Below are 115,343 nucleotides of genomic sequence, written 5' to 3' on the forward strand. Positions count from 1 at the left end.
CGGGAGCGGCACCGGTGAGCTTTGTCTACTGATGCCTGATTTTATGATTAGCCGTCGCCGCCTGCTGACGGTCATGGCCCTCTCGCCGCTGCTGTGGAAAATGAACACGGCGCAGGCTGCCGCTATCGATCCGCAGCGCATTGTGGCCCTGGAGTGGCTCCCCGTTGAGCTGCTGCTGGCGCTTGGCGTGACCCCTTACGGCGTGGCTGATATTCCTAACTACACCCTGTGGGTGAACGAGCCCCGGCTGCCGGCGTCGGTTATCGACATCGGCCTGCGTACCGAGCCCAACCTCGAACTGCTCACCCAGATGAAACCCTCGTACCTGGTCTGGTCGGCCGGGTATGGCCCGTCAGAAGAGAAGCTGGCGCGCATTGCGCCGGGACGGGGTTTTGCCTTCAGCGACGGGAAAAAGCCGCTGACCAATGCTCGGAAATCATTAACCGAGATGGCACAGCTCCTGAATCTGGAGAGTGCGGCCCGCCAGCATCTCGACCATTTCGACAGCGTGATTGACAGTTTCAAGCCGCGCTTCGCCGGTCGTGGAGATCGTCCGCTGCTGATGGTGACGCTGCTCGATGCCCGTCATATGCTGGTGTTTGGCAATAACTGCCTGTTCCAGGAAGTGCTGGATCGCTATGGGATTAAAAACGCCTGGGAAGGGGAGATGACCTTCTGGGGCAGTACCGCCGTCGGGATCGACCGTCTGGCGGCGTTTAAGGATGTGGATGTGCTCTGCTTCGATCACGGCAATGAACGGGAAATGCAGGCCTTAATGGCGACGCCGCTATGGCAGGCGATGCCGTTTGTCCGCCAGCAGCGCGTGAAGCGCGTTCCCGCGGTGTGGTTCTACGGCGCAACGCTGTCGGCGATGCACTTTGCCCGCGTGCTGGATAGCGCCCTGGGAGGCCAAGCATGAGGTCACGGATTGCCCTTTTCCCGGCGCTCTTTATGGCGCTGCTGCTGGCCGTTGCGCTGGGCTTAACCTGGTGGAACCTGAGCATTGCGCTGCCGCGCAGCCAGTGGGGCAGCGCGCTGGCCGCCCCGGATATCGACAATATTCAACAGATGCTGTTCCACTACAGCCTGCTGCCGCGGCTGGCGATCTCGCTGCTGGTGGGGGCAGGGCTCGGGCTGGTGGGCGTACTGTTCCAGCAGGTGCTGCGTAACCCACTGGCGGAGCCAACCACCCTGGGGGTGGCGACCGGCGCCCAGCTGGGGATGACTATTATCACCCTGTGGGCGCTGCCGGGCGTACTGGCGGCGCAGTTCGCCGCGCTGGTGGGCGCTTGCGCCGTCGGGGCGATTGTCTTTGGCGTGGCCTGGGGCAAACGCCTCTCGCCGGTCACCCTGATCCTGGCAGGCCTGGTGGTGAGCCTTTACTGTGGCGCGATCAACCAGCTGCTGGTGATTTTCCATCATGACCAACTGCAAAGCATGTTCCTCTGGAGCACCGGGACGCTGACGCAAACCGACTGGAGCATCGTTCAACGCCTCTGGCCGCAGCTGCTCGGCGGCGTGGTGCTGACTCTGCTGCTGCTGCGCCCGCTCACCTTGATGGGGCTGGATGATGGCGTGGCACGCAACCTCGGGTTGGCGCTCTCGCTGGCGCGTCTGGCAGCGCTGACGCTGGCGATTGTTATCAGTGCTCTGCTGGTGAATGCCGTGGGCATCATCGGCTTTATCGGCCTGTTCGCACCGCTGCTGGCGAAAATGCTGGGGGCGCGGCGCTTGCTCTCCCGATTGATACTGGCCCCGCTGATTGGGGCGTTGATCCTCTGGCTCTCTGACCAGGTGATCCTCTGGCTGACCCGGGTGTGGATGGAGGTCTCCACCGGTTCTGTAACCGCCCTGATCGGCGCGCCGCTGCTGCTGTGGCTGCTGCCGCGTCTGCGCAGCATGAGCGCCCCGGCGATGAACGCGGGCGATAAAGTGCAGGCCGAGCGCCACCACGTGGTGTGGTTTGCCCTGGCTGGCGGCGCGGTTCTGCTGCTGGCGGTGATAGCGGCGATGGCGTTTGGCCGGGATGCGCAGGGATGGCACTGGGCGAGCGGAGCGATGCTTGACGAACTGTTGCCGTGGCGCGCGCCGCGTATTTTTGCCGCCCTGATGGCAGGGGTGATGCTGGCGGTGGCGGGCTGCATTATTCAGCGTCTCACCGGTAACCCGATGGCGAGCCCGGAAGTGTTGGGGATCAGCTCCGGTGCGGCGTTCGGCGTGGTGCTGATGCTCTTCTTTGTGCCGGGTAATGCCTTCGGCTGGCTGATGCCTGCGGGTAGCCTTGGTGCCGCAGCGACGCTGCTGATTATCCTGGTCTCCGCCGGACGCGGCGGCTTCTCGCCGCACCGGATGCTGCTGGCGGGGATGGCGCTGAGTACCGCCTTCACCATGCTGCTGATGATGCTGCAGGCCAGCGGCGATCCGCGTATGGCGCAGATCCTGACCTGGATTTCCGGCTCAACCTATAATGCGACGACCGAACAGGTCATGAGCACCGGGATGGCAATGATCGTCCTGCTGGCGCTGGTGCCGCTCTGCCGTCGCTGGCTGACGGTGCTGCCGCTGGGGGGCGACACGGCCCGTTCGGTGGGCATGGCGTTGAACCGCTCGCGAATCGGCCTGCTGCTGCTGGCGGCGGCGCTGACGGCGACGGCGACCCTGACGATTGGCCCGCTGAGTTTTATCGGGCTGATGGCGCCGCACATCGCGCGGATGATGGGCTTCCGCCGGACGATGCCGCACATTGTGATGTCGGCGTTAATCGGAGGGATAGTGTTGGTGTTCGCCGACTGGTGCGGCCGGATGGTGCTGTTCCCGTATCAGATCCCGGCGGGGCTGCTCTCCACCTTTATCGGTGCGCCGTATTTTATCTATCTGCTGCGCAAGCAGAGCCGGTAAAAAAATGCCGGGTGGCGGCTTCGCCTTACCCGGCCTACGGTTCGAGGGTTTTGTAGGCCGGGTAAGCGTTAGCGCCACCCGGCAAACAACATCATCAGAGCTTCGCAAACACCCGGCGCGCCGCGTCGATGGTGTTATTGATATCCTCTTCGCTGTGCGCGACCGACATAAAGCCTGCCTCAAAGGCTGACGGTGCCAGGTAGACACCTTCCTCCAGCATCAGATGGAAGAAGCGCTTGAAGCGCTCAACGTCGCACTTCACCACATCCTGGTAACGGGTGACGGTTTTCGCTTCGGTGAAGAAGATCCCGAACATGCCGCCGACGTGGTTTACCACCAGCGGAATACCGGCGTCTTCCGCCGCCTCCAGCAGGCCGTTTGCCAGCTGGGTGGTGCGCTCGGTCAGGGTGGCATGAATGCCCGGCTGCGCCACTTCGTTTAAGCAAGCGAAACCGGCGGCCATGGCAATCGGGTTCCCGGAGAGGGTGCCCGCCTGGTAGACCGGACCGGTTGGGGCCAGCGCATCCATCACCTCTTTGCGGCCGCCAAAAGCGCCCACCGGCATGCCGCCGCCGATGATTTTGCCCAGACAGGTGAGATCCGGCACCACGTCGTAATAAGACTGGGCGCCCGCCAGCGCCACGCGGAAGCCGGTCATCACTTCGTCGATAATCAGCAGCGAGCCGAACTCATCGCACAGCGCACGCAGGCCCTGCAGGAAGCCCGGCTGCGGTGGAATGCAGTTCATGTTGCCCGCCACTGGCTCAACGATAATGCAGGCGATCTCCTGCGGATACTGCTCAAAGGCGGCACGCACCGAATCGAGGTCGTTATAGGTGCAGGTCAGGGTATGCTTCGCGAAGTCCGCCGGCACGCCCGGAGAGTTCGGCTGGCCGAGGGTCAGGGCGCCGGAACCGGCTTTCACCAGCAGACAGTCGGCATGACCGTGGTAGCAACCTTCAAATTTGATGATTTTGTCACGACCGGTAAAACCACGAGCCAGACGGATGGCGCTCATGGTCGCTTCGGTACCGGAATTCACCATGCGTACCATATCCATGGTCGGGACCAGTTCAGTTACCAGCGCCGCCATTTTGACTTCCATCTCGGTTGGCGCGCCGAAACTCAAACCGCGCTCCGCCGCTTCGATGACCGCGTTACGGATAGCCGGGTGGTTATGTCCCAATACCATCGGGCCCCATGAGCCGACATAGTCGATATAGGCTTTGCCATCCACATCATACAGATAGGCGCCATCGGCACGTTCAATAAACAGCGGTGTACCGCCCACGCCGGTAAAGGCACGGACCGGGGAGTTAACACCGCCAGGGATTAGCTCGCGGGCAGCGCTGTAAAGCGTTTCAGACTTACTCATGGCGTGATTCCTGGCTCGTATAAAATGGTTAAGCGCACTATTCTAAGTGATTCGTGGAAGGTTATGAAATTTTTACCCTGGTAATGCATTAACAATTGTTAAGCAATTTTCAGAAGACGGCTGGACGGTCTCTGGTAAAATCCCTGCGGCGATTTGTATGACGAAAATTAACAGGCAATGAAATCAGACTCCCCCTCATTTGAAGAACAACAATTTGCGCGCGCGCAATACCGTATCAGCATTCGTCGGCTGCTCAACCGTGACAAGACGCCGCTGGCAATTTTGCTGGGCGCAGCCGTTGTCGGCACGCTGGCAGGGCTGGTGGGCGTCGCGTTCGAAAGGGCCGTCAATGGCGTACTGAACTGGCGCATTGGCACCGTTGCGGGTTATGCCGATCGTGAAGGGGTAGTCTGGATCCTGGCGTTCGGCTTATCTGCCCTGCTTGCGATGGTCGGTTATTTTCTGGTGCGTAAATTCGCCCCGGAAGCGGGCGGCTCGGGGATCCCTGAGATAGAAGGGGCGCTCGAAGAGCTGCGTCCGGTCCGCTGGTGGCGTGTAGTGCCCGTTAAGTTTATCGGCGGAATGGGGACGCTTGGAGCGGGGATGGTGCTCGGGCGGGAAGGGCCGACCGTACAGCTGGGCGGTAATGTTGGCCGTATGGTCAGCGATCTGTTCAGGATGCGCAGTGCTGAAGCACGCCATACGTTGCTGGCAACCGGTGCCGCCGCGGGGCTTTCCGCTGCGTTTAATGCCCCGCTGGCGGGAATACTCTTTATCATCGAAGAGATGCGCGCTCAGTTTCGCTATAACCTGATCTCGATTAAAGCGGTCTTTACCGGCGTGATTATGTCGAGCATTGTTTTTCGGCTTTTCAATGGCGAAGGGGCGGTCATTGAGGTCGGTAAGTTGACCAACGCCCCGGTCAATACGCTCTGGCTCTATCTGATCCTCGGCATGATTTTTGGCATTGTTGGCCCGCTGTTTAATGCCCTTATTATTCATGCTCAGGATATGTTCCAGCGGATCCACGGCGGCAATACAACCCGATGGGTGCTGGTGGGTGGCCTGCTGGGGGGCGTGTGCGGCGTGCTGGGCTTTATCGAACCCAACGCGGCTGGGGGTGGCTTTGGGCTGATCCCCATTGCGGCTGCGGGTAACTTCAGCATTGGCCTGCTGCTGTTTATGTTTATCTCGCGGGTCATCACCACCGTACTCTGCTTCTCTTCCGGCGCCCCTGGCGGCATTTTTGCCCCGATGCTGGCGTTGGGGACGTTGCTGGGTACGGCCTTTGGCATGGCCGCCGCCGCAGGCTTCCCGGCGTATCATCTTGAGGCCGGTACCTTTGCCATCGCCGGAATGGGGGCGCTGCTGGCGGCTTCGTTGCGCGCGCCGCTGACCGGCATTGTGCTGGTGCTGGAGATGACCGACAATTACCAGCTCATTTTGCCAATGATCATTACCTGCCTGGGGGCCACACTATTAGCCCAGTTCCTCGGCGGACAACCGCTATACTCCACCATTCTTGCCCGTACCCTGGCGAAGCAGAATACTTGAATGAATTACCAGGGTATTAGATAATGACAACAAGAATTGGGTGATTTTTACCCACTAGCAGTATTCATGGGAGCATAAGATGAGTGATGACGTAGCGCTGCCGTTGCAGTTTACCGAAGCAGCAGCCAAAAAAGTAAAAGACCTGATTTCCGATGAAGACAACCCGGAGCTGAAATTGCGTGTGTACATTACCGGCGGCGGCTGCAGCGGCTTCCAGTATGGATTCACCTTTGACGATCAGGTTAACGATGGCGACATGACCATTGAGAAGCAGGGCGTCGCGCTGGTTGTTGACCCGATGAGCCTGCAGTATCTGGTCGGTGGTTCTGTTGACTATACCGAAGGTCTGGAAGGTTCACGCTTTGTGGTAACCAACCCGAACGCAACCAGCACCTGCGGGTGTGGTTCTTCGTTCAGCATCTGACGGTAATGCCCGGTGGCGCTTCGCTTACCGGGCCTACTCGTTATCTTACATTATCATCCAGCGCAAAGGTTGGCAGCTTCAGATGCCAGCGGATTGCCGCCAGTCTGATTGCCAGCGTCACCCCCATCCCCAGCATCGCCGCCTGTTCCAGCGGAACATGAAAGGTATACCAGGCCGTGGCGTGAACGATCCCGCCCAGAATACAGGCCGTAGCGTAGATTTCCGTTCGCAGGATCATCGGCACTTCGCGCGCCAGAATATCGCGGATAATCCCACCGCCCACGCCGGTCACCACCCCCATACAGATAGCCACCAACGGGCCGGTGCCAGCCATAAAGGCTTTGTTTACGCCAATGCCGACGAACACCGCGAGGCCAACTGCATCCAGCACCGGCAGCAGCCATTTCGGCAGGCGACGCGGCTGGCGGACGAGAATGATGGTTAACAGGCAGGTGACCATGGCCACCACCAGATCGGTAGGATCCTTGACCCAGAATACCGGGCCATGATCCAGCGCCATGTCGCGGATCGTTCCGCCGCCGACGGCCGTGACCACACCTAATACCAGCACGCCAAACGGATCCATACGTAACTTACCGGCCAGCAGAACGCCGGAAATCGCAAAAACGGCTGTGCCAAGAATATCCAGCCAGTAAACGAGCATCGTAATCCTCGAGAAATTAGTGACTCTGCGACAGCGCAGAGCAGAGTTGTTTTGCGGCGAGGATAATACGCGGGCTCGCGCGCTCAAACCAGTCACTGTTCAGCGGAATCACGGGTATTTTTAGCTGACCTTGCCAGTACTGTTCTATTTTAGGAATATCGCCCGCCGAACCACCCACCACGATCGCCTGAGGCTGGCGCGCCAGTACCTGCTCACGGCTCACCTGGGGCCAGGGAACCCGGCTGGCCGCGAAGATATTTTCCCCGCCACACAGCTCAACAACCTGATGTTGCAGGGAGCCCTGGCTGGTGGTGAACAGCGGCTGTTGCCCGAACTGAATGAATACCCGCTTTTTCGGCAGTGCGCCGTAGGTGGCCTTGAGGGCGGCAAAATCAGCCATCATCTGCTGCGCGGCCTGTTGCGCCTGCGCCGGATTGGAGCTCCAGCGGGCGAGATCGCGCAAGGCCTGGGCAATCTGCTCTATGCGGGTGGCATCGATCCACTGCACTTTTATGCCGAGCGAGGTGAGCTGGTTGACCTGACGCTCGGCATTGCCGCCGCGCCAGGCCAGCACCAGATCGGGCTTCAGCGCGACGATGCGTTCGACATTAATGCCTTGCCAGGTGGCGACCTGTTCAATGTTAGCGGCTTCGGGAGGATAGTCGGAATAACTGCTGACCCCGACGGGGGTGATCCCGGCGGCAAACGCCAGTTCGGTATTGGCAGGGGAGAGGGTAATTACACGCGGCGCGGCCAGAAGCCACGCCGGTGTCAGCAGAAGCAGCGCAAGCAGCGCCCTTTTGAGCGGCTTAGCCACGCGCCAGTTTCTGCACCAGCGTCTCAACCATCAGGCTGGACTGTTTGGCAGCAACCACGAGGAACTCGTCGAAGCTCAGGTGAGACTGCTGATCGGCAACGTCAGAGATGGCGCGAACCACGACGAACGGCACGCTGAAGTTATGGCAAACGTGCGCGATGGCGGTCGCTTCCATTTCCACGGCGATCGCCTGCGGGAAGTTGTGGCGGATTTTTGCCAGGTTCACGGAGCCGTTGATAAAGGCGTCGCCGCTGACAATCAGGCCGCGCACGGCGTTCAGGTTCAGCTCTGCAATGCAATTTTCCGCAGCAGCAACCAGTTTTTCATCGGCCTTGAAGCCTGCCGGGCAGCCCGGAAGCTGGCCATACTCGTAACCAAAGGCGGTCACATCGGCGTCGTGGTAGCGCGCTTCGTCAGAGACCACGATGTCGCCCACTTTCAGGGTTGGCGCAAGACCGCCCGCAGAGCCGGTGTTGATGATCACGTCTGGCTTGCAGCGTTCCAGCAGCAGGGTGGCGCCCAGCGCGGCGGAAACTTTACCGATACCCGATTTCAGCAGAGCAACTTCAGTTCCGTTCAGCGTGCCAGTGTAAATTTCGCAACCGCCCAGGGAGAGGGTCTGACGGTTCTCAATTTTGTCACGCAGCAGCGTAACTTCTTCTTCCATTGCTCCAATAATACCGATTTTCATAGATTTACTCGCGATGTGCCTTGTTAAGATGCATAGTCTATCATGCGGTTAAGGGGAAACGCATTCTCACGCGGGGGAGCACATGGCACCAATCGATTTTCGCACCAAGATTAACTGGCAGCGTCGCTACCGCTCTCCGCAGGGGAACAAGAGCGAACACGAGATCCTGCGCATCTTTGAAAGCGACCGCGGGCGCATCATTAACTCTCCGGCGATCCGTCGGTTACAGCAAAAAACGCAGGTCTTCCCGCTCGAACGCAACGCCGCTGTGCGTACCCGGCTCACCCACTCGCTGGAGGTTCAACAGGTGGGGCGCTATATCGCCAAAGAGATCCTGAGCCGCCTTAAAGAGCAGCGCCTGCTGGCAACCTACGGCCTGGACGAGCTGACGGGGCCGTTCGAAAGCATCGTTGAGATGGCGTGCCTGATGCACGATATCGGTAATCCCCCCTTTGGTCATTTTGGCGAAGCGGCGATCAATGACTGGTTCCGCCAGCGTCTGTACCCTGCCGATGCGGCAAGCCAGCCGCTGAGCGACGATCGCTGCGTGGTGCAGGATTTGCGGCTGCGTGAAGGCGAGGAGGCGCTGAACGCGCTTCGTCGCAAGGTGCGCCAGGATTTGTGTCACTTTGAGGGGAATGCGCAGGGCATCCGGATGGTGCACTCCCTGATGCGCATGAATCTTACCTGGGCACAGGTGGGATGCATTCTGAAATATACCCGTCCCGCCTGGTGGCAGGGCGATCCCCCCGAGACGCACAATTATTTGATGAAAAAGCCGGGCTATTATTTCTCTGAAGAGGCGTATATAGAGCGGCTGCGTCAGGAGCTCTCCCTTCCGCAGTATGGCCGTTTTCCATTAACCTGGATTATGGAAGCGGCAGACGATATCTCCTATTGCGTTGCCGATCTGGAAGATGCTGTCGAAAAAAGAATATTCAGCGTCGAGGGGCTTTATCAGCATCTTTATGATGCCTGGGGTAATCATGAAAAAGGTTCATTGTTTTCGCAGGTTGTCGAAAACGCCTGGGAGAAGTCACGTTCGAACACCCTCAGCCGCAGCACCGAAGATCAGTTCTTTATGTATTTACGCGTCAATACCCTTAATAAACTGGTGCCCTATGCGGCTGAGCGTTTTATAGACAATATTGAGCAGATCTACCGCGGGGAATTTAACCATGCGCTGCTTGAGGATGACAGTGGATTCAGTCAACTCCTTGAGCTCTATAAGAATGTGGCGATGCGGCACGTGTTCAGCCATCCGGATGTCGAGCAGCTGGAATTACAGGGCTATCGCGTGATAACCGGCCTGCTGGAGATCTATCGCCCGCTGCTGCAATTATCCGTGGACGACTTTAGTGAGCTGGTTGAAAAGGAACGGGTACGCCGTTTTCCGATTGAGACCCGGCTATTTCATAAACTTTCGACGCGCCATCGGCTGGCATATGTGGAATCTATTGGTAAATTAAATCGCCAGCAGGCGGACTGGCCGGTGCTGGAGTTTTATTATCGCTGCCGGCTGATCCAGGACTATATTAGCGGAATGACGGACTTATATGCATGGGATGAATACCGCAAGTTGATGGCGGTGGAATAAAGAGGAGTTTTGTAAAGACGGACAATAAATTTTTACTTTTTCCAGAAACTTAATACCGGAACTAAGCCCAGCAAAACGAATCTGATGTACACAGCAATTGTGCGTGACCTGTAAATCGAGATTAAGAAACATGAAAAAAACCACTTTAGCAATGAGTGCACTGGCTCTGAGTTTAGGATTAGCGTTGTCTCCACTGTCTGCTAGCGCAGCGGAGACCGTATCGTCGGCCGCCACTGCACAGCAGATGCCAAGCCTGGCGCCGATGCTGGAAAAAGTGATGCCATCGGTGGTCAGTATCAATGTCGAGGGCAGCACCACCGTCAACACGCCACGCATGCCACGTAACTTCCAGCAGTTCTTCGGCGATAACTCGCCGTTCTGCCAGGACGGTTCCCCGTTCCAGAGCTCTCCATTCTGTCAGGGCGATGGCGGCGGTAACGGCGGCGGCCAGCAGCAGAAGTTTATGGCGCTGGGCTCCGGTGTCATCATCGATGCCGCCAAAGGCTACGTCGTCACCAACAACCACGTGGTGGATAACGCCACCAGCATTAAGGTTCAACTGAGCGATGGGCGTAAGCTCGACGCCAAAATCGTCGGGAAAGATCCTCGCTCTGATATCGCCCTGATTCAGATTCAGGATCCGAAAAACCTGACCGCGATTAAGCTCGCTGACTCTGACGCGCTGCGTGTAGGGGATTATACCGTGGCTATCGGTAACCCGTTCGGTCTGGGTGAGACGGTCACCTCCGGTATTGTTTCTGCCCTTGGCCGTAGCGGTCTGAACGCAGAAAACTACGAAAACTTTATCCAGACGGATGCGGCGATTAACCGCGGTAACTCCGGTGGCGCGCTGGTCAACCTGAACGGTGAGCTGATCGGGATTAACACCGCAATCCTCGCCCCGGACGGCGGCAACATCGGGATTGGCTTCGCGATCCCAAGTAACATGGTGAAAAACCTGACGGCGCAAATGGTTGAGTTTGGCCAGGTTAAACGCGGTGAGCTGGGGATTTTGGGCACCGAGCTGAACTCCGAGCTGGCGAAAGCGATGAAGGTTGATGCCCAGCGCGGTGCGTTTGTCAGCCAGGTCATGCCGAACTCCTCCGCAGCGAAAGCGGGGATCAAGGCAGGGGATGTCATCACCACCCTGAACGGCAAACCGGTGAGCAGCTTCGCGGCACTGCGTGCGGAAGTGGGCTCCATGCCGGTGGGCAGCAAAGTGACCCTGGGCCTGCTACGTGAAGGTAAACCGGTTAACGTGAATCTGGAACTGCAGCAGAGCAGCCAGAATCAGGTGGATGCCGGCACCATCTTCAGCGGCATCGAAGGTGCGGATATGAGCAACAAAGGCCAGGATAAAGGCGTGTCGGTGGACAACGTTAAAGCCAACAGCCCGGCGGCCCGTATCGGCCTGAAGAAAGGGGATGTGATTATCGGTGCCAACCAGCAGCCGGTTAAGAACATCGCTGAACTGCGCAAAATCCTCGACAGCAAACCGTCGGTACTGGCGCTGAATATCCAGCGTGGCGACACCTCTCTCTATCTGCTGATGCAGTAATCCGTTCAGCCCCTGTTTCCGCCCGGAAACAGGGGCTTTTTACTGCCGTTCTGTGAACCCTTCCACAAGTCCATACTTCTCCCTGTGAGTTTGTGCATCTGCACAATGCAGCACTGATTAATCTTCCTTATGCTTGAGCTCTGCTCAGAGGAGGGCGACATGGCTGGCTGGCATCTTGATACCAAAATGGCGCAGGATATTGTGGCGCGAACAATGCGCATCATCGACACCAATATCAACGTGATGGACGCACGTGGCCGGATCATCGGCAGTGGCGACCGCGAGCGTATTGGGGAATTGCACGAAGGCGCACTGCTGGTACTCTCCCAGGGGCGCGTGGTGGACATTGATGACGCGGTGGCGCGACATCTGCACGGTGTGCGGCAGGGGATCAACCTGCCGCTGCGTCTTGAGGGCGAAATTGTCGGGGTTATCGGGCTTACCGGTGAGCCGGAATCTTTGCGCAAATATGGCGAGCTGGTCTGCATGACGGCGGAGATGATGCTGGAGCAATCCCGCCTGATGCACCTGCTGGCGCAGGACAGCCGCCTGCGTGAAGAGCTGGTCATGAACCTGATCCAGGCGGAAGAGCATACCCCGGCATTAACGGAGTGGGCTCAACGCCTGGGTATCGACCTTAACCAGCCCCGCGTTGTGGCGGTGATTGAGGTGGACAGCGGGCAGTTGGGCGTCGACAGCGCCATGGTGGAGTTACAACAGCTGCAGAACGCGCTGGCCACGCCGGAGCGTAACAATCTGGTGGCGATCGTCTCGTTGACCGAAATGGTGGTGCTGAAACCGGCGTTAAACCAGTTTGGCCGCTGGGATGCAGAAGATCATCGTCGCCGCGTGGAGCAGCTGATTGCGCGGATGAAAGAGAACGGGCAGCTGCGTTTTCGCGTGGCATTAGGTAACTATTTTACCGGCCCGGGAAGCATCGCCCGCTCCTGGCGCACGGCCCGAACCACGATGATGGTCGGCAAGCAGCGTATGCCGGAAAGCCGCAGCTATTTTTACCAGGATTTGATGTTGCCGGTGCTGCTCGACAGCCTGCGCGGCGGCTGGCAGGCCAACGAACTGGCGCGTCCGCTGGTGCGTCTGAAAGCGATGGATAACAACGGCCTGCTGCGGCGCACCTTACAGGCGTGGTTCCGTCATAACGTGCAGCCACTGGCGACCTCAAAGGCGCTCTTTATTCATCGTAATACGCTGGAGTACCGCCTGAACCGGATATCGGAGTTAACGGGGCTGGATCTGGGGAATTTTGACGACCGTCTGTTGCTGTATGTGGCCTTGCAGTTGGACGAGCAGCGGTGATTTTTGCCCGGTGGGCTGCGCTTACCGGGCCTGCAATACCCGGGAGTAGGCCGGGTAAGGCGAAGCCGCCACCCGGCACACAGGAACGGCTTATTTGTTACGGGTCAGCTTCTCAAGATCCGCTTCGATTTCCGTGATCTTGTGGGCAACCACGCTTTCCAGATGACGCAGGTCATCCAGGATCTTCCGCTTCAGATCCACTTCAGTGCGATCGCGCTGGCAAATCTGATCCAGCTCATCGATCACATAGCGCAGATTTGGGCTGATCTCCTGCACCTCTTTGTAACCCTGGCCGATGCCATCGGCAACGACAGTTTTACGCTGACGCGGGTACTTGAACTTTACACTTTTGGCGAAGAACTCGCCCTTATCCTTGTGAAAATAGATTTTCAGGATATCGTTATTGGCTTCCTGACGGAGGCTGTAACGGTCAATTTCATCAGGATTAGTAATGCCCAGACTTTTCAGATTATCGTACATAGCGGTACCCTTGATCTCAACATAACCCATGAATAATTCACGAAAAAATCTATTTTCGCCACCCTCAGATATAAAAAAAGCGGGGTCGCCCCCGCTTTTTTTTATACCCGATTAATCGATGGTGCGCAGTAGTTCGTTGATACCAACTTTGCCGCGGGTTTTTGCATCGACTTTTTTAACGATTACCGCACAGTACAGGCTGTATTTGCCATCTTTAGAAGGCAGGTTGCCGGATACCACCACGGAGCCCGCCGGAACGCGACCGTAATGCACTTCACCGGTTTCACGATCGTAAATACGGGTGCTCTGGCCGATGTAGACGCCCATGGAGATCACGGAACCTTCTTCTACGATCACGCCTTCAACCACTTCGGAGCGTGCGCCGATGAAGCAGTTGTCTTCGATAATGGTCGGGTTAGCCTGCAGCGGCTCAAGAACCCCACCGATACCCACGCCGCCAGAGAGGTGGACGTTTTTACCGATCTGCGCACAGGAGCCAACGGTCGCCCAGGTATCTACCATGGTACCTTCGTCAACGTAAGCACCGATGTTAACGTAAGAAGGCATCAACACGGTGTTGCGGGCAATGAATGCACCCTGACGAACGGCTGCCGGTGGCACCACGCGGAAGCCTTCTTTCTGGAAACGCGCTTCGTCGTAATCGGCGAATTTCATCGGGACTTTATCGAAGTAGCGGCTTTCCGCACCGTCGATAACCTGGTTATCGTTAATACGGAAAGAGAGCAGTACCGCTTTCTTCAGCCACTGGTGAGTGACCCACTGACCGTCGATCTTTTCGGCTACACGCAGCGCGCCGGAATCAAGCAAAGAAATAACCTGATTAACCGCCTCGCGGGTCACGGTATCCACATTTGCCGGAGTAATTTCGGCGCGACGCTCAAAAGCGGACTCAATAACGTTCTGTAACTGCTGCATAGTTCAACTCTTTCCAGGTAAAAAAAAACATCACCCTTTATCGTTTGGATTGAGGGCTGCTGTCAACCGTTGTTGCACTTCCTGTTGCAGGGCATTATTAAGCCCACGACGGTCGGCGGTGGCGATTATAAATAAATCTTCTACTCGCTCGCCAATGGTTGTAATTCTGGCGCCATGCAGCGAAATTCCCAGATCCGCAAAAACCTGCCCGACCCGGGCCAGCAGCCCCGGCTGGTCGAGGGCGATCAGCTCGAGGAACGATTTCCGGTCGGTATGCGTCGGCAGGAAATTGACCTCCGTATCGACGGTAAAGTGGCGCAGTTTGGCCGGCTGTCGACGGGGCTGCGGTGGCTGCCAGCTATGCTGGGTGATCGCCTGCTCCAGCCCGAAGCGGATCGGCTCGTGACGATCCGCCGACAGCGGACTGCCGTCCGGCTCCAGCACAATAAAGGTATCCATTGCCATCCCGTCGCGGGTGGTGAAAATCTGCGCGTCATGCACGCTGAGATTACGCCTGTCGAGCTCGGCGCAGACCGCGGCAAACAGGTAAGGGCGGTCGGGGCTCCAGATGAAGATCTCTGTTCCCCCGCGGGTCGCCTGTGGACTGAGCAGGATCAGGGGCTTAGTCAGATCGTGCTGCAGCAGATGGCGGGCGTGCCAGGCCAGCTGGTTTGGGCTGTGGCGCACAAAATAGTTGGCGCGACAGCGGGCCCAAATCTGATGCAGTGCCTCTTCATTGATATTCTCCATCCGCAGCAGCGCCAGGGCCTGCATCTGGTGATGGCGCACGCGTTCGCGCATGTCCGGGGTACTCTGCATGCCGCGGCGCAGCTGTTTCTCGGTGGCGAAATAGAGCTCGCGCAGCAGACTCTGCTTCCAGCTGTTCCACAGCGTCTCGTTGGTGGCGCAGATATCGGCCACCGTCAGACAGACCAGGAAACGCAGGCGGTTTTCCGTCTGTACCTCTTCGGCAAACTGTTTGATCACCTCGGGATCCTGAATATCGCGCCGCTGGGCGGTGACCGACATCAGCAGATGATGGCGGACCAGCCAGGCGACCAGCTGGGTTTCGCGCGAATTGAGCCCGTGCAGCTCGGCGAATTTCAGCACGTCTTCTGCACCGAGGATCGAGTGGTCGCCGCCGCGCCCTTTGGCGATATCGTGGAACAGGGCGGCAATCAGGATCAGCTCCGGGTTGGTGAGGCGCGGCCAGAGTTCAACGCAGAGCGGGTGACGGCTGCGCACCTCCTCCTGGGCGAAGCTCTCCAGCTTCAGCATCACGCGGATAGTGTGTTCATCAACGGTGTAGGCATGGAACAGGTCAAACTGCATCTGGCCGACGATATGCGACCACTGCGGCATATAGGCCCAGAGCACGCTGTGACGGTGCATCGGCAGCAGTCCGCGGCTTACCGCGCCCGGATGACGCAACATGCTCAGAAAAAGCGACCGCGCTTCGGGGATATAGCACAAAGGCTGAGTGAGATGGCGGCGGGCATGGCGCAAGTGGCGCAACGTGGTGGAGTAGATCCCGGTGATGGTGCTGTTACGCACCATGGCGTAAAACATCCGCAGGATCGCTTCCGGCTTGCGGATAAACAGCGTCTCGTCACGCAGGTCGATCAGCGTGCCGCGCAGCTGAAACTCATCGTCGATCGGGCGCGGTTTTTCATCGGCGGTCAGGGCAAGGATCGCCTCGTCAAACAGCTGCAGCAGCATCTGGTTGAGTTCGCCGACCCGGCGGGTGACGCGGAAGAAGTCCTTCATCATCTGCTCGACCGGCTCGTTGCCTTCGCCGCTGTAGTGCAGGCGCTGGGCGACGCTTAACTGACGATCGAACAGCAGGCGGTTGTCGTAGCGGGTCACTTCGAGATGCAGAGCAAAACGGATGCGCCACAGCAGATGCAGGCACTCATTCAGCTCGTTACGCTCCGCTTCGGTGAGAAAGCCAAAGCCGACCATCTCATCGAGCGAAGTGGCGCCGAAATGGCGACGGGCCACCCACTGCAGGGTGTGGATATCGCGCAGGCCGCCGGGGCTGCTTTTGATGTCCGGCTCCAGGTTGTAGCTGGTACCGTGGTAGCGCTGGTGGCGCACCTGCTGTTCATCGACTTTGGCGGCGAAGAACTTCTCTGACGGCCAGAAGCCGTCGCTGAATATGTGCTTTTGCAGCTCCAGGAACAGCGCCACGTCGCCAATCAGCAGCCGCGTTTCAATCAGGTTGGTGGCGACGGTGAGATCGGATAATCCTTCCAGCAGACACTCTTCCAGGGTACGAACACTGTGGCCGACTTCCAGCTTGACGTCCCACAGCAGGGTCAACAGTTCGCCCACTTTTTGCGCCTGCTCGTCAGGCAGCTTTTTGCGGCTCAGGATCAGCAGATCGATATCCGACAGCGGGTGCAGCTCGCCACGGCCATAGCCGCCGACGGCCACCAGCGCGACGTCGGCCAGCTGGCCAAAACCGTAATCAATCCACAAACGCTGCAGAAGCTGATCGATAAACTCCGTGCGCGCCTCAATCAGCGCTTCGGCGGAGATGCCGCTGTCAAAGGCTTCGCCCAGCCAGCGCTGGAAGGTATCAATGTGCGCTTTGATGCCGGCGCAGGTCAGCTCGGCCGTGGGCCAGACGCCGGGGTTATCCGGCTGACCAGGAAGGGTGGGGAGTGCCGTATTGGCATACTGTTCGGGTAAAAGGTTACTCATTGCGCGCCACCCATAAGAAAAAACGATAGCCATTAAAAAAGCCGGCATTTGCCGGCTTCTTATCATGCGTCTTGCGAGAGTATCGCCGGGATGGTGTCATCCTTGCGTAACGTCAGAATTTCGCAGCCGTTGTCTGTCACCACAATAGTATGCTCGTACTGGGCAGACAAGCTCCGGTCTTTGGTTTTCACCGTCCAGCCATCCTTCATGGTACGGATGCGGTAATCGCCGGAGTTGACCATCGGCTCGATGGTGAAGGTCATGCCCGCCTGCAGCACCACGCCGCCGTCATCAGCATCATAGTGCAGAACCTGCGGCTCTTCGTGGAACACACGGCCAATACCGTGACCGCAGTATTCGCGCACCACAGAGAAACCCTGGGCTTCAACGAATTTCTGAATCGCCGCACCGAGAGTACGCAGGCGAATGCCCGGCTTAACCATCTTCAGCGCCAGATAAAGGCTCTCCTGGGTCACCTTGCACAGGCGCTCACCCAGAATGGTGGGTTTGCCGACGATGAACATCTTAGAGGTGTCACCGTGGTAGTCATCTTTAATGACGGTCACGTCGATGTTAACGATGTCGCCATCTTTCAGCAGTTTTTCGTCATCCGGAATGCCGTGGCACACCACTTCATTAATAGAGATGCAGACGGATTTCGGAAAGCCGTGATAGCCGAGGCAGGCGGAGACCGCGTGCTGCTCGTTCACGATATAGTCGTTACAGATGCGATCCAGTTCGCCCGTGCTAACGCCCGGCTTAACGAACGGCTCGATCATTTCCAGCACTTCAGCGGCCAGACGACCGGCGACGCGCATCTTTTCAATTTCTTCAGGTGTCTTAATAGAGATAGCCATGTAATCTGTCCATCAGTGTCGTTTTTTTCGACAATACTAGTCTAAGTGTTGTCAATGGTAACAGTCAGGCGCACATGCTGCCAAACTGAGATTCCTTTACCGCACACACCGCTAACAATTGTTGGTTTCGGGTAGCGATTTGTGATATAAAGCGCGCCGGACTTCCGATCCATTTCAGATACACAGGATGGACGGGAGCGACAAATCTCACTTTGTGTAACAACACACACGTATCGGCACATATTCCGGGGTGCCCTTTGGGGTCGGTAATATGGGATACGTGGAGGCATAACCCCAACTTTTAAATAGAGGTTTTAAAACATGGCAACTGTTTCCATGCGCGACATGCTCAAGGCTGGTGTTCACTTCGGTCACCAGACCCGTTACTGGAACCCGAAAATGAAGCCTTTCATCTTCGGCGCACGTAACAAAGTTCACATCATCAACCTTGAGAAAACTGTACCAATGTTCAACGAAGCCCTGGCTGAGCTGAACAAGATCTCTTCCCGTAAAGGTAAGATTCTGTTCGTTGGTACTAAGCGCGCTGCAAGCGAAGCTGTGAAAGAAGCTGCTAACAGCTGCGACCAGTTCTTCGTGAACCATCGCTGGCTGGGCGGTATGCTGACTAACTGGAAAACCGTTCGTCAGTCCATCAAGCGCCTGAAAGATCTGGAAACCCAGTCTCAGGACGGTACTTTCGAAAAGCTGACCAAAAAAGAAGCGCTGATGCGCACTCGTGAGCTGGACAAGCTGGAAAACAGCCTGGGCGGTATCAAAGACATGGGCGGCCTGCCGGACGCACTGTTCGTTATCGATGCTGACCACGAGCACATCGCAATCAAAGAAGCTAACAACCTGGGTATCCCAGTATTCGCAATCGTTGATACCAACTCCGATCCGGACGGTGTTGACTTCGTTATCCCGGGTAACGACGATGCAATCCGTGCTGTTAGCCTGTACCTGAGCGCTGTAGCTACTACCGTTCGTGAAGGCCGTTCCCAGGATCTGGCTTCTCAGGCGGAAGAAAGCTTCGTAGAAGCTGAATAATAAGGTTCTACCCCTTATTAGTACCGTGTATGAATAGGGGCCCATTACCGGCCCCTTTTTTCAATTTATACTGTTTGGCCGCAGGCCGGGCAGTTCACATCTCCCGAGGATTTTAGAATGGCTGAAATTACCGCATCCCTGGTAAAAGAGCTGCGTGAACGTACTAGCGCAGGCATGATGGAGTGTAAGAAAGCGCTGGTTGAAGCTAACGGCGACATCGAGCTGGCTATCGAAAACATGCGTAAATCCGGTGCGATCAAAGCAGCTAAGAAAGCAGGCAACGTTGCTGCTGACGGCGTGATCAAAACCAAAATCGAAGGCAACTTCGGCGTGATTCTGGAAGTTAACTGCCAGACTGACTTCGTTGCTAAAGATGGTGGTTTCCAGGCATTCGCTGACAAAGTACTGGACGCAGCTGTTGCAGGTAAAGTGACTGATGTTGAAGTCCTGAAAGCACAGTTCGAAGAAGAGCGCGTTGCGCTGGTAGCGAAAATCGGTGAGAACATTAACATCCGCCGTGTTGCTATCCTCGAAGGTGACGTACTGAACAGCTACCAGCACGGTGCACGTATCGGTGTTCTGGTTGCGGCTAAAGGCGCTGACGAAGAGCTGGTTAAACAGCTGGCAATGCACGTTGCTGCAAGCAAGCCAGAATTCGTTAAGCCAGAAGACGTCTCTGCTGAAGTGGTAGAAAAAGAGTACCAGGTTCAGCTGGACATCGCCATGCAGTCTGGCAAGCCAAAAGAGATCGCAGAGAAAATGGTTGAAGGCCGCATGAAGAAATTCACCGGCGAAGTTTCTCTGACTGGTCAGCCATTCGTTATGGATCCAAGCAAATCTGTTGCGCAGCTGCTGAAAGAGCACAACGCTGACGTAACTGGCTTCATCCGCTTCGAAGTGGGCGAAGGCATCGAGAAAGTTGAGACTGACTTCGCAGCAGAAGTTGCTGCAATGTCCAAGCAGTCTTAATCAGCGAAAAGAAGCCGCCTGAGGGCGGCTTCTTTTTGTGTACGGCAGTGTAATTCAGCCAGACGCCTATAGAGTCTGTGTTGAGATGCGATATATCATGTCGCCAGAATTAACCTCATCTTAATCGTTGACAGTCCCAGGAAAGAAATATGGCTACCAATGCAAAACCTGTTTACAAACGTATTCTGCTTAAGCTGAGTGGCGAAGCGCTGCAGGGGTCGGAAGGCTTCGGTATTGACGCAAGCATCCTTGACCGCATGGCGCAGGAGATCAAAGAACTGGTTGAACTGGGCATCCAGGTTGGCGTAGTCATTGGCGGTGGTAACCTTTTCCGTGGTGCAGGGCTGGCAAAAGCTGGCATGAACCGTGTTGTGGGCGATCACATGGGTATGTTGGCAACGGTCATGAATGGCCTGGCAATGCGTGATGCCCTGCATCGTGCCTATGTGAATGCGCGCCTGATGTCCGCTATTCCGTTGAATGGCGTCTGTGATAACTACAGCTGGGCCGAAGCGATCAGCCTGCTGCGCAATAACCGCGTGGTGATCCTCTCCGCCGGTACGGGTAACCCGTTCTTTACGACCGATTCCGCAGCCTGTCTGCGCGGTATCGAAATCGAAGCCGATGTGGTGCTGAAAGCCACTAAAGTGGATGGCGTGTTTACTGCCGATCCGGCAAAAGATCCTGCAGCGACCATGTACGATCAGCTGACCTATAGCGAAGTACTGGATAAAGAGCTGAAAGTGATGGATCTTGCCGCCTTCACGCTGGCTCGCGACCACAAATTGCCGATTCGTGTCTTCAACATGAATAAGCCTGGCGCGCTGCGTCGCGTTGTAATGGGCGAAAAAGAAGGCACTTTGATCACGGAATAATTTCCGTCGACGATAAATACAGGTAAGATTCCGCTCTACTTTCTATGGGTCTCTTACCTGGACACGCCCCGGGCGTTGTCATGAATTAAACGGGACTATACTTAGCTCATCATTAACGGTGGTGCTGGCGGATAGTCTGCCTGAGACAAGTTTTCAAGGATTCGTAACGTGATTAACGACATCAGAAAAGATGCTGAAGTACGCATGGATAAATGCGTCGAAGCGTTCAAAAACCAAATCAGCAAGATTCGTACAGGCCGTGCTTCCCCAAGCCTGCTGGACGGCATCGTGGTGGAGTACTACGGTACGCCAACACCACTGCGTCAGCTGGCTAACGTGACGGTCGAAGATACCCGTACGCTGAAAATCAACGTGTTTGACCGCTCTATGGGCCCGGCCGTTGAGAAAGCGATCATGGCTTCCGATCTGGGTCTGAACCCAAGCTCAGCCGGTACCGACATTCGCGTTCCACTGCCACCGCTGACTGAAGAGCGTCGTAAAGACCTGATCAAAGTGGTGCGTGGCGAAGCCGAGCAGGGCCGTGTCTCCGTACGTAACGTTCGCCGTGACGCGAACGATAAAGTGAAGGCGCTGCTGAAAGAGAAAGAGATCAGCGAAGACGACGATCGCCGTTCCCAGGACGACGTTCAGAAACTGACCGACGCCGCTATCAAGAAAATTGACGCGGCGCTGGCAGAAAAAGAAGCAGAGCTGATGCAGTTCTGATTTCTGTCGTAATCTGATAAAACGCCGTACAGAAGGCCTTTGGGCTTTGCTGGCGGCGTTTTGCTTTTCTGGTTCACTTTTCCGGGCATCTCATGAAGCAATTAACTCTCCTTGGCTCGACCGGCTCAATCGGTTGCAGCACTCTCGATGTTGTTCGCCATAATCCAGACCACTACGCGGTGGCCGCCCTTGTCGCAGGCAAAAACGTTCATCGTATGGTGGAACAGTGCCTGGAGTTCACCCCGCGCTACGCGGTGATGGATGATGAAGCGAGCGCCCGGCAGGTTAAGGCGCTGCTGGCGGAGAAGGGCAGCCGTACCGAGGTGCTGAGCGGGCCAGAGGCCGCCTGTGAAATGGCCGCGCTGGATGACGTCGACCAGGTCATGGCCGCTATCGTTGGCGCGGCGGGGTTACTGCCTACGCTTGCCGCGATCGATGCCGGAAAATCCGTTTTGCTGGCCAATAAAGAGTCGCTGGTGACCTGTGGTCGCCTGTTTATGGACGCCGTGAAGCGCAATGGCGCGCGCCTTTTGCCGGTAGATAGCGAACATAACGCGATTTTTCAGAGTTTACCGCAACCCTTTCAGGAGAACCTGGGGTACGCTGATCTCGAGCAGAATGGCGTCTCTTCTATCCTGCTTACCGGGTCTGGTGGCCCGTTCCGTGACACGCCGCTGTCTGAACTGGTCTCAATGACCCCGGATCAGGCATGCCGTCACCCGAACTGGTCGATGGGGCGTAAAATCTCCGTTGATTCGGCCACCATGATGAATAAAGGTCTGGAATATATTGAAGCCCGCTGGTTATTCAACGCCTCGGCAGCGCAGATGGAAGTGTTGATTCATCCCCAGTCGGTGATCCACTCCATGGTGCGTTATCGTGATGGCAGCGTGATGGCGCAATTAGGTGAACCTGATATGCGCACGCCTATCGCCCATACGATGGCCTGGCCAAACCGCGTAAGCTCAGGCGTTAAGCCACTCGATTTTTGCAAGCTGAGTGCGCTGACGTTTAGCGCGCCTGATTATCAGCGTTATCCGTGTCTGAAGCTGGCGATGGAGGCCTTCGAGCAGGGGCAAGCAGCGACGACCGCACTTAACGCGGCGAATGAAATCGCTGTCGCCGCCTTCCTCGAAAAGCAGATCCGCTTTACGGATATCGCTGCGCTGAACCTGTCTGTGCTTGAGGCGATGGATCTACGCGAACCGCAAAGTGTGGATGACGTATTGACCGTCGACGCAAAAGCGAGGCTCACGGCGCAAAAAGCGGTGACGCACCTCGCAAGCTGGTGATAATCCACCCGCAGGTGGTCTTGCTATTTGTTAGCGTTGGGCTTCAGTGATATAGTCTGCGCCACCTGATTGCGGGTAGTTGACGTTCTGTGGTCAGGTAAGCCGTGGTATGACACGGCTTTTTTACGTAAAGGCTTCAGTATTCCTGAGTACCGTTAAATCCTTTCAGGGACCAAAAACGCGTTATGTTGTCTGCGAACCAACCAATAAGCGAAAACTTGCCGGCTCATGGCTGTCGTCATGTAGCAATCATCATGGATGGCAATGGCCGCTGGGCGAAAAGACAAGGGAAGATCCGAGCCTTTGGGCATAAAGCTGGGGCGAAATCTGTGCGCCGCGCGGTTTCTTTTGCCGCCAATAACGGCATTGACGCGTTAACGCTCTATGCTTTCAGCAGTGAAAACTGGAATCGACCTGCGCAGGAAGTTAGCGCGTTGATGGAATTGTTCGTGTGGGCGCTAGACAGCGAAGTAAAAAGCCTGCACCGCCACAACGTTCGCCTGCGTATTATCGGCGATACCAGTCGTTTTAACTCACGTCTGCAGGAACGCATTCGTAAAGCGGAGGCGTTGACCGGGCAAAATACCGGCTTAACGCTCAATATCGCTGCGAATTATGGCGGACGTTGGGATATTGTCCAGGGTGTGCGGCATTTGGCTGAACAGGTTCAGGAAGGGCTCTTAAGGCCGGACCAGATTGATGAAGAGGCGCTGAGCAAGCAAATCTGCATGAGTGAACTGACACCCGTGGATTTAGTAATTAGGACAGGGGGAGAACATCGCATCAGTAACTTTTTGCTGTGGCAAATTGCCTATGCCGAACTTTACTTTACAGATGTTCTTTGGCCCGATTTTGATGAACAAGACTTTGAAGGTGCGCTGCATGCCTTTGCCAATCGAGAGCGTCGTTTCGGTGGTACCGAGCCTGGTGGCGAAAACGCCTGATGGGGGTAGCTTTTGCTGAAGTATCGCCTGATTTCTGCGTTTGTTTTAATACCTGTTGTCATCGCGGCGCTGTTTTTACTGCCTCCGGTGGGATTTGCGATTGTCACACTGGTCGTTTGCATGCTGGCAGCGTGGGAATGGGGACAGCTTAGCGGCTTTACCTCGCGTTCCCAGCGGGTATGGCTGGCGGTGCTGTGCGGCCTGATGCTGGCGCTGATGCTCTTCATGCTGCCAGAGTACCATCACAATATCCATCAACCGATCATTGCAGGTTCGCTCTGGCTTTCGCTGGGATGGTGGCTGGCAGCGTTGCTGCTGGTGCTCTTCTATCCGGGCTCTGCCTCGCTGTGGCGTAACTCGAAAGTGCTGCGCCTCTGCTTTGGGCTGTTTACCATCGTTCCTTTCTTCTGGGGAATGCTTGCCCTCCGCACCTGGCACTATGACGATAACCCATACAGCGGCGCGTTATGGCTGCTTTATGTCATGATTCTCGTCTGGGGGGCTGACTCTGGCGCCTATATGTTTGGTAAACTGTTTGGCAAACATAAGCTGGCCCCGAAAGTCTCTCCGGGTAAAACCTGGCAGGGCTTTATCGGCGGTCTGTTTACGGCGGCGATTATCTCCTGGGGTTACGGCATATGGGCCAACCTCGAGGTCGCACCGGCAACATTATTGGTCTGTTCAATTGTCGCAGCGCTGGCTTCTGTGCTGGGTGATTTGACCGAGAGTATGTTTAAGCGTGAAGCAGGGATCAAAGACAGTGGCAATCTCATTCCAGGGCACGGTGGTATCCTGGATCGCATAGACAGCCTGACGGCGGCAGTACCCGTGTTTGCCTGCCTGTTTTTGCTGGTGTTTGGGACGATTTAACGGAAGGTTTTATGCTTAGCATTCTCTGGAATCTGGCGGCATTCATTGTTGCACTGGGTGTACTTATCACGGTGCATGAATTTGGCCATTTCTGGGTTGCTCGGCGCTGTGGCGTGCGTGTTGAGCGCTTTTCCATTGGCTTTGGTAAAGCGCTTTGGCGTCGTACCGATCGCCACGGCACAGAATTTGTTATTGCCCTCATCCCTTTAGGCGGCTACGTCAAGATGCTGGATGAACGCGTAGAGTCGGTTGCTCCTGAAATGCGCCACTACGCGTTCAACAACAAAACTGTTGGTCAGCGCGCCGCTATCATTGCTGCCGGTCCGGTTGCAAATTTCATCTTTGCTGTCTTTGCTTACTGGCTGGTGTTTATCATCGGTGTCCCTGGTGTTCGTCCGGTTGTTGGTGAAATTACACCCAACTCCATCGCGGCAAGCGCGCAAATTAATCCGGGGATGGAACTTAAAGCAATTGATGGCATCGAAACCCCTGACTGGGATGCCGTTCGGTTGCAACTGGTCGCCAAAATTGGCGATGAGAGAACCACCGTTAGCGTGTCATCTTTCGGTTCAGAGCAACGTCAGAATAAAATTTTGGATTTGCGCCACTGGACCTTTGAGCCGGATAAAGAAGATCCTGTTGCGGCATTAGGTATCCGGCCGCGCAGCGCGCAGATTGAACCGGTACTGGCTGAAGTCCAGGCTGATTCAGCAGCGCGTAAAGCAGGTTTGCAAGCTGGCGACAGGATCGTTAAAGTCGATGGTCAGCCTTTAACGCAATGGATGACCTTTGTTACTCTGGTGCGTGATAATCCAGGAACGCCGCTGGCGCTGGAGATAGAAAGGCAGGGGAGTCCGCTCTCCTTAACGTTGATTCCGGATACCAAGCCGGGCGGCGGAAAGGCTGAAGGGTTCGCAGGCGTGGTGCCTAAAGTGATCCCGCTGCCTGATGAGTACAAGACAATACGCCAGTATGGGCCGTTCAGCGCCATCCTTGAAGCCACGGATAAAACATGGCAACTGATGAAGCTGACCGTGCAGATGCTGGGGAAATTGATTACCGGTGATGTAAAACTGAACAACCTCAGTGGGCCGATCTCGATCGCTCAGGGGGCTGGGATGTCAGCAGAGTTCGGGGTGATTTACTATCTGATGTTTCTTGCGCTCATTAGCGTGAACCTCGGGATAATCAACCTGTTCCCACTTCCCGTTTTAGACGGGGGCCATCTGCTGTTTTTAGCGATAGAGAAGCTAAAAGGCGGGCCGGTATCCGAGCGAGTTCAAGACTTTAGTTATCGCATTGGTTCGATTTTACTGGTGCTGTTAATGGGGCTTGCACTTTTCAATGATTTCTCTCGGTTGTAAGAGAGTGTTAGGAAGAACGCATAATAACGATGGCGATGAAAAAGTTGCTCATAGCGTCGCTGCTGTTTAGCAGCGCGACCGTATACGGTGCTGACGGGTTCGTAGTGAGAGATATTCATTTCGAAGGCCTTCAGCGAGTCGCCGTTGGTGCGGCCCTCCTCAGTATGCCAGTGCGCCCAGGCGACACGGTTAATGATGAAGACATTAGTAATACCATTCGCGCCCTGTTTGCCACTGGCAACTTTGAGGACGTTCGCGTTCTGCGCGATGGTGATACGCTACTGGTTCAGGTGAAAGAGCGCCCGACAATTGCGAGCATCACCTTCTCCGGCAACAAGTCGGTGAAAGACGATATGCTCAAGCAGAACCTTGAGGCCTCTGGCGTTCGCGTTGGCGAATCCCTGGATCGCACCACCCTCTCTGATATCGAGAAAGGGTTGGAAGATTTCTACTACAGCGTCGGTAAATACAGCGCCAGCGTGAAAGCGGTTGTCACGCCGCTGCCGCGTAACCGTGTCGATCTGAAACTGGTCTTCCAGGAAGGTGTTTCCGCGAAGATTCAGCAGATCAACATCGTTGGTAACCATGCATTCAGCACCGATGAACTGATCTCAACGTTCCAGCTGCGTGATGAAGTGCCGTGGTGGAACGTTGTTGGCGATCGCAAATACCAGAAACAGAAACTGGCGGGTGACCTCGAAACCCTGCGCAGCTACTATCTGGATCGCGGTTACGCCCGTTTCAACATTGACTCGACTCAGGTCAGTCTGACTCCGGACAAGAAAGGCATCTACATTACCGTTAACATCACTGAAGGCGATAAATATACGCTTTCGGGCGTTGAAGTAAGCGGTAACCTCGCGGGCCATTCTGCGGAGATTGAGAGCCTGACCAAACTGCAGCCGGGTGAACTCTATAGCGGTTCCAAAGTCACTAAAATGGAAGACGGCATTAAGAAGCTGCTCGGCCGTTATGGTTACGCTTACCCGCGCGTTCAGACCCAGCCTGAAATCAACGATACGGATAAAACCGTTAAGCTACACGTAAACGTCGATGCGGGTAACCGTTTCTACGTGCGTAAGATCCGCTTTGAGGGTAACGATACCTCCAAAGATTCTGTCCTGCGCCGCGAAATGCGCCAGATGGAAGGGGCGTGGCTGGGCAGCGACCTGGTTGATCAGGGTAAAGAGCGTCTGAACCGTCTGGGTTACTTCGAAACGGTGGATACCGACACCCAGCGTGTGCCAGGTAAACCGGATCAGGTTGATGTCGTTTACAAGGTTAAAGAGCGTAACACCGGTAGCTTTAACTTTGGTGTCGGTTACGGCACAGAAAGTGGCGTTAGCTTCCAGGTGGGTGTACAGCAGGATAACTGGTTAGGTACGGGTTACTCCGTGGGTATCAACGGTACCAAGAACGACTACCAGACTTACTCTGAGCTCTCTGTGACTAACCCTTACTTCACCGTTGATGGTGTGAGTCTGGGCGGGCGTATCTTCTATAACGACTTTAAAGCGGATGATGCGGACCTGTCTTCGTATACCAACAAAAGCTACGGCGTTGATGGTACGCTCGGCTTCCCGGTTAACGAATATAACACCCTGCGTGCGGGCTTAGGTTACGTCCATAACGACCTGTCCAACATGCAACCGCAGGTGGCAATGTGGCGTTATCTGGACTCTATCGGACAGTCTGCCAGCACCTCGAATGATGATAACGGTTTTGCCGCAGATGACTTCACCTTCAACTATGGCTGGACGTACAACCGCCTCGACCGTGGTTTCTTCCCGACTGAAGGTTCTCGCGTCAACCTGAACGGTAAAGTGACCATTCCGGGCTCGGATAACGAGTTCTACAAGGTTACGCTGGATACCGCGTCCTACTTCCCGATCGATGAAGACCATAAATGGGTGGTTCTGGGTCGTACGCGCTGGGGTTACGGCGATGGTTTAGGTGGCAAAGAGCTGCCATTCTATGAAAACTTCTACGCCGGTGGCTCAAGTACCGTACGTGGCTTCCAGTCCAACAACATTGGTCCGAAAGCAGCTTACTATGGCGGTAACGACGAAGATAACTGCGACAAACCAGCCACAGATGGTTCTGGCAATACAAACGTTTGTAGCTCTGATGATGCAGTTGGTGGTAACGCCATGGGTGTTGCCAGCCTGGAGTTTATTACCCCTACGCCGTTTATCAGCGATAAGTATGCCAACTCCGTTCGTACCTCCTTCTTCCTGGATGCGGGTACCGTATGGGATACTAACTGGGAAAATACCAGTGCGACCAGGGCTGCAGGTATTCCGGACTACAGCGATCCGAGCAATATTCGTATGTCTGCGGGTCTCGCACTACAATGGATGTCACCGCTGGGGCCGTTGGTCTTCTCTTACGCCCAGCCGTTTAAGAAATATGATGGAGACAAGGCGGAGCAGTTCCAGTTTAACATTGGTAAAACCTGGTAATTGTCCGTCGCAAAGGAATGCGTTGGCAGTGTAGCGCTGACAACTGGCGATCGCAGGATCGCCTTGCCACGCAAAGAACGGTACCTTCGGGTGCCAATGGGATGGTAAGGAGTTAATTGTGAAAAAGTGGTTATTAGCTGCAGGTCTCGGTTTAGCGATGGCAACTTCTGCTCAGGCAGCGGACAAAATTGCAATCGTCAATATGGGTAACTTGTTCCAGCAGGTTGCGCAGAAAACAGGTGTTTCTGCCAAGCTGGAGAGCGAGTTCAAAGGCCGTGCAAGCGAACTGCAGGGTATGGAAAACGATCTGCAATCCAAAATGCAGCGTCTGCAGCGCGATGGTTCTACCATGAAAGCGAGCGAACGTAGCAAACTGGAAAAAGACGTAATGGCTCAGCGTCAGACTTTCTCTCAGAAAGCGCAAGCTTTTGAGCAGGATCGTCAACGTCGTTCTAACGAAGAGCGCGGCAAGCTGGTTACCCGTATCCAGTCCGCTGTGAAAGCTGTAGCTGCCGATCAGAGCATCGATCTGGTTGTTGATGCCAACGCCGTTGCATTCAACAGCAGCGATGTTAAAGACATCACCGCTGATGTCCTGAAACAGGTTAAATAAGTAATGCCTTCAATTCGACTCGCTGATTTAGCTCAGCAGTTGGATGCAGAATTACACGGTGATGGCGATATCGTCATCACCGCTGTTGCGTCCATGCAATCTGCTAAAGCAGGCAATATCACCTTCATGGTAAGCCCTAAGTACCGTGAACATCTGGCGCTTTGCCAGGCGTCTGCTGTCGTCATGACGCAGGACGATTTGCCGTTTGCCGCAGGTGCTGCGCTGGTAGTGAAGAACCCCTACCTCACGTATGCCCGTATGGCACAAATTCTGGATACCACGCCGCAGCCGGCACAAAACATCGCACCCAGTGCGGTGATTGACCCGACGGCGCAGCTGGGTAACAACGTATCAATTGGTGCAAATGCGGTTATCGAATCAGACGTCGTGCTGGGCGATAACGTGGTCATCGGTGCCGGTTGCTTCGTCGGTAAAAAAACAAAAATTGGTGCAGGCTCTCGCCTGTGGGCCAATGTCTCTGTTTATCATGAGATCGAAATTGGCGAAAACTGCCTGATCCAGTCCAGTACCGTTATCGGTTCGGATGGTTTCGGTTATGCCAACGATCGTGGTAACTGGGTTAAGATCCCGCAGCTTGGCCGGGTGATCATCGGCGATCGCGTCGAAATCGGTGCATGCACGACTATTGACCGTGGTGCGCTTGATGACACGATCATCGGTAATGGTGTTATCATCGATAACCAGTGCCAGATTGCACATAACGTTGTGATTGGCGACAATACTGCCGTTGCCGGTGGCGTTATTATGGCGGGCAGCCTGAAGATTGGCCGTTACTGCATGATTGGCGGCGCCAGCGTCATTAACGGGCATATGGAAATATGCGATAAGGTTACGGTTACCGGTATGGGCATGGTTATGCGTCCAATCACCGAACCGGGCGTCTACTCTTCAGGCATTCCGTTGCAGCCTAACAAGGTGTGGCGTAAGACTGCAGCCCTGGTGATGAATATTGATGATATGAGCAAGCGCCTCAAGGCCATTGAGCGCAAAATCGATCAACAAGACTAAGCGTTCATCCGTTTAACGCACACTTCCCGGCCTGTCGGCTTTCTTATAAACCGGCAGGCCGTGTTATTATTGCCATTCAGATATTTTGACAGGAAGAGTATTTTGACTACTGACACTCATACTCTGCATATTGAAGAGATTTTAGAACTTCTGCCGCACCGCTACCCGTTTTTGTTGGTAGACCGTGTGCTGGATTTTGAAGAAGGTCGTTTTCTGCGCGCAGTGAAAAATGTTTCTGTAAACGAGCCATTCTTCCAGGGGCATTTCCCTGGGAAGCCTATCTTCCCGGGCGTATTGATCCTGGAAGCGATGGCTCAGGCTACCGGTATTCTGGCGTTTAAAAGCGTTGGGAAACTGGAGCCGGGTGAGCTCTATTACTTCGCAGGTATCGACGAAGCGCGCTTCAAGCGCCCGGTTGTGCCTGGTGATCAGATGATCATGGAAGTGACTTTTGAAAAAACGCGTCGCGGCCTGACTCGCTTCAAAGGCGTAGCTCTGGTTGACGGCAAGGTTGTTTGCGAAGCTACCATGATGTGTGCGCGTAGCCGGGAGGCCTGATACGTGATTGATAAAACCGCCTTTATTCATCCAACCGCCATTGTGGAAGAGGGTGCCGTTATCGGTGCTAACGTCCACATTGGTCCATTCTGTATTGTTGGACCCCATGTCGAAATTGGTGAGGGTACCGTACTGAAATCTCACGTCGTTGTGAATGGTCATACGACTATTGGCCGCGATAACGTGATCTATCAGTTCGCCTCCATCGGCGAAGTTAACCAGGATCTGAAATATGCTGGCGAACCAACCCGTGTGGAAATTGGCGATCGTAACCGCATTCGCGAAAGCGTCACCATTCATCGTGGCACAGTACAGGGCGGTGAGTTGACGAAGGTGGGCAGCGATAACCTGTTTATGGTCAACGCGCATATCGCGCATGACTGTACCGTGGGTGACCGCTGCATTCTCGCCAACAACGCAACGCTGGCGGGACACGTATCAGTTGATGATTTTGCAATCATTGGCGGCATGACCGCTGTCCATCAGTTCTGCATCATTGGTGCGCACGTGATGGTTGGCGGCTGCTCCGGCGTGGCGCAGGACGTTCCGCCGTATGTGATTGCGCAGGGTAACCATGCGACGCCGTTTGGCGTCAACATCGAAGGCCTTAAGCGTCGCGGTTTTAGCCGTGAAGCGATTATGGCTATCCGCAACGCTTACAAGCAGTTGTACCGTAACGGTAAAACGCTGGAAGAGGCTAAGCCGGAAATTGCCGAACTGGCGAAGCAGCATCCTGAGGTGAACGCGTTTGTGGAGTTCTTCGCACGCTCAACCCGTGGTCTGATTCGTTAATGGTCGATAGTCGCCCGCTTACGATCGCCCTCGTCGCCGGAGAAACCTCCGGCGATATTCTTGGTGCAGGTCTGATTCGAGCGCTCAAAGCGCGCGTTCCCAACGCGCGCTTTGTCGGCGTTGCTGGCCCATTGATGCAGGCTGAAGGCTGCGAAGCCTGGTACGAAATGGAAGAGCTGGCGGTGATGGGCATCGTCGAGGTACTGGGTCGCCTGCGCCGGTTGCTGCATATTCGCGCCGATCTGACGCGTCGTTTTACCGAACTTAAGCCCGATGTGTTCGTGGGCATTGATGCGCCTGACTTCAACATTACCCTCGAAGGTAATCTGAAAAAACAGGGGATCAAAACCATCCATTACGTCAGTCCGTCCGTCTGGGCGTGGCGACAGAAACGCGTTTTCAAAATAGGCAGATCGACGAATCTGGTATTGGCCTTCCTGCCTTTCGAAAAAGCGTTTTACGATAAATTCAACGTTCCGTGCCGCTTTATCGGCCATACTATGGCCGACGCCATGCCGCTGGATCCCGATAAAAATGGTGCACGTGACCTGCTGGGTATTTCACATGATGCCCACTGCCTGGCGTTGTTGCCGGGGAGCCGCGGCGCAGAAGTCGAAATGCTCAGCGCTGATTTTCTGAAAACTGCGCAAATTCTGCGTCAGACTTACCCTGACCTGGAAGTGGTCGTGCCCTTGGTGAATGCCAAACGCCGGGAGCAGTTCGAGCGTATTAAGGCGGAAGTCGCCCCCGATCTGCATGTCCATCTGTTGGATGGCAAAGGCCGTGAGGCGATGGTCGCCAGCGATGCCGCGTTGCTGGCATCAGGTACCGCTGCGCTGGAGTGCATGCTGGCGAAATGCCCGATGGTGGTGGGTTATCGTATGAAGCCGTTTACCTTCTGGCTGGCAAAACGGCTGGTGAAAACGGATTACGTCTCCCTGCCGAACCTGCTTGCCCGACGTGAGCTGGTGAAAGAGCTACTGCAGGATGAGTGTCAGCCGCAGGCATTAGCCGCTGCGCTGCTGCCGCTGCTGGCTAACGGCAAAACCAGCCATGAAATGCATGACACCTTCCGGGAACTGCATCAGCAAATCCGCTGTAATGCCGATGAGCAGGCGGCTGACGCGGTGCTGGAGCTAGCAAAATGATGGAATTTGTTTACCCTCACGCCCATCTGGTGGCGGGAGTGGATGAAGTAGGGCGTGGGCCGCTGGTGGGTGCAGTGGTGACTGCCGCAGTGATCCTCGATCCTGCTCGCCCAATTATCGGTCTGAATGACTCGAAGAAATTATCCGAGAAGCGCCGCCTGGCGTTATACGATGAAATTAAAGAGAAAGCGCTGGCCTGGAGTGTCGGGCGGGCGGAACCGCATGAGATCGACGAGCTGAATATTCTGCATGCCACCATGCTGGCGATGCAGCGTGCCGTCGCCGGGCTGAGCGTGGTGCCAGAGTATGTGCTGATCGACGGTAATCGTTGTCCGGCGCTGCCCATGCCGTCGCTGGCAGTGGTAAAAGGCGACAGCCGGGTGGCGGAAATTAGCGCCGCTTCGATCATTGCTAAAGTCACGCGCGATGCTGAAATGGCCGCGCTGGATCTCACATTTCCCCAGTATGGTTTTGCCCAGCATAAGGGGTATCCTACCGCTTTCCATCTGGAAAGACTGGCTGAACACGGCGCAACTGAACATCATCGCCGCAGTTTTGGACCGGTGAAACGCGCACTGGGACTGATGTCCTGAATCAAGACGCCAATAAGTAACGCGGAATCTGAAGATGGCTGAACCACGTTTCGTACACCTGCGGGTGCACAGCGACTATTCCATGATTGATGGGCTGGCGAAGACCGGGCCGCTGGTGAAAAAGGCGGCCTCGCTTGGCATGCCTGCGCTGGCGATCACCGACTTCACCAACCTGTGCGGTCTGGTGAAGTTCTACGGAACGGCGCACGGTGCCGGGATGAAGCCGGTAATTGGTGCTGATTTTCACGTACAGAGCGAGCTCCTCGCCGATGAAATGACGCAAATTACCGTCCTGGCGCTGAACAATACCGGCTATCAGAACCTGACGCTGTTGATCTCCCGTGCCTATCAGCGCGGCTACGGCCCGCAGGGTCCGTGGATCGATCGCGCGTGGCTGGCGGAGCTGAATGAGGGGCTGCTGCTGATCTCCGGCGGGCGTATGGGCGACGTAGGCCGATGCCTGCTGCGCGGCAACACCGCCCTGGTGGAGCAGTGCGTCGATTTTTATAAAGAGTATTTCCCGGATCGCTTCTACCTGGAGCTGATCCGCACCGGTCGTCCTGATGAAGAGAGCTATCTGCACGCCGCAGTCGCCCTGGCGGAAGAGCAGGGCCTGCCGGTGGTTGCCACCAACGATGTGCGCTTCATCAACGCCGATGATTTTGACGCCCATGAAATTCGCGTCGCTATTCACGATGGTTTTACCCTCGACGATCCGAAACGGCCGCGTAACTATTCGCCGCAGCAGTACATGCGCAGCGAAGAGGAGATGTGCGAGCTGTTTTCCGATATCCCGGAAGCGCTGGAGAACAGCGTAGAGATCGCCAAGCGCTGTAACGTCACCGTCCGTCTGGGTGAATACTTCCTGCCGCAGTTCCCGACCGGCGACATGACCACCGAAGACTTCCTGGTCATGAAATCGAAAGAAGGTCTGGAAGAGCGCCTTGAGTTTCTCTTCCCGGATCCGGCTGTTCGCGCCGAAAAGCGCCCGGAGTATGACGAGCGTCTGGACGTTGAGCTCCAGGTTATTAACCAGATGGGGTTCCCCGGCTACTTCCTGATCGTTATGGAGTTTATCCAGTGGTCGAAAGACAACGGCGTACCGGTAGGGCCGGGCCGTGGTTCGGGTGCCGGATCGCTGGTGGCCTATGCGCTGAAAATTACCGATCTCGATCCGCTGGAATTTGACCTGCTGTTCGAACGCTTCCTCAACCCGGAACGTGTCTCGATGCCCGACTTTGACGTCGATTTCTGCATGGAGAAACGCGACCAGGTCATTGAACACGTGGCAGACATGTACGGTCGTGATGCGGTATCGCAGATCATTACCTTCGGTACCATGGCGGCAAAAGCAGTTATCCGCGACGTGGGCCGCGTGCTGGGGCATCCGTACGGCTTTGTTGACCGCATCTCGAAGCTGGTGCCGCCTGACCCGGGCATGACCCTGGCGAAAGCGTTCGAAGCGGAGCCGCAGCTGCCGGAAATCTACGAGGCGGATGAAGAGGTTAAAGCGCTGATCGACATGGCGCGTAAGCTGGAAGGGGTCACCCGAAACGCCGGTAAACACGCCGGTGGGGTGGTCATTGCCCCGACCAAAATTACCGACTTTGCGCCGCTCTACTGCGATGAATCGGGCCTGCATCCGGTCACCCAGTTTGACAAGAATGACGTGGAATATGCCGGGCTGGTGAAGTTTGACTTCCTCGGCTTGCGTACGCTCACCATCATCGACTGGGCGTTGAAGATGATCAACCCGCGCCGGGCCAAGCAGGGCCTGGAGCCGATTGATATTGCCGCGATCCCGCTCGATGACAAGAAAAGTTTCGACATGCTGCAACGTTCGGAGACCACGGCGGTCTTCCAGCTTGAATCCCGCGGCATGAAAGATTTGATCAAGCGTCTGCAGCCTGACTGCTTCGAAGATATGATCGCGCTGGTGGCGCTGTTCCGTCCGGGGCCGCTGCAGTCCGGGATGGTAGATAACTTTATCGACCGTAAGCATGGCCGCGAGGAGCTCTCTTATCCGGATGTTCAGTGGCAGCATGAAAGCCTGAAGCCGGTGCTGGAGCCAACCTACGGCATCATCCTGTATCAGGAACAGGTCATGCAGATCGCCCAGGTGCTCTCCGGCTACACCCTCGGCGGCGCGGATATGCTGCGTCGTGCGATGGGTAAGAAAAAGCCGGAAGAGATGGCCAAGCAGCGCTCGATCTTTGAAGATGGGGCGAAGAAAAACGGCATCGACGGTGAACTGGCGATGAAAATCTTCGATCTGGTAGAGAAATTTGCCGGATACGGATTTAACAAATCGCACTCTGCGGCCTACGCGCTGGTCTCCTATCAGACGCTGTGGCTGAAGGCGCACTACCCGGCCGAGTTTATGGCCGCGGTAATGACCGCCGATATGGACAACACCGAGAAGGTGGTCGGTCTGGTAGATGAGTGCTGGCGCATGGGGCTGAAAATCCTGCCGCCGGACATCAACTCCGGTCAGTACCATTTCCACGTCAATGACGACGGAGAGATTGTCTACGGCATCGGCGCGATTAAAGGGGTGGGTGAAGGCCCTATCGAAGCGATCATCGAAGCCCGTAACCAGGGCGGCTATTTCCGCGAGCTGTTTGACCTCTGCGCGCGAACCGATATTAAAAAGCTCAACCGCCGGGTGCTGGAAAAGCTGATTATGTCCGGGGCGTTTGACCGTCTCGGGCCGCATCGCGCCGCGCTGATGAACTCGCTGGCCGACGCCCTGAAGGCCGCCGATCAGCACTCGAAAGCCGAAGCCATTGGTCAGGCGGATATGTTCGGCGTGCTGGCAGAAGAGCCGGAGCAGATTGAACAATCCTATGCCAGCTGTCAGCCGTGGCCGGAACAGACGGTACTGGATGGCGAGCGTGAAACGCTGGGCCTGTACCTGACCGGGCACCCGATCAACCAGTATCTTAAAGAAATTGAGCGCTATGTCGGAGGCTACCGGCTGAAAGACATGCATCCGACAGAACGTGGTAAGATTACCACGGCTGCGGGGCTCGTCATTGCCGCGAGGGTTATGGTCACCAAACGCGGCAATCGTATCGGCATCTGTACGCTGGATGACCGTTCCGGGCGGCTGGAGGTGATGTTATTCACCGACGCGCTGGATAAATACCAGCAGCTGCTGGAAAAAGACCGCATACTTATCGTCAGCGGACAGGTCAGCTTTGATGACTTCAGCGGGGGACTTAAAATGACCGCCCGCGAAGTGATGGACATTGACGAAGCCCGGGAAAAATATGCTCGCGGGCTTGCTATCTCGCTGACGGACAGGCAAATTGATGACCAGCTTTTAAACCGACTCCGTCAGTCTCTGGAACCCCACCGCTCGGGGACCATTCCAGTACATCTCTACTATCAGAGGGCGGATGCGCGTGCACGGTTGCGCTTTGGTGCGTCGTGGCGTGTCTCTCCGAGCGATCGTTTACTGAACGATCTACGTGGCCTCATTGGTTCGGAGCAGGTGGAACTGGAGTTTGACTAATACAGGAATACTATGAGTCTGAATTTCCTTGATTTCGAACAGCCGATTGCAGAGCTGGAAGCGAAAATCGATTCTCTGACTGCCGTGGGCCGTCAGGATGAAAAACTGGATATTAACATCGACGAAGAAGTGCATCGTCTGCGTGAAAAAAGCGTAGAACTGACGCGTAAAATCTTTGCCGATCTCGGCGCATGGCAGGTTGCTCAACTGGCTCGCCATCCTCAGCGTCCGTACACCCTGGATTATGTCCGCCTGGCGTTTGATGAATTCGACGAACTGGCTGGTGATCGTGCATACGCTGACGATAAAGCTATCGTTGGCGGGATTGCGCGTCTTGACGGCCGTCCGGTGATGATTATTGGCCACCAGAAAGGGCGCGAAACCAAAGAAAAAATTCGCCGCAATTTCGGGATGCCAGCACCAGAAGGTTATCGTAAAGCCCTGCGTCTGATGGAGATGGCCGAGCGTTTTAACATGCCGATCATCACCTTCATCGACACCCCGGGAGCCTATCCTGGTGTGGGCGCGGAAGAGCGTGGTCAGTCTGAAGCGATTGCCCGTAACCTGCGTGAAATGTCGCGTTTAAGCGTGCCGGTTATCTGCACCGTTATCGGTGAAGGTGGTTCCGGTGGCGCGCTGGCCATTGGTGTGGGCGATAAAGTGAATATGCTGCAGTACAGCACCTATTCCGTTATCTCCCCGGAAGGGTGTGCCTCCATTCTGTGGAAAAGCGCCGATAAAGCCCCGATGGCTGCGGAAGCGATGGGCATTATCGCTCCTCGCCTGAAAGAGCTGAAGCTGATCGATACCGTTATCCCGGAACCGCTGGGTGGCGCGCATCGTAAGCCAGAAGTGATGGCCGCCTCCCTGAAGGCGCAGCTGCTGGCTGACCTCGCTGATCTCGACGTGCTGAGCAAAGAAGATCTGCTGAACCGTCGTTACCAGCGTCTGATGAGCTACGGCTACGCGTAAGCTACGCAATAATCTTAAAAGCCGCACCCTGTTGCGGCTTTTTTTATGTCCATGGTTTACCTCAACTATGCTTAGCTAATGTTTTTTAAGGAGGTAAACCGTGAACATCATTGCCATTATGGGGCCGCACGGCGTCTTTTATAAAGACGAACCCATCAAGGAGCTGGAGCAGGCGCTGGCATCGCGCGGGTTTCAACTTATCTGGCCGCAAAACAGCGCCGATCTACTGAAGTTTATTGAACATAACCCCCGTATCTGCGGCGTCATCTTCGACTGGGACGAGTACGATATGGAGTTGTGCAGCGACATCAACCAACTCAATGAATACCTGCCGCTTTACGCCTTTATCAATACTCACTCCACGATGGATATCAGCGCCCAGGATATGCGCATGGCACTGTGGTTCTTCGAGTACTCACTGGGCGTGGCCGAGGATATTGCGACCCGCATTCAGCAATATACCGGCGAGTACCTCGATACCATTACTCCGCCGTTTACCCGCGCCCTTTTCACCTACGTAAAAGAGGGGAAGTACACCTTCTGTACCCCCGGTCATATGGCGGGAACCGCGTATCAGAAAAGCCCGGTGGGCTGTCTGTTCTATGACTTCTTTGGCGGGAACACGCTGAAGGCAGATGTGTCGATCTCGGTGACGGAACTGGGATCGCTGCTGGATCATACCGGCCCACATCTCGAAGCCGAAGAGTATATCGCTCGCACTTTTGGTGCCGAGCAGAGCTATATGGTGACCAACGGTACCTCGACGTCGAACAAGATCGTTGGCATGTACGCCGCGCCGGGCGGCAGCACTTTACTGATCGACCGCAACTGCCATAAATCTCTGGCGCACCTGCTGATGATGAGTGACGTGGTGCCGCTCTGGCTGTCGCCGACCCGCAACGCGCTGGGCATTCTGGGCGGGATCCCGCGCCGGGAATTTTCTCATGCGGCAATAGAGCGCAAAGTGGCAGCCGTGCCGGGCGCAAGCTGGCCGGTTCACGCGGTGATCACCAACTCCACCTACGACGGCCTGCTGTACAACACCAACTGGGTGAAACAGACTCTCGATGTGCCTTCCATCCATTTTGATTCTGCCTGGGTCCCCTATACCAATTTCCATCCGATCTATGCCGGAAAGAGCGGGATGAGCGGTGAACGCCTGCCGGGTAAAGTGTTCTTCGAAACCCAGTCCACGCACAAAATGCTGGCTGCGTTTTCTCAGGCCTCGCTGATCCACATTAAGGGCGAATACGATGAAGATACCTTCAATGAAGCCTTTATGATGCACACCACCACCTCGCCCAGCTATCCGCTGGTGGCTTCCATTGAAACTGCGGCGGCGATGCTGCGCGGTAATCCCGGTAAGCGCCTGATCAACCGCTCCGTTGAGCGCGCCCTGCATTTTCGCAAAGAGGTTCAGCGCCTTAAAGATGAAGCCGACGGCTGGTTCTTCGATATCTGGCAGCCGGACGACATTGACGAAGCTGAATGCTGGCCGGTGGCGCCGGGCGAGAGCTGGCATGGTTTCCGCGATGCCGATGAGGATCATATGTTCCTCGATCCGGTCAAAGTCACCATTCTCACGCCGGGTATGGACGAGCAGGGAGTGATGAGTGAAGAGGGGATCCCCGCGGCGCTGGTGGCGAAATTCCTTGATGAGCGCGGCGTGGTGGTCGAAAAAACCGGGCCGTACAACCTGCTTTTCCTGTTCAGTATCGGTATCGACAAAACCCGGGCGATGGGTTTGCTGCGCGGGTTGATGGAGTTTAAGCGCGCCTACGATCTGAATTTGCGGGTCAAGAACATGCTGCCGGATCTCTATGCTGAAGATCCCGATTTCTACCGCAACATGCGTATTCAGGATCTGGCTAAAGGCATTCACAAGCTCATTCGTCAACACGACTTGCCGCGACTGATGCTGCAGGCGTTTGATGTCCTGCCAGAAATGAAGCTCACCCCGCATCACGCCTGGCAGCGTCAGGTGAAGGGAGAGGTAGAGACGGTCGATCTGGAGGATCTGGTTGGCCGGGTGTCAGCCAATATGATCCTCCCTTATCCTCCTGGTGTGCCGCTGCTTATGCCCGGCGAGATGATCACCGAGAAGAGCAGGGCGGTTCTCGATTTCCTGTTAATGCTCTGCTCGATTGGCCGTCACTATCCCGGTTTTGAAACCGACATCCACGGTGCCAAACGGGATGAAAACGGCATCTACCGGGTACGGGTCTTAAAAGCGTCATGACCCCTTGCACGGCAAGGGGGTTCGGATATAACGTTCAGGCACACCAATAAGGAGAGGCTATGCTGGGTTTAAAGCAGGTTCATCACATTGCAATCATTGCCACCGACTATGCCGCCAGTAAGGCGTTTTACTGCGATACGCTGGGTTTTACCCTGCAAAGTGAGTTTTATCGCGAAGAGCGTGATTCCTGGAAAGGCGACCTGGCGCTGAATGGTCAGTATGTCATTGAGCTCTTTTCGTTCCCTTTCCCGCCGGCGCGTCCGTCCCGGCCCGAAGCCTGCGGTTTACGTCATCTGGCGTTCAGTGTGGATGACATTGACCAGGCGGTAGAGCATCTTGAATCCCACGGTGTTAAGTGCGAAGCCATCCGTATCGATCCCTTCACCGGAAAGCGCTTCACCTTTTTTAACGATCCTGATGGCCTGCCGCTGGAGCTCTACCAGCAGTAACGCTTGCCTCGCCAGGGAATGCCCGGTAACGTGCCGGGCACCTTTCTGGATAAATGACGACGATGACCACAGCCGACCTTCAGCAAGCTCTTCACCCGTACCGCCGACTGCTGGTGGGCTTTAGCGGTGGCCTGGATTCCACCGTATTGCTGCATCAGCTTATGCTGTGGCGGAAACAGGAGCCTGACCTCGAACTGCGTGCTATCCATATCCACCACGGCCTGAGCCCTCACGCCGACAGCTGGGTCGCCCATTGCCAGCACCTGTGCCAGCAGTGGAATATCCCGCTGATCGTGGCGCGGGTAACGCTGGCGGAGGAGGGGCTGGGGCTGGAGGCGCAGGCGCGTAAAGCGCGTTATGCCGCCTTTCGTGAGGCCCTGTTGCCGGATGAAGCGCTGGTCACGGCGCAACATCTGGACGATCAGTGTGAAACCTTTCTGCTGGCGCTAAAGCGCGGCAGCGGCCCGGCAGGGCTGTCGGCCATGCCCGCACGGGCGCGTTTTGCCGGTACTGAACAAATCCGTCCCCTTCTTGGTGAAACGCGAGACTCGCTACTGGTCTGGGCCCAGCGTTGGGATCTGCGCTGGATTGAGGATGAAAGCAACCTGGACGACAGCTATGACCGCAATTTTTTGCGTCTGCGCGTCCTGCCGCTGCTGGCAGAGCGCTGGCCGCATTTTGCTCAGGCCACCTCCCGCAGTGCCACGTTGTGCGCGGAGCAGGAGCACCTGCTGGATGAACTGTTGGCAGATGAGCTTTCAACCTTAGTGTCTCCGGACGGGGCGCTGGCTATCGCGCCGCTGCAGGCGATGAGTACGGTACGCCGGGCCGCGTTGCTGCGCCGATGGCTGGCGCTGCACGGGGCGTTAATGCCGTCACGCGCCATGCTTAATCGCATCTGGGATGAGGTGGTGCTGGCCCGGGAAGATGCGGCACCGCGGCTGCGTTCCGGCGAAGGGGAGATCCGTCGCTTTCGCGGTCAGCTGTGGTGGGTGAAAGTCCACGCCCCGCTGGCCGATCGGGTTATCGACTGGCCGTTGCTGGATCGGCCCCTCTCTCTGCCAGAAGGGCTGGGTACGCTTCATCTCAAGGCGGGGGGCGCTCTTCGACTGCCGCGGGCAGATGAGCCCGTGACGGTGCGCTTTCGCGCCAGCGGTACGCTGCACATTGTCGGGCGAAACGGCGGACGCAAGATCAAAAAAATCTGGCAGGAACTCAACGTTGCGCCCTGGCGTCGGGACAGCACGCCGCTTCTATTCTACGGAGATACGTTGGCGGCGGCGGCGGGGGCGTTTGTAACGCATGAAGGGGCGGCTGAAGCGGATCGGGGTGTAGAGCTGGAGTGGAAAACGTAACGGGCAGCAGACTGCCCGTTACACAGGATCAGGACTCGCTCACCACAACGGTGCCGATTTCGGGATGACTGAAGCTGGCTATTTTATCGAGACGCAGTTCGCGCGTTGCGCCGCCGTCTTCCACAACCAGATACTCCACGTTCTTACGGGAAACCAGATCGTTCGCCTTGGCCTTCAGCACTTCGCCATCTTTTAACGCCAGCGTAAGAAGCAGGTGATGCTGGCAGGCGAGTTCGAGGTTGTCGTAGTCATCGCAGTTAATAGGTTGATAGGTATCATTCATTGACATAATCGCTCACCAGTAAATTCGCAGCAGCATATGCTGCTTTTTCTCTGACCGATTCTGAAAGCGTGTCATCCGACGCCATTTCATTCAGAACTTTCAATACACAGCCCAACGCATCGGGGATATACCCCAGATCGCCGCTGGCAATCTCCGCATACCGTTTGCGAATTAGCTCACAATAATTATCCACATCCCCTCCTGCCAGCGCACTGACTTTACTGTGAGATACCATTAAGCCTACGAAGATAAACTCGGTTTAGCAAGGTGACTATACCATACTCATTTAAGCAATATCAGCAGGTTGATGTCGCAGACATTCTCAAGCCTGTAACAGCCTTTTGGCGGAGATTTCGCTACAATGCGCACCTGATTCGAAAGGAGTTCTCTCATGGCGCTTAAAGCGACAATTTACAAAGCCGCGGTCAATGTGGCGGATTTAGACCGCAATCAGTTTCTGGATGCGACCTTGACGCTGGCGCGTCATCCCTCCGAAACGCAAGAGCGCATGATGCTGCGCCTGCTGGCATGGATTAAGTACGCCAATGAGCGCCTGCAATTTACCCGCGGGTTAAGTGCGGAAGACGAGCCGGAAGCCTGGCTGCTTAACGATCATCTGGGTATCGATCTCTGGATTGAGCTGGGCCTGCCGGATGAGCGTCGCATTAAGAAAGCCTGCACGCAATCTGCTGAAGTGGCGCTCTTTACCTACAACAGCCGCGCAGCGGAGATCTGGTGGCAGCAGAACAAGAATAAGTGCGCCCAGTTTGCCAACCTGTCTGTCTGGTATCTGGATGATGATCAACTGGCTAGGCTGAGCGCATTTGCCGGTCGAACCATGATTCTGCAGGCAACCATTCAGGATGGCGCCATCTGGCTGTCGGATGCTGAGAATAATCTGGAAATTCATCCGGAAGCCTGGCAGTCCCGTTCATGATCGTAGTGTCCCGAACCGTCGCCCTGCCCGATCATGAAGTGGAGATCACCGCGATCCGCGCCCAGGGAGCAGGGGGCCAGCATGTGAACAAAACCTCAACGGCGATTCATCTGCGCTTTGACATTCGGGCATCCAGCCTGCCAGAGTATTATAAAGAGCGCCTGCTCGCCGCCAGCCATCATCTGATCACCTCTGACGGCATCATTATTATCAAGGCGCAGGAATACCGCAGCCAGGAGATGAACCGGGAAGCCGCGCTTGCCCGGCTGGTGGCGGTAATACAAGAGTTAACGGCAGTGCAAAAAAGCCGGCGGGCAACCCGCCCGACACGCGCATCGAAAGAGCGCCGTCTGGCTTCTAAATCACAAAAATCGACCGTCAAAGCACTGCGTGGCAAAGTTCGAGGTCCCCAGGATTAACGGGGAGCAGGCGGGTTGAGAAAAGGAATCTGATGTGAAAACAGCAATATTTTCAGTGGTGGCTGCAGGTGCGCTGGTCATCCTGATGGGATGTCATAACCGGGCAGAAGTACAGGCGCTGGAGCCAGCCCATGAAGAGGCGCTAAAACCGATGCAGCAGAGCTGGCGGGGAGTTTTACCCTGCGCCGATTGCGAAGGTATCGAAACCTCACTGTTTCTGGAAAAAGATGGCACCTGGGTAATGAATCAACATTATCAGGGGGCAAAAGCGCCTTCCTCTTTCGCCAGCTACGGCAGCTGGGCGCGAACAGCGGATAAGCTGGTGCTGACGGATACGCAGGGCGAAAAGCACTATTTCCGGGCGAAAGGCGAAGGGCTGGAGATGCTCGATCGGGAAGGGAATCCGATTGAGTCGCAGTTTAACTACACGCTGGCGCCCGTTAACGCAGCCCTGCCATCAACGCCAATGGCGATGCGCGGCATGTATTTCTATATGGCCGATGCGGCGAGCTTCACCGACTGTGCCACCGGCAAAAAGGTGAGCGTGGCGAATAACGCGCAGCTGGAGCGAGATTACGCGGCGGCGCGCGGAAATGATACGAAACCGGTGCTGCTCACCGTGAACGGACATTTTACTCTTGAGGCCAATCCGGACAGTGTTGAAAAAGTCAAAATGCTGGTACCGGACAGAGACGCCCGCTTTGAAGCGGGCAAAAACTGCGACAGCAAATAGCGACAATAAAAAACCCCGTATCAGCGGGGTTTTTTTATGGCTTACGCCTTGATGGCTTTCACCAGATAATCAAGCACGTCACCGGTTTTGATCATCTGCTTCTCACCGTTACGACGATACTTATACTCGATCTCGTCATTGTCGAGGTTACGATCGCCGATCACGATGGTGTGCGGAATGCCGATCAGCTCCATATCCGCAAACATCACGCCTGGGCGCTCTTTACGATCGTCCATCAGCACTTCGATACCCTGCGCACGCAGCTCGCTGTAGAGTTTTTCCGCCAGCTCCTGCACACGGTAGGACTTATGCATGTTCATCGGCAGGATCGCCACCTGGAACGGAGCGATGTTGTCCGGCCAGACAATGCCACGCTCGTCGTAGTTCTGCTCAATAGCAGCAGCAACCACACGGGTCACCCCAATACCGTAGCAGCCCATGGTCAGGATCTGGTTACGGCCATCTTCACCCTGAACGGCGGCGTTCAGCGCGCGGGAGTATTTATCACCCAACTGGAAGATATGCCCGACTTCGATACCGCGTTTGATCATCAGGGTGCCGTTGCCGTCCGGGCTTGGATCGCCTGCCACCACGTTACGAATATCCGCCACTTCTGGCGTCTCGACGTCGCGATCCCAGTTAATGCCGAAATAGTGTTTGCCGTCGATGTTCGCGCCAGCAGAGAAGTCGCTCATCGCGGCAACCGTGCGGTCAACCACAACAGGAACAGGCATATTCACCGGACCCAGGGAACCCGGGCCGGCGTTGACGACAGCGCGGATTTCCGCTTCCGTTGCGAAGGTTAACGGGCTTGCAACCTGTGGCAGCTTCTCGGCTTTCACTTCGTTCAACTCGTGATCGCCACGGACCAGCAGAGCAACCAGCGGGTAGGCGCTGCCTTCGGTGGATTTCACCAGCAGGGTTTTAACCGTTTTTTCGATCGGCAGATTGAACTGCTCAACCAACTCGGCGATGGTTTTCGCGTTTGGTGTATCAACCAGCTTCATCTCTTCGGTTGCCGCAGCACGCGGTGCTTTTGGCGCCAGAGCTTCTGCAAACTCAATGTTCGCGGCGTAATCAGAGGAGTCAGAGAAGATCACATCGTCTTCACCGCTCTGTGCCAGCACCTGGAACTCATGGGATGCGCTACCGCCGATAGAACCGGTATCAGCCTGAACGGCGCGGAAATCCAGCCCCATGCGGGAGAAGATTTTGCTGTACGCTTCGTACATCTTGTCATAGGTCTCCTGCAGCGATTCCTGAGAAGTGTGGAAAGAGTAAGCATCTTTCATCAGGAATTCGCGAGAGCGCATGACGCCAAAACGTGGACGCACTTCATCACGGAATTTGGTCTGGATCTGGAAGAAGTTCAGCGGCAGCTGCTTGTATGAGCTCAGCTCGTTGCGGATCAGATCGGTAATGACCTCTTCATGCGTTGGGCCGAGAACGAATGGACGATCGCCACGATCGGCAATACGCAGCAGTTCCGGACCATACTGCTCCCAGCGACCACTCTCCTGCCACAGTTCAGAGGGCTGAACTACCGGCATTAACACCTCGATAGCACCGGCGTTATTCATCTCTTCACGCACGATGTTTTCGACTTTTTTCAGGACGCGCACGCCGGTCGGCAACCAGGTGTATAACCCGGAGGCCAGCTTGCGGATCATCCCGGCGCGCAGCATCAGCTGGTGGCTGATCACCTCGGCGTCGGCAGGTGTCTCCTTCAGAGTGGAGAGCAGATATTGGCTAGTACGCATGTTGTTACGGTTCCATTTCGAAGAGTGGAACAGGCTGACCGGCAGCCTGACACAAAAAAAGTGGTTTAGTTTACCAGTGTGGCAAAGATGCCAAAAGAGAAGAGGATAAAATTACTGAGGCTCGAGGGCAAACACTTCGAAGCCGGCCGCGGTAACGCGCCAGCGAACGTTAAAATCCAGCAGCAGGACGGCGTAGGTTTTCCCTGCCTCTTCCTCTTTGCGATAGGCTGGACGGGGATCCTGGGCCAGCACGTCGATGATAAATTCCTGCAGGCGAGGATAGCGCTTTTCCAGCTGGATCAACTGGGGGGTGAGCGCATCGGTAAACCAGACCGGCGTATCTGCCTGGGGGGCCTGCTGGGCGTAGCTGGCACGCGCATCCGGCAAGGCTTCGGCAAAGGGCAGATAAGGTTTGATATCCACTACGGGTGTACCGTCCACCAGATCCAGGCTGCCAAGCTCCAGAATCACCTGATCTTTCTGGCAGCGAATGCCTTTCAGTTCGATGAGCGACATACCGACAGGGTTTGGACGAAAGGTCGAGCGTGTGGCAAACACTCCCATTCGGGCGTTACCGCCGAGACGAGGTGGGCGCACAGTAGGGCGCCAGCCGCCAGCCATGGTCTGATGAAAGATAAACAGCACCCACAGGTGGCTGAACGCTTCCAGTCCGCGCACGGCATCGGCCTGATTATACGGCGCGAGCAAGTGAAGTTCGCCGCTACAGCTTTTCACCAGACCAGGCTGGCGTGGCACGGCAAACTTCTCTTTATAGGGTGAGCGAATAACGCCTATCTGCTCGAACTGGAATGCACTCATTTCGCCGAGACGTTAAGGGCTGAACCTACGCAAACGGCCTGACGATAGCAGCCAGGTGTGCCGCTGGTGACCTCGCAGCTGTGCAGCAGAACCGCATTGGCCTTCATTTTAGAGGCATTGATCTGCATGCGTTTACGCGCAGTAGGAATATTTGGAGGAGAATCCTGGTTGGTAGCCTGGCAAGATTCGCCGGAGACTTCACCCAGATCGCGGAACGGTTTACCCACTAAATCTTCAGCCTTGGTATAGATTCTGACCGGCGCAGGACGTGGTGCTTTTGGCTTTTCAGGCTCCACTTTCGGCGGGGTTGCTGTGCTTTTAACAGGTTCAACAGGAGATCTGCTTAGCATAGAACAACCGCTCAGCATCAGTGCTAAAAGACAGATCGGTAAAGCACGCATATTATTTCCTCAATGAATAATCAAATCGTCAGATATTGAATCAGTTGCCTGCATAAATGACAAGACGGGCTTACGCCCGTCCTGAATGATATTACACAAAGGTAAGATTACCAGCCTTTAACTGCACCACCGTTAAAGACTTTGTTTGCTTCCTGGTAAACTTCATCAGACTGGTAAGCCTGCACGAACTTCTTCACGTTTTCCGCATCTTTGTTATCTTCGCGGGTAACGATCAGGTTAACGTACGGAGAGTCTTTGTCTTCCACGAAGATACCGTCTTTCGCTGGCGTCAGGTTAATCTGGCTGGCGTAAGTGGTGTTGATAACCGCCAGGGCGATCTGCGCATCATCCAGAGAACGTGGCAGCTGTGGCGCTTCCAGTTCAACAATTTTCAGGTTTTTTGGGTTCTCGGTCACATCCAGAACGGTCGGCAGCAGGCCAACACCATCTTTCAGTTTAATCAGACCTACTTTCTGCAGCAGCAGCAGGGAACGACCAAGGTTGGTTGGATCGTTAGGTACTGCTACCTGAGAACCGTCCTGCAGTTCTTCTAATGATTTGATTTTTTTGGAGTAGCCCGCGATTGGGTAAACGAAAGTATTGCCTACCGCAACCAGCTTGTAGCCACGATCTTTGATCTGCTGATCCAGGTACGGTTTGTGCTGGAAGGCGTTAGCATCGATATCGCCTTTGCTCAGCGCTTCGTTAGGCAGAACATAATCGTTGAAAGTCACCAGCTCCACGTCCAGGCCATACTTCTCTTTCGCCACCTTCGCTGCCGTCTCTGCAACCTGCTGCTCCGCACCGACGATAACGCCCACTTTGATGTGGTTTGGATCTTTTTCGTCCTGGCCACAACCTACCAGTGCCAGAGAGCCGATCAGCGCGCCTACCGCAGCAAAGGTCTTAAATTTAAACGCCATGTTTTTATCCTTAACTCGTCGAGTTTGTGTTGTGTAACGTTATTTGTGCGTAACAGCCCGGACGATGCGATCGCCAGAGAATTGAATGAGATAAACCAGTACAACCAGCAGAACCAGCACGGTATTCATAACGGTAGCATTGTAGCCAATGTAACCATACTGATAGCCGATCTGTCCCAGACCGCCGGCGCCTACCGCACCACCCATCGCTGAGTAACCCACCAGAGTAATCAGCGTGATGGTGGCCGCGTTGACCAGACCTGGCAGGGCTTCTGGCAGTAAGACTTTGCGTACAATCTGCATCGGCGTCGCACCCATCGCGCGGGACGCTTCAATCAGCCCCGACGGGATCTCTAACAGCGCGTTCTCAACCATACGGGCGATAAACGGCGCAGCACCCACGGTCAGGGGGACGATGGCAGCCTGCAGGCCAATGGACGTGCCCACAATAACGCGGGTGAAGGGGATCATCCATACCAACAGAATGATGAAGGGAATGGAACGGAAGATGTTCACCAGCGCGGAGAGCGTGCGGTAAAGTTTTGCGTTCTCAATAATCTGACCCGGACGGGTGACGTACAGCAGCACGCCCACCGGCAGGCCAATAACAAAACCGAAGAAGCCGGATACGAAGGTCATCGCCAGCGTTTCCCAAACGCCACGTGCCAGCAACCACATCATTGCCTCAGACATAACCCAGTACCTCAACTTTTACATGATGCTCTTGCAGCCAGGCGATCGCCGCCTGCGTATCTTCTTGCGTACCGTGCATTTCAGTCAGCATGATGCCGAACTTCACGCCACCGGCGTAATCCATCTGCGCGCTAATAATGTTGTTATTCACATTGAAGCGGCGGGCGGTTTCAGACAGCAGCGGGGCATCAACTGACTTGCCGGTAAACTCCATCCGCAGCATCGGAACGCTGTTTGCTTCTGGTTGCGCCTTTAAACGTGCCAGATAGTCTTCCGGAATATCCAGATGCAGCGTGGCCTGAATAAACTGCTGCGCCAGTGGGGTTTTCGGATGCGAGAACACTTCGCTGACGGTGTCTTGTTCAATCAGTTCACCCTGGCTTATCACCGCCACACAGTCGCAGATGCGCTTAACCACATCCATCTCGTGCGTAATAAGGAGAATGGTCAGCCCCAGTCGACGGTTAATGTCCTTTAACAGCTCCAGAATCGAGCGGGTTGTTGCCGGATCCAGGGCGCTGGTGGCTTCGTCACAGAGCAATACTTTTGGGTTGCTGGCCAGCGCACGCGCAATCGCCACGCGCTGTTTTTGTCCGCCGGACAAGTTGGCCGGGAAGGTGTCGTGCTTCTCGCTCAGACCGACCAGATCCAGCAGTTCGGTAACGCGACGTTTAATTTCGTCTTTGGGCGTGTTATCCAGCTCCAGCGGCAGGGCAACGTTGCCAAACACGGTGCGCGAAGAGAGCAGGTTAAAGTGCTGGAAGATCATGCCAATCTGGCGGCGGGCTTTAGTCAGTTCTGCTTCTGAAAGCGTGGTCAGTTCCGTACCATCAACCTGAACGTGACCTTCGGTCGGGCGTTCAAGCAAGTTAACGCAACGAATGAGCGTACTTTTACCTGCACCTGAGGCGCCAATGACGCCATAAATCTGTCCAGCCGGAACATGCAGGCTAACGTTGTTCAACGCCTGAATGGTACGGTTCCCTTGCTGGAACACTTTGGTGATATTCGAAAGTTTAATCATTAGATTATTTTTATCGTATGTAAGTTAGCCGTGGCATTTTCTGCTGCCTGATACGGGCGATGACCGTCAACAAAACGGATGTTAAGGCATCCAGACGTCTAAATCAATCCAACTCTGCGCGATGAGCACTTTCTTGCGCAGTGAAACATGAGATACTACGCAGACATCCCTATTCAGGAGCAAACCGGTGGCAAAATCAGTACCCGCAATTTTTCTCGATCGTGACGGCACAATTAATGTCGATCATGGTTATGTGCATGAGATAGACGAATTTGAATTCATTGATGGCGTTATTGAAGCCATGCGTGAATTAAAAGAGATGGGATTTGCGCTGGTGGTCGTCACCAACCAGTCAGGCATCGCGCGCGGTAAATTCACCGAAGCACAATTTGAGACCTTAACGGAATGGATGGACTGGTCACTGGCGGATCGCGGCGTTGATCTGGACGGTATCTATTATTGTCCACATCACCCACAGGGAACCGTAGACGAGTATCGCCAGACCTGTGATTGCCGAAAACCACACCCGGGTATGCTCACTTCCGCACAAGAGTTCCTTCATATAGATATGAACGCTTCATATATGGTGGGCGATAAACTGGAAGATATGCAGGCAGCTGCCGCGGCAGGCGTGGGTCATAAAATTCTTGTGCGTACTGGTAAGCCTGTCACGCCTGAAGCGGAAAATGCAGCGGATTGCGTGATTAATAGTCTGGCAGTGCTGCCGGCAACCATCAAAAAGCAGCAAAACCAGGCATAATGGCGAAAAGGTGAGCGGTTGAAATAAAATTGTCGTTTTCCGCTTGTCAGCGCCGGAGAACTCCCTATAATGCGCCTCCATCGACACGGCGGATGTGAATCACTTCACACTAACAGCCGGGCCGGTTGAAGAGAAAAGCGAAAATAATCGCTTGACTCTGAAAGAGGAAAGCGTAATATACGCCACCTTGCAACGGTGAGCGAAAGCCGCGTTGCACTGCTCTTTAACAATTTATCAGACAATCTGTGTGGGCACTCAAAGTGACATGGATTCTTAACGTCCTCGGACGAAAAATGAATACCAAGTCTCTGAGTGAACACGTAATTCATTACGAAGTTTAATTCACGAGCATCAAACTTAAATTGAAGAGTTTGATCATGGCTCAGATTGAACGCTGGCGGCAGGCCTAACACATGCAAGTCGAACGGTAGCACAGAGAGCTTGCTCTCGGGTGACGAGTGGCGGACGGGTGAGTAATGTCTGGGAAACTGCCTGATGGAGGGGGATAACTACTGGAAACGGTAGCTAATACCGCATAACGTCGCAAGACCAAAGAGGGGGACCTTCGGGCCTCTTGCCATCGGATGTGCCCAGATGGGATTAGCTAGTAGGTGGGGTAATGGCTCACCTAGGCGACGATCCCTAGCTGGTCTGAGAGGATGACCAGCCACACTGGAACTGAGACACGGTCCAGACTCCTACGGGAGGCAGCAGTGGGGAATATTGCACAATGGGCGCAAGCCTGATGCAGCCATGCCGCGTGTATGAAGAAGGCCTTCGGGTTGTAAAGTACTTTCAGCGAGGAGGAAGGCATTGTGGTTAATAACCGCAGTGATTGACGTTACTCGCAGAAGAAGCACCGGCTAACTCCGTGCCAGCAGCCGCGGTAATACGGAGGGTGCAAGCGTTAATCGGAATTACTGGGCGTAAAGCGCACGCAGGCGGTCTGTTAAGTCAGATGTGAAATCCCCGGGCTCAACCTGGGAACTGCATTTGAAACTGGCAGGCTTGAGTCTTGTAGAGGGGGGTAGAATTCCAGGTGTAGCGGTGAAATGCGTAGAGATCTGGAGGAATACCGGTGGCGAAGGCGGCCCCCTGGACAAAGACTGACGCTCAGGTGCGAAAGCGTGGGGAGCAAACAGGATTAGATACCCTGGTAGTCCACGCCGTAAACGATGTCGACTTGGAGGTTGTGCCCTTGAGGCGTGGCTTCCGGAGCTAACGCGTTAAGTCGACCGCCTGGGGAGTACGGCCGCAAGGTTAAAACTCAAATGAATTGACGGGGGCCCGCACAAGCGGTGGAGCATGTGGTTTAATTCGATGCAACGCGAAGAACCTTACCTACTCTTGACATCCAGAGAACTTGCCAGAGATGGCTTGGTGCCTTCGGGAACTCTGAGACAGGTGCTGCATGGCTGTCGTCAGCTCGTGTTGTGAAATGTTGGGTTAAGTCCCGCAACGAGCGCAACCCTTATCCTTTGTTGCCAGCGGCTAGGCCGGGAACTCAAAGGAGACTGCCAGTGATAAACTGGAGGAAGGTGGGGATGACGTCAAGTCATCATGGCCCTTACGAGTAGGGCTACACACGTGCTACAATGGCGCATACAAAGAGAAGCGACCTCGCGAGAGCAAGCGGACCTCATAAAGTGCGTCGTAGTCCGGATTGGAGTCTGCAACTCGACTCCATGAAGTCGGAATCGCTAGTAATCGTAGATCAGAATGCTACGGTGAATACGTTCCCGGGCCTTGTACACACCGCCCGTCACACCATGGGAGTGGGTTGCAAAAGAAGTAGGTAGCTTAACCTTCGGGAGGGCGCTTACCACTTTGTGATTCATGACTGGGGTGAAGTCGTAACAAGGTAACCGTAGGGGAACCTGCGGTTGGATCACCTCCTTACCTTAAAGAACCTGCCTTTGCAGTGCTCACACAGATTGTCTGATGAAAATTAGCAGTAAAAAATCTCTGCAGGCTTGTAGCTCAGGTGGTTAGAGCGCACCCCTGATAAGGGTGAGGTCGGTGGTTCAAGTCCACTCAGGCCTACCAAATTTGCGATGCAAATTTGAAGAGATTGACCACGATGGGGCTATAGCTCAGCTGGGAGAGCGCCTGCCTTGCACGCAGGAGGTCTGCGGTTCGATCCCGCATAGCTCCACCATCTTTACTGCACAACCTGAAAACTTCAGAGTGTACCTGCGAAGGTGCGCTGCGAAGTTTTGCTCTTTAAAAATCTGGATCAAGCTGAAAATTGAAACGACACACGTTAAGTGTGTTCGAGTCTCTCAAATTTTCACAACGCGAAGTGAAACAGCTTCGGGTTGTGAGGTTAAGCGACTAAGCGTACACGGTGGATGCCCTGGCAGTCAGAGGCGATGAAGGACGTGCTAATCTGCGAAAAGCGCCGGCGAGGTGATATGAACCCTTGACCCGGCGATGTCCGAATGGGGAAACCCAGTGTGATTCGTCACACTATCGTTAGCTGAATACATAGGCTAACGAGGCGAACCGGGGGAACTGAAACATCTAAGTACCCCGAGGAAAAGAAATCAACCGAGATTCCCCCAGTAGCGGCGAGCGAACGGGGAGCAGCCCGGAGTCTGAATCAGCTTGTGTGTTAGTGGAAGCGTCTGGAAAGTCGCAGGGTACAGGGTGATACTCCCGTACACGAAAGCACACATGCTGTGAACTCGAAGAGTAGGGCGGGACACGTGGTATCCTGTCTGAATATGGGGGGACCATCCTCCAAGGCTAAATACTCCTGACTGACCGATAGTGAACCAGTACCGTGAGGGAAAGGCGAAAAGAACCCCGGCGAGGGGAGTGAAAAAGAACCTGAAACCGTGTACGTACAAGCAGTGGGAGCACCTTCGGGTGTGACTGCGTACCTTTTGTATAATGGGTCAGCGACTTATATTCTGTAGCAAGGTTAACCGTATAGGGGAGCCGAAGGGAAACCGAGTCTTAACTGGGCGTTAAGTTGCAGGGTATAGACCCGAAACCCGGTGATCTAGCCATGGGCAGGTTGAAGGTTGGGTAACACTAACTGGAGGACCGAACCGACTAATGTTGAAAAATTAGCGGATGACCTGTGGCTGGGGGTGAAAGGCCAATCAAACCGGGAGATAGCTGGTTCTCCCCGAAAGCTATTTAGGTAGCGCCTCGTGAATTCATCCTCGGGGGTAGAGCACTGTTTCGGCTAGGGGGCCATCCCGGCTTACCAACCCGATGCAAACTGCGAATACCGAGGAATGTTATCACGGGAGACACACGGCGGGTGCTAACGTCCGTCGTGAAGAGGGAAACAACCCAGACCGCCAGCTAAGGTCCCAAAGTCATGGTTAAGTGGGAAACGATGTGGGAAGGCACAGACAGCCAGGATGTTGGCTTAGAAGCAGCCATCATTTAAAGAAAGCGTAATAGCTCACTGGTCGAGTCGGCCTGCGCGGAAGATGTAACGGGGCTAAACCATGCACCGAAGCTGCGGCAGCGACACTATGTGTTGTTGGGTAGGGGAGCGTTCTGTAAGCCTGCGAAGGTGTGCTGTGAGGCATGCTGGAGGTATCAGAAGTGCGAATGCTGACATAAGTAACGATAAAGCGGGTGAAAAGCCCGCTCGCCGGAAGACCAAGGGTTCCTGTCCAACGTTAATCGGGGCAGGGTGAGTCGACCCCTAAGGCGAGGCCGAAAGGCGTAGTCGATGGGAAACAGGTTAATATTCCTGTACTCGGTGTTACTGCGAAGGGGGGACGGAGAAGGCTATGTTGGCCGGGCGACGGTTGTCCCGGTTTAAGCATGTAGGCGGAGGTTCCAGGTAAATCCGGTACCTTTTAACGCTGAGGTGTGATGACGAGGCACTACGGTGCTGAAGCAACAAATGCCCTGCTTCCAGGAAAAGCCTCTAAGCATCAGGTAACATCAAATCGTACCCCAAACCGACACAGGTGGTCAGGTAGAGAATACCAAGGCGCTTGAGAGAACTCGGGTGAAGGAACTAGGCAAAATGGTGCCGTAACTTCGGGAGAAGGCACGCTGATATGTAGGTGAAGCCCCTGCGGGTGGAGCTGAAATCAGTCGAAGATACCAGCTGGCTGCAACTGTTTATTAAAAACACAGCACTGTGCAAACACGAAAGTGGACGTATACGGTGTGACGCCTGCCCGGTGCCGGAAGGTTAATTGATGGGGTTAGCGGCAACGCGAAGCTCTTGATCGAAGCCCCGGTAAACGGCGGCCGTAACTATAACGGTCCTAAGGTAGCGAAATTCCTTGTCGGGTAAGTTCCGACCTGCACGAATGGCGTAATGATGGCCAGGCTGTCTCCACCCGAGACTCAGTGAAATTGAAATCGCTGTGAAGATGCAGTGTACCCGCGGCAAGACGGAAAGACCCCGTGAACCTTTACTATAGCTTGACACTGAACACTGGTCCTTGATGTGTAGGATAGGTGGGAGGCTTTGAAGTGTGGACGCCAGTCTGCATGGAGCCGTCCTTGAAATACCACCCTTTAATGGCTGGTGTTCTAACGTGGACCCGTAATCCGGGTTGCGGACAGTGTCTGGTGGGTAGTTTGACTGGGGCGGTCTCCTCCTAAAGAGTAACGGAGGAGCACGAAGGTCAGCTAATCCTGGTCGGACATCAGGAGGTTAGTGCAATGGCATAAGCTGGCTTGACTGCGAGAGTGACGGCTCGAGCAGGTGCGAAAGCAGGTCATAGTGATCCGGTGGTTCTGTATGGAAGGGCCATCGCTCAACGGATAAAAGGTACTCCGGGGATAACAGGCTGATACCGCCCAAGAGTTCATATCGACGGCGGTGTTTGGCACCTCGATGTCGGCTCATCACATCCTGGGGCTGAAGTAGGTCCCAAGGGTATGGCTGTTCGCCATTTAAAGTGGTACGCGAGCTGGGTTTAGAACGTCGTGAGACAGTTCGGTCCCTATCTGCCGTGGGCGCTGGAGAATTGAGGGGGGCTGCTCCTAGTACGAGAGGACCGGAGTGGACGCATCACTGGTGTTCGGGTTGTCATGCCAATGGCACTGCCCGGTAGCTAAATGCGGAAGAGATAAGTGCTGAAAGCATCTAAGCACGAAACTTGCCCCGAGATGAGTTCTCCCTGACCCTTTGAGGGTCCTGAAGGAACGTTGAAGACGACGACGTTGATAGGCCGGGTGTGTAAGCGCAGCGATGCGTTGAGCTAACCGGTACTAATGAACCGTGAGGCTTAACCTTACAACGCCGAAGCTGTTTCGGTGGGTTTGAGAGATTTTCAGCTGATACAGATTACAGAATTTGCCTGGCGGCTGTAGCGCGGTGGTCCCACCTGACCCCATGCCGAACTCAGAAGTGAAACGCCGTAGCGCCGATGGTAGTGTGGGGCCTCCCCATGCGAGAGTAGGGAACTGCCAGGCATCAAATTACGTAATAAACCAGAACAATATCTGGTAATTACAAAAAATACGGTGGAGCGGTAGTTCAGTCGGTTAGAATACCTGCCTGTCACGCAGGGGGTCGCGGGTTCGAGTCCCGTCCGTTCCGCCACTTATTAAGAAGCCCTGAGCTCACGCTCAGGGCTTTTTTCTTGCCTGTTGTTTGATTATTGCTGTAAACGCAAAAATCCTCTGCTTAATACGATCTTTTTTCACATATCCCCGCCAGAGATAATCCTCTTCATTAACAAACATGATGAAGAAAAGAGGAATTTCATGTCTATCCCTGCATTCGGTCTTGGCACTTTCCGCCTGAAAGACGACGTGGTTATTGCATCCGTTAAAACTGCCCTCGAACTGGGCTATCGGACGATTGATACTGCCCAAATCTACGACAACGAATCCGCTGTGGGGCAGGCGATCGCAGAGAGCGGCGTACCACGCGACGCGCTTTTTATTACCACCAAGATCTGGATTGAGAACCTCAGCAAAGAGAAATTAATCCCAAGCCTGAAAGAGAGCCTGAAAAAGCTGCGCACCGATTATGTGGATCTGACCCTGATCCACTGGCCATCACCAAACGACGCCGTGTCAGTTGAAGAGTTTATGCAGGCATTACTGGAAGCCAAAGCCCAGGGGCTGACGCGTGAAATTGGCATTTCTAACTTCACTATCCCGTTGATGGAAAAAGCGATTGCCGCAGTTGGCGCAGAAAATATCGCCACCAACCAGATCGAACTATCTCCTTACCTGCAAAACCGTGAGGTGGTAGAGTGGGCGCAGCAGCATGGCATCCATATTACCTCTTACATGACGCTGGCTTACGGTAAGGTGCTGAAAGACGAAACCATTCTGCGTATTGCTGCCAAACATAATGCCACCGCAGCACAGGTTATCCTGGCGTGGGCGATGGGGGAGGGTTATGCAGTGATCCCTTCTTCAACCAAGCGTGAAAACCTGGCGAGCAATCTGCTGGCACAGGATCTGAAGCTGGATCTGGATGACAAAAAAGCGATCGCGGCACTCGACTGCAACGATCGTCTGGTTAGCCCGGAAGGCCTGGCACCGAAGTGGGACTAATCTAGCCCGCCCTCTGTACCCTGAACCCTCTCACAGCTCCTTCGGGAGCTGTTTTACATGCTCGCTCAGAAAATCAATAAAGGCCCGGATGCGGGTGCTTACCGCTCTGTCACTATAATAAACCGCGCTGAAAGGCATCTCTACCGGCAGGCGCTTGTCTGCCATCAGCTCGACTAACTCCCCCCGCGCAATCTCTTTATCAATCATATAATCCGACAGGCAGGCAATCCCATTTCCTTCAAGGCATAACTGTTTGAGCGTCTCGCCGCTGTTGGATGATAAACCGCAAACCACTTCATGCAGCTGGCCGTCATGGCAGGCGAGAGGCCATGTATTAAGGGATACCGGCTCCGTAAAGCCCAGGCAGAGATGCTGCTTCAGTTCTTCTATCGTCTCAGGCCTGCCGAAACGGGCAATATAGGCCGGGGAGGCGATGATTTTGCGATAACTGGTGAACAGAGGGCGTGCCCGCAGGCTGGAATCGGTCAGCGTCCCCGCGCGGATCGCCACATCCACCTTGCGCTCAATCAGGTTGATAAATGTTTCTGAAGAGACCAGAGAGAGCGTCATTTCCGGATAACGTTCGCGGAAAGGTTTAATTAAAGGCATCAGGAAATGCAGCACCACGGGGGTCGCCGCATCGATACGCAGAAGCCCGCGTGGCGTGCTGCGCGTCTCCATGATCTCTGTCTCTGCGGCGGCCATCTCCTGCAGAATAGACTGCACGCGGCGAAAATAGCGTTCGCCTTCTTCGGTCAGGCTCAGTTGCCGGGTCGTCCGGTTAAGCAGGCTGACGCCCAGCTTCATCTCCAGCTTTTTCACCGATCGGCTGACGGCTGAATTAGCCTGTCCCAGCTGTTCCGCGGCACGGCTAAAACTGCCGCTCTCAACGACGGCGACAAATATCGCCAGCTCCTCAGACGTTGCTTTCATTATTGCTTTATCCGCAAAATTATATTGATATTTTGAGCATTTTTGTTATTTAAACACTGGAGCATACTCCGTGTCATCTTAATCCTGATGAGACGGAGTTATTTATGCCTCTGGCGCTACTTGCCCTGACGATCAGTGCCTTTGCAATCGGCACGACTGAATTTGTTATTGTAGGTCTGGTTCCTACGATTGCTGACCAACTTGCCATCTCGCTGCCTTCGGCGGGTTTACTGGTTTCTATCTATGCCCTCGGTGTGGCTATCGGCGCACCGGTACTGACCGCACTCACAGGCCGTCTGCCGCGTAAACAGCTGCTGATGGCGTTGATGGTGCTGTTTACCGCAGGCAACATCCTTGCCTGGCAGGCACCTGATTACACAACCCTGGTCATTGCCCGCCTCCTGACGGGGCTGGCTCATGGCGTCTTCTTCTCCATCGGCTCGACAATTGCGACGAGCCTGGTGCCGAAAGAGAAAGCGGCCTCTGCTATTGCCATTATGTTTGGCGGTTTAACCGTAGCCCTGGTGACGGGTGTACCGCTGGGCACCTTTATTGGGCAACATTTTGGCTGGCGTGAAACCTTCCTGGCGGTCTCTCTGCTGGGCGTGATTGCGCTGATTAGCAGTCTGGTGCTGATCCCGTCCACTATTCCGGGACGCGCGGCAGCGACGCTGCGCGACCAACTAAAAGTGCTGACTCATCCTCGTTTACTGATGATCTATGCCATTACGGCGCTGGGCTATGGCGGCGTGTTTACCGCATTTACCTTCCTGGCGCCAATGATGCAGGATCTGGCTGGCTTTTCACCGGGCGCAGTAAGCTGGATCCTGCTGGGCTATGGCGTTTCAGTAGCGATAGGCAATATCTGGGGCGGAAAGCTGGCCGATAAGCATGGTGCTGTCCCGGCGCTGAAAATTATCTTTGCTGCCCTGGTTGTGCTTTTACTGGTCTTCCAGTTCACTGCTTCCATACAGTATGCCGCGCTGGGTACGGTACTGGTAATGGGGATCTTCGCCTTCGGCAACGTACCGGGTTTGCAGGTCTACGTCGTGCAGAAAGCCGAACTCTATACACCCAACGCCGTGGATGTCGCTTCCGGTCTTAATATCGCCGCGTTTAATGTCGGTATCGCACTGGGTTCCATTATTGGTGGGCAGACGGTTGAGCACTTTGGTCTGTCGCAAACGCCGTGGATTGGAGCAGTCATCGTTCTCGTGGCGTTTCTGTTGATCGGCCTGAGCGGCCGCCTGGATAAGCCCACGCGCGTTGCTCTCGGATAATTGTATGTAAGTACTTACCGATAAAACAGCTCAGCAGATTCTTAGTTACTCAGTAGTTTCTTAGTAATAGCGTTGAAAGTGTGAGCTGAAAACCCTATAACATTAGAACCCGCTCCTGTTTCTGGACGGGTTCTAGTTGATAGGGGTCGTTTCACACCGTGCGAAAAAATACCTATGCCATGCGTTATGTTGCCGGACAGCCAGCGGAGCGAATTTTACCTCCGGGGTCGTTTGCGAGCATTGGCCAGGCATTGCCTGCGGGTGCGCCTTTAAGCAGCGACGAAAAAATTCGGGTGCTGGTATGGAATATCTTTAAACAGCAACGCGCCGAATGGTTATCCGTCCTGCAGAATTTTGGTAAAGATGCTCATCTGGTGCTGCTGCAGGAGGCGCAAACCACACCTGAACTGGTCAGGTTTGCGACCACTAACTATCTCGCTGCTGACCAGGTGCCGGCATTTGTCTTACCTCAGCATCCGTCAGGGGTGATGACGCTCTCTGCCGCTCATCCCGTCTATTGCTGCCCACTGCGCGAACGCGAGCCGCTCCTGCGCCTGGCGAAATCCGCTCTGGTCACCGTCTACCCGCTGCCGGATACCCGGCTACTGATGGTGGTCAATATCCACGCGGTTAACTTCAGCCTTGGCGTCGATGTCTACAGCAAGCAGCTGCTGCCTATCGGCGATCAGATTGCCCATCACAGCGGCCCGGTGGTTATGGCTGGCGATTTCAATGCCTGGAGCCGTCCGCGAATGAATGCGCTTTATCGCTTTGCGCGTGAGATGTCGCTGCGCGAAGTACGTTTTACCGATGACCAGCGGCGCAAGGCCTTTGGTCGTCCGCTCGATTTTGTCTTCTATCGTGGTCTGAACGTGAGTGAAGCCTCTGTGCTGGTTACTCGCGCATCCGATCACAATCCGCTACTCGTTGAATTCAGTCCCGGCAAACCTGAAAGATAGAGGTGCGTCAGGTCTGCCGTGGGGCAGGCCTGTACGGGTGCTGCCCTTTATTTTTCATCAACCGAAGGACAGCAAAATGACAACACAGTCCCATCATGACAACGTAGAAAAACAGTTTGGCTCTCAGGCTAAGGCCTACCTCACCAGTGCGGTTCACGCATCGGGGCGCGATTTGCAGCGTCTGGCTGAACGTCTGGCCGATTTTCCGAAAGCCAGCGTCCTGGATTTAGGCTGCGGGGCAGGTCATGCCAGCTTTGTGGCAGCGCAGCAGGTGGCTCAGGTGACGGCATATGACTTATCCAGCCAGATGCTGGAGGTGGTTGCCGCCGCAGCCAGCGAGAAGGGGCTGAGTAATATTGCCACCCGTCAGGGCTATGCAGAATCGTTACCCTTTGACGATGAAATGTTTGATATTGTGATCAGTCGCTACTCGGCGCACCACTGGCACGATGTCGGTCAGGCGTTGCGCGAAGTTAAGCGGGTGCTGAAGCCGGGTGGGCTGGTTATCATCATGGATATTATGTCGCCGGGGCATCCGGTACGTGATATCTGGTTACAGACGGTAGAAGCGTTGCGGGATACCTCGCATGTCCGCAACTATTCCAGCGGCGAGTGGTTGTCCATGTTCACCGATGCCGGGCTGATCTCACGGTCGCTGCAGACAGACAGATTAAGGCTGGAGTTTTCTTCGTGGATTGCGCGTATGCGCACGCCAGAGGCGTTGAGCCAGGCGATCCGGCTGTATCAGGAGAGTGCCTCGGCCGAGGTCAAAACCTACTTTGAGCTGCAGGAAGAGGGCTCCTTTACCAGCGATATCCTCCTGGCTGAAGCCCAAAAGGCGGGATAAACAAAAAAGGCACCGAGGGGAATCGGTGCCTTTTTACATCAGGTCTCTGAAATCAGGAATCCGGTGTGGCGTTGTTTTTCACAAACAACGTTATCCGGTCACCAGGCTGCAGATTGTCCGTATCGCTGTTCCAGCGCATCACATCTTTGATGTTCACGCCGTGACGCTTGGCAATACTGGAAAGCGAATCGCCTTTTTGTACGCGATAGGTAATGCTATCGCTATTATTGGCGAGACGCTGTGCGCTGTTACCCGCACCAATCGTCAGGTTCTGACCCACTTTCAGGGTAGAGCCACGCAGCTTGTTCCACTGCTGCAGATCTTTCGTGCTCACGCCAAGACGTGAAGCAATGCCTGAAAGCGTATCGCCTGTACGTACCCGATAGCTACGGCTATTTAGCGGTGTGTTATCCGCAATCAGCGTAGACTGAACCGCTGCAATCTCACCCGACGCTAACGATACCCGTAACTGTTCAGCGTGTTTCTGCGGCACCAGAACGTATTTTGGTCCGCTGGTACCTAACGTAGAGCCCTTCACACCTGCGTTGAAGGCTTTCAGTTTGGTCACCGAGATACCTGCCATATCCGCAACCTGTTTCAGTTCAACAGGATTGTTGATACGCACTCTCGCCAGCGCACGACTTTCGTCCGAGGTCGGCAGCTGCACGCCGTACTGTTTGCTGTTTTTGAAGATTTCACTCAAAGCCAGCATTTTAGGTACGTATAATTTGGTTTCCCGTGGCAGTGGAAGCGACCAAAAGTCGGTAGGTTTACCCCGTGCTTTATTCGCTTTCATTGCCTTCAGTACACGACCCTCACCGCTGTTGTACGCAGCGACAGTCAGCAGCCAGTCACCGTCGAACATCTTGTTCAGACGTTGCATCATATCGAGAGCGGCAGTCGTCGAGGCGACCACATCACGACGCGCATCGTAGTTGCGGGTCTGTTTTAAACCATAATTGCGCCCTGTGCTCGGTATGATCTGCCAAAGACCTGCGGCCTTGGCGCCAGACGTTGCGTGTGGGTCAAAAGCGCTCTCCACTATGGGTAGTAGTACCAGTTCCATAGGCATGTTACGTTTCTTAACTTGCCCTGCTATCCAGTACATATACGGCTCTGCCCGTAAAGTTACATCGTGGAGATAGCTCTTATTGCTTAAATACTTCTGTTTCTGTTCGCGAATCCGGCTGTTTTCCGGAATTCCCATCTTTAGCTCGTCACCAATAGAGACCCACAAGTCTTGATCCTGTGCGAAGGACGTCCCATCGTCTGCCCATCGCGATTGACTTGTGAACTTCCCTGCTTCCCCTTGACCAGCTGCAGAAAGGCTCTGTGCGTGCTGTTGTACGTTGCCAGTGTTCTGTGACGACTGGCAACCCACAAGCAGGACAGAGGCGAGTAATATCGCTTTTGCCTTCATGTGTGTGTCAATAGTTGCTTAAAAGACGAGCGATGATAACGACGAATAGTTAAAAAGGCAACATGCAATTGTCAGAAGTCATCTTTCTTTGCCCTTAACCACGCGAAACAATCCTCAGGTTGTAACATATTTGTTTCTTCTTTAATTTTATTAACTAAATCAATGTCATTTGTTCTAAGAAATAAATTAATTTTACGTTCATTTTTCAGAATTACGGGCAGTGTTTTTTGGTTTTTTGCACGTAACTCATTCACTTTGCGGTAATAATCCTGAATCGCGCTATCCTCAGGCAGAACATGCATCGCAAACTTCATATTCGCTAAAGTGTATTCGTGTGCGCAACAAATAAGGGTGTCGTCGGGGAGAGCGTTAATTTTCTGGAAGGACTGGTACATCTGGGCTGGAGTGCCTTCGAAGAGCCGTCCGCAGCCGCCAGAAAACATTGTGTCTCCACAGAAAAGATAAGGGAAGCTAAAGTACGAAATATGTCCAGAAGTGTGACCCGGTGTGGCAATAACAGAAAATTCCAACGCAAGAATGAGGATCTTTTCGCCATCTTTTACTACGCGCGTAGCCCCCTTATCTTGTGTCTCAGCAGGACCGTATACCACAAGATGAGGAAATTTTGCGCAGAGTGCCGCCACGCCGCCCACATGGTCATGATGATGGTGCGTGAGCAGAATGGCTTCCGGCTGCCACTGGTTTTGCTCTATGGCGTTTAACACTGGCTCCGCCTCGCCAGGATCGACAATTACGCAACGACCCTCATCATTGCTTAAAACCCAGATGTAATTGTCCTGAAAAGCAGAAATACTGTTAAGATTCATACATTACCTCTCATAGCGTGGCGGGTGTTTTGATGAAACCGGCAAGGATACCTCAGATTGTTACCGCACCGAAACACTGGGCGGAGTTGCCCTGGGGTGAATACTATCGTGAAGCGCTCGAGTTACAGCTTAAGCCCTGGTTTGCGAAAATGTATGGTTTTCACCTGCTTAAGATTGGCAATCTGAGCGCGGAAATCAACTCTGAAAGCTGCGCCATCTCGCATCAGGTCAATGTTTCGCTGGGCGGTGAACCCGTTCAGGTGAAGGCCAATCCGCTGCAGCTTCCTTTTGCCGAGAAGTCCGTTGACGCGTGCCTGCTGGCACATTCGCTGCCCTGGTGCGATGACCCGCACCGTTTACTGCGGGAAGCCGATCGGGTTTTGATTGATGATGGCTGGCTGATTATCAGTGGCTTTAATCCGATGAGTCTGATGGGGCTCAGAAAGCTGGTGCCGGTGCTGCGTCGCACCCCGCCGTATAACAGCCGCATGTTCACCCTGATGCGCCAGCTGGACTGGCTCTCGCTGCTCAATTTTGAGGTGATGCACCAGAGCGGTTTTCAGGTGATACCCTGGACGCGGCAGGGCGGGAAAATGCTCAGCACCCATTTTCCGGCGCTGGGCTGCATGCAGCTGATTGTGGCGCGCAAAAGAACCATCCCCCTGACGCTCAATCCAATGAAGCCAGGCAAAGCCAAGACCCAGTTGCGCCCCGCTGTAGGTGCCACGCGGCAGTACCGAAAGCCCTGATCAGGCTTCCGGTTTATACCCCACATCGTCATGCTGCGGATTGAGCGCAGCAGCGCGCGCCAGTTCGTCGCAGCGTTCGTTTTCAGGATGTCCGGCGTGGCCTTTCACCCATTCCCACTGGATTTTATGCTGGCTGAGCGCCGCATCCAGGCGTTGCCAGAGATCGACATTCTTTACCGGTTTTTTGTCCGCGGTTTTCCAGCCGCGTTTTTTCCAGTTGTGGATCCACTGGGTGATCCCCTGGCGGACATACTGGCTGTCGGTACTCAGCACAATATCGCAATGCTCTTTCAGTGCCTCAAGGGCCACAATCGCGGCCATCAACTCCATGCGGTTGTTGGTGGTCAGGCGAAAGCCTTCATTGAAGGTTTTTTCGTGCTGTCGATACCGCAAAATGGCGCCGTAACCCCCTGGGCCCGGATTGCCGAGGCACGAGCCATCAGTGTAAATCTCTACCTGTTTACGCATCCTGGCAGACATCCTGTAATCAAAACGGTAAGTCTGACATAAACGGTCTCCGGCAGCACGGCAAAAAAGTCCGTGTGAATTAGCCTTTGAACGCCAGGTCAGGTTGATTACAATGTCGTCGTTAATAAGAACAGGCTGACAGAATGAGTATTGCAGACACACATAACGCCGACAGGATCATCGTTCTCGATACCGAAACGACGGGTATGAACCAGATCGGTGCTCACTATGAAGGGCATAAGATCATCGAGATCGGTGCGGTAGAGGTGGTTAACCGCCGTCTTACCGGCAATAACTTTCACGTTTACCTGAAGCCAGATCGGCTGGTGGACCCGGAAGCCTTTGGCGTTCACGGGATTGCCGATGAATTCTTGCTGGATAAACCCACCTTTGCCGACGTCGCTGATGAGTTCATCGACTACATCAAAGGCGCCGAGCTTGTCATTCATAACGCCTCGTTCGATATCGGCTTTATGGATTACGAATTCAGCAAGCTCAACCGCGGCCTGCCGAAAACAGACGCCTTCTGCAAGGTCACTGATAGCCTGGCGATGGCAAGGAAGATGTTCCCCGGCAAGCGGAACAGCCTTGATGCGTTGTGCTCGCGCTATGAAATAGATAACAGCAAACGAACGCTGCACGGGGCGCTGCTCGATGCCCAGATCCTAGCGGATGTTTATCTGATCATGACGGGCGGCCAGACCGCCCTGGCATTTAACGCCGATAACGAGACGCAGCAAGAGTCCGGCGAGAGTGAAATCCAGCGCATTATTCGCAAGTCCAGCGCGCTGCGCGTTATACTTGCCAGTGATGAAGAGTTAATGGCGCATGAATCCCGTCTGGATCTGGTGCAGAAGAAGGGCGGAAGCTGCCTCTGGCGAGGCTAAAAGCGGCGGAAATGCTGGTAAAATAACCTTTTGGATCGTTTTTGCAGCAAACGATTCAAAAGGTGAGAAAAAGCATTGACGGGATCGAGGGTAAACCGTAATATCTGCCTCGTTCCCAAGGGAACACAGCGGAGCGGTAGTTCAGTCGGTTAGAATACCTGCCTGTCACGCAGGGGGTCGCGGGTTCGAGTCCCGTCCGTTCCGCCACATTCAGGCCCATGTTAGCAATAACATGGGCCTTTTTTCGATCTCTTTTCTTGTGCAACTTCTTCCAGCATCATCTTCCGTCTGGTTTACGCCGTTGAGCCTGAAAATGCCCAGGTTCCGTTACCCTCATCCCGTACATTCGCACCAATAACTTCCCCCGTATCCGTATTCCGGCCCGCATAAATAATAAATTCAACAACGCTCCAGTCGCTCAACCGGTTAACGGGAAAAAAGAAGAGGTTAAAAATGGTCTGCGTTCTTCTATTAAGGGGCAGGGCAATATCCTATTTTGCGGGGCAGAATTTCATTGTTAAACCCGGCGCAGGATTAAAGCGGGGCAGGACGAATGATTTCTGGACGCATGGCTTCAAAGGACGCCAGGTTATTACGTTTTAGAGGACAAGGATTATGCAAACTTCTTCCGTTATTCCCGCACGTTACGATCGCTTTTCACGCCTTTTGCACTGGGTGGTTGCAGTCGTCATTATCTACGCCATGTGCATGGGCTACATTCTTCACGCGCTGGAAGGGACCCGTTGGTTTACCTTTTTTTCTGTGTTGAATATGTCGCTTGGCACCATTGCAACGCCAATCATGCTGGTGCGTTTTGTCTGGCGCTTCTTTCGTCCTTCAGTGCCTTATCCGGCAACGGTGGCGGGGCGGAAAAAGCAGATGGTGGTTTTCATCCATGAGCTGTTTTATCTGACCATTATGGTGGTGCTGGTCAGCGGTTTCCTGATGCTGCACAAAGATTACAGCCTGTTTGGGCTGCTGCCGATTACTCATCCGATTAACACGATTGAAGTTAATGAATTCTTCTTTAAAGTGCATCGCGTTAGCTGCATTTTACTGGGCCTGATTCTGCTTGGGCATGTCGCGGCGGTAATCAAATATACCTTCAAGGGACAGCGCGAAATCCTGCAACGCATGCTGTAAGAAAAAGGCTGACGCCTTTCATTAGATGAAGTGACAAACAGCAGAGCCGCACCGCTCCTGTCCCTTTATGTCGATGAGGTGAGGGGACAGGGACAGTGCGGCTTTACCCTTCAGCCAATACTAAACGGATCCGCATCCTGCCAGGCAGGAAACTTCTCCCGATATTCTCTCAGCGCTGTCAGTGACAGCTCGGCATCAATCCGGGTTGCGTGATGCGGCTCAGCGGTGGCAATAATCTCACCCTGCGGGTTGATCACCCGGCTGTCGCCCCGGTAGTGATGTCCGTTGCCGTCAGTACCGACCCGGTTGCAGCCAGCGACATAGGCCTGGTTCTCAATCGCACGTGCCGTCAGCAGCGCCTGCCAGTGGAGAGAGCGGGGCGCCGGCCAATTGGCGACGTAGATCGCCAGGTCGTAATCATCGCGGTTGCGCGACCAGACCGGGAAGCGCAGGTCGTAACAGACCAACGGCAGAATGCGCCAGCCACGCCACTCAAAGACAACCCGCTCGTTACCCGCTTCATAATGCTGGTGCTCGTCCGCCATGCGGAACAGATGGCGCTTATCGTAGAAGTGCACCTTGCCTTCTGGCTCCACCAGTAGAAAACGGTTAACCGGTCCGCGTTCGGTCTGCAACGCTGCACTGCCAGCGATTAGCGCCTGGGTTTGTTGCGCTCTGGCCTGCATCCAGACAACCAGCTCGTCCTGCGGCAGGGACTGTTTAGCCGCCTCCATGGCGAAGCCAGTGGTGAACATTTCGGGCAGGATAATAATATCTCGTCCGGCGATCCCTTCTAGCTGACGATCAAAATGACGCAGGTTGGCCGGACCATCCATCCACACCAGCGGTTGTTGCAAAAGCGTAATCTTCAAACCAGGCACAGTTAAGACTCCTCGAGTAACCCCATTTTGACACTGTAGCACGACAAGCAGAGAAACGGGTGGCAATAAAAAACCCCGCACGAGGCGGGGTTTTGGCGGGTTGAAACGGCTTATGCAGCTTCAGGTTTACGTACGATCTCGTTCAGCTTTACCGGCTGTGTCGCCAGCTCTTCTGCGTCAAAATCATCAACGTTAATACTACGCAGACGACTCTCTTCCGCTTTAATCAGCAGATCCGCTTCATCTTTGGTGATGATGCCGCCCGCCAGCGCCTCTTTAGCCAGCTCGTTCAGGCGGGTGAAGGGCAGGTTTTTACCCAACTGCTTGCAGATTTTCTGGTGAATCGGGTCGGCCGCCATCACATCCAGCAGCGCCTCTTCCAGCAGACCGACCGGGTTATGCTCGCTTGGGGTCAGATACTGACCGCGGCCGATACGTGAGCGGGTTGCGCTCGGTATCTGCAGGATCTTCGCCACTTTATGATCCAGCTTATCGGACGGCGCCAGATAGTGGCGACCGGTCGGGAAGATCACCACACGCATAGCGCCAGCCACAAAGCGGTTCGGGAAGTTCACCAGCAGATCGTCGATGGCCTGTTCCGCCTGATACAGCGCATCCTGAACGCCCCAGTGGACCAGCGGCAGGTCGGCTTCATGACGGCCTTCATCGTCGTAGCGTTTTAGTACCGCCGAGGCGAGGAAAATCTGGCTCAGCACATCACCCAGACGGGCGGAGATGCGTTCCCGGCGTTTCAGGCTACCGCCCAGCACCGCCATTGACACGTCAGAGAGCAGCGCAAGGTTGGCACTCAGACGGTTCAGGTGCTGGTAGTAACGACGGGTCGCGTCGCCGGTTGGCGTGGCGCTGGTCAGGCCGCGGGTCAGACCCAGCCACAGGCTGCGCATTTTATTGCTACCGACATGGCCGATGTGTTTAAACAGCAGTTTATCGAAGGCATCCACGTCGTTGTTCTGCGCGGCGGCCATCTCTTCCAGCACGTATGGATGGCAGCGGATTGCCCCCTGACCGAAGATCATCATGCTGCGGGTCAGAATATTCGCCCCTTCAACGGTGATGGCAATCGGTGCGCCCTGATAGCCACGCGCCAGGAAGTTACCTTCACCCAGCATAATGCCTTTACCGCCGGCAATATCCATCGCATCAATGATGGACTGCTGCGCACGGTGGGTACAGTGGTACTTCACGATGGCGGACAGCACGGCCGGTTTTTCACCCAGCATGATGCCATAGGTGATTAAGGAAGCGGCGGCATCCATCACGTAGGCATTACCTGCGATACGTGCCAGCGGCTCCTCAATTCCTTCCATCTTACCGATAGAGATTTTGAACTGACGGCGGATGTGGGCGTAAGCGCCAATCCCCATTGCCACCGATTTCAGACCGCCGGTTGAGTTCGACGGCAGGGTAATACCACGCCCAACAGACAGACACTCAACCAGCATGCGCCAGCCCTGACCGGCCATTTTCGGGCCGCCGATGATGTAATCGATCGGCACAAAGATATCCTGACCGCGGGTCGGACCGTTCTGGAACGGTACGTTCAGCGGGAAGTGGCGACGACCAATCTCCACGCCAGGCGTGGTGGTAGGGATCAGCGCACAGGTGATACCCAGATCCTCCTCGCCGCCTAACAGCTTGTCCGGGTCGGAGAGTTTAAAGGCCAGGCCCAGCACGGTGGCGATTGGCGCCAGCGTAATGTAGCGTTTGTTCCAGGTCAGACGCATACCCAGAACCTGCTCACCCTGCCAATCGCCCATACAGACTACGCCGGTGTCCGGGATAGCGCCCGCATCGGAACCCGCTTCCGGGCTGGTGAGTGCGAAGCAAGGGATTTCCAGACCACGGGCCAGGCGCGGCAGGTAGTGATTTTTTTGCTCTTCAGTACCGTAATGTTGCAGCAGTTCGCCCGGGCCTAATGAGTTAGGTACGCCGACGGTGATCGCCAGGATCCCGGAGACGCCGGACAGTTTTTGCAGCACCCGAGCCTGGGCATATGCAGAGAACTCCAGCCCGCCGTACTCTTTCTTGATGATCATCGCGAAGAAGCGATGCTCTTTTAAAAACGCCCACAGTTCCGGCGGCAGATCGGCCATCTCATGGGTGATCTGGAAATCGTTCGCCATCCGGCAGGCTTCTTCAACCGGACCGTCAATAAACGCCTGCTCTTCAGCAGTCAGGCGCGGCTGCGGATAGTTATGCAGCTTTTTCCAGTCAGGGTTGCCCTGAAACAGCTCGCCTTCCCACCAGGTGGTGCCCGCGTCGATCGCCTCTTTTTCGGTACGCGACATCGGCGGCATCACCTTGCGGAAACCACGAAAGACCGGTGCAGAAATCAGGGATTTACGCATTGAGCGCACGTTGAACGGCACCAGGATAATTGCCAGCGGAACCAGCACCCAGATGTTCCAGATGCCAGTCACGCCAAGGGCAGCGGTCCAGGCCAGTAAGATAAGACTGCTCAGCATTAAGCTGACCCGGTGATAGAACAACACCCCGAGCAGAACAACGGTTAACAGAATACTTAAAATCATCATAAAGAATTGCTCCCTGTCTTGTAGGAGGTCTGACCACTTGTGATGATATGGTTGTAGTGGATGTTATTTCTTTTAGCAATGCATTCACAAAATAATTACAACCTGGTTCACATTGTTCAGGTTTTACCCGGCACAAAAACGCAAAACGCCCGACGATTCCCATGGCTTTAGCTTCTCGCTTTTACCGCTATCCGGTAAACTTGCTCTGTTATTTCATCAATACTGAAGGATTATCCTCATGTACCAGGATCTTATTCGTAACGAACTGAACGAAGCGGCGGAAACGCTGGCCAACTTTTTGAAAGATGAAGCCAATATCCACGCTATTCAGCGCGCGGCGGTCCTGCTGGCCGACAGCTTTAAAGCGGGCGGTAAAGTGCTCTCCTGCGGCAATGGTGGTTCACATTGTGATGCCATGCACTTTGCCGAAGAGCTGACGGGGCGTTATCGTGAAAACCGTCCGGGCTACCCGGCGATTGCGATCTCTGACGTCAGCCACATCTCCTGCGTGAGCAACGATTTTGGTTACGATTATGTCTTCTCCCGCTATGTTGAAGCGGTAGGGCGTGAAGGGGATGTCCTGCTGGGGATCTCCACCTCCGGCAACTCCGGCAACGTCATCAAAGCCATTGAAGCGGCGCGTGAGAAGGGGATGAAAGTCATCACCCTCACCGGCAAAGATGGCGGCAAAATGGCAGGCACCGCAGATATCGAAATTCGAGTGCCTCACTTCGGTTACGCTGACCGTATTCAGGAAATTCACATCAAAGTGATCCACATCCTGATCCAGCTGATTGAAAAAGAGATGGTTAAGTAAGACTTCGCTGGGGGGTGAATGCCCCCCGCTGTTGTGGAGGTGAGATATGTGCGAACTGCTCGGGATGAGCGCCAATGTGCCAACCGATATCTGCTTTAGTTTCACCGGGCTGGTACAGCGCGGTGGAGGAACCGGGCCGCATAAAGACGGCTGGGGTATCACCTTCTATGAAGGAAAAGGCTGTCGCACGTTCAAGGACCCACAACCCAGCTTCAATTCTCCTATTGCCAAACTGGTGCAGGACTATCCGATTAAATCCTGCTCGGTGGTGGCGCATATTCGCCAGGCCAACCGCGGTGAAGTGGCGCTGGAAAATACCCACCCGTTTACCCGTGAGCTGTGGGGACGCAACTGGACTTACGCCCACAACGGCCAGCTGAGCGGCTATAAGTCGCTGGAGACCGGCAACTTTCGCCCGGTGGGCGAAACAGACAGCGAAAAGGCCTTCTGCTGGCTGCTGCATAAGCTGACTGAACGCTACCCGCGTACGCCAGGCAACATGACTGCGGTCTTTAAATACGTGGCCTCGCTGGCGACGGAGCTGCGGGAGAAAGGGGTCTTTAATATGCTGCTGTCGGACGGGCGTTATGTGATGGCATTCTGTTCGACGAACCTGTTCTGGATCACCCGGCGGGCGCCGTTCGGCGTGGCAAAACTGCTGGATCAGGATGTGGAAATCGATTTTCAGACCGAAACCACACCCAACGATGTGGTCACGGTCATCGCCACTCAGCCGCTGACGGGCAATGAAGCCTGGCAAAGAATCATGCCAGGCGAGTGGATCTTATTTTGTCTGGGGGAGCGCGTAGTTTGACGCCAGCTGTGGCTGGACGACTTCGTGGCTCAGCGGCTTGCTGACCACGTAACGTCCATCTACCACCGAAACGGTCGGCGGCTTGTGCGTCTGCTGGAAGTAGTCATAACCCGGCTTCAGCTGTTTCCAGAAATCGGCGTAGTATGAGCTCTTGTGACGCTGCATATTGGCATCGGTCATGCGGAACGGATAGATGCTAACCTGTACCGCAGACTGGCCAAAGACCAACGCGCCGGTTACAAACTGGAAGATCTCATCAATACCGCTGTCGGTCATGGCGTAGCAACCCACTGACACACAGGCACCATGAATCATCAGATATTTACCGTCATAGCCGTGCGCACGGTCAAAGGCATTGGGGAAACCAATGTTGATCGCTTTATAGAAGCGGCTGTCAGGTTTTAGCTGGTTACGCTGAACGCTGTAGAACCCCTCCGGGCTTTTGAAATCGCCCTGACGCTGTTTCGGGCCAAGGCCGCCGGAGTAGTTGCAGATTTTATAGCTGTCGAGCAGCTGATACGTCTCACCCATCTTCACGAACAGGTCTAACGTGCGCTCTTCCTTATAAATCTGGATATAGACCGGAGAGCCCATCAACTGCTGTTTGTATTCTTTGCTAATCGGCGTTGTTGAGCTGTTGCTGCTGAGCAGCCCGGCAAACGAAACGCACGGAATAAGAAGCATCGCAATGAACAATGCGATTTTACGCATACTACATGTTCCTTGATAAAACCTAACCAACTTGCCAGGACGGCAAAAGAGACCCGAAATCAGATTAATCTGCATTAGGAGCGCTCACATTAGCACCACTGCATTTTTTCGCAAGCGTCAGCGCGTCGGTTTACAAAATAGTTTTCCTTATAACCTGGATTGGCCGTGCTGGCATTGAGAACTTTGCGTAATCGGTCGCATTTTAGCACCCGCCGCTGCGTTATCGCTGCCGCCTGATTGGCAGAAATGGTACACTCCCCGCGTCTTACGACCGAAGGTGAAGAAAGGATACTTTTCTCAGGGTCAGCCACGATCCTGCAAGTAATATGAGTGAGCATTCACCGCCTTTCTTCTCCTGTGAAACGACTTCTGACTCGTCCGGCTACCTGGCCGGAACGATTTTTCATGGATAACAACTAACACTATGATTAGAATCAGAAAAGGACTTGATTTGCCGATTTCTGGCATTCCCGATCAGCAGATTTCGCCCGGTCCGATGCCTCGCCATGTTGCGCTTCTGGGGGACGATTACGTGGGCATGCGCCCCACGATGCTGGTACAGGAAGGCGACAGCGTCATCAAGGGGCAGCCGCTATTCGAGGACAAAAAAAATCCTGGGGTCTTCTTTACCGCACCCGCCAGCGGGACGGTGGTCGCCATCAATCGTGGCGAACGCCGGGTATTACAATCGGTGGTAATCCGCATCGAAGGGGAGGGTGAGCGCGAATTTACCCGTCACGATGCGACGGCGCTCGCCACCCTCACCCGTGAGGCTGTGCAATCTCAACTGCTGGAGTCGGGACTGTGGACGGCATTTCGTACCCGCCCCTTCAGCAAAACCCCGGTGCCCGGCACCGTCCCGGCAGCCATTTTTGTCACCGCCATGGACACCAACCCGCTCTGCGCCGACCCGCAGCCGCTCATTCTGGCGCAGCGTCAGGCATTTGATGCCGGGCTGACCCTGCTCACGCGTCTGACGGAGGGCAAGGTGCATGTCTGCCAGGCAAGCGGCGGCAAACTGGGCGGACACCCGCAGGGGCAAGTCACCTTTAATACCTTTGCCGGGCCGCATCCGGCAGGGCTTGTGGGTACGCACATCCATTTCCTGGAGGCGGTCAGCCTGACCAAACAGGTCTGGCATCTGAACTACCAGGACGTTATCGCTATCGGCAAGCTGTTTACTACCGGCCAGCTTTGCACCGAGCGGGTTATCGCCCTGGGCGGCCCGCAGATGCGCAATCCGCGTCTGGTACGTACCTGCCTGGGCGCAGATATCAACGAGCTGCTGGTGGACGAAACCCTGGAAGGTGAAAACCGTCATATTTCGGGTTCTGTGCTGAGCGGCAGACATGCCGTCGGGGTGCAGGCGTACCTCGGGCGCTTCCATTTGCAGGTCAGCGTGGTGAAGGAAGGGCGTGAGAAAGAGCTCTTTGGCTGGGTGATGCCGGGCAAAGAGAAGTTCTCCATTACCCGTACGACGCTGGGCCATTTCCTGCGTAACAAGCTGTTCAACTTCTCCACCGATACCAACGGCGGCGAACGGGCGATGGTGCCTATCGGCAACTACGAACGGGTGATGCCGCTCGACATCCTGCCGACCGTGCTGCTGCGCGATCTGCTGGCGGGTGATACTGACGGAGCTCAGGCGTTGGGCTGCCTGGAGCTGGATGAAGAAGATCTGGCGCTCTGCACCTACGTTTGCCCCGGCAAATATGAATACGGACCGGTGTTGCGCGAGGTGTTAACCCGCATTGAGCAGGAAGGATAACTGATGGGCCTGAAACATCTCATTGAAAAACTGGAGCCGCATTTTACCCACGGCGGCAAGCTGGAAAAGTACTACCCGCTGTTTGAAGCGACCGCGACGCTCCTGTATACGCAAGGGCAGGTGACGAAAGGGGCCGCGCACGTGCGCGACGCCATCGATCTCAAACGTATGATGATCCTCGTCTGGTTCGCTGTGTTCCCGGCGATGTTCTGGGGCATGTACAACGTCGGTCTGCAAACCATTCCCGCACTTAACCATCTGTACGATGCGCAGCAGCTTCAGCAGGTCATCGCTGGCGACTGGCACTACCGGGTGGCGCAGATGCTGGGCGTGAGCTTTGCGCCTGATGCCGGCTGGATCAGCATGATGACGCTGGGGGCGGTCTACTTCCTGCCCATTTACATGACGGTCTTTCTGGTCGGCGGCTTCTGGGAAGTACTGTTTGCCATCGTGCGTAAGCACGAAATCAACGAAGGTTTTTTTGTCACCTCCATTCTGTTTGCCCTGATTGTGCCGCCGACGTTGCCACTGTGGCAGGCGGCGCTGGGGATCACCTTTGGTGTGGTGATGGCGAAGGAGATCTTCGGCGGTACCGGGCGCAACTTCCTTAACCCGGCCCTCGCCGGGCGCGCGTTCCTGTTCTTTGCTTATCCGGCGCAAATCTCCGGCGATCTGGTCTGGACCGCGGCGGACGGCTTTTCCGGCGCAACGCCACTCTCCCAGTGGGCCGCTCGCGGCGGTGAGGCGCTGGTCAACAACGCCACCGGACAGCCGGTTAGCTGGTTCGATGCCTTTATCGGTACCATTCCGGGATCAGTCGGCGAAGTCTCCACGCTGATGATCCTGATTGGCGGGGCCATCATTCTCTTTGGCCGTGTCGCCTCCTGGCGCATCGTGGCAGGCGTCATGCTTGGCATGATCCTCACCGCGACGCTGTTCAACCTGATCGGTTCGGCGACGAACCCGATGTTCGCCATGCCATGGTACTGGCATCTGGTGCTGGGCGGGTTCGCCTTCGGCATGATGTTTATGGCGACAGACCCGGTTTCGGCGTCTTTTACCAATAAAGGAAAGTGGTATTACGGGGCGCTTATTGGTGCGATGTGCGTCCTTATCCGCGTGGTGAACCCGGCCTATCCGGAAGGGATGATGCTGGCGATCCTGTTCGCCAACCTGTTTGCGCCGCTGTTCGATTACCTGGTGGTGCGTGCCAACATCAAACGGAGGAAGGCGCGTGGCTGAGATTAAAAATAATGACACTATCGGCAAGACGCTGATGGTGGTGGTGGTGCTTTGCCTGGTCTGCTCCATTGTGGTTGCAGGATCTGCGGTGGGCCTTAAGTCCCGTCAGCAGGAGCAACGTGCCCTGGATAAACAACGTAACATTCTGGCCGTCGCCGGGCTGATGAACGGCGAAATGAGCGCTGAGGATGTGGCGCAGACCTTTGCTTCACGCATCACGCCACGTCTGGTGGATCTCAATACTGGCGAGCTGCTGGAGACCGATCCGTCCACTTACAATCAGGCCCAGGCGCTGAAAGATCCGCAGCGCAGCACCGAACTGGACGCCAGCCAGGACCCGGCAGGCATTAAACGCCGCAGCAATACGGCGGAAATTTACCTGGTGCGCGATGAACAAAACCGTGTTCAGGAGCTGGTTCTGCCGGTCTATGGCAATGGTCTGTGGTCGATGATGTATGCCTTCGTGGCTCTCAACACCGATGGACGCACCGTCAAGGGCATCACTTACTACGATCAGGGCGAAACCCCGGGGCTGGGCGGCGAAGTCGAAAACCCAGCCTGGCGGGCGCAGTTTGTCGGCAAAAAAGTGCTGGATGATAACGGCCAGCCAGCGCTGAAAGTGATGAAAGGGGGCGCGCGTCCGGGTGATGAGTACGCCGTCGATGGCCTGTCGGGTGCCACGCTGACTTCAAACGGTGTGCAGCATAGCTTTGATTTCTGGATGGGCGAGATGGGTTTTGGTCCTTTTCTTAAAAAGGTACGTGAAGGAGAGCTGAACAATGGCTGATGTGGGCGAACTGAAAGAAGTTAAACGGGTGCTTATTGGGCCGCTCATCGCCAACAACCCGATTACCCTGCAGGTGCTGGGAGTCTGTTCGGCGCTGGCGGTTACCACAAAACTGGAGACCGCCGTGGTGATGACCCTGGCCGTGACGCTGGTGACGGCGTTTTCCAGCATGTTCATCTCAATGATCCGCCACCACATCCCCAACAGCGTGCGCATCATCGTGCAGATGGCGATCATCGCCTCGCTGGTAATTGTAGTGGATCAGCTGCTGCGGGCATTTGCCTACGAAATCTCAAAACAGCTGTCGGTCTTTGTTGGCCTGATCATCACCAACTGCATCGTGATGGGGCGTGCAGAAGCCTATGCGATGAAAATGCCGCCGCTGGCCAGCTTTATGGACGGTATCGGTAACGGTCTTGGCTATGGCGTGATCCTGCTGACGGTCGGTTTCCTGCGCGAGCTGATCGGCAGCGGCAAACTGTTTGGTATCCCGGTCCTTGAGACGGTTCAAAACGGTGGCTGGTATCTGCCAAACGGCCTGTTCCTGCTGGCCCCCAGCGCGTTCTTCATTATCGGTTTGCTGATCTGGGCGGTGAGAACCTGGCGTCCTGAGCAGCAGGAAAAGGAGTAACCGACAATGGCTCATTACATTAGCTTGTTTGTGCGCGCGGTGTTTGTCGAAAACATGGCGCTCGCATTTTTCCTCGGGATGTGTACTTTCCTCGCGGTCTCCAAAAAGGTATCGACCGCCTTCGGGCTGGGCATTGCCGTCACGGTGGTGCTGGGGCTGTCGGTCCCGATCAACAACCTGGTATTTAACCTGGTGCTACGCGATGGGGCGCTGGTTGAGGGCGTTGATCTGAGCTTCCTCAACTTCATCACCTTCATAGGTGTGATTGCGGCGTTAGTGCAGATCCTCGAGATGATCCTCGATAAATACTTCCCATCACTTTACACGGCGCTGGGCATCTTCCTGCCGCTGATTGCGGTGAACTGCGCCATCTTCGGGGGTGTGTCGTTCATGGTTCAGCGTGATTACAACTTCAGCGAGTCGGTGGTCTACGGCTTTGGCTCTGGTATTGGCTGGATGCTGGCTATCGTGACGATGGCGGGCCTGCGCGAAAAAATGAAGTATGCCAACGTGCCGGCTGGTTTGCGCGGCTTAGGGATCACCTTTATCACCACCGGTCTGATGGCGCTGGGCTTTATGTCCTTCTCCGGTGTGCAGCTGTAAGGGCAAAATCTATGGAAATTATTCTTGGCGTAGTGATGTTCACGCTGATCGTGCTGGTGCTCTCGGGGCTGATTCTGGTGGCGCGCTCAAAGCTGGTCAATTCCGGCGATGTGATCATTGAGATTAACGATGAGGCAGATAAGCAGATCCTGACGCCTGCGGGCGACAAGCTGCTGAACACCCTCTCTGGCAATGACATTTTTATCTCCTCTGCCTGCGGTGGCGGCGGTTCATGCGGACAATGCCGCGTGACCGTCAAAGAGGGCGGCGGCGATATTCTGCCAACCGAGCTGTCGCACATCAGCAAGCGTGAGGCGAAAGAGGGCTGTCGTCTGGCTTGCCAGGTGGCGGTTCGCCAGAACATGAAGATTGAGCTGCCGGAGGAGATCTTCGGCATTAAGAAGTGGCAGTGTGAAGTTATCTCTAACGATAACAAAGCCACCTTCATTAAAGAGCTGAAACTACGGGTTCCCGACGGGGAAGACGTGCCGTTCCGTGCGGGCGGCTACATTCAGATTGAGTGCCCGGAACATACTGTCGCGTATAAAGATTTTGATGTGCCTGAGAAGTACCGCGGTGACTGGGATAAGTTCAACCTGTTCCGCTTTGTCTCTGAGGTCAAAGAGCCGACGCTGCGCGCCTATTCAATGGCCAACTACCCGGAAGAGAAGGGCATCATCATGCTCAACGTGCGTATTGCCACGCCGCCACCAAACGTGCCGGACGCACCACCGGGGATCATGTCTTCTTATATCTGGTCGCTGAAAGCGGGAGATAAGGTCACTATCTCCGGTCCGTTTGGTGAGTTCTTTGCTAAAGATACCGACGCCGAAATGGTCTTTATCGGCGGGGGCGCTGGCATGGCGCCGATGCGCTCGCACATTTTCGACCAGCTTAAGCGCCTCGGCAGTAAGCGTAAGATCAGCTTCTGGTATGGCGCCCGTTCGCTGCGCGAAATGTTCTATCAGGATGAGTTTGAACAGCTTGCGCGGGATAACCCGAACTTTACCTTCCACATTGCGCTTTCCGATCCGCAGCCGGAAGACAACTGGACCGGCTATACCGGCTTTATTCATAACGTCCTGTATGAAAACTATCTGAAGCATCATGCCGCGCCGGAAGACTGTGAGTTCTACATGTGTGGTCCGCCGATGATGAACGCCGCAGTCATTAAAATGCTGCAGGAGCTGGGCGTGGAAGATGAGAACATCATGCTGGATGATTTTGGAGGCTGATGATGATGACCTTCGTGCTGACCTTTGCCGTTTTTGTGCTGGTGATCTTCGGCATGTCCCTCGGCTGGTTGATTAAGCGCAAAAGCATTCAGGGCAGCTGTGGTGGCATCTCTTCCCTGGGTATGGAGAAAGTTTGCGATTGCCCTGAGCCGTGCGATGCGCGTAAAAAGCGTATGGCGCGTGAGGCGCAGCGCCAGCAAAACCGGATCCTCTAATAAACAGGCCGCATAAAGCGGCCTGATTTTTTACTTAAGCCACCCCCGCGCCTGGGCTGGGGAATCGACCATTACCCCATCGGCCCCCAGCGCTTTTGCTTTCTGGTAATCCTCGGCGGAATTTACCCCCAGCAAGATAATGTGACCATTACCCTGCGAGCGGAAACAGTCCATCGCCTCTTTGTCCCATGTCAGGGTTGCCGGAGAGATCCCCTCGCCCAGGGTAAATTTCTCCACCACCTCGACCTTGCGGTTCAGCTCCAGCCCATACCAGTATGCATCCATTGTCTTTGCTGGGGCCTGGCACACGTGGTTCAGCGAGATGTTTGCCAGCCGGGTACGCGTTTCACTGCGGGTGACAAAACGCGGTATTTCTGCAGGCAGCGCATCCAGATAGCGATCTTCGGTAGAGTACACGCGCACGCGGTTCAGGCTGTTGGTCTCTTTCAGCACGGTCAACAATTGCTTGCCCATCTCGGCCGCATCGGCATCCGGGGATTTGATATCAATATAGAAGCGGGTCTCAGGCCAGCGTTCAAGCACGGCTTTCAGCGTTGGAATAGTGGTGCCGGTAACATTCTCTTTCCATTTCGCACCTGCGTTAAATGTCGCCAGCTCTGCCTGAGTATACTGGGACACTTTTCCCTTCGCGGGGGTTAACGCGCTTAAATCGCTGGGACGATACAGAACGGGAACGCCGTCACGGCTGATCTGCACGGTTATCCAGATAGCCTGAGCATGATTGTCCAGCGCCAGCGCGATGGCCGGAAGCGTATTCTCCGGCGCGTCGGCGGTTCCGCCGCGGTGAGCAATAATCTGCGGGTCAGCCCAGGCGTTAGAGGCGATCAGCAGTGAAGCGATAATCATCTTTTTCATGAATAAATTTCCATTTTAAATGCATTAACTTGATGAATTTAAAGCGTTTATTGGCTCTATCTTGTACCACGGTTTAATGACAGAAGTGAGACAGTAAAACTGCTGACGCATTTTTTGTACTTTGTTATACTGGATGTAATTACAGGTGTGGTGAAGACGATGCGCAAAATCATCCATGTCGATATGGACTGTTTTTTTGCTGCGGTGGAGATGCGGGATAACCCGGCGCTGCGGGATATCCCCATTGCCATTGGCGGCAGTCGCGAGCGGCGTGGCGTGATCAGTACCGCTAACTATCCGGCGCGTAAGTTTGGCGTGCGCAGCGCCATGCCAACCGCTATGGCGTTAAAACTCTGCCCTCATCTCACCTTATTACCGGGACGCTTCGATGCCTACAAAGAAGCCTCCAGCCATATCCGCGACATCTTTTCCCGCTACACCTCCCTGATTGAACCGCTGTCGCTGGATGAAGCCTATCTGGATGTCACCGACAGCCTGCACTGTCACGGCTCCGCCACGCTGATGGCGCAGGAGATCCGCCAGACGATTTTCAATGAACTGCAGCTCACCGCCTCGGCGGGCGTCGCCCCGGTAAAATTTCTCGCCAAAATTGCCTCAGATCTCAATAAGCCCAACGGTCAGTATGTGATTACCCCTGACGAGGTCCCGGCGTTTATCAAAACGCTACCGCTCAGCAAGATCCCCGGCGTGGGTAAAGTCTCTGCGGCAAAGCTGGAGAAGATGGGACTGCGCACCTGCGAGGATGTGCAGAACAGCGATCTGGGCATGTTACTTAAGCGCTTTGGTAAGTTTGGCCGGGTGCTTTGGGAGAGAAGCCAGGGCATTGACGAGCGCAACGTTAACAGCGAGCGGCTGCGTAAATCGGTCGGTGTGGAACGCACCCTGGCGGAGGATATCCACGAGTGGGCAGCCTGTGAAACCATCATTGTCGAACAGCTTTATCCGGAACTGGAACGGCGGCTGGCGAAGGTCAAACCGGATCTGCTGATTGCCCGGCAGGGGGTAAAACTGAAGTTCAACGACTTTCAGCAAACCACGCAGGAGCACGTCTGGCCGCGGCTCAATAAGGACGATCTGATCGCCACCGCGAAGAAAACCTGGGAAGAGCGTCGGGCAGGGCGCGGGGTGCGACTGGTGGGATTACATGTCACGCTGCTGGATCCGCAGCTGGAGCGGCAGCTGGTGCTGGGGCTGTAAAAAAGCCCGGTGGCGCTCGCGCTTACCGGGCCTACAAACTACTGCCTGGTGGCGCTTTGCTTACCGGGCCTACAAATGACAAACGACGTTGACCTTGTAGGCCCGGCAAACGCAGTGCCGCCGGGCATCAGTTGGCTGATTACTTCGCCGGGATCGCTTTCAGCAGTTCCGTCAGCAGGGTCCAGTAATGGCCCACGCTTTCGATATGAACCTGCTCATCCGGAGAGTGCGGACCGGTAATGGTTGGTCCGATGGACACCATATCCATATCCGGGTACGGTTTTTTGAACAGACCGCACTCCAGACCTGCGTGGATCACCTGAATGTTCGGCGTGCTGTTGAACAGACGCTGATAGGTTTCACGCACCAGCGCCATCACCGGCGAGCTCGCATCTGGCTGCCAGCCCGGGTAGCTGCCCTTGGCGACGGTCTGCGCGCCAGAGAGTTTGCCCAGAGATTCCAGCATGCTCACCACGTAATCTTTCCCACTGTCGATCAGGGAGCGGATCAGGCAGATGATCTCTGCGCTGTCGTCAGCCATGGTCACCACACCGACGTTCAGGGAGGTTTCCACCACGCCTTTCGCCACGTCAGAGTTGCGGATCACGCCGTTTGGCGTGGCGTTCAGCAGCTGAACAAAGCGGTCGCGGGACTGTTCAGTCAGCGCGGCTTTATCGCTGGTGCTCGCTTCCAGAACCACGGTCAGGTTCTTCTCTTTGGCGTCCAGTTCGTTTTTCAGGATGTCCAGATAAACGGCGGAGAGCTTTTTCAGCGCATCGGCTTTGTCTGCGGCAACCGCCACGGTCGCGAACGCTTCACGTGGGATAGCGTTACGCAGCGTACCGCCGTTGAAATCCACCAGACGCAGATCCAGCTCGGCAGCATGACCGGCCAGGAAACGGGCCAGCAGTTTGTTGGCGTTGCCTAAACCTAAGTGGATGTCACCGCCGGAGTGGCCGCCTTTCAGCCCTTTCAGCGTCAGCTTAAAGGTCTGGAACCCTGCCGGGATCGCTTCACGGGTCAGTGGCAGCGTGGAGATAAAATCGATACCGCCTGCGCAACCCATATAGATTTCGCCCTCCTCTTCGGAGTCGGTATTGATCAGGATATCCGCCTGCAGCCAGTTCGGTTGCAGACCAAACGCGCCATCCATACCGGCTTCTTCGGTCATGGTCAGCAGCACTTCCAGCGGACCATGCTCAACGCTATCGTCGGCCAGCACCGCCAGCGCAGAGGCCATACCGATGCCGTTATCCGCTCCCAGGGTGGTGCCGCGGGCTTTAACCCACTCGCCGTCGATGTAAGGCTGAATCGGATCTTTGGTGAAGTCGTGAACGGTGTCGTTGTTCTTCTGTGGCACCATGTCCAGGTGCGCCTGCAGCACAACCGGTTTACGGTTTTCCATGCCTGCGGTGGCAGGTTTGCGGATCAGAATGTTGCCAACCTGGTCGCGTTCGGCGTGCAGCCCTTTTTCCTTCGCCCAGCCCATGATGTGTTCGGCAAGCTGTTCTTCGTGATAGGAAGGGTGAGGAATGGAGCAAATTTTGGCAAAAATATCCCACAGCGGTTGTGGCGATAGTTGAGACAGTTCAGACACAGTAAGTCTCCTTGTCGATCTCCTGCAGACAATCTTGCAGGTCACGGGGTTAGCAGGTTTAGAGTTACCACAAGTCAGACTTGCGAGGTGGGTTTGAGAATACCACTTTCTCTGTCGGCTGGTAGGGGTAAGCAAGTAAAAACTCCCGCTGTAACCGCTTAGCACTGGTTTTTAGTGCTTCAGATCTCTATAATCTCGCGCAACCATTTTCCCCCTCGAACACTTTTTAAGCCGTATAAACACAGGCTGGGACAATTCACATGAGCGAAAAATACATCGTCACCTGGGACATGTTGCAGATTCATGCACGTAAACTGGCTGCACGCCTGATGCCATCCGAACAGTGGAAAGGCATCATCGCTGTCAGCCGCGGCGGCCTGGTACCAGGGGCACTGCTGGCACGTGAGCTGGGTATTCGTCATGTCGATACCGTGTGCATCTCCAGCTATGACCATGACAACCAGCGTGAGCTGAAAGTGCTGAAACGCGCTGAAGGTGATGGTGAAGGTTTCATCGTGATTGACGATCTGGTTGATACCGGCGGTACGGCAGTGGCTATCCGCGAAATGTATCCAAAAGCGCATTTCGTCACTATCTTCGCGAAACCGGCCGGTAAGCCGCTGGTTGACGATTATGTCATTGATATCCCTCAGGATACCTGGATCGAACAGCCATGGGATATGGGCGTCGTATTCGTCCCACCTATTTCTGGCCGCTAATCCAGATTTTTTAACGCCCGGTGATGCCGGGCGTTATTGTTTTCGCCACTGGCGCGTTACAATGACCCTCTCTGACGTATTTATAGAGGCAGCGCGCAATGTCCCAGGCGAATCTCAGCGAAATTCTCTTCAAGCCCAAATTCAAGCACCCGGAAACGTCGACGCTGGTTCGTCGTTTTAACAGCGGTGTACAGCCGTCAGTGCAGTCGGCGCTGGATGGCAAAAATGTCCCGCACTGGTATCGCATGGTTAACCGCCTGATGTGGATCTGGCGCGGTGTCGATCCCCGCGAAATTCTCGACGTGCAGGCGCGTATCGTCATGAGCCAGGCCGAGCGCACCGACAGCGAACTGTACGACACGGTGGTGGGCTATCGCGGCGGCAACTGGATCTACGAATGGGCAAAACAGGCGATGATCTGGCAGCAAAAGGCGAGCCAGGAGGAGGATCCTCTGTTAAGCGGCCAGCACTGGCTGCACGCCTCTAATCTCTACAGCATTGCGGCTTACCCGCACCTGAAAGGCGATGAACTGGCAGAGCAGGCCCAGGCGCTGGCAAACCGCGCCTATCAGGAGGCGGCCCAGCACCTGCCAGGCCGGATGCGCGAAATCAGCTTTACCATCCCCGGAGGCCCGGCGGTCACCGGCTTCCTGCATATGCCCGCGGGCGACGGTCCCTTCCCGACGGTGATGATGTGCGGCGGCCTCGACTCCCTGCAGACCGATTACTACAGCCTGTATGAGCGCTACTTTGCACCAAAAGGGCTGGCGATGTTGACCCTCGACATGCCTTCTATTGGCTTCTCGTCAAAATGGAAACTGACCCAGGATTCCAGTTTGCTCCACCAGCATGCCCTGAAAGCGCTGGAGCAAAACCCATGGGTGGATCACACCCGCGTAGCGGCGTTTGGCTTCCGCTTTGGCGCCAATGTCGCTGTCCGTCTGGCTTATCTCGAATCTTCACGTCTGAAGGCGGTGGCCTGTCTGGGTCCAGTGGTTCACGCCCTGTTAAGTGAACCTGCCCGCCAGGGCAGCGTGCCGGAAATGTACCTTGATGTGCTGGCCAGCCGGCTGGGTATGCACGATGCCTCGGACGAGGCGCTGCGCGTAGAGCTCAACCGCTACTCTTTGAAAATGCAGGGGCTGCTGGGACGCCGTTGCCCTACGCCAATGCTCTCTGGCTTCTGGAAAAACGATCCCTTCAGCCCGGAAGAGGAGTCCCGCTTAATCACCTCGTCATCTGTGGATGGCAAGCTGCTGGAGGTGCCGTTCAGCCCGGTGTATGAGAATTTTGACAAAGCACTGCAGCAGATCACGCGCTGGATCCATCAGAGATTGAGTTAAGAGATTGCTAATTTTTTTGGGTTTGGTAAAACAGTGGCTTCACAAAAGGAGATCGCAATGACGTTACCGAGTGGACATCCGAAAAGTAGGATGATCAAGAAGTTTATGGCTCTTGGCCCCTACATCCGCGAAGAGCAGTGCGAAGAGAATCGCTTCTTTTTCGATTGCCTGGCTGTTTGCGTTAACGTAAAGCCAGCGCCGGAGAAGCGCGAATTCTGGGGATGGTGGATGGAAATGGAAGCAGAAGAGTCACGCTTTACCTACAACTATCAGTTTGGCCTGTTCAATAAAGAGGGTCACTGGCAGGCGATGGCCATTAAGGATCCGGAAGTGATCCAGCGCCTTGAGCACACCTTGCGTGAATTCCACGAAAAAGCCCGTACGCTGCTGGCAACGTTCGAACTGAAACTCGAGCCTGCTGATGATTTCACCAATGAACCGGTGAAGCTGACGGCATAAGCCCGGCGTAAAAAAGACAATAAAAAAACCCGGCGCTTAGCCGGGTTTTTTATCGGAATAAATCAGAACTGGTAGGTCATGCCCAGCGCGACGATATCATCGCTGCTCACGCCCAGTTTATTATCGTCATCAATCTGGTTGATTTTATAATCAACAAACGCGGACATATTTTTGTTGAAATAATAGGTCGCGCCGACGTCGATATATTTCACGATATCTTCATCACCGATGCCTTCAATATCCTTGCCTTTTGACTGGACATAACCCAGGGATGGACGCAGACCAAAGTCAAACTGATATTGCGCAACGGCTTCGAAGTTTTGCGCTTTATTGGCAAAGCCACCGGAGATTGGCGTCATATTACGCGTTTCGGTGTACATGGTTGCCAGATAAATATTGTTCGCGTCATATTTCAGACCGGTACCCCAGGCTTCAGCTTTTTTACCTTCGCCGCGCGCCAGCAGGTTCTGGGCATTAGTACGATCAGAGTTGGTGTAGGCGCCGCTGATGGCGAAATCACTGCCGCCGAAATCATAGGTCAGAGCGGTACCGAAACCATCGCCGTTCTGTTTTTTGGCTTCGCGGCCTTCGTTTTTACCCTGATATTGCAGGGTCAGATCCAGGCCATCGATGGCGCCGAAGAAGTCGGTATTACGGTAAGTTGCCAGGCCGCTGGAGCGCTTGGTCATGAAGTTGTCGGTCTGCGCAGAAGAGTCGCCGCCGAATTCCGGGAACATATCGGTCCAGGCTTCAACGTCATACAGCGCACCGAGGTTACGACCGTAATCGAATGAGCCGAAATCCTTCAGCTTAATACCGGCAAAGGCCAGACGGGTTTTCTGCGTAGCGTCGCTTTCAGCTTTATTGCCGGAGAACTCAGCTTCCCAGCGGCCATAACCAGTGAGCTGATCGTTAATCTGAGTTTCGCCCTTAAAGCCGAAACGCACATAAGTCTGGTCGCCATCTTTAGCATCATCATCACTGATATAACGCATCGCTTTCACTTTACCGTACACGTCCAGTTTATTGCCGTTTTTATTAAACACTTCGGCTGCCTGTACAGATGAAGTTGCTACAACGCCCATTACCACTAATGCCAGAGTACTCTTTTTCATTTTCAATCCTGGTTTCTTATAAACGCGCTAATATTCGCTGAACAGTAAGCTCATGCTTTTGTTCCGTGAAAAAACAGGAAGGGTTTTAACGTGATGAAATGAACGTTTTATGACAAATACAGAATAAGTTTAAAAAAGCGTATTTTTTTATTTCAGTAATAAAACCGTCAAATTCTGCCGCTACGCTTCCTGATCCCGCGCAACAAAGTGGTTACCTCTGCGTTATGGCGGTTGGCAACGGGCCCCAGTCCTGATAAAAAGTCTGATTGATATCATTTCCCTTATTGTTGAACGGCAGAGAATCATGAGTGACAGCCAGACGCTGGTGGTAAAACTCGGTACCAGTGTGTTAACAGGCGGATCGCGCCGCCTTAATCGCGCCCATATCGTTGAGCTGGTGCGCCAGTGCGCGCAGTTGCACGCCGCAGGGCACCGTATTGTGATTGTCACCTCCGGGGCGATTGCCGCCGGGCGTGAGCACCTGGGTTACCCCGAACTCCCGGCCACTATTGCCTCCAAGCAGTTGCTGGCGGCGGTAGGACAAAGCCGTCTGATTCAGCTCTGGGAACAGCTGTTCTCCATCTATGGCATTCACGTCGGGCAGATGCTGTTGACCCGCGCCGATATGGAAGACCGGGAGCGTTTCCTGAACGCCCGCGACACCCTGCGCGCCCTGCTGGATAACAACATCGTGCCGGTCATTAACGAGAACGATGCGGTCGCCACCGCAGAAATCAAAGTCGGCGATAACGATAACCTTTCGGCGCTGGCCGCCATTCTGGCGGGCGCAGACAAGCTGCTGCTGCTCACCGACCAGCAGGGGCTCTTTACCGCCGATCCGCGTACCAACCCGCAGGCGGAACTGATCACCGATGTAAAAGGTATCGACGATGCGCTGCGCGCCATCGCGGGCGACAGCGTCTCTGGCCTCGGCACCGGCGGCATGGGGACCAAACTGCAGGCCGCCGATGTGGCCTGCCGCGCGGGCATCGACACCATCATCGCCGCGGGCAGCCGTCCGGGCGTGATTGGCGATGTGATGGAAGGCATTTCGGTGGGCACCCGTTTCCATGCTGAAGCCACGCCGCTGGAAAACCGCAAACGCTGGATCTTCGGCGCGCCACCCGCCGGGGAGCTCACCGTGGATGAGGGCGCCACCGCCGCTATTCTGGAAAGAGGCAGCTCATTGCTTCCAAAAGGAATTAAAAGCGTGACAGGCAACTTCTCCCGTGGTGAAGTGATTCGTATCTGCAATCTGGAAGGGCGCGACATTGCCCACGGCGTATGCCGCTACAACAGCGACGCGCTGCGCCGTATTGCAGGCCACCATTCACAGCAGATCGATGCCATTCTCGGCTATGAGTACGGCCCGGTTGCTGTCCATCGCGACGATATGATCACCCGTTAAGGAGCAGGACATGCTGGAACAAATGGGCGCCGCCGCCAAAGCCGCCTCGTACAAACTGGCGCTCCTTTCCAGCCGCGAGAAAAACCGCGTGCTGGAAAAAATCGCAGAGTATCTGGAAGCCCAGTCCCACGAGATTTTGCTCGCCAATGAACAGGATCTTTTAGAAGCCCGCCGTAACGGCCTGAGCGAGGCGATGCTCGATCGCCTGGCATTAAACCCCGCGCGTCTGAAAAGCATTGCTGACGATGTGCGTCAGGTATGCAGTCTGGCCGATCCGGTAGGGCAGGTGATTGACGGCGGACTGCTGGACAGCGGCCTGCGCATCGAACGTCGCCGCGTGCCGCTGGGGGTGATCGGTGTGATCTACGAAGCCCGCCCGAACGTCACCGTAGATGTCGCCTCGCTGTGCCTGAAAACCGGCAATGCCGCCATCCTGCGCGGCGGGAAAGAGACCTGGCGCACCAACGCCGCCACGGTAAAGGTGATCCAGCAGGCGCTGGAAGAGTGCGGCCTGCCAGCCGGGGCGGTACAGGCGATTGAAAGCCCGGATCGTGCCCTGGTCAACGAGATGCTGCGCATGGACAAATACATCGACATGCTGATCCCCCGCGGTGGCGCAGGTTTGCATAAGCTGTGCCGTGAGCAGTCGACGATCCCGGTGATCACCGGTGGTATCGGCGTGTGCCATATTTTTGTGGATGACACTGCCGAGTTCGATCCGGCCCTGAAGATCATCGTCAACGCCAAAACCCAGCGCCCAAGTACCTGTAACACGGTGGAGACGCTGCTGGTACACCAGGGCATCGCCGATACCTTCCTGCCGGCACTGAGCAAGCAGATGGCGGAAAGCGGCGTGACTTTGCATGCCGATGCCAACGCGCTGACGCAACTGCAGAACGGCCCGGCGAAGGTTGAACCGGTGAAAGCGGAGCAGTACGACGACGAGTTTCTGTCGCTGGACCTGAACGTGAAGGTGGTGGCCGATCTCGACGATGCTATCGCGCACATCCGTGAACACGGCACCCAGCATTCAGATGCGATCCTTACCCGCACCCTGAGCAATGCCAGTCGCTTTATCAACGAGGTGGATTCGTCTGCGGTTTACGTCAACGCCTCCACCCGCTTCACCGACGGCGGTCAGTTTGGTCTGGGCGCCGAAGTGGCAGTCAGCACCCAGAAGCTGCATGCCCGCGGCCCGATGGGTCTTGAAGCGCTCACCACCTACAAATGGATTGGCTTCGGCGACGATACCGTTCGCGCCTGATTGCCCTCGCGGGCAGCCTCAGCTGCTGCCCGCGCTACTCCTGGTGTTATGACCTGCCCGTTCCTGTGCCGCCGAGTCCAGCGCGGCGATTTGCTGTTGTAGCGCTGTCAGACTGAGCGGCCTGCTGATTAAATAGCCCTGCGTTTCATCGCACTCCATCATCATCAGTTTTTGCAGTTGTCCTTCGGTCTCCACTCCTTCCGCCGTAATACTCAGCGAGAACGCTTTACCCAGACCGATAATATTTTCGACGATGGTATTGGCGCTGTCGCTCTCTGGCATGCCGTCGATAAACGATTTATCCAGCTTGATGCCATCGAACGGGAAATTGCGCAGGTAGCTCAGGGAGGAGTAGCCGGTGCCGAAATCGTCCATCAGCAGCTTCACGCCCAGTTTCTTCAGTGCCAGCATGATTTCAAGGCTGTTTTCCGGATTCCACAGGGTGGCGTTTTCGGTGATTTCAATCTCCAGCCGGGAAGGATCTAACTGCGACATCTGGAGCGCGTCTTTGATGCGCTCCACGACCTGCCAGGACTGGAACTCGACGGCAGAGATATTCACCGACACGGAGAGGCCGTGCAGTGACTGCTGTGCGTCCCGACAGGCGGTTTTCAGCACCCAGTCGCTCAGCGGAATGATCAGCCCGGTCTCTTCGGCCAGGGAGATAAACTGATCCGGCATGATAAGGCCAAGCTCAGGGTGATCCCAGCGGACCAGCGCCTCCACGGCAATGATGCGCGAGGAGTCGTGACCATAGCGCGGCTGATAGACCAGACGGAACTGCTCTTTTTTAATCCCTTCGCGCAGACTCTCTTCCATCTCGCGACGCTGTACCATCTGTTCGGCCATTTCGGGCGTATAAAACATCCACTTGCTACGCCCGGTGCTTTTCGCTTTGTACAATGCGATGTCTGAGAAGCGCAGAAGCTCGCTCGCGTCGACAGCATCGTGCGGTGCGATAGCCACGCCAATACTGGCGCCGATGACAATCTCATGCCCGTTGATCAGGAAGGGGCGCGTAATCTCGGCAATGATACGTTCGCACAGGGTATCAATGTACTTCCTGTCACGAATGTCGGAGATAATGAGGATAAACTCGTCTCCGCCCTGGCGCGCCACCAGATCGTAATCGCGGATACAGGCCCGTAGCCTGGTCGAGACTTCATGCAGTACGCTATCGCCGGCACTGTGACCAAACAGATCGTTGACCGGTTTGAACTTATCGAGATCGAGGCTGAGCATCGCCAGCGGATGCATCTGCGTAGGCTGCGCCCGCAGCTTGCCCTCCAGGAACTCGCGCATCCGCACCCGGTTGGGCAGTCCGGTGAGATCGTCGTGCCGGGAGAGGTACTCCACGCGCGCCTGGGCCTCCACTTCGAGAGTGACATCCGTGGCGGTGCCGCGGTAGCCGGTGATCCCCTCCGGCGCGATAACCGGTTTAATGGCAATATGGCAGTAGCGCTGGTGGCCCATCGCCGAAAGATAACGGCAGTGCAGCAGGCGGCGATGGCCCGTCTGGCCGGGAAGGGTGATCCAATCCGCCAGCGACTGGTTTTCGGCCTCCATCAGCTCGCTGAGCGGGCGGCCAATCCAGGCCGATATGCTGTGCCCGGTGATCCCCGGAAAACGCTCCGAAAGCCAGGTAAAGCGCAGCTCGGTGTCCGTCTCCCAGATCCAGTCCGTGGTCGCCTCGGCAACATCACGAAAACGCCGTTCGCTGGCAGTGAGCGCCAGACGGTTCTGCGCCAGCAGATAGGTATTTTCATCATACATGCGCGCCTTTTTGAGCGCGTTACGTCCCAGCATCACGCCGGGAATCACGGTACAAAGTGCCAGCAGGATCAGCAGCGGCAGAATATAGCGCAGCAGTTCCCGCCCCGGATTTTCGCTTTTCCATTCAAACGTAACCTGCTGACCATCAACAGGAAGGGTGGCTACCCCGCGTCGTCCTTCCAGCTTTGGGGCGCCCGTATGCTGCACGCGAGTCTGGGCGATACCGTACTCTTCACCCAGCGCGGCGAGCTTGTGCTCATCCAGCACGTCCACAAACACCAGCACCGAGGCCGGACCAGGGGCAGCAGAGATGCTTGAGTCATCACCCGTAGTGATGTTTGCCGCCGCCACCAGCGCCGGATAGCCTCCTTTCATCACCACCGTACTGGACACGGGCATAGCGTCCGGCTTGTTTATTTTCTGCATCAGCTCGGGCAGGGGATCGTCGCCCAGCCAGGCTTGCAGAGAGCGGGTCACCAGCTTGCCGTTGATGACGCTGTAGCGGGTCTGCCCATGGCTATCCAGCACAAACACCCCTTCGTACTCAAAATCGCGCCAGAGGGTCGCGCCCATATTCTGACGGGTGTACGCCCAGTCGGTATCCACCTTCGGGTGCAGATGCTGGTAGGCTTCGCCCCACCAGGCGTAATCTTTGATGTGGGTCGTGAGGGTATCGACGCGGTTATGGATGGCCTTTTGCAGCAGCATGGCGCTGTGCTTATCGCTGTCTTCATTGATATTTCGCACGATCGTCAGCAACGCGATGATGGCGATAATAAACAGCATTGCCAGCAGGGAAAACATCAGCAGCAGGGCGCGCTTGATAAAGCTGGCGGTTCTTCTCGGCTCAAGGTCCGTGCCGCCTATGTCATCGGTGACAAAAAATTTATTCATTATGTACCCACTCTCTCAGGCATTTCTGTGTTCCGATTAGAATTAGTATCGACCTGTTCTGGCGGGGCTTGATGTCAAAATGTAAAACTCAAGATAGCCGATTCTGAAGGGAAACGGGGAAAGATGGCATTCCCGATGGGGGCAAATAGCCGCAAAATGTGAAGAAAGGCGAAAATGGCCCTTTAAATTGAATGGTTTTTGCGCGGGTTGGTGTAAAAATCAACGACTAAAAGAGGAGGGGTTGACGAGGTGGGCTCTTTTTCTTACCCTTTTACACCGCAGTACCTCTCCTGAAAGCCGATATAGCTCAGTTGGTAGAGCAGCGCATTCGTAATGCGAAGGTCGTAGGTTCGACTCCTATTATCGGCACCATTTTAAACTCTTCTCAAGTCTACCGAAATCAACTTAAAGCCCGTATACTGCGGTTTCTGGCCCGTATTTTATCTCCTATTATCAACTGGACTCAACCGGAATCAAGTTATAGTTGGGGGCACAAGTGGGGGCATTCTGTGTTCGGTCCAAGGAGATGCCCCCAATGAAGCTAAATGCACGACAGGTAGACGCCGCTAAACCCAGAGAGAAGGCCTACAAGCTGGCAGATGGTGCAGGTTTGTATCTTGAGGTTGTTCCCTCTGGTTCCAGATACTGGCGGATGAAGTATCGCTTCAATGGAAAAGAGAAGCGTATGGCTTTTGGTGTCTATCCAGCAGTGTCCCTTGCACAAGCGAGGGCACTACGTGATGAAGCCAAGAAAAAGCTGGCTGAGGGCATCGATCCGTCTTTCGCTAAGAAAGAAGAAAAGCTGGTTCGCGATGTGCAACTTAACAACACGTTTCAGGCTGTGGCGCTTGAATGGCACGGAACGAAGGTGAGCCGGTGGTCAGAAGGTTATGCCTCCGATATTATCGAAGCTTTCAATAAAGATATTTTCCCCTATATCGGCCAGCAGCCGGTGAATGAAATCAAACCGCTAGTTCTGCTGAATGTGTTGCGTCGAATGGAGAACCGTGGCGCGACAGAGAAGGCCAAAAAGGTTCGCCAGCGCTGCAGTGAAGTCTTTCGTTACGCCATCGTTACCGGTCGTGCGGAATACAATCCTGCAGCGGATCTAACCAGTGCGATGTCAGGGCATGAATCGAAGCATTATCCCTTCCTTACTGTTGAGGAGTTACCAGACTTCTTTAAAGCTCTCGCAGGCTACACAGGAAGCCCGTTAGTTGTTCTTGCAGCACGTCTGCTGATCCTTACGGGAGTTCGCACCGGCGAGCTTCGAGGTGCTTTCTGGAGTGAGTTTGATCTTGAGAAAGCGGTATGGGAAATTCCTGCCGACCGAATGAAGATGAAACGGCCTCACCTTGTCCCCCTATCTACCCAAGCACTAAAGATCATACAGCAGCTTAAAGTGATGTCTGGGCAACATCCTCTGATGTTTCCAGGGAGGAATGATCCCCGCAAAACGATGAGCGAAGCGAGTATAAATCAGGTGTTCAAGCGGATTGGATATACGGGGAAGGTAACGGGGCATGGTTTCCGCCACACGATGAGTACGATTTTGCATGAGGAAGGGTTCAATACGGCGTGGATTGAAACCCAGCTGGCTCACGTTGATAAGAATACGATGCGTGGAACGTACAACCATGCTCAGTACCTTGAAGGGCGTAGGGAGATGATGCAGTGGTATGCGGATCATCTCAGTCAGTTAGGAAAGGGTGGACTCATACTTGCCTCATGACAGTGATTTTTTAGAGGGGTACGATAAAAACTCAAATTGAACTCCGCCTTAATGGCGGAGTTCAATTCTAGGACATTTATTTTTTGCTTAGGGCTGGATTAATACCTTGTGAGCTGCTCCCCGTTGATTATCCGGCTACGATAAGAACCGATCAGGGACCGGTATTCACCTGCCGGGCACTGGATCAATGGGCCTTTGAGCATGGAGTGGAACTGCATCTCATCCAGCCGGGCAAGCCGACTCAGAACGGATTTATTGATAGTTTTAACGGACGATTCAGAGATGAGTGCCTGAACGAGCACTGGTTCAGCGATATTGTTCATGCCAGGAAAACGATCAATAACTGGCGGCAGGATTATAACGAGTCCAGGCCTCATTCATTACTGAATTACCAGACGCCGGCTGAATTTGCAGCGAACTGGAGAAATGGAAAATTAGTAGGTAAACAAACCGACATTACTAATTGACGGTTGTATCGAATACTGGGGGCAGGTCACGCCACGGGTTTAACAGACCGGTAATCCTATGAGCAGCCTGGTACGTATCAGGCTGCTTAAAGTAAACATGTTAAATTATCAAACCGCGCATTACCTTTCCATAAGCCACGTTTATTTGGACTCATTCCATGTGTGGCCAGCACGAGAAATCAATGCTTCCGAAGACAAAGGTCCCCATGTACCCGCCTGATATAATCTCGGCGAATCACCGTCACGTTTCCATGCCTCTGTTATTGAATCTATCCACTCCCAGGCAGCCTCAACTTCATCACGGCGAAGGAAGAGAGCCTGTATACCACGCATCGTCTCGAGCAGGAGCCTTTCATAGGCATCAGCAATGTGAGTCTGATGGAATTGTTCGGAGTAATTCAGGTCGAGTTTGGTTTGCTGAAGTTGATGTTTGTGATCGAGGCCGGGTGTTTTATTGAGGATCTCAATATCCACTCCCTCATCCGGCTGTAGTCGTATAGTGAGTTTATTTGGTGGAAGATCCTGATATGAATTCTGGAACAAATTGATGGCAGGTTTTTTGAAATATATAACCACTTCCGTGCATTTTGTAGGCAATCGTTTTCCGGTACGGAGATAAAATGGCACACCAGCCCATCGCCAGTTATCGATATCGACACGTAAGGCAACAAACGTTTCTGTGCTGCTTTTTTGATTCGCGCCTGCTTCCCCCAGATACGCGGGTACTTTTTGGCCCTGAACAAATCCAGCTTTATACTGGCCCCGAACGGTCATTTCGCGAGCATTTGTATGGTCAATGCGTCTAAGGGACCGTAGGATTTTAACTTTCTCGTTACGTATAGAGTCTGCATTCAGATTGGCTGGAGCAGACATTGTTATCATGGCCAGAATCTGCAAAAGATGGCTTTGTACCATATCCCGTAGCTGGCCAGCTTTGTCAAAGTAACCCCATCGACCCTCTATGCCTACTTCCTCTGCGACAGTAATCTGGACATGGTCGATAGAGCGGTTGTCCCAATTATTTATGAAGAGTGAATTAGCAAAACGCAGAGCCAGAAGGTTAAGTACTGTTTCTTTTCCAAGGTAGTGGTCGATACGGAATATTTGAGTTTCATCGAAATACTGTTTTACCGCGTCGTCTATCTTTCTAAACGCAGCCAATGAATCACCCAACGGTTTCTCAATAACAACGCGTGCGGGCAGTTTGTTAAGACCAGCGCAACCTAAACCACGTGAAATTGCACTAAAGGTTGACGGTGGCATTGCAAAGTAATTAATAGTCGTTCTTTTTGCCTGATCGAGCATTCGACCAAGACGTGAAAATTGTGTTGTTTCATTAACATCAAGATTGCAAAAATCAATACGGTTACTCAGTTTACCCCAGACCCCCGGATCAACTTTATCGGGCATAAAAGTATTCAGAGAATCTTCAACTACTCTGAGAAACTGTGTCTTGTCCCAGTCCGCACGTCCAACGCCAATGATACATGTGTCATTATGGAGCAGGCCCGCTTTTTCCAGTTGATACAAGGAAGGTAGTAATTTGCGTCGTGCCAGATCGCCCTTTGCGCCGAATATCACCAGGTCGCATGGATTCGTTGTTTGTTCCTTAGCCATATAAATACCTCTAAAATTTTGCAAAGCGTGATGAAACCGCTGCGCAATAAAACAATCCTTTACGCTCACAACAACTGCCCCGATGATGAGTAGTTAACCCATGGGCATGTATCATTCATATGTCTGATCTGGCATAAAAGGTCATGAACACCTTGATACCGTGCTCGACTCTGTTTTCAATTTCTGATGCGGTGAGTTCAGGTCTGACGCCAAGTTTTACCTCAAGGTTCGTAAAACCGAGCCATAAGCCGGCCAGATCATCAGCGGCTATTGATGGATCGCACTGTTTCAGTTCTTTCCTTGTAATTGCCTGCTCGATGAGTGAAATCAACATGCTTTGTCCTCTGCCAGGACCAGCAGTAAAAAAGCGTTCAGGTAGATTTGGCGAACTAACAGCGGCGGCTGCAATCAGTCGATCCCAGCCCAGAATTTCTCTTCTGTGAATAAAGCTAACGTAGCGCATACCATACGATTTAAGGACTGCCTTAACAGGCATGTCCTGACTTTGCTCAAACTGTTTGTCGCTTATGGTAAGGTCTGATTCACGGCGTATTACGGCCTCAAGAAGGTTTTCTTTATCGGCAAAGTAGGCGTAGATGGTCGCTTTTGCTACACCAGCTTTCGATGCAATATCCTCAGTGGTCACATCAGGACCCTGTGCCAAAAACAGTTCGCGAGCAGTATCCAGAATAGAAATTTTTTTAGTTAAATCTTTTGGACGTCCCCGGGTGCGAGCGTTTTCTGTCATTTACGCACCGCCAGTATTGCTGCCATCATCATTCCGCCTGTCAGACTGATATGCTCAAGAAAAATATGAAATTCTGCTGTCCGCATTGGTTCTTCAAAGCGCCAGAAGGCATGACCCAATGGAATAGTTAACAGAGTGAAGATGATTAAGGCGCCAGCCCCCAGCCATCCGTAACCTTTTGGATTGAGTATGATGACAGCGGGGGCGGCGAGCTGACAAAGTATCGTGAGAATGGCAAAAAAAGCTGGCAAGGGAAGACCTACTCCGGCCATTTCCTGGGCAATTTCACCGAAGTTAAACAGGCCGAACAAGCCAGCCATCCAAAAAAAGCTGGTCAGGACAATGCGTGCAATGATTAAAGCAGCGGCACTTCTTAGAAAAACAGTCATTTCAATACCAATATGATTTAACATACCATTGAGTATATTAAATCAGAACCAGGCGTGCCTCACGATAAATGCCATGATTTGAATATGGCTATTATGTCCGGTACGCCTGATTGGGATAAGGCGGAACAGCTGAACCTCGGCTGTCATGTGCTGCATTCAAGGGTGATAAAAATTATCATCTTTTGTTTCGCGATAAGACGCCTATACACTTTCTTTTCATCACTATCTATATCCGGACAAATGTTTCCTCATACTTTTCAAGATGACTAATTAATCTGCCCAGATTCGCCCTGAATTGATTATCCTGGGGCTGCACTGCCTCCGCCATAAGGTAGAGCTTTAGTTCTTCGCGAAGAGCCTTGAAGTGCTTTAACCTGTTATAATCCTTACCGGAAGAAACTAGCTTTGTAGCAGCTGTGCGAATTTTTTTGCGTCGATCATAAAGCTCAAGGCTATGTGAAATGGCACTTTTCCTGAATTTCTGATGACTGATAATAAGCATCAGAGCAATACGGTATTTGTTTATGTCGCCAGGAAACAGGTTAAGCAGCATGAAAAGCTGCTGATACAGTGCCGGAAGATGATTTTTATGGCTGTGTTTTTTTTCCGCGGTTACGGCAGAGATTGTCGAAAACATCAATCTGTTCATAATTTTTCTGCCTGTTCGGGCTTTGGATTTGTCCGGGATAAGCAGGATAACCGCCATAGCAAGACAGCTGCCGATTATTTGTCCCAGCACATTATCAAGGAAAGTGGTGAAATGAAACACCATGGGGTTTTCAATGGTCACCGCATTCAGGATGCCAGCAAATGCCCCCATTGTACCGAGCTGGCGTTTCTGCAGTAGGAATCCACACACTAATGCTACGCTGCCAACCGTTATGCACAGCAACAGCATACTTTGCTGAGTCGCAGGGAGGATAAACACATAAAGGAAGTAGGAAACCGGTGCAGCGACAATCATGCCGTAAACAAAATCTTTCGCGACGGCAAGAGGATTAGGTGACCGCATTGCAAGGGCTGTAACTACACCCAGTAGGATCATACAACTACTTCCTGAAGTCCAGCCGGTATAAAGCCAAAACATTGCTGCAACACTTGTGGCGACAAAGGTTCGTATTCCATTGATCATCGCATGATGCGTTTCTGCCGATCGTACTGCTATTCGTGATTCCTGCTGAAGAATGCTCTTCTCAATAGATGTGATTCGCACATTTGTTTTCACGCCCTTCAGCATAAGCAAATATTCCGTCGCTGCTCCCACCCACCGAACTAATGCGTCAGATTTGCTTTGGCGAGCATCTGCCGTGAGCACATAGCGCATCATTTTCATGCGATTATGTACTTCATGGATGTTATCTGCTTCTTTCTCCAGCAATAAATGATATTGCGGCGGGATATTGTCTGGTGTATCACGCAAACTCAGAAATATCTCCATCGCATGCGTAATCATAGCTAAAGACCGGTCATGGATCGCAACAAGTCGGATACAGGCATTATTCCAACGAGAAGATTCAACTTTTAGCTGGTCGGTCATGCTTCTTAAGGTACTGGAACGACGAACAAGCTCCTTCCACACGTTGTCAACTTCCTCACGTGTTGTCTGAGCAATACAAAGCCTGAGCAGTTTATACTGTAAAACAAGAAGCGATTCGACCTCATGTTCTATGGTTTTCTTGATGGACCGTGGTGAAAAAATAAAATCGGCCAGGATGGTACAGAGGATACCCAGAACTATTTCACTACATCGCTCGATGGCATAGACCGGTGCCAGTGTCAGGTGGCCGCTGGCTTCTATGGTCACGATTACGGTAAGGGCAGTATAACTTGCCGTAGCCATCGCACTGGCATTTTCGATTTTCGCAAGCGATGACAGCCACACACAAAAACCAGCCCAGGTACAGGCTAATAGCATTAACAGGACCGGAGCTTGTACGGTGGTCATAATGAGAAACAGGGCAGCCGCACTACCAAAAAATGTCCCGATAATACGTAAAATTCCTCTATAGCGTAGAGCTCCTGAAAAAGGATCACCCCCGGCGGCAAACGCAGTCCCCCCCGCCACGATGCCTGCAGTCATAATCGCCCATCGCGGCATCTCCAGATTAAGAGTAAAACCTATGATCATCGCGGAAAGCAGGGCAAAGGTTAGCTTCAATGGAAATCTGATAAATTCGATCATTTCATCTCTCAGCCAAACTCACGCAGGCGCTTAAAAAATGCAGTCAGAGAAATACTCTGGTTAGCTATAATTTGATCACCTTGATTGAAGACGACCGTGGCAGTGGTACCTGCAGGATACTGATTGCCTGGTTCCTCGTTGAGCCGAATTCTGACAGGAATACGTTGCGCTAGTCGGACCCATTCGAGATTAGAATCAACGGCAGCGATCCCTTTTATATCTGCGAGATGATTCAAATTTGATACGCCGGCAGCGAAGCTTTCAACTTCTCCGTAAAGGCTGTGCTCGCTACCAAGAGGCGTAATCAAAGCCTGCATGCCGGGTTTGATGCCTTGGAACTTCGTTTCTTCAAGATAAGCAATGACGTAAAATGATTGCTGTTTCACAAGAGCAACGCTCACTGAACCCCGGTTGATAAACTCCCCTTTATAAACCCTAAGGTTTGTTATCCAACCGTCTGCTGGCGCTCTAATCACGGTCCTTTCAAGGTCGATTTCAGCGAGATATTGTGCTGCAAGAGATTTTGCCAACTGATGTTCACTGGTCAGGGAGTCATTCAGCGCCTGTTCCACCATTTCATGAGATAGTGCAGTTCCGCCAAGTTTGGTTCTACGGGCTGCTTCCCGTCTTTTTTCTGCAGTAATGGCTGCGTAGTAGGCAGCCTCCGCTTTTGCCTGTTTAACTGCCTGCTTATAGCGGTGGTTATCAACGGCATAAAGTGGATCTCCCTTATGGACCAACTGATTGTCATGCACGAAAACGTCTGTAATCAGGCCATTAACGTCAGGAGAAATGGCGACGATGTCAGCGGAAAAACGTGCGTCCCGGGTCCACGGTGATTTTGTATAAAATTCCCAGACTTTATAGACAGAGACTGCAGCCGCTAATACGAGCGTAACCGTTAAAACAAGTCGCAGAATTTTTTGTTGTAGAGACTTCACCTCAACCTCAAATTACATAACAGAAAAAAAGAAATAAATTAAGAAAAACAATGATGTATCCAGTGCCATTGGGAATGCGACATATCTATGTAAGGCATAAAAAGTAATGATTTTTTTAAGGCTAAACCACAGCAATAATGAACAAACAACTGTGGTTACCAGTGGTGGAAAGGAAAGGCCACCGACGACGATAGGGTAAAGCATTATTTAATTTCCTTAACAAAAAAATCAGCCCAGAACAATGTGTCTGTGCCTGCGCGGTGAAGATGGGGATTGAACCAGATAAGATGCTGACTGTTACAGATTCAGAGTAAAATTCGTCTTATACTTGCTTGTAGCCAACGAAATCAGGGTCCTGGTACTATGTAAAATATAAATAAAAACTGGGCATGACGCCGACTTAGGTATAATAGTCTGTACAAACACAGATATTAATTGAAAGTTAACAAATAGACTTTTTACTCAGGATAAATAATGGAAAGGCTGCGCAGCATGGCTATTTTTGTTAAGGTAGTGGAATCCGGTTCGTTCACAGAAGCTGCACGCCAGATTGCACTGAGTGTTTCTTCTGTTAGCGTTATCATGGCCAGATTAGAAGATGATCTGCAGGTCAAACTCCTCAATAGGACAACAAGAAAGCTGTCTTTAACCGAGGCTGGCAGGGTTTTTTATCAGGGATGTAGGCGGACGCTCGACGAAGCTAGGCAGGCGCAGGAGGATATGTTTGCATTTCATAACAATCCTGTAGGGATCTTGCGTGTTGGTTGCTCCTCAACAATGGCTCAGTATGTATTAACGCAAGTTAGCACTGATTTTATCAAGGAATTCCCAGGGTTGAGCCTGAATCTGACAACAGGATCACCTGCGCCTGATCTCGTTTCGCATGGACTTGATCTTATCATCCGGTTTGGTGAACTTGCTGATTCAGGCCTTTACAGTAGAAGAATTGGAACTATGTCAATGGTGGTATGTGCTGCCAGTAGTTATTTGAAAGAAAACGGTAGACCTTCACATCCATCTGATATTGGAAGATTTGAGTGGCTGGAATACTCTATACAGCCTGATAATATAGTTAGCCTTGCTTCGTCCGATGGAAGCAGCATCACTCTTTCTCCAAAAGGTCGCTTATCGACAAATGACTCTATAGTACTCGTAAACTGGTTAAAGATAGGAAATGGCATTGCATACCTGCCATTACTTTGGGTGATGCAGGATGTCATTGACGGAAAAATAGAGTTACTTTTCCAGGATTATAATTCTGAATCCAGACCAGTTTACGCGCTTCATTCTGCGAGGGATAAACTCCCCGTAAAGGTGAAATCATATATTGATTATTTGTCTAATCACTTTAGTGAATCGGAAGTAAAATGTAGAGATCTTATATCGGGATGAATATTGTACGGAATAATTAATCCTGGCCCCCAAAGATTTAAAAATGAGAGACAGGCTAATGCGGAAAAAAAATATTTTTAGAGATCCAGAATCAATAAGTAAAAAAAATACAAGCACCCGCTCCGGTAGTGTCAGGAAAAATATAAGGTTCGAAAAGGAGTTGCTCAAAGAAATTAATGCGGTTGCTGGGTTTGGTGAGTTTAGTGCCTGGGTTAAGGAAGCTTGCGAGCAACGCCTCGTAAGAGAAAAGCCCTAAGGAAGGGCTTTGATGATAATCCGGGGGTTAGCCTGCCTTAATTAAGTAGAGAAGTGCACGGAAACGTTCTACTTCTGAAGCCACGTTTGATGCCTTTACTACATCGTTAGAGATGAAGGTTGGCAAAGGTTTCATTCCTAAAAACTGATTTGCCTTGTGGAAATGTAAATAGACGCCATCAACACCATATCCTTCGAAAAACTGGTCAGGTTCTGTAAATGCTTCTTCAGGGGCATTCCAGGTTAACGAAAGCATATATTTTTTGCTATGCAGCAGACCGCCCGAACCATACTTTTTCGTAGGGTCGGTACGGGTGCGCCCATCATTTTCATACAGAACACCCTGACCTGCAGTGAATACTTCATCCATCCATTTTTTTACCGTCCATGGTTCGCCCATCCACCAGCCAGGCATCTGATAAATCAAAATATCATTATCCAGGATTTTTTTTACTTCACTTTCAACATCATAGTCGCTGTCAGCATGGGTAATGGTGACGTTATATCCCATATCAATCAAGGTTTCTTTGGCTGTATGAACATAGAGTTCGTTGAGTTCGCCTTTAGCAAATTTAAAGCTTTTTGCACCATTGATAATAAGTATATTGCTCATAAGGGCCTTCCTTTCCGGTTTAAGTTTTAATACAGATGATAATTCTTACAGTTAAGTAAAAAAAATCAGGGCCTAACATGATTACACGGGGTATAGTTTAAAATTAACATACTGCTCAGTATATTAATTGGGGAGGCGAAAGGCATTCGCATTTCATGCTGCATTCGGAACATAGATACCTGCCGTATGATTTCATTGGGCCGTTATGCTTGTAGAAGCCAGGTCTGGAGAAGGCGCGGTTTGTCTAGCTATGTAACAGCCATCCAGTATGGGGAGTTTTTTTATCCAGTAATCATCTGATAATTTTGAGAAACCTTCAGCGTTAAATACAACCCCACCAGTTTTTAACTGTTCATCATTACAGAAGGCAATTTAAGCGTCTAGCGTATCGGTTCTAAAGGCAAGATCAGTTGATCGAATGTTATGCCCATCAACTCTTTCAGGAAGAATAATCTGAATAATTGTTATCGCATTTTGTTAAATACAATCAAGAGGCCTTGACCGTGCAATAAAATATAACGATTTTCGTATTATTATCTTTCATTGAATCTGCTGTAATACCATTGAATTTATAGGCGACATTTTGACCTAATGGATGAATATGGGGACATCTTGAATAATTAGTCGATGTAAAACGCCAGCAGAGATTCGGCCACCCAGAGGTTTTTTCCATTAGATAAGAGTGCAATGCCATTGCCGCCGGTACCGTGCGGGTGAGGAGGAACTAATTTTCTAAATGTTTTAAATATTAACCAAATTTGGTTGTATGGCACGAGTTGTCAGTTTGGTAAGCAGTGGCTTGAAATGATTACACGCCACGTGACGGGAAATCCGTTTGATCCGGCTGATACTATCAAAAAGAACGCAACACGGATTGAGTTTGGCCAGTTAACGCGTCAGCAGCAAATTATGGGTATCGCCTGGCTGTATGTTGAAGAAAGCCTCGCCGCTTTCCGGGCTTGTTAAGGATGGGCATACAGAACCAGACGGAGCATAACAGAGACTCTAGCGGTACTACCGACCGGTAGCCCGCCAGAATGTGCGTCAGGCTTTACTCATCTCAGCGCTGATTTGTTCCAGTGATTTGTCTTTTGTCTCTGCGACGCAAAAGAGATTCAGCAAAAACCACAAAAAGCAGCACAGGCCATACAAAAAGAACGGGAAGCTGCCGTTAAATAACCTGTTCAGCGTTTCGCTATGCGTCAACATGGGAAAGGTTTGCGAGACAATAAAACTGCCGGTCCAGATAAGCAGCGTGGCCCACGACATCAGCTTATCGCGAATCATGTTGGGGGCCAGTTCGGGAATAATAATCCATAAAATGGGGCCAATGGTGCCACCGAAGAACAGGATATAAACGATCATGATGACCAGCATAAATATGCTGGTCACCCCCATCCAGATTAATATTCCCAGCAACGTGATCGAAAGAAAGCACATTAACGATCCCACAATGAGCAGCTTACGACGACCATACTTTTCGACCCGATAAACGGCCCAGACTGCAGCGGCAAAGAAGGCAATACCGATGATGACCTGTTGGTAATAGGCCGTTTTTTCGCTGGCGATGCCGATATTTTCCAACAGCACGTTACCGTAATATAAAACGGCATTGATACCGCATAAATTTGCCAGCAATGCCATTGCCAGTATGGTCAGCGATACTCGCCTGTATTTCTTTGACAAAATACTTTCGCGAGGGGCGAGATCGGCGTGTTGATGAAAGGTTCTTTTTATCTCCTGAATGGCCGTCTGGCTGTCAAAATTCTGGCCATACAGGGTTTTCATAATGTCGCCAGCCTGCGCTTCACGATGATTTTTTATTAACCAGCGTGGTGATTCGGGTAACCAGAAGGCCAGAATCATAAACAGGCAGCCGGGCACCGACATGGCGCCCAGCATATAGCGCCAGGCATATTGTGTGGCCCATTGCGGATCGCTGCCCCAGCTGGCGACCAGGGCGTTCACCATATAAACCAAAAGGATGCCAAAAGCGATCATCATCTGGTAAAAGCCCAGCGTCTTGCCACGAATTTTTTGTGCGGCAATTTCACCAATATAAACAGGTGCCGTCGCTGAACCCAGCCCTACGCCAATACCGCCGACGATCCGGAAAAAGATAAACATCGTAAAATTGTAAGGGAAGGCGGTGAAGATCCCGGCGAGAAACACCAGTACGCCGGTAAGGATTAGCGCTTTTTTTCTGCCCAGAGCGTTGGTGATAAACTGGCCGCTAAAGGCGCCAATCATAAAGCCCAGCACCACCGATGACACGGCCCAGCCGGTGCCCATCGCGTCGAGAGAAAAATAGTGGCTCAGATGCGTTATTGCACCCGCAATGACCGCTGAATCAAAGCCATATAATAAACCCGCGACTGACGCTATGAGCGACAACTTATAACTCATGCTATACGTTGTATTCATTTTGTCACCGTTGAGTATTTTTTAATGACAGGTATGGCTCCATTTTTTATCTTCGCTGAGCGTTCAACGTATTCAGGAATAATTTTCATGGAATCGTCGAACCATGCATCAGGATCGGTACTGGCAACCAGTGCAAAATTCCCCCACGGCATTAACGAACCGGAGCGAATAATCACCCTGGCGCTGTGGTAGATTTCTGCCACAAGCTTCTGATGTGGTATGAGCAAAAAGTCAGCGCCGGAACCGGTAAATATGTCAGTTACGCGCTGTAAGAGGTTAGGATTATTCTCCGGTACTTCCTCAGCAAAGATAACGTTTTCAATAAAAATTTCGCTTCTTAGTACGCGCAAGATTTCAATTAGATCGACGCTGCCCGCACAAAACGCCAGGTCGATTCTTTTTATGCCGGGAGGAATAGGTGCGCCGGCATCAGTGACTAAAATAATATCGCCATGCCCTAAACTGGCTAAGGCTTCGGCAACCTGCGGATGTAGGATTTTACCAGGTCTCATTATGTTCTCCGGTTATATTATTTTGTTAACAGAGGAATAATTAAAAATGGTACTACGCTAGTTAGGGCCGCCTTATTTAGCATGCAGCTCCGCTTCAATCTCCTCCAGCGTTTTTCCTTTCGTTTCCGGTACCATTGCCACAACGAAAATAAAAGCAATGATTGAGATGCCAGCGAAAATAAAAAAGGTGTTCGCTGCGCTAATATTTTCCACCAGTACCGGAAAGAAGCGGGAAACAAAAAAGTTACCGCCCCAGAGGGCAAAGGTTGCAATCGAGACCGCAATACCGCGCACGTGAATAGGGAAGATCTCGGAAATAATGACGTAGGCTACGGTGCCATAAGAGACGGCGAAGATAGCGACATAGGCCAGGATGCAAATCAGTAACAGCGTCGTCTGAGGTTCACTAGCGCGAAAAAGCATCCCCGTACAGCTAAGGGTGAGGGCCATTCCTGCCGAACCAAAAATAAGCAACGAACGCCGTCCGACTTTATCAATGATCCACATGGAGACCAGCGTTGCGATCACCAGCGTCATACCGATAAGAACGGTAAACGACATTGCGCCGCTGATATCCATGCCTGCCGTTTTAAATATTTCCGGCGCGTAGTAAAAAATGGCGTTAATACCGGTAATTTGCTGGAAGAGAGCAACGCAGAAACCGATAATCAGCGCCCGGCGCAGGCGAGGGGAAAAAAGTTCGCGCAGTCGGGAGGTACCTTCATTTTGCAGGGTATGTTTAATCGCTTCAAGTTGTTCTCTGGCTGTCGCTTCGTCAGGATTTATTTTACGCAGAATATCAAGACCCTGTTCTGTGCGCCCCTTGCGCACCAGCCAGCGCGGGCTTTCTGGTACCCAGACCAGCAGCATCAGAAAAAGAATGGCAGGCAAAATGCCGCTTGCGAAAATCACCCGCCAGCCATATTCGATATTCCACATTTCACTGGCGTAACTGGCGATAATGGCGGAAACGGAAAATATCGCCAGGTTGCCAATGCAGTTAAAAAGCTGGTTCAGCGAGACCAGCCGTCCACGAATATGCGCTGGTGAAACCTCGGCAATATAGAGCGGGGCGATGGTCGTCTCTACCCCAATACCTATGCCCACGATGATGCGAAACCAGACCAGCATCTCCGGCGAGGTAGCGAGCGCCTCGCCCAGCACGCCAAAGATAAAAATCAGCGCGGTCAGCAGCAGGACCTTTTTTCTTCCTATTGCATCAGAAAGTGGGCCAGCCAGCGCCACACCGATAATACAGCCGACAATGATGGACGATGTAACCCAGCCGATACCATCTGCATCCAGTTCAAATTTACTCTGTAAAAACCCTACCGAACCTGAAATGCTGCCGTTATCAAAACCAAACAGAAAGCCCCCGACGGCGGTAACGACTGCGATTAACAGAACATTACGCATCCAGGTGTTTCTGGCTGTGACTTGTGAATGACTAACCATAATACTCTCCGTTATCAGGCGGGTGAGCGTGGCGACGTCGAAACAGCGCGTACCGCGCAACGTTGTTGTAATTCGGTCAAATTCAGACCGGCGGCGAGGCCGGCCGTCGGGCTGGCGGCATTGGCTGCGCCACAGGCTGCAGCCAGCGTGAGATGTTCTGTCCATCGGGCCTGCGGACGGGCCAGAAGGCTGGTGACCAGACCGGCGCAATAGGCATCCCCTGAGCCGACGGAGCTGACAGTCGTCACTTCCGGAGAGGAGACCTCATAATCACCGTCAGGCGTCAGCGCAAGGGTAGGGCGATGACCATCGGTGATAATCACGCAGCGCACGCCCTGGTCCAGCCACGCCTGCGGCAAAGCCCGGGAGGAGGCCGCACTGGCCTGACGCAGTTCATCGCGGTTGATTTTGATGATATCCGGCAGTGAACCGGCAGACTGCAACAGCGCCGTGCCGTGGGTGTCAAGCAACGACAGCACGCCAGCGGCGCGGGCGAGGGTTATCCAGTGACCGTACTCGTCCGGCAGCAGGTTTTTGGCCAGTGAACCGGTACAGACAAGCGCGCTGGCATGAGGCAACTCCTTTTCCAGCATGCGGTGCAGCGCCTGGTGCTCGTCCGGGGTGATGGCCGGGCCGACGGCGTTATAGACGCTTGCTCTTTCCGGCGCTTGTACCTCGGTGACGACTTCACAAATACGCGTGCTGCCCGCGATGTCACACCAGCATCCTTCCAGCGCCTCTTCCGCCAGCAGTTCGCGGCACAGCCGCCCCGTTGCGCCGCCGAGAAACCCCAGCAGCCGCGGCGTCGGCGCGTCCGGCAGAAGAGTACCCAACTGGCGCATAACGCGCGCGACATTGACCCCTTTTCCCCCCGCCAGCGTTTTATCATCCAGCAGACGGTGAACCTCGCCGGGCTGCTGTTTATCCACCAGCAGCAGCCGTTCAATAGCCGTATTAAGTGAGGCGATGATGACGTTCATAGTTGACCCTCCTGATGGGTTGCAATCAGCCAGCTTTCACGGGCGATCATGGCGGCGCCCGTTGCGACAGGCTCAGCCAGTTGACTGACAAAAAGTGGCATGTTCCAGCGCTGTTTACGGTGCTGCAGCATCTCCTGGCGTTGGAACAAAGATCCCATCAGCACCGCATCCTGCGGGCGTATCCCGCCAATTTCTCCCATATGAGTCAGCAGACGAAACGCGCGATCGGCGATATGGTTCAGCGTGGCCTGCACTATGTCGGCTGACCGGACGCCGGCATGCAGTTGCGTCAGGGAAAACAGCCCCTGTGTTTCATCCTCGTTAACAGAAACCGAGACGGCTGTCGGAACCGCTTCGGCAAGAAGATCCTGAAACAGCTGATCGTAATTCCCCTGATAAAGCAGTTCCGCAAGCGTCTGGATAATTTTGCCGGAAGGGGTGGCGCAGCCCATGACAAACTCTCCGGCTTTCCATGTGCGTTCGATATCCACGCCGAGTCGCCATGCGGCGGCCGTATCGGGGAAATGCGGCGTTAATACCATGAGATATTCGGACGTACCTATCGAGTCGAATACGTTGGTCGGCTGGTGATTTTGCACCGCCCAGGCGCCGACGATCTGATCGTGTCCGCCCACAAAGACGCTGGCGCCCTGGCAGAGTGCCACGCCCGGTAGCGATTCCGGGCGGATCTCCCCGCAGCATTCGCCAGTGTCCGCCAGCTGCGGGAAAAGCGTTGCAGGGAAACCCAGCCGCTCTAACGTTGGCTGGTGAGGCCGCATGCTTTTAAGATCGAAGCATTGTGAATGGGTGATCTGCGAGGTTGCCGCGCGCCATTCGCCGGTCAGTTGCCACATAACGTAGCTGCCGAAATCCACCCAGCGATCGATCTGCCGCCAGATATCCGGGTGGTGTGTACGTATCCAGTTCAGACGAGTGGGGCTCTGATTAGGCCGCGACCGCATACCTGAAATGGCGTAATGCTCATGGCTGTCCAGCCACTGATGGAGGTCTGTGTCCAGCGCCGCGACGGGGTAATTTTCCCACCACGCCAGGGAAGGATAGATAATTTCCCCACTGGAGTTTACCGCGACGGACTCCTCCTGGCCGAACGTGCCCACCGACACTGCGGCCAGGGGGCCGCAGTGTCGTGCTTCTTCGCGCGAGTAATTTTCGATAAGTGCACTCAGACTCTGCCAGAACACGGATGCATCGTGAAATGTCAGTCCGTCATGCTGCATCACCGGCGTGCGGCATTTTTTCACCGGCAAAAACGTTCCTTCCTCGCTGATGCCGATGATTTTTATATGCGTGGTGCCGATATCTATACCGAGAAACCACATAGTGATTACCCTCAATTATCAGTTTATAACCCCAGTTTGCCTGGATTAAGAACGCCGTTCGGATCGAGCGCCTGTTTTAATCGGCGCAGCAGCAGATGCGCCGATCCCAGCGATTCGCGGGCATACGGCGAGCGAACCAGTCCGCCGCCATGATGGTGCGACAGTTCCGCATTGTGTTCCAGGCAGACGCGCATGGTTTCGCGCCAGATGGTACGTAATTTCTCCACTGCTGCGGCATCGGACTCTTCCCGCCCGAGCAGGATCATGTACATGGAGGTGCCCTGGGGATAGACGTGGGAGAAATGCGACAAGACCTCTCCCGCCAGCGGCGTCAGCATTTTATTCAGGTCGTGATAAAGGCTGGCGATGCCGTCCCAGGTGTGCGCAATTTCGATGGTTTCGGCAAAGCCGCCGGTGGAGTCAAGCAGGTTCTCGACGGTGGAAAAGTCAAAACGGCGATCCATCCATTTCAGTACCCCTTCGCTGCCAATGGATTTGCCTCCGTGACGGTGGACAATCGCCATAAAGGCGTCCATTTCTGCGCGGGCAACAGTCTCAACGCCCTGGGTGCCTAGGAACATTACCGGTTTATCCTGCTGCGGATTTTGCATGGCGTGGCGGGCTTCGTTTGTATCATACAGACGCAGCAGGAAGGGACGAAGCCCGGCCATCGCCTGTTCGCGCATAATGGTCAGGCCCGCTTCGACGGAGGGGAGCTCAAGTGAATCGAAAAGTCGCGTTTGCGGCAGGGGGAACATTTTTAACTGTACCGAGGTGACGATACCCAGCGTACCTTCCGCGCCGATGAAAAGCTGGCGGAGATCGGGGCCCATGGCGGCGCGCGGGGAAGCCTTAAGGCGTATCTTTTCACCCGTGGCGAGGATGACCGTATAGGCGGTAATCAGATCCTCAATACCGCCGTAATAAGAGGAAAATTGACCGGTCGCAAGGGTAGAAAGCCAGCCGCCAACGCTGGACTGGTATAACGACTGCGGCGAATGGCCGAGCGTCCATCCCATCTGCTGCAGTTCATCTTCCAGCTGACCGCCGTTATAGCCTGCGGACACTTCCACGGTCAGGTTCGTGGTATTGATATCCCGGTGATGCGTCATGCCGGTTAAATCCAGTACGATCCCACCACGCGTCGGTAGCGGCTGCCCCGTCACGGAGGAGGCCAGCGCCCGTGGCGTGACCGGCGTGTCATGTGCCGTCGCCAGCGCCAGTACCTGCTGGATCTGCTGCTCGTCAGTGACTTTTACCACAACATCGGCCTGATAATCATGGCATCCTAAGCGCCTGAGTTTGGTGGACAGGGGCCAGGTATCATGGCTGGACGCCTGCAGTGTATCGCGGTCGGTCAGAATCTGCGCTTCAGGTACAGCAGTTTTCAGGGCGGTGATGAGATGAGAAATGTCAGACATACAAACTCCTGCATTGACAATTTAAGGGATATCCTGGTGCCGTGACGAAGGTCAAATGCCCAGGGTTTAATTCATTGACAGCGGATTTGCGACTAATATACGATCAATTTGCAGAAAGCTGCAAATTGCATTTTTCGCTTTTTCTCAACTTTGTGAAGGAGATCTAGATGGATAGTCGAACCGGTAAAGCAGTACGCTTAGGACGCATTTTACGCCCGGAAACGGGGCGCGCGGTGGTGGTGGCCGCCTCCCACGGCGTTATGGCTGGCCCGCCATCAGGGCTAAAAACACGCGGTGAAATCGAAAGCGTGTTTGCGCAGCTGCGCGGGGCTGACGGGGTCATGGTCTCCCCAGGGATGATCCCGCTGGTGGAGAAGACGTTCATTGGCCGCGACCGCCCCGGTTTTGTACTGCACCTTGACTGGAAAAACCATGCGCGCTCCATCTATACGCCGGGGAAAGACGGCAGGAGCGAAGGGGTTCTGGCGCAGCTGGCTGAGATCGGCGATGTTGCCGCCTGTGGTATCGATGCGGTCATGACCTATATGTATCTTGGCCAGAAAGATACGGCCCTTGAACAGGCGGAAATTATTCGCAATACGCGCATCGTGCGTGAATGCGAACGCCACGGTATTGCGGTAATTATTGAGCCGCGGTCCGCGCTGGAAGGCATTGATCCTGACGCGCTCAGTGCGAAGGTGATGAGTATGTACTGCCGTATAGCGGCGGATATCGGTGCGGACCTGGTAAAAGCGCTGTGGCCCGGCTCGGTGGATGATTTTGCTGCGGTAACAAGCACCTGTTATACTCCAGTGCTGCTTGCGGGCGGCGCCGGTGGCGAAGATCCACGCTCCACGCTGCAACTGGCGGCTGACGCCATGCGTGCAGGCGCCAAAGGAGTAATGTTTGGTCGACGTATTTTCAGGGCGCAGCAGCCAGCCGACGTGCTTCGCGCGCTCAATGCCGTCGTGCATGAGGAACAAAGCGTCGAACAGGCGTTGCGGTTTCTGGAACAGTAAGATCGGCGGAAACAATGACGGTTATTGCGCGTGATGTGAAGCAACTCTCTCCGGTAGCATTTATTGCCCGTACGATTATCTCGCTCGGTTTATCCGGGCGTCTTCCCACTACCTCCTGGTTTCAGGAGGTACTGGAGATTGGCTCCGGTACGGTACAGAAGGCGCTACAGGAGTTAAAAAAATCCGGCGCAGTGAAGCTTGTTTCCCGCGGTCACCAGGGGACTTTTGTGGTCTCCTGGAACTTTCCCCTGCTATGGAGCGCCGCGCGTATCCCCCCGGTTCATATGTTATTACCCCCCAGAGGCTCCCTTGAGGCAACGCAGGTGGCTTCCGCGCTGGTTGAGCAGTGTGGTCACTGGGGGGCAGTAACCACCGTTGGTTATCTGCGCGGTGCGCGTTCGCGTCTGCAGGCCTTTGATGAAGATGAGGCTGATATTGTTCTTTTATCGTCAGGATCAGCGCAGGTGCTGATGGCAAACGCCGCTGAAGAGGGGTTTGAGCTCTTTGAAGTGGGTAATGGCAGCTATTACCGGCCTGGCAGCCTTGTAGTGGTTGAAAAATCAGAAGGAGCCGCCACAACGCGCCCGCGCGTCGGTATTGACTTTCATTCCAGCGATCATCAAAGGCTGACCCATGCTCAGTTTCCTGAAGCGCAGTATGATTATGTCGAGGTGGATTTCACCCTTTTGCCCCGCGCGGTATTTCTGGGCGAGATTGACACTGGCGTCTGGCATCAGGAACCTTCTCTTATCCCCCTGGACAAAATTGGCCTGACTGTCAGGCCACTGGATAAGCCTGCTGCGCTCAGCATGGCGGAAACTATTTCCACTGCGGTTCTGGTGGTGCGTGCCTCCTCGACAGTTGCGCAGCTTCTGCGACAAATTGATTTTCAGGAAATCAAAAAGCAGGCCGTACTGCCGTTAAATGTCTCTGAAGCGAGTTTAGGCCGGCTTCCTGATATCTTGCGTTTTCGATAATGCCCTAAGGCTTTGTAGCTACCTGTTTTTGCCGGGTGAAATTCGTCCTGCTTAAAACTCAGGTTTATGGATACAACGATAAGGTGGATGCTCGTAGTATTATCTCTTCCAGCATATGGCTAAAGGTCGTTAATGTCGTGGCGATAATCGCCGCCCCGGATGTTAATATCACAAAACCCATAATGGTTTTGAGGGTTCCGGAAATAACATCGGAAAACGCTTTTTTCTGCAATAATAAGCCGATCAGGGAAAACAGACCGACCAGTATTGCTGGTGTGCCCAACACATCATGAATAATAAACTGCAGCATAGAATAACTCCGTAAGGCCGCAAATAATTAATCAGAGATTTTCGGAAAGAATTTCTTTGATTTTATTGTTATCCAGCAGGTTAGATAAGCCAAAGACCTGGGCAGAATGGCTGGAAAGATGTTCGGCAATATCCCTGGCGCTAAGAATAATATCGGCAATTTCACTTTTTGCCGAAGTCAGGTCGGTATGAGAAACCTCTGCTTCTTTATTCAGCTCTTTAATTATTTTTTTTACGTTCATTTCGACGATAAAACTGCTGCCTAAACCGTTACCGCAAACAATCAGAACCTTTTTCATCTTCACCTCTTTATCCGTTGATAACAGTTTGAATTGTTTCCATTGTTGATGCTTTCAGCAGTGCTGAGAGTCGTTCATCATCGCTAAAAATCTCCGCCAGGGCAGTAATCATATTGATATGCTCATCTCCTGAAAGCGCGCACAACATAATCACAACGTAAATAGGGTCATTTTCTTCGGCGTTAAAAGAAACCCCTTGTTTAATATGTAAAAGCGACAGCCCGTTTTTAATTGCCCCTTGCTCCGGGCGAGCATGTGGCATCGCCAGGCCGGGAGCTAATACATAATAAGGACCCAGCTCCTGATGGCTGTTAAAAATGGCTTCAATATACTCTTCAGTAATCGTCTCTTTCGCTAATAAGGGCTGAGCCGATAACCTAATGGCCTGTTTCCAGTCGCTGACTGAATCCACAATCTGGATATTTTCTGCAGGTAGCCAGGTCGTAATCATAAATACCCCGATAGCGTTGAAAGTGAACTTACTATAGTGGAATGAATTCGCGGCTTACCGTGATCTGTATCGCAAAGTTAGCGCTAACACGGCAATAATGTTAAAATCCTTGTTACCGCTAACTTTATTATCGATACTTGTAATTACTTTGCAGTTGGGCAATGCGAAAAACGCTAAACATCATTTACAATGGTTGCCCAGTCAGGCGAAAGGAGGAGATCAGTGCAGACGTTAGAAGCGGACGATAGCGCGAGAGAAAAACGCAGGAAAAATACCGGTAAAATTACGCTCGCTGAAGTTGCAAAACTGGTCGGCGTTAGCACGATGACCGTGTCGCGCGCGTTACGTATGCCTGAAAAAGTGAATCCTGAACTACGTAACCGCATCGAAGCGGCAGTGAGTGAGCTGGGCTATGTACCCAATCTTCAGGCACGTAGCCTCGCCTCTGCTGACTCCAGCCTGGTGATGGGCGTGGTGCCCACATTTTCTTCTCCGGGCTTTCTTGCCGTCTCCGAAACCCTGCAGACCGTGCTTGCGACTCAGGGCTACAGCATGATGTTTATTGAGTCCGGTCAGGGAGGGCAGAGCGAAGAGCGCGCTTTTGCGCAAATGCTCGCCTACAACCCGGCGGCGATTGTTCAGTTCAACATTGATAACATCAGCAGTTGTTCGCAAATGATCAGTAACACCGGGGTACCGGTGGTTGAGATTGGCGCTATCAATCGCGATGCAGGCTGGGTCAGTATTGGCGTTGACTACGCTGCCGCCATCAAAAAGTTGGTCACATCGCTTGTCCAGGGCGGATATAAAAATATCGGCCTGCTTTGCACGGCGTCTAATAACATTATGTTTCGCCAGGTACTGAGCGGCTGGAACAGCGCCATGCTCTCCGTTAACCACTCTCCCCATCGCGTGGTGACCTCTCATCTGCCCGCAGGTATTACGACCGGTTTAAACCTGCTGGGCGATATTCGTATTACCTGGCCAGAGCTGGATGCGCTGATTTGCACCTCTGATGAAATTGCCTGCGGCTGCATTATGGCCTGCAACGGTGCGGGGCAAAAAGTGCCCGACGCACTGGCACTGGCAAGTTTGAGTGGAGGAACCCTTGCGGCAGTTTGCTCCCCAGCGCTGACGGCGGTCGAATTCCCCTGGAGTGAGACGGGAACGGTCGCAGGAAAAACGCTGCTTGATCTGCTGGCGGATAAATCGACAGATAAAGTCATTGAATTACCCTCAACGTTACAAGTTCGCGCCAGCACCAGAAAGCATTAGGGTCGGCACAGTATTGATTATGCCGCCGCATACGGCAGGGTCACTGACATTCCCGCCATGCTTACTCGCCACTCACGAACATTGCCAGGCTTACACGCCAGCAGCATCTGACGCCAGATGCCCGTAGAGGATCAACCTGCGTGGGCCCTTACCGCCGCTACGTCCGCTACCACCGACAGCGCCAGCGTGTTGGCATCCCGGGCCTGGGGGAAGATCCCAATCGGGGCCTTAATCCGCGCGATATCCGCATCCTTCCAGCCCAGCTCACGCAGTTTGTCCACCCGCCGCTGGTGGGTGCGCTGGCTGCCGAGGGCACCGATATAAAACGGCGCCGCTTCCAGCGCAGCCTGTAACACCGGCAGCTCCTTGTGCTGATCGTGCCAGAGCAAAATCACCGCCGTGTCCGCATCCATCAGCTCAACCGTGGGGAGATTACAATGCACCTCGTATCCTGCCGCCTGCGCCACATTGGCTGTGGCCTGCGCCTCCACCGACCCGCCATAGATCAGTAGCCGCGGGCAGGGACGATAGCCCTGCTCGAAGCGATCGTTCTTCCAGCCTGTCCTGGGTGTCCAGGGCGCCGACTGCAAGGATTGGGAAGAGGAGTGATAACGCAGTCCCACCGGTTTGCGCTGGGCGAGGCTGTTCAGCACCGCCAGCAGCGGCTGTACCGTGCGCACTTTATGGATGTTCAGCGTAATCCCGCCGCCGCAGGGGAGGACAATATCGAACCACGGCGATCCCTCGCCATACTTCACCTGACGGTCTGTGCCGCAGGCGAGGGTCTCCAGCGCCTCGTACGCGGCAGCGGCCTCCACGCAGCCGCCGGAGACATAGCCGCAATAGAGCCCGTCCTCGCGAACGGCCATCTGCGCCCCCAGCGGCCTGGCGGCCCCGCCGCGGATCTCCACCAGGGTCACCAGCGCTACCGCCATGCCTGCCGTAAATGCCTCTGCCGCGAAGCGCAGCACCGCCACGCTGTCGTCGGTAGCAAAAGCCTGCTCGGGGATAATCTGTTCACTCAGCGCAGCGCCTTGCAGCATGCTCTCTCCTTACACCACATCGGGTAGCGCATCGATCAGTTTATCCAGGGTGATGGGATACTCCCGCACCCGCACCCCCGTGGCGTTATAGATCGCATTGGCGATGGCCGCCCCGACGCC

Annotated in this window: 103 protein-coding genes, 5 tRNA genes, 3 rRNA genes and 4 pseudogenes (2 of these 115 only partly in view); 70 read left to right on the plus strand and 45 right to left on the minus strand. The window is 54.0% G+C overall.

Annotated elements, in window-relative coordinates:
• The 3 genes in view from fhuC to fhuB are tightly spaced (at most 11 nt apart) and all read left to right on the plus strand, a layout consistent with a single transcriptional unit that may run on beyond the window.
• Positions 1–32, plus strand: partial view of a Fe3+-hydroxamate ABC transporter ATP-binding protein FhuC gene (gene fhuC, locus GNG26_RS03715; RefSeq protein ID WP_156237838.1) — the 3' end only. 766 nt of this gene lie to the left of the window's left edge; 32 of the gene's 798 nt are visible here — the last part of the coding sequence; its start codon lies beyond the left edge, outside the window; it ends in the stop codon at positions 30–32.
• A gap of 11 nt (positions 33–43) precedes the next feature.
• Positions 44–919, plus strand: coding sequence for a Fe(3+)-hydroxamate ABC transporter substrate-binding protein FhuD (gene fhuD / locus GNG26_RS03720; RefSeq protein WP_370463883.1), 876 nt, complete (start codon positions 44–46; stop codon positions 917–919).
• Positions 916–2,898 (plus strand): Fe(3+)-hydroxamate ABC transporter permease FhuB, encoded by a 1,983-nt coding sequence (fhuB, locus tag GNG26_RS03725; protein ID WP_156237840.1) that lies wholly within the window; start codon positions 916–918, stop codon positions 2,896–2,898. Before fhuD ends, fhuB begins: the two co-directional genes overlap by 4 nt.
• A gap of 94 nt (positions 2,899–2,992) precedes the next feature.
• Here the strand turns inward: fhuB and hemL are convergent, their stop codons facing one another.
• A complete protein-coding gene (hemL, locus tag GNG26_RS03730) occupies positions 2,993–4,273 on the minus strand; it encodes a glutamate-1-semialdehyde 2,1-aminomutase (protein ID WP_156237841.1) in 1,281 nt (426 codons plus the stop codon).
• A gap of 177 nt (positions 4,274–4,450) precedes the next feature.
• On the opposite strand from hemL, the gene clcA reads away from it, so the two are divergent.
• Both clcA and erpA read left to right on the plus strand, forming a co-directional pair.
• Positions 4,451–5,827: a H(+)/Cl(-) exchange transporter ClcA gene (gene clcA, locus GNG26_RS03735; RefSeq protein ID WP_156237842.1), complete on the plus strand. Its 1,377-nt coding sequence runs from the start codon at positions 4,451–4,453 to the stop codon at positions 5,825–5,827.
• Between the two features lie 79 nt (positions 5,828–5,906).
• Positions 5,907–6,251 carry an iron-sulfur cluster insertion protein ErpA gene (erpA, locus tag GNG26_RS03740; protein ID WP_039030319.1) on the plus strand — a complete coding sequence of 115 codons (345 nt, stop codon included), beginning with the start codon at positions 5,907–5,909 and terminating at the stop codon, positions 6,249–6,251.
• Between the two features lie 40 nt (positions 6,252–6,291).
• Here the strand turns inward: erpA and GNG26_RS03745 are convergent, their stop codons facing one another.
• From GNG26_RS03745 to mtnN, 3 genes are read right to left on the minus strand one after another with little or no spacing between them, the layout of a single operon-like run.
• Entirely contained in the window at positions 6,292–6,915 is a 624-nt protein-coding gene (locus GNG26_RS03745; protein WP_156237843.1) for a TRIC cation channel family protein, read from the minus strand.
• Between the two features lie 16 nt (positions 6,916–6,931).
• Complete coding sequence (gene btuF / locus GNG26_RS03750; protein ID WP_156237844.1) at positions 6,932–7,732, minus strand: vitamin B12 ABC transporter substrate-binding protein BtuF; 801 nt, start codon at positions 7,730–7,732, stop codon at positions 6,932–6,934.
• Positions 7,725–8,423, minus strand: coding sequence for a 5'-methylthioadenosine/S-adenosylhomocysteine nucleosidase (gene mtnN, locus GNG26_RS03755; RefSeq protein ID WP_103823295.1), 699 nt, complete (start codon positions 8,421–8,423; stop codon positions 7,725–7,727). Before mtnN ends, btuF begins: the two co-directional genes overlap by 8 nt.
• An 82-nt stretch (positions 8,424–8,505) precedes the next feature.
• On the opposite strand from mtnN, the gene dgt reads away from it, so the two are divergent.
• From dgt to cdaR, 3 genes are all read left to right on the plus strand, one after another.
• Positions 8,506–10,020 (plus strand): dGTPase, encoded by a 1,515-nt coding sequence (gene dgt / locus GNG26_RS03760; RefSeq protein ID WP_103823296.1) that lies wholly within the window; start codon positions 8,506–8,508, stop codon positions 10,018–10,020.
• A gap of 130 nt (positions 10,021–10,150) precedes the next feature.
• Positions 10,151–11,578: a serine endoprotease DegP gene (gene degP, locus GNG26_RS03765; RefSeq protein WP_103178329.1), complete on the plus strand. Its 1,428-nt coding sequence runs from the start codon at positions 10,151–10,153 to the stop codon at positions 11,576–11,578.
• 159 nt (positions 11,579–11,737) lie between these two features.
• Entirely contained in the window at positions 11,738–12,895 is a 1,158-nt protein-coding gene (gene cdaR / locus GNG26_RS03770) for a DNA-binding transcriptional regulator CdaR (protein WP_103178330.1), read from the plus strand.
• A 90-nt stretch (positions 12,896–12,985) separates the two neighbouring features.
• On the opposite strand, the gene GNG26_RS03775 is transcribed toward cdaR, so the two are convergent.
• The 4 genes from GNG26_RS03775 to map all read right to left on the minus strand — a co-directional run bounded on the left by GNG26_RS03775 (position 12,986) and on the right by map (position 17,874).
• Positions 12,986–13,375, minus strand: coding sequence for a DUF3461 family protein (locus tag GNG26_RS03775; protein ID WP_032616607.1), 390 nt, complete (start codon positions 13,373–13,375; stop codon positions 12,986–12,988).
• A 111-nt stretch (positions 13,376–13,486) separates the two neighbouring features.
• On the minus strand, positions 13,487–14,311 hold the full coding sequence (gene dapD, locus GNG26_RS03780; RefSeq protein WP_008501915.1) for a 2,3,4,5-tetrahydropyridine-2,6-dicarboxylate N-succinyltransferase: 825 nt from the start codon (positions 14,309–14,311) through the stop codon (positions 13,487–13,489).
• Between the two features lie 30 nt (positions 14,312–14,341).
• Positions 14,342–17,017, minus strand: a complete 2,676-nt coding sequence (gene glnD, locus GNG26_RS03785; RefSeq protein ID WP_156237845.1) for a bifunctional uridylyltransferase/uridylyl-removing protein GlnD — start codon at positions 17,015–17,017, stop codon at positions 14,342–14,344.
• Positions 17,018–17,079: 62 nt separating this feature from the next.
• Positions 17,080–17,874 (minus strand): type I methionyl aminopeptidase, encoded by a 795-nt coding sequence (gene map / locus GNG26_RS03790; RefSeq protein WP_103178331.1) that lies wholly within the window; start codon positions 17,872–17,874, stop codon positions 17,080–17,082.
• 321 nt (positions 17,875–18,195) lie between these two features.
• Here map and rpsB point away from each other — a divergent pair, with 321 nt between their 5' ends.
• From rpsB to tilS, 20 genes are all read left to right on the plus strand, one after another.
• Positions 18,196–18,921 carry a 30S ribosomal protein S2 gene (gene rpsB, locus GNG26_RS03795; RefSeq protein WP_103178332.1) on the plus strand — a complete coding sequence of 242 codons (726 nt, stop codon included), beginning with the start codon at positions 18,196–18,198 and terminating at the stop codon, positions 18,919–18,921.
• 117 nt (positions 18,922–19,038) lie between these two features.
• Positions 19,039–19,890, plus strand: coding sequence for a translation elongation factor Ts (gene tsf, locus GNG26_RS03800; protein ID WP_103178333.1), 852 nt, complete (start codon positions 19,039–19,041; stop codon positions 19,888–19,890).
• A gap of 149 nt (positions 19,891–20,039) precedes the next feature.
• Positions 20,040–20,765 carry a UMP kinase gene (gene pyrH, locus GNG26_RS03805; protein WP_032616613.1) on the plus strand — a complete coding sequence of 242 codons (726 nt, stop codon included), beginning with the start codon at positions 20,040–20,042 and terminating at the stop codon, positions 20,763–20,765.
• 168 nt (positions 20,766–20,933) lie between these two features.
• On the plus strand, positions 20,934–21,491 hold the full coding sequence (gene frr, locus GNG26_RS03810) for a ribosome recycling factor (RefSeq protein ID WP_103178334.1): 558 nt from the start codon (positions 20,934–20,936) through the stop codon (positions 21,489–21,491).
• Positions 21,492–21,583: 92 nt separating this feature from the next.
• The gene (gene ispC / locus GNG26_RS03815) at positions 21,584–22,783 is read left to right on the plus strand and encodes a 1-deoxy-D-xylulose-5-phosphate reductoisomerase (RefSeq protein ID WP_103178335.1); all 1,200 of its coding nucleotides are present in this window, start codon (positions 21,584–21,586) and stop codon (positions 22,781–22,783) included.
• A 185-nt stretch (positions 22,784–22,968) separates the two neighbouring features.
• Entirely contained in the window at positions 22,969–23,727 is a 759-nt protein-coding gene (gene ispU / locus GNG26_RS03820) for a (2E,6E)-farnesyl-diphosphate-specific ditrans,polycis-undecaprenyl-diphosphate synthase (RefSeq protein ID WP_103178336.1), read from the plus strand.
• Positions 23,728–23,739: 12 nt separating this feature from the next.
• On the plus strand, positions 23,740–24,597 hold the full coding sequence (cdsA, locus tag GNG26_RS03825) for a phosphatidate cytidylyltransferase (protein WP_103823299.1): 858 nt from the start codon (positions 23,740–23,742) through the stop codon (positions 24,595–24,597).
• Between the two features lie 11 nt (positions 24,598–24,608).
• Positions 24,609–25,961 (plus strand): sigma E protease regulator RseP, encoded by a 1,353-nt coding sequence (gene rseP, locus GNG26_RS03830; protein WP_103178338.1) that lies wholly within the window; start codon positions 24,609–24,611, stop codon positions 25,959–25,961.
• Positions 25,962–25,990: 29 nt separating this feature from the next.
• Positions 25,991–28,423 carry an outer membrane protein assembly factor BamA gene (gene bamA / locus GNG26_RS03835; protein ID WP_156237846.1) on the plus strand — a complete coding sequence of 811 codons (2,433 nt, stop codon included), beginning with the start codon at positions 25,991–25,993 and terminating at the stop codon, positions 28,421–28,423.
• Between the two features lie 118 nt (positions 28,424–28,541).
• A complete protein-coding gene (gene skp / locus GNG26_RS03840) occupies positions 28,542–29,036 on the plus strand; it encodes a molecular chaperone Skp (protein WP_103178340.1) in 495 nt (164 codons plus the stop codon).
• 3 nt (positions 29,037–29,039) lie between these two features.
• Positions 29,040–30,065, plus strand: a complete 1,026-nt coding sequence (gene lpxD, locus GNG26_RS03845; RefSeq protein WP_103823301.1) for a UDP-3-O-(3-hydroxymyristoyl)glucosamine N-acyltransferase — start codon at positions 29,040–29,042, stop codon at positions 30,063–30,065.
• A 102-nt stretch (positions 30,066–30,167) separates the two neighbouring features.
• Entirely contained in the window at positions 30,168–30,623 is a 456-nt protein-coding gene (gene fabZ / locus GNG26_RS03850) for a 3-hydroxyacyl-ACP dehydratase FabZ (RefSeq protein WP_007373234.1), read from the plus strand.
• A 3-nt stretch (positions 30,624–30,626) separates the two neighbouring features.
• Positions 30,627–31,415 (plus strand): acyl-ACP--UDP-N-acetylglucosamine O-acyltransferase, encoded by a 789-nt coding sequence (lpxA, locus tag GNG26_RS03855; RefSeq protein ID WP_103823302.1) that lies wholly within the window; start codon positions 30,627–30,629, stop codon positions 31,413–31,415.
• Positions 31,415–32,563 (plus strand): lipid-A-disaccharide synthase, encoded by a 1,149-nt coding sequence (gene lpxB, locus GNG26_RS03860; RefSeq protein ID WP_103178343.1) that lies wholly within the window; start codon positions 31,415–31,417, stop codon positions 32,561–32,563. Before lpxA ends, lpxB begins: the two co-directional genes overlap by 1 nt.
• The gene (gene rnhB / locus GNG26_RS03865; RefSeq protein ID WP_103823304.1) at positions 32,560–33,156 is read left to right on the plus strand and encodes a ribonuclease HII; all 597 of its coding nucleotides are present in this window, start codon (positions 32,560–32,562) and stop codon (positions 33,154–33,156) included. The genes lpxB and rnhB overlap by 4 nt, the downstream gene beginning before the upstream one ends.
• Before the next feature lie 34 nt (positions 33,157–33,190).
• Positions 33,191–36,673 (plus strand): DNA polymerase III subunit alpha, encoded by a 3,483-nt coding sequence (dnaE, locus tag GNG26_RS03870; RefSeq protein ID WP_156237847.1) that lies wholly within the window; start codon positions 33,191–33,193, stop codon positions 36,671–36,673.
• Between the two features lie 12 nt (positions 36,674–36,685).
• Entirely contained in the window at positions 36,686–37,645 is a 960-nt protein-coding gene (accA, locus tag GNG26_RS03875; protein WP_103178346.1) for an acetyl-CoA carboxylase carboxyl transferase subunit alpha, read from the plus strand.
• Positions 37,646–37,745: 100 nt separating this feature from the next.
• On the plus strand, positions 37,746–39,884 hold the full coding sequence (locus GNG26_RS03880; protein WP_114387905.1) for a lysine decarboxylase LdcC: 2,139 nt from the start codon (positions 37,746–37,748) through the stop codon (positions 39,882–39,884).
• A gap of 59 nt (positions 39,885–39,943) precedes the next feature.
• The gene (locus GNG26_RS03885; protein WP_103178348.1) at positions 39,944–40,333 is read left to right on the plus strand and encodes a VOC family protein; all 390 of its coding nucleotides are present in this window, start codon (positions 39,944–39,946) and stop codon (positions 40,331–40,333) included.
• Positions 40,334–40,395: 62 nt separating this feature from the next.
• Positions 40,396–41,688, plus strand: a complete 1,293-nt coding sequence (gene tilS / locus GNG26_RS03890; RefSeq protein WP_156237848.1) for a tRNA lysidine(34) synthetase TilS — start codon at positions 40,396–40,398, stop codon at positions 41,686–41,688.
• Positions 41,689–41,716: 28 nt separating this feature from the next.
• Here tilS and rof read toward each other — a convergent pair whose 3' ends face one another.
• Positions 41,717–41,977: a Rho-binding antiterminator gene (rof, locus tag GNG26_RS03895; RefSeq protein WP_039030294.1), complete on the minus strand. Its 261-nt coding sequence runs from the start codon at positions 41,975–41,977 to the stop codon at positions 41,717–41,719.
• Complete coding sequence (locus tag GNG26_RS03900; RefSeq protein ID WP_103178351.1) at positions 41,964–42,164, minus strand: YaeP family protein; 201 nt, start codon at positions 42,162–42,164, stop codon at positions 41,964–41,966. Before GNG26_RS03900 ends, rof begins: the two co-directional genes overlap by 14 nt.
• 198 nt (positions 42,165–42,362) lie before the next feature.
• Between GNG26_RS03900 and GNG26_RS03905 the strand changes: the two genes are divergently transcribed.
• From GNG26_RS03905 to nlpE, 3 genes are read left to right on the plus strand one after another with little or no spacing between them, the layout of a single operon-like run.
• Entirely contained in the window at positions 42,363–42,908 is a 546-nt protein-coding gene (locus GNG26_RS03905) for a YaeQ family protein (RefSeq protein ID WP_156237849.1), read from the plus strand.
• Positions 42,905–43,327: an alternative ribosome rescue aminoacyl-tRNA hydrolase ArfB gene (gene arfB / locus GNG26_RS03910; RefSeq protein ID WP_103178353.1), complete on the plus strand. Its 423-nt coding sequence runs from the start codon at positions 42,905–42,907 to the stop codon at positions 43,325–43,327. The genes GNG26_RS03905 and arfB overlap by 4 nt, the downstream gene beginning before the upstream one ends.
• Positions 43,328–43,361: 34 nt before the next feature.
• Positions 43,362–44,060 carry an envelope stress response activation lipoprotein NlpE gene (gene nlpE / locus GNG26_RS03915; RefSeq protein WP_156237850.1) on the plus strand — a complete coding sequence of 233 codons (699 nt, stop codon included), beginning with the start codon at positions 43,362–43,364 and terminating at the stop codon, positions 44,058–44,060.
• Positions 44,061–44,101: 41 nt separating this feature from the next.
• Here nlpE and proS read toward each other — a convergent pair whose 3' ends face one another.
• The 6 genes from proS to metN all read right to left on the minus strand — a co-directional run bounded on the left by proS (position 44,102) and on the right by metN (position 49,680).
• Complete coding sequence (gene proS / locus GNG26_RS03920) at positions 44,102–45,820, minus strand: proline--tRNA ligase (protein ID WP_156237851.1); 1,719 nt, start codon at positions 45,818–45,820, stop codon at positions 44,102–44,104.
• 111 nt (positions 45,821–45,931) lie between these two features.
• Positions 45,932–46,639 (minus strand): tRNA (N6-threonylcarbamoyladenosine(37)-N6)-methyltransferase TrmO, encoded by a 708-nt coding sequence (tsaA, locus tag GNG26_RS03925; RefSeq protein WP_156237852.1) that lies wholly within the window; start codon positions 46,637–46,639, stop codon positions 45,932–45,934.
• On the minus strand, positions 46,636–47,040 hold the full coding sequence (gene rcsF / locus GNG26_RS03930) for an Rcs stress response system protein RcsF (RefSeq protein WP_103178358.1): 405 nt from the start codon (positions 47,038–47,040) through the stop codon (positions 46,636–46,638). The genes tsaA and rcsF overlap by 4 nt, the downstream gene beginning before the upstream one ends.
• A 107-nt stretch (positions 47,041–47,147) precedes the next feature.
• Complete coding sequence (metQ, locus tag GNG26_RS03935; protein ID WP_039030286.1) at positions 47,148–47,963, minus strand: methionine ABC transporter substrate-binding lipoprotein MetQ; 816 nt, start codon at positions 47,961–47,963, stop codon at positions 47,148–47,150.
• Positions 47,964–48,002: 39 nt separating this feature from the next.
• The gene (locus tag GNG26_RS03940; protein ID WP_039030285.1) at positions 48,003–48,656 is read right to left on the minus strand and encodes a methionine ABC transporter permease MetI; all 654 of its coding nucleotides are present in this window, start codon (positions 48,654–48,656) and stop codon (positions 48,003–48,005) included.
• Positions 48,649–49,680, minus strand: coding sequence for a methionine ABC transporter ATP-binding protein MetN (gene metN / locus GNG26_RS03945; protein ID WP_103178359.1), 1,032 nt, complete (start codon positions 49,678–49,680; stop codon positions 48,649–48,651). The genes GNG26_RS03940 and metN overlap by 8 nt, the downstream gene beginning before the upstream one ends.
• A gap of 187 nt (positions 49,681–49,867) precedes the next feature.
• Between metN and gmhB the strand changes: the two genes are divergently transcribed.
• From gmhB to dkgB, 8 genes are all read left to right on the plus strand, one after another.
• Positions 49,868–50,440, plus strand: coding sequence for a D-glycero-beta-D-manno-heptose 1,7-bisphosphate 7-phosphatase (gmhB, locus tag GNG26_RS03950; RefSeq protein WP_156237853.1), 573 nt, complete (start codon positions 49,868–49,870; stop codon positions 50,438–50,440).
• 359 nt (positions 50,441–50,799) lie between these two features.
• Positions 50,800–52,339: ribosomal RNA gene (locus GNG26_RS03955) — 16S ribosomal RNA — on the plus strand.
• 70 nt (positions 52,340–52,409) lie between these two features.
• Positions 52,410–52,486, plus strand: a tRNA-Ile gene (locus GNG26_RS03960).
• Positions 52,487–52,522: 36 nt separating this feature from the next.
• Positions 52,523–52,598, plus strand: a tRNA-Ala gene (locus GNG26_RS03965).
• Positions 52,599–52,764: 166 nt separating this feature from the next.
• Positions 52,765–55,667 (plus strand): 23S ribosomal RNA (locus GNG26_RS03970).
• A 63-nt stretch (positions 55,668–55,730) separates the two neighbouring features.
• A 5S ribosomal RNA gene (rrf, locus tag GNG26_RS03975) occupies positions 55,731–55,846 on the plus strand.
• The 16S, 23S and 5S rRNA genes sit together here with 3 tRNA genes alongside, the layout of an rRNA operon.
• Before the next feature lie 53 nt (positions 55,847–55,899).
• Positions 55,900–55,976: transfer RNA gene (locus GNG26_RS03980), tRNA-Asp, on the plus strand.
• A gap of 164 nt (positions 55,977–56,140) precedes the next feature.
• On the plus strand, positions 56,141–56,944 hold the full coding sequence (dkgB, locus tag GNG26_RS03985; protein WP_156237854.1) for a 2,5-didehydrogluconate reductase DkgB: 804 nt from the start codon (positions 56,141–56,143) through the stop codon (positions 56,942–56,944).
• Between the two features lies 1 nt (position 56,945).
• Here dkgB and yafC read toward each other — a convergent pair.
• Positions 56,946–57,877: pseudogene (gene yafC / locus GNG26_RS03990) on the minus strand (DNA-binding transcriptional regulator YafC).
• A 104-nt stretch (positions 57,878–57,981) separates the two neighbouring features.
• Between yafC and GNG26_RS03995 the strand changes: the two are divergent.
• The 3 genes from GNG26_RS03995 to GNG26_RS04005 all read left to right on the plus strand — a co-directional run bounded on the left by GNG26_RS03995 (position 57,982) and on the right by GNG26_RS04005 (position 60,963).
• Positions 57,982–59,157, plus strand: coding sequence for an MFS transporter (locus GNG26_RS03995; protein ID WP_156237855.1), 1,176 nt, complete (start codon positions 57,982–57,984; stop codon positions 59,155–59,157).
• 158 nt (positions 59,158–59,315) lie between these two features.
• Positions 59,316–60,116, plus strand: coding sequence for an endonuclease/exonuclease/phosphatase family protein (locus GNG26_RS04000; protein ID WP_039032074.1), 801 nt, complete (start codon positions 59,316–59,318; stop codon positions 60,114–60,116).
• Between the two features lie 76 nt (positions 60,117–60,192).
• A complete protein-coding gene (locus GNG26_RS04005) occupies positions 60,193–60,963 on the plus strand; it encodes a class I SAM-dependent methyltransferase (RefSeq protein WP_156237856.1) in 771 nt (256 codons plus the stop codon).
• 52 nt (positions 60,964–61,015) lie between these two features.
• Here GNG26_RS04005 and mltD read toward each other — a convergent pair whose 3' ends face one another.
• Both mltD and gloB read right to left on the minus strand, forming a co-directional pair.
• Complete coding sequence (gene mltD / locus GNG26_RS04010) at positions 61,016–62,383, minus strand: murein transglycosylase D (RefSeq protein WP_156237857.1); 1,368 nt, start codon at positions 62,381–62,383, stop codon at positions 61,016–61,018.
• Between the two features lie 71 nt (positions 62,384–62,454).
• Entirely contained in the window at positions 62,455–63,210 is a 756-nt protein-coding gene (gene gloB / locus GNG26_RS04015; RefSeq protein WP_156237858.1) for a hydroxyacylglutathione hydrolase, read from the minus strand.
• A 32-nt stretch (positions 63,211–63,242) separates the two neighbouring features.
• Here gloB and GNG26_RS04020 point away from each other — a divergent pair, with 32 nt between their 5' ends.
• Positions 63,243–63,959, plus strand: a complete 717-nt coding sequence (locus tag GNG26_RS04020; RefSeq protein WP_103823938.1) for a class I SAM-dependent methyltransferase — start codon at positions 63,243–63,245, stop codon at positions 63,957–63,959.
• Here the strand turns inward: GNG26_RS04020 and rnhA are convergent, their stop codons facing one another.
• Positions 63,960–64,427, minus strand: coding sequence for a ribonuclease HI (gene rnhA, locus GNG26_RS04025; RefSeq protein ID WP_103178368.1), 468 nt, complete (start codon positions 64,425–64,427; stop codon positions 63,960–63,962).
• Between the two features lie 143 nt (positions 64,428–64,570).
• Here rnhA and dnaQ point away from each other — a divergent pair, with 143 nt between their 5' ends.
• The 3 genes from dnaQ (at position 64,571) to GNG26_RS04040 (ending at position 66,457) form a co-directional block, all read left to right on the plus strand.
• Positions 64,571–65,314, plus strand: coding sequence for a DNA polymerase III subunit epsilon (dnaQ, locus tag GNG26_RS04030; protein ID WP_103823939.1), 744 nt, complete (start codon positions 64,571–64,573; stop codon positions 65,312–65,314).
• A gap of 130 nt (positions 65,315–65,444) precedes the next feature.
• Positions 65,445–65,521 (plus strand) — tRNA-Asp (locus tag GNG26_RS04035).
• 408 nt (positions 65,522–65,929) lie between these two features.
• On the plus strand, positions 65,930–66,457 hold the full coding sequence (locus GNG26_RS04040; protein WP_156237859.1) for a cytochrome b: 528 nt from the start codon (positions 65,930–65,932) through the stop codon (positions 66,455–66,457).
• A 110-nt stretch (positions 66,458–66,567) separates the two neighbouring features.
• On the opposite strand, the gene GNG26_RS04045 is transcribed toward GNG26_RS04040, so the two are convergent.
• Entirely contained in the window at positions 66,568–67,338 is a 771-nt protein-coding gene (locus tag GNG26_RS04045; protein WP_103823941.1) for an amidohydrolase, read from the minus strand.
• Between the two features lie 110 nt (positions 67,339–67,448).
• Positions 67,449–69,893 carry an acyl-CoA dehydrogenase FadE gene (fadE, locus tag GNG26_RS04050; protein WP_103823942.1) on the minus strand — a complete coding sequence of 815 codons (2,445 nt, stop codon included), beginning with the start codon at positions 69,891–69,893 and terminating at the stop codon, positions 67,449–67,451.
• Positions 69,894–70,131: 238 nt separating this feature from the next.
• Here fadE and lpcA point away from each other — a divergent pair, with 238 nt between their 5' ends.
• Together lpcA and GNG26_RS04060 are read left to right on the plus strand one after the other, a co-directional pair.
• Positions 70,132–70,710: a D-sedoheptulose 7-phosphate isomerase gene (gene lpcA, locus GNG26_RS04055; protein WP_103178373.1), complete on the plus strand. Its 579-nt coding sequence runs from the start codon at positions 70,132–70,134 to the stop codon at positions 70,708–70,710.
• A 46-nt stretch (positions 70,711–70,756) separates the two neighbouring features.
• Positions 70,757–71,524 carry a class II glutamine amidotransferase gene (locus tag GNG26_RS04060; RefSeq protein WP_103823943.1) on the plus strand — a complete coding sequence of 256 codons (768 nt, stop codon included), beginning with the start codon at positions 70,757–70,759 and terminating at the stop codon, positions 71,522–71,524.
• On the opposite strand, the gene dpaA is transcribed toward GNG26_RS04060, so the two are convergent.
• Positions 71,495–72,235, minus strand: coding sequence for a peptidoglycan meso-diaminopimelic acid protein amidase (dpaA, locus tag GNG26_RS04065; protein ID WP_103178375.1), 741 nt, complete (start codon positions 72,233–72,235; stop codon positions 71,495–71,497). The genes GNG26_RS04060 and dpaA overlap by 30 nt on opposite strands.
• Positions 72,236–72,659: 424 nt before the next feature.
• Between dpaA and GNG26_RS04070 the strand changes: the two genes are divergently transcribed.
• From GNG26_RS04070 to nqrM, 7 genes are read left to right on the plus strand one after another with little or no spacing between them, the layout of a single operon-like run.
• On the plus strand, positions 72,660–74,003 hold the full coding sequence (locus tag GNG26_RS04070) for a Na(+)-translocating NADH-quinone reductase subunit A (RefSeq protein WP_103823944.1): 1,344 nt from the start codon (positions 72,660–72,662) through the stop codon (positions 74,001–74,003).
• A 3-nt stretch (positions 74,004–74,006) separates the two neighbouring features.
• On the plus strand, positions 74,007–75,245 hold the full coding sequence (locus GNG26_RS04075; protein WP_114387888.1) for an NADH:ubiquinone reductase (Na(+)-transporting) subunit B: 1,239 nt from the start codon (positions 74,007–74,009) through the stop codon (positions 75,243–75,245).
• Positions 75,238–76,032 carry a Na(+)-translocating NADH-quinone reductase subunit C gene (locus GNG26_RS04080; protein WP_156237860.1) on the plus strand — a complete coding sequence of 265 codons (795 nt, stop codon included), beginning with the start codon at positions 75,238–75,240 and terminating at the stop codon, positions 76,030–76,032. The genes GNG26_RS04075 and GNG26_RS04080 overlap by 8 nt, the downstream gene beginning before the upstream one ends.
• A complete protein-coding gene (locus tag GNG26_RS04085) occupies positions 76,025–76,663 on the plus strand; it encodes an NADH:ubiquinone reductase (Na(+)-transporting) subunit D (protein ID WP_103823947.1) in 639 nt (212 codons plus the stop codon). Before GNG26_RS04080 ends, GNG26_RS04085 begins: the two co-directional genes overlap by 8 nt.
• Before the next feature lie 6 nt (positions 76,664–76,669).
• Positions 76,670–77,266, plus strand: a complete 597-nt coding sequence (gene nqrE / locus GNG26_RS04090; RefSeq protein WP_103823948.1) for an NADH:ubiquinone reductase (Na(+)-transporting) subunit E — start codon at positions 76,670–76,672, stop codon at positions 77,264–77,266.
• An 11-nt stretch (positions 77,267–77,277) separates the two neighbouring features.
• A complete protein-coding gene (gene nqrF, locus GNG26_RS04095) occupies positions 77,278–78,501 on the plus strand; it encodes an NADH:ubiquinone reductase (Na(+)-transporting) subunit F (RefSeq protein WP_156237861.1) in 1,224 nt (407 codons plus the stop codon).
• Complete coding sequence (nqrM, locus tag GNG26_RS04100; RefSeq protein ID WP_168192001.1) at positions 78,501–78,716, plus strand: (Na+)-NQR maturation NqrM; 216 nt, start codon at positions 78,501–78,503, stop codon at positions 78,714–78,716. Before nqrF ends, nqrM begins: the two co-directional genes overlap by 1 nt.
• A 30-nt stretch (positions 78,717–78,746) precedes the next feature.
• Here nqrM and GNG26_RS04105 read toward each other — a convergent pair whose 3' ends face one another.
• Positions 78,747–79,592: a glycerophosphodiester phosphodiesterase family protein gene (locus tag GNG26_RS04105; RefSeq protein ID WP_156237862.1), complete on the minus strand. Its 846-nt coding sequence runs from the start codon at positions 79,590–79,592 to the stop codon at positions 78,747–78,749.
• A gap of 159 nt (positions 79,593–79,751) precedes the next feature.
• On the opposite strand from GNG26_RS04105, the gene dinB reads away from it, so the two are divergent.
• The gene (gene dinB, locus GNG26_RS04110) at positions 79,752–80,810 is read left to right on the plus strand and encodes a DNA polymerase IV (RefSeq protein ID WP_114315831.1); all 1,059 of its coding nucleotides are present in this window, start codon (positions 79,752–79,754) and stop codon (positions 80,808–80,810) included.
• 139 nt (positions 80,811–80,949) lie between these two features.
• Here dinB and pepD read toward each other — a convergent pair whose 3' ends face one another.
• The gene (pepD, locus tag GNG26_RS04115; protein ID WP_103178385.1) at positions 80,950–82,407 is read right to left on the minus strand and encodes a cytosol nonspecific dipeptidase; all 1,458 of its coding nucleotides are present in this window, start codon (positions 82,405–82,407) and stop codon (positions 80,950–80,952) included.
• Positions 82,408–82,667: 260 nt separating this feature from the next.
• Between pepD and gpt the strand changes: the two genes are divergently transcribed.
• The 3 genes from gpt to crl all read left to right on the plus strand — a co-directional run bounded on the left by gpt (position 82,668) and on the right by crl (position 84,928).
• Positions 82,668–83,126, plus strand: coding sequence for a xanthine phosphoribosyltransferase (gene gpt / locus GNG26_RS04120; protein WP_032616685.1), 459 nt, complete (start codon positions 82,668–82,670; stop codon positions 83,124–83,126).
• 98 nt (positions 83,127–83,224) lie between these two features.
• The gene (frsA, locus tag GNG26_RS04125) at positions 83,225–84,469 is read left to right on the plus strand and encodes an esterase FrsA (protein ID WP_103823953.1); all 1,245 of its coding nucleotides are present in this window, start codon (positions 83,225–83,227) and stop codon (positions 84,467–84,469) included.
• A 57-nt stretch (positions 84,470–84,526) separates the two neighbouring features.
• Positions 84,527–84,928, plus strand: a complete 402-nt coding sequence (gene crl, locus GNG26_RS04130; protein ID WP_103823954.1) for a sigma factor-binding protein Crl — start codon at positions 84,527–84,529, stop codon at positions 84,926–84,928.
• 62 nt (positions 84,929–84,990) lie between these two features.
• On the opposite strand, the gene phoE is transcribed toward crl, so the two are convergent.
• Positions 84,991–86,043: a phosphoporin PhoE gene (gene phoE, locus GNG26_RS04135; RefSeq protein WP_114315829.1), complete on the minus strand. Its 1,053-nt coding sequence runs from the start codon at positions 86,041–86,043 to the stop codon at positions 84,991–84,993.
• A 304-nt stretch (positions 86,044–86,347) separates the two neighbouring features.
• Here phoE and proB point away from each other — a divergent pair, with 304 nt between their 5' ends.
• Entirely contained in the window at positions 86,348–87,451 is a 1,104-nt protein-coding gene (proB, locus tag GNG26_RS04140; protein WP_156237863.1) for a glutamate 5-kinase, read from the plus strand.
• Positions 87,452–87,461: 10 nt separating this feature from the next.
• A complete protein-coding gene (gene proA / locus GNG26_RS04145; protein WP_114387884.1) occupies positions 87,462–88,715 on the plus strand; it encodes a glutamate-5-semialdehyde dehydrogenase in 1,254 nt (417 codons plus the stop codon).
• 18 nt (positions 88,716–88,733) lie between these two features.
• On the opposite strand, the gene GNG26_RS04150 is transcribed toward proA, so the two are convergent.
• Positions 88,734–91,382, minus strand: a complete 2,649-nt coding sequence (locus tag GNG26_RS04150) for an EAL domain-containing protein (protein ID WP_304599198.1) — start codon at positions 91,380–91,382, stop codon at positions 88,734–88,736.
• 296 nt (positions 91,383–91,678) lie between these two features.
• Here GNG26_RS04150 and GNG26_RS04155 point away from each other — a divergent pair.
• From GNG26_RS04155 to GNG26_RS04165, 3 genes and pseudogenes are all read left to right on the plus strand, one after another.
• Positions 91,679–91,754: transfer RNA gene (locus GNG26_RS04155), tRNA-Thr, on the plus strand.
• A gap of 163 nt (positions 91,755–91,917) precedes the next feature.
• The gene (locus GNG26_RS04160; RefSeq protein WP_156237864.1) at positions 91,918–93,114 is read left to right on the plus strand and encodes an integrase arm-type DNA-binding domain-containing protein; all 1,197 of its coding nucleotides are present in this window, start codon (positions 91,918–91,920) and stop codon (positions 93,112–93,114) included.
• A gap of 128 nt (positions 93,115–93,242) precedes the next feature.
• Positions 93,243–93,581, plus strand: a pseudogene (locus tag GNG26_RS04165) (integrase core domain-containing protein); the annotation flags it as partial.
• Between the two features lie 141 nt (positions 93,582–93,722).
• Here the strand turns inward: GNG26_RS04165 and zwf are convergent.
• The 6 genes from zwf to GNG26_RS22785 all read right to left on the minus strand — a co-directional run bounded on the left by zwf (position 93,723) and on the right by GNG26_RS22785 (position 99,662).
• Entirely contained in the window at positions 93,723–95,198 is a 1,476-nt protein-coding gene (gene zwf / locus GNG26_RS04170; RefSeq protein ID WP_156237865.1) for a glucose-6-phosphate dehydrogenase, read from the minus strand.
• 115 nt (positions 95,199–95,313) lie between these two features.
• Positions 95,314–95,946, minus strand: a complete 633-nt coding sequence (locus GNG26_RS04175) for a TetR/AcrR family transcriptional regulator (RefSeq protein WP_156237866.1) — start codon at positions 95,944–95,946, stop codon at positions 95,314–95,316.
• Entirely contained in the window at positions 95,943–96,359 is a 417-nt protein-coding gene (locus tag GNG26_RS04180) for a DoxX family protein (protein WP_231604216.1), read from the minus strand. The genes GNG26_RS04175 and GNG26_RS04180 overlap by 4 nt, the downstream gene beginning before the upstream one ends.
• A gap of 202 nt (positions 96,360–96,561) precedes the next feature.
• The gene (aaeB, locus tag GNG26_RS04185; protein ID WP_156237867.1) at positions 96,562–98,517 is read right to left on the minus strand and encodes a p-hydroxybenzoic acid efflux pump subunit AaeB; all 1,956 of its coding nucleotides are present in this window, start codon (positions 98,515–98,517) and stop codon (positions 96,562–96,564) included.
• Positions 98,518–98,525: 8 nt separating this feature from the next.
• Entirely contained in the window at positions 98,526–99,458 is a 933-nt protein-coding gene (gene aaeA, locus GNG26_RS04190; protein ID WP_156237868.1) for a p-hydroxybenzoic acid efflux pump subunit AaeA, read from the minus strand.
• Positions 99,459–99,470: 12 nt separating this feature from the next.
• Positions 99,471–99,662, minus strand: a complete 192-nt coding sequence (locus GNG26_RS22785) for a DUF1656 domain-containing protein (RefSeq protein ID WP_156237869.1) — start codon at positions 99,660–99,662, stop codon at positions 99,471–99,473.
• 270 nt (positions 99,663–99,932) lie between these two features.
• On the opposite strand from GNG26_RS22785, the gene aaeR reads away from it, so the two are divergent.
• Positions 99,933–100,850 carry an HTH-type transcriptional activator AaeR gene (aaeR, locus tag GNG26_RS04200; protein ID WP_156237870.1) on the plus strand — a complete coding sequence of 306 codons (918 nt, stop codon included), beginning with the start codon at positions 99,933–99,935 and terminating at the stop codon, positions 100,848–100,850.
• 58 nt (positions 100,851–100,908) lie between these two features.
• Positions 100,909–101,106, plus strand: coding sequence for a DUF3950 domain-containing protein (locus GNG26_RS22600; protein WP_231604218.1), 198 nt, complete (start codon positions 100,909–100,911; stop codon positions 101,104–101,106).
• 27 nt (positions 101,107–101,133) lie between these two features.
• Here the strand turns inward: GNG26_RS22600 and GNG26_RS04205 are convergent, their stop codons facing one another.
• Positions 101,134–101,718 (minus strand): NAD(P)H-dependent oxidoreductase, encoded by a 585-nt coding sequence (locus tag GNG26_RS04205; protein WP_156237871.1) that lies wholly within the window; start codon positions 101,716–101,718, stop codon positions 101,134–101,136.
• Positions 101,719–102,444: 726 nt separating this feature from the next.
• Here GNG26_RS04205 and GNG26_RS22470 point away from each other — a divergent pair.
• Positions 102,445–102,684: pseudogene (locus GNG26_RS22470) on the plus strand (hypothetical protein); the annotation flags it as partial.
• 78 nt (positions 102,685–102,762) lie between these two features.
• Here the strand turns inward: GNG26_RS22470 and GNG26_RS04210 are convergent.
• From GNG26_RS04210 to GNG26_RS04235, 6 genes are all read right to left on the minus strand, one after another.
• Entirely contained in the window at positions 102,763–104,142 is a 1,380-nt protein-coding gene (locus GNG26_RS04210; protein WP_156237872.1) for a sugar porter family MFS transporter, read from the minus strand.
• Entirely contained in the window at positions 104,139–104,654 is a 516-nt protein-coding gene (gene rbsD, locus GNG26_RS04215; RefSeq protein WP_156237873.1) for a D-ribose pyranase, read from the minus strand. Before rbsD ends, GNG26_RS04210 begins: the two co-directional genes overlap by 4 nt.
• Before the next feature lie 72 nt (positions 104,655–104,726).
• Positions 104,727–106,169, minus strand: a complete 1,443-nt coding sequence (locus GNG26_RS04220; RefSeq protein WP_255473391.1) for a sugar porter family MFS transporter — start codon at positions 106,167–106,169, stop codon at positions 104,727–104,729.
• Positions 106,124–107,089 carry a 1-phosphofructokinase family hexose kinase gene (locus tag GNG26_RS04225; RefSeq protein ID WP_156237875.1) on the minus strand — a complete coding sequence of 322 codons (966 nt, stop codon included), beginning with the start codon at positions 107,087–107,089 and terminating at the stop codon, positions 106,124–106,126. Before GNG26_RS04225 ends, GNG26_RS04220 begins: the two co-directional genes overlap by 46 nt.
• Positions 107,086–108,429 carry an L-fuculokinase gene (locus tag GNG26_RS04230; RefSeq protein ID WP_156237876.1) on the minus strand — a complete coding sequence of 448 codons (1,344 nt, stop codon included), beginning with the start codon at positions 108,427–108,429 and terminating at the stop codon, positions 107,086–107,088. Before GNG26_RS04230 ends, GNG26_RS04225 begins: the two co-directional genes overlap by 4 nt.
• 23 nt (positions 108,430–108,452) lie before the next feature.
• On the minus strand, positions 108,453–109,850 hold the full coding sequence (locus GNG26_RS04235; protein ID WP_156237877.1) for an FAD-binding oxidoreductase: 1,398 nt from the start codon (positions 109,848–109,850) through the stop codon (positions 108,453–108,455).
• A 167-nt stretch (positions 109,851–110,017) separates the two neighbouring features.
• Here GNG26_RS04235 and GNG26_RS04240 point away from each other — a divergent pair, with 167 nt between their 5' ends.
• Both GNG26_RS04240 and GNG26_RS04245 read left to right on the plus strand, forming a co-directional pair.
• Complete coding sequence (locus GNG26_RS04240; protein ID WP_156237878.1) at positions 110,018–110,869, plus strand: class I fructose-bisphosphate aldolase; 852 nt, start codon at positions 110,018–110,020, stop codon at positions 110,867–110,869.
• Positions 110,870–110,883: 14 nt separating this feature from the next.
• Positions 110,884–111,846, plus strand: coding sequence for a YhfZ family protein (locus GNG26_RS04245; protein WP_156237879.1), 963 nt, complete (start codon positions 110,884–110,886; stop codon positions 111,844–111,846).
• Positions 111,847–111,952: 106 nt separating this feature from the next.
• Here the strand turns inward: GNG26_RS04245 and GNG26_RS04250 are convergent.
• The 3 genes and pseudogenes from GNG26_RS04250 to GNG26_RS04260 all read right to left on the minus strand — a co-directional run.
• Positions 111,953–112,156, minus strand: a pseudogene (locus tag GNG26_RS04250) (PTS transporter subunit IIC); the annotation flags it as partial.
• 31 nt (positions 112,157–112,187) lie between these two features.
• Positions 112,188–112,454, minus strand: a complete 267-nt coding sequence (locus tag GNG26_RS04255) for a PTS sugar transporter subunit IIB (protein ID WP_156237880.1) — start codon at positions 112,452–112,454, stop codon at positions 112,188–112,190.
• A gap of 10 nt (positions 112,455–112,464) precedes the next feature.
• Positions 112,465–112,905, minus strand: coding sequence for a PTS sugar transporter subunit IIA (locus GNG26_RS04260; protein ID WP_114387832.1), 441 nt, complete (start codon positions 112,903–112,905; stop codon positions 112,465–112,467).
• A gap of 222 nt (positions 112,906–113,127) precedes the next feature.
• Here GNG26_RS04260 and GNG26_RS04265 point away from each other — a divergent pair, with 222 nt between their 5' ends.
• Positions 113,128–114,180 (plus strand): LacI family DNA-binding transcriptional regulator, encoded by a 1,053-nt coding sequence (locus GNG26_RS04265; RefSeq protein WP_114387831.1) that lies wholly within the window; start codon positions 113,128–113,130, stop codon positions 114,178–114,180.
• Between the two features lie 131 nt (positions 114,181–114,311).
• Here the strand turns inward: GNG26_RS04265 and GNG26_RS04270 are convergent, their stop codons facing one another.
• Both GNG26_RS04270 and paoC read right to left on the minus strand, forming a co-directional pair.
• Positions 114,312–115,223 (minus strand): XdhC family protein, encoded by a 912-nt coding sequence (locus GNG26_RS04270; RefSeq protein WP_156237881.1) that lies wholly within the window; start codon positions 115,221–115,223, stop codon positions 114,312–114,314.
• Between the two features lie 9 nt (positions 115,224–115,232).
• On the minus strand, positions 115,233–115,343 hold the 3' end of the coding sequence (gene paoC / locus GNG26_RS04275; RefSeq protein ID WP_156237882.1) for an aldehyde oxidoreductase molybdenum-binding subunit PaoC. The gene runs 2,088 nt beyond the window's last position; the window shows 111 of its 2,199 coding nt (coding positions 2,089–2,199); the start codon falls outside the window, past its right edge; it ends in the stop codon at positions 115,233–115,235.

This window comes from Leclercia sp. J807 (genome assembly GCF_009734465.1).
In the GTDB taxonomy this organism is placed as follows: domain Bacteria; phylum Pseudomonadota; class Gammaproteobacteria; order Enterobacterales; family Enterobacteriaceae; genus Enterobacter.

What these genes read in the sequence shown, in the direction of transcription:
- mtnN (WP_103823295.1), bottom strand. Translation starts at nt 8,423, where the DNA reads ATGAAAATCGGTATTATTGGAGCAATGGAAGAAGAAGTTACGCTGCTG.
- dpaA (WP_103178375.1), bottom strand. Translation starts at nt 72,235, where the DNA reads ATGCGTAAAATCGCATTGTTCATTGCGATGCTTCTTATTCCGTGCGTT.
- GNG26_RS04075 (WP_114387888.1), top strand. Translation starts at nt 74,007, where the DNA reads ATGGGCCTGAAACATCTCATTGAAAAACTGGAGCCGCATTTTACCCAC.
- aaeR (WP_156237870.1), top strand. Translation starts at nt 99,933, where the DNA reads ATGGAAAGGCTGCGCAGCATGGCTATTTTTGTTAAGGTAGTGGAATCC.
- gloB (WP_156237858.1), bottom strand. Translation starts at nt 63,210, where the DNA reads ATGAATCTTAACAGTATTTCTGCTTTTCAGGACAATTACATCTGGGTT.
- aaeB (WP_156237867.1), bottom strand. Translation starts at nt 98,517, where the DNA reads ATGATCGAATTTATCAGATTTCCATTGAAGCTAACCTTTGCCCTGCTT.
- gpt (WP_032616685.1), top strand. Translation starts at nt 82,668, where the DNA reads ATGAGCGAAAAATACATCGTCACCTGGGACATGTTGCAGATTCATGCA.
- cdaR (WP_103178330.1), top strand. Translation starts at nt 11,738, where the DNA reads ATGGCTGGCTGGCATCTTGATACCAAAATGGCGCAGGATATTGTGGCG.
- lpxD (WP_103823301.1), top strand. Translation starts at nt 29,040, where the DNA reads ATGCCTTCAATTCGACTCGCTGATTTAGCTCAGCAGTTGGATGCAGAA.
- GNG26_RS04225 (WP_156237875.1), bottom strand. Translation starts at nt 107,089, where the DNA reads ATGAACGTCATCATCGCCTCACTTAATACGGCTATTGAACGGCTGCTG.
- clcA (WP_156237842.1), top strand. Translation starts at nt 4,451, where the DNA reads ATGAAATCAGACTCCCCCTCATTTGAAGAACAACAATTTGCGCGCGCG.
- GNG26_RS04040 (WP_156237859.1), top strand. Translation starts at nt 65,930, where the DNA reads ATGCAAACTTCTTCCGTTATTCCCGCACGTTACGATCGCTTTTCACGC.
- GNG26_RS03940 (WP_039030285.1), bottom strand. Translation starts at nt 48,656, where the DNA reads ATGTCTGAGGCAATGATGTGGTTGCTGGCACGTGGCGTTTGGGAAACG.
- GNG26_RS04175 (WP_156237866.1), bottom strand. Translation starts at nt 95,946, where the DNA reads ATGACAGAAAACGCTCGCACCCGGGGACGTCCAAAAGATTTAACTAAA.
- GNG26_RS04105 (WP_156237862.1), bottom strand. Translation starts at nt 79,592, where the DNA reads ATGAAAAAGATGATTATCGCTTCACTGCTGATCGCCTCTAACGCCTGG.
- GNG26_RS03775 (WP_032616607.1), bottom strand. Translation starts at nt 13,375, where the DNA reads ATGTACGATAATCTGAAAAGTCTGGGCATTACTAATCCTGATGAAATT.
- dgt (WP_103823296.1), top strand. Translation starts at nt 8,506, where the DNA reads ATGGCACCAATCGATTTTCGCACCAAGATTAACTGGCAGCGTCGCTAC.
- pyrH (WP_032616613.1), top strand. Translation starts at nt 20,040, where the DNA reads ATGGCTACCAATGCAAAACCTGTTTACAAACGTATTCTGCTTAAGCTG.
- rnhB (WP_103823304.1), top strand. Translation starts at nt 32,560, where the DNA reads ATGATGGAATTTGTTTACCCTCACGCCCATCTGGTGGCGGGAGTGGAT.
- ispU (WP_103178336.1), top strand. Translation starts at nt 22,969, where the DNA reads ATGTTGTCTGCGAACCAACCAATAAGCGAAAACTTGCCGGCTCATGGC.
- GNG26_RS04180 (WP_231604216.1), bottom strand. Translation starts at nt 96,359, where the DNA reads ATGTTAAATCATATTGGTATTGAAATGACTGTTTTTCTAAGAAGTGCC.
- metN (WP_103178359.1), bottom strand. Translation starts at nt 49,680, where the DNA reads ATGATTAAACTTTCGAATATCACCAAAGTGTTCCAGCAAGGGAACCGT.
- rof (WP_039030294.1), bottom strand. Translation starts at nt 41,977, where the DNA reads ATGTCAATGAATGATACCTATCAACCTATTAACTGCGATGACTACGAC.
- GNG26_RS04150 (WP_304599198.1), bottom strand. Translation starts at nt 91,382, where the DNA reads ATGAATAAATTTTTTGTCACCGATGACATAGGCGGCACGGACCTTGAG.
- zwf (WP_156237865.1), bottom strand. Translation starts at nt 95,198, where the DNA reads ATGGCTAAGGAACAAACAACGAATCCATGCGACCTGGTGATATTCGGC.
- GNG26_RS03905 (WP_156237849.1), top strand. Translation starts at nt 42,363, where the DNA reads ATGGCGCTTAAAGCGACAATTTACAAAGCCGCGGTCAATGTGGCGGAT.
- dapD (WP_008501915.1), bottom strand. Translation starts at nt 14,311, where the DNA reads ATGCAGCAGTTACAGAACGTTATTGAGTCCGCTTTTGAGCGTCGCGCC.
- crl (WP_103823954.1), top strand. Translation starts at nt 84,527, where the DNA reads ATGACGTTACCGAGTGGACATCCGAAAAGTAGGATGATCAAGAAGTTT.
- GNG26_RS04210 (WP_156237872.1), bottom strand. Translation starts at nt 104,142, where the DNA reads ATGAATACAACGTATAGCATGAGTTATAAGTTGTCGCTCATAGCGTCA.
- dnaE (WP_156237847.1), top strand. Translation starts at nt 33,191, where the DNA reads ATGGCTGAACCACGTTTCGTACACCTGCGGGTGCACAGCGACTATTCC.
- nqrE (WP_103823948.1), top strand. Translation starts at nt 76,670, where the DNA reads ATGGCTCATTACATTAGCTTGTTTGTGCGCGCGGTGTTTGTCGAAAAC.
- ispC (WP_103178335.1), top strand. Translation starts at nt 21,584, where the DNA reads ATGAAGCAATTAACTCTCCTTGGCTCGACCGGCTCAATCGGTTGCAGC.
- rcsF (WP_103178358.1), bottom strand. Translation starts at nt 47,040, where the DNA reads ATGCGTGCTTTACCGATCTGTCTTTTAGCACTGATGCTGAGCGGTTGT.
- tsf (WP_103178333.1), top strand. Translation starts at nt 19,039, where the DNA reads ATGGCTGAAATTACCGCATCCCTGGTAAAAGAGCTGCGTGAACGTACT.
- tilS (WP_156237848.1), top strand. Translation starts at nt 40,396, where the DNA reads ATGACCACAGCCGACCTTCAGCAAGCTCTTCACCCGTACCGCCGACTG.
- GNG26_RS04070 (WP_103823944.1), top strand. Translation starts at nt 72,660, where the DNA reads ATGATTAGAATCAGAAAAGGACTTGATTTGCCGATTTCTGGCATTCCC.
- GNG26_RS04245 (WP_156237879.1), top strand. Translation starts at nt 110,884, where the DNA reads ATGACGGTTATTGCGCGTGATGTGAAGCAACTCTCTCCGGTAGCATTT.
- GNG26_RS04260 (WP_114387832.1), bottom strand. Translation starts at nt 112,905, where the DNA reads ATGATTACGACCTGGCTACCTGCAGAAAATATCCAGATTGTGGATTCA.
- erpA (WP_039030319.1), top strand. Translation starts at nt 5,907, where the DNA reads ATGAGTGATGACGTAGCGCTGCCGTTGCAGTTTACCGAAGCAGCAGCC.
- GNG26_RS22600 (WP_231604218.1), top strand. Translation starts at nt 100,909, where the DNA reads ATGCGGAAAAAAAATATTTTTAGAGATCCAGAATCAATAAGTAAAAAA.
- proS (WP_156237851.1), bottom strand. Translation starts at nt 45,820, where the DNA reads ATGCGTACTAGCCAATATCTGCTCTCCACTCTGAAGGAGACACCTGCC.
- fhuD (WP_370463883.1), top strand. Translation starts at nt 44, where the DNA reads ATGATTAGCCGTCGCCGCCTGCTGACGGTCATGGCCCTCTCGCCGCTG.
- fadE (WP_103823942.1), bottom strand. Translation starts at nt 69,893, where the DNA reads ATGATGATTTTAAGTATTCTGTTAACCGTTGTTCTGCTCGGGGTGTTG.
- dnaQ (WP_103823939.1), top strand. Translation starts at nt 64,571, where the DNA reads ATGAGTATTGCAGACACACATAACGCCGACAGGATCATCGTTCTCGAT.
- GNG26_RS22785 (WP_156237869.1), bottom strand. Translation starts at nt 99,662, where the DNA reads ATGCTTTACCCTATCGTCGTCGGTGGCCTTTCCTTTCCACCACTGGTA.
- GNG26_RS04255 (WP_156237880.1), bottom strand. Translation starts at nt 112,454, where the DNA reads ATGAAAAAGGTTCTGATTGTTTGCGGTAACGGTTTAGGCAGCAGTTTT.
- GNG26_RS04085 (WP_103823947.1), top strand. Translation starts at nt 76,025, where the DNA reads ATGGCTGATGTGGGCGAACTGAAAGAAGTTAAACGGGTGCTTATTGGG.
- phoE (WP_114315829.1), bottom strand. Translation starts at nt 86,043, where the DNA reads ATGAAAAAGAGTACTCTGGCATTAGTGGTAATGGGCGTTGTAGCAACT.
- fhuB (WP_156237840.1), top strand. Translation starts at nt 916, where the DNA reads ATGAGGTCACGGATTGCCCTTTTCCCGGCGCTCTTTATGGCGCTGCTG.
- GNG26_RS04235 (WP_156237877.1), bottom strand. Translation starts at nt 109,850, where the DNA reads ATGTCTGACATTTCTCATCTCATCACCGCCCTGAAAACTGCTGTACCT.
- GNG26_RS03885 (WP_103178348.1), top strand. Translation starts at nt 39,944, where the DNA reads ATGCTGGGTTTAAAGCAGGTTCATCACATTGCAATCATTGCCACCGAC.
- bamA (WP_156237846.1), top strand. Translation starts at nt 25,991, where the DNA reads ATGGCGATGAAAAAGTTGCTCATAGCGTCGCTGCTGTTTAGCAGCGCG.
- rbsD (WP_156237873.1), bottom strand. Translation starts at nt 104,654, where the DNA reads ATGAGACCTGGTAAAATCCTACATCCGCAGGTTGCCGAAGCCTTAGCC.
- degP (WP_103178329.1), top strand. Translation starts at nt 10,151, where the DNA reads ATGAAAAAAACCACTTTAGCAATGAGTGCACTGGCTCTGAGTTTAGGA.
- lpcA (WP_103178373.1), top strand. Translation starts at nt 70,132, where the DNA reads ATGTACCAGGATCTTATTCGTAACGAACTGAACGAAGCGGCGGAAACG.
- map (WP_103178331.1), bottom strand. Translation starts at nt 17,874, where the DNA reads ATGGCTATCTCTATTAAGACACCTGAAGAAATTGAAAAGATGCGCGTC.
- GNG26_RS04160 (WP_156237864.1), top strand. Translation starts at nt 91,918, where the DNA reads ATGAAGCTAAATGCACGACAGGTAGACGCCGCTAAACCCAGAGAGAAG.
- rnhA (WP_103178368.1), bottom strand. Translation starts at nt 64,427, where the DNA reads ATGCGTAAACAGGTAGAGATTTACACTGATGGCTCGTGCCTCGGCAAT.
- rseP (WP_103178338.1), top strand. Translation starts at nt 24,609, where the DNA reads ATGCTTAGCATTCTCTGGAATCTGGCGGCATTCATTGTTGCACTGGGT.
- GNG26_RS04230 (WP_156237876.1), bottom strand. Translation starts at nt 108,429, where the DNA reads ATGTGGTTTCTCGGTATAGATATCGGCACCACGCATATAAAAATCATC.
- rpsB (WP_103178332.1), top strand. Translation starts at nt 18,196, where the DNA reads ATGGCAACTGTTTCCATGCGCGACATGCTCAAGGCTGGTGTTCACTTC.
- mltD (WP_156237857.1), bottom strand. Translation starts at nt 62,383, where the DNA reads ATGAAGGCAAAAGCGATATTACTCGCCTCTGTCCTGCTTGTGGGTTGC.
- GNG26_RS04005 (WP_156237856.1), top strand. Translation starts at nt 60,193, where the DNA reads ATGACAACACAGTCCCATCATGACAACGTAGAAAAACAGTTTGGCTCT.
- dkgB (WP_156237854.1), top strand. Translation starts at nt 56,141, where the DNA reads ATGTCTATCCCTGCATTCGGTCTTGGCACTTTCCGCCTGAAAGACGAC.
- GNG26_RS04240 (WP_156237878.1), top strand. Translation starts at nt 110,018, where the DNA reads ATGGATAGTCGAACCGGTAAAGCAGTACGCTTAGGACGCATTTTACGC.
- GNG26_RS04205 (WP_156237871.1), bottom strand. Translation starts at nt 101,718, where the DNA reads ATGAGCAATATACTTATTATCAATGGTGCAAAAAGCTTTAAATTTGCT.
- GNG26_RS03745 (WP_156237843.1), bottom strand. Translation starts at nt 6,915, where the DNA reads ATGCTCGTTTACTGGCTGGATATTCTTGGCACAGCCGTTTTTGCGATT.
- accA (WP_103178346.1), top strand. Translation starts at nt 36,686, where the DNA reads ATGAGTCTGAATTTCCTTGATTTCGAACAGCCGATTGCAGAGCTGGAA.
- frsA (WP_103823953.1), top strand. Translation starts at nt 83,225, where the DNA reads ATGTCCCAGGCGAATCTCAGCGAAATTCTCTTCAAGCCCAAATTCAAG.
- lpxB (WP_103178343.1), top strand. Translation starts at nt 31,415, where the DNA reads ATGGTCGATAGTCGCCCGCTTACGATCGCCCTCGTCGCCGGAGAAACC.
- GNG26_RS03995 (WP_156237855.1), top strand. Translation starts at nt 57,982, where the DNA reads ATGCCTCTGGCGCTACTTGCCCTGACGATCAGTGCCTTTGCAATCGGC.
- GNG26_RS04020 (WP_103823938.1), top strand. Translation starts at nt 63,243, where the DNA reads ATGAAACCGGCAAGGATACCTCAGATTGTTACCGCACCGAAACACTGG.
- proB (WP_156237863.1), top strand. Translation starts at nt 86,348, where the DNA reads ATGAGTGACAGCCAGACGCTGGTGGTAAAACTCGGTACCAGTGTGTTA.
- nqrM (WP_168192001.1), top strand. Translation starts at nt 78,501, where the DNA reads ATGATGATGACCTTCGTGCTGACCTTTGCCGTTTTTGTGCTGGTGATC.
- nqrF (WP_156237861.1), top strand. Translation starts at nt 77,278, where the DNA reads ATGGAAATTATTCTTGGCGTAGTGATGTTCACGCTGATCGTGCTGGTG.
- hemL (WP_156237841.1), bottom strand. Translation starts at nt 4,273, where the DNA reads ATGAGTAAGTCTGAAACGCTTTACAGCGCTGCCCGCGAGCTAATCCCT.
- tsaA (WP_156237852.1), bottom strand. Translation starts at nt 46,639, where the DNA reads ATGAGTGCATTCCAGTTCGAGCAGATAGGCGTTATTCGCTCACCCTAT.
- GNG26_RS04060 (WP_103823943.1), top strand. Translation starts at nt 70,757, where the DNA reads ATGTGCGAACTGCTCGGGATGAGCGCCAATGTGCCAACCGATATCTGC.
- proA (WP_114387884.1), top strand. Translation starts at nt 87,462, where the DNA reads ATGCTGGAACAAATGGGCGCCGCCGCCAAAGCCGCCTCGTACAAACTG.
- metQ (WP_039030286.1), bottom strand. Translation starts at nt 47,963, where the DNA reads ATGGCGTTTAAATTTAAGACCTTTGCTGCGGTAGGCGCGCTGATCGGC.
- GNG26_RS04270 (WP_156237881.1), bottom strand. Translation starts at nt 115,223, where the DNA reads ATGCTGCAAGGCGCTGCGCTGAGTGAACAGATTATCCCCGAGCAGGCT.
- glnD (WP_156237845.1), bottom strand. Translation starts at nt 17,017, where the DNA reads ATGAGTAACCTTTTACCCGAACAGTATGCCAATACGGCACTCCCCACC.
- dinB (WP_114315831.1), top strand. Translation starts at nt 79,752, where the DNA reads ATGCGCAAAATCATCCATGTCGATATGGACTGTTTTTTTGCTGCGGTG.
- arfB (WP_103178353.1), top strand. Translation starts at nt 42,905, where the DNA reads ATGATCGTAGTGTCCCGAACCGTCGCCCTGCCCGATCATGAAGTGGAG.